62 protein-coding genes and 4 pseudogenes are annotated in these 103,521 nt (G+C 70.0%); 24 read left to right on the plus strand and 42 right to left on the minus strand.

The genetic code is table 11. The features are described 5' to 3' along the window. Positions 1 to 188: 188 nt before the first annotated feature. Positions 189 to 872 (minus strand): cytochrome P450, encoded by a 684-nt coding sequence (locus tag J7E93_RS21665; RefSeq protein ID WP_215071589.1) that lies wholly within the window; start codon positions 870 to 872, stop codon positions 189 to 191. A gap of 35 nt (positions 873 to 907) precedes the next feature. On the opposite strand from J7E93_RS21665, the gene J7E93_RS38090 reads away from it, so the two are divergent. Further along, complete coding sequence (locus J7E93_RS38090; RefSeq protein ID WP_215071590.1) at positions 908 to 2,077, plus strand: cytochrome P450; 1,170 nt, start codon at positions 908 to 910, stop codon at positions 2,075 to 2,077. A 236-nt stretch (positions 2,078 to 2,313) separates the two neighbouring features. Further along, positions 2,314 to 3,291: an acetylxylan esterase gene (locus J7E93_RS21675; protein ID WP_215071591.1), complete on the plus strand. Its 978-nt coding sequence runs from the start codon at positions 2,314 to 2,316 to the stop codon at positions 3,289 to 3,291. A 39-nt stretch (positions 3,292 to 3,330) separates the two neighbouring features. Here J7E93_RS21675 and J7E93_RS21680 read toward each other — a convergent pair whose 3' ends face one another. From J7E93_RS21680 to J7E93_RS21690, 3 genes are all read right to left on the minus strand, one after another. Beyond that, a complete protein-coding gene (locus J7E93_RS21680) occupies positions 3,331 to 4,314 on the minus strand; it encodes an IS481 family transposase (RefSeq protein WP_215071592.1) in 984 nt (327 codons plus the stop codon). Between the two features lie 108 nt (positions 4,315 to 4,422). Further along, positions 4,423 to 5,931: a right-handed parallel beta-helix repeat-containing protein gene (locus J7E93_RS21685; RefSeq protein WP_215071593.1), complete on the minus strand. Its 1,509-nt coding sequence runs from the start codon at positions 5,929 to 5,931 to the stop codon at positions 4,423 to 4,425. A 167-nt stretch (positions 5,932 to 6,098) separates the two neighbouring features. Next, positions 6,099 to 6,563 carry a MarR family winged helix-turn-helix transcriptional regulator gene (locus J7E93_RS21690; RefSeq protein WP_215071594.1) on the minus strand — a complete coding sequence of 155 codons (465 nt, stop codon included), beginning with the start codon at positions 6,561 to 6,563 and terminating at the stop codon, positions 6,099 to 6,101. Between the two features lie 114 nt (positions 6,564 to 6,677). On the opposite strand from J7E93_RS21690, the pseudogene J7E93_RS21695 reads away from it, so the two are divergent. From J7E93_RS21695 to J7E93_RS21725, 7 genes and pseudogenes are all read left to right on the plus strand, one after another. Continuing rightward, positions 6,678 to 7,868: pseudogene (locus J7E93_RS21695) on the plus strand (MFS transporter); the annotation flags it as partial. A 73-nt stretch (positions 7,869 to 7,941) separates the two neighbouring features. Beyond that, positions 7,942 to 8,415 carry a heme-binding protein gene (locus J7E93_RS21700; protein WP_251066884.1) on the plus strand — a complete coding sequence of 158 codons (474 nt, stop codon included), beginning with the start codon at positions 7,942 to 7,944 and terminating at the stop codon, positions 8,413 to 8,415. 127 nt (positions 8,416 to 8,542) lie between these two features. Further along, positions 8,543 to 9,430: a FadR/GntR family transcriptional regulator gene (locus J7E93_RS21705; RefSeq protein ID WP_215071595.1), complete on the plus strand. Its 888-nt coding sequence runs from the start codon at positions 8,543 to 8,545 to the stop codon at positions 9,428 to 9,430. Positions 9,431 to 9,559: 129 nt separating this feature from the next. After that, entirely contained in the window at positions 9,560 to 10,327 is a 768-nt protein-coding gene (locus J7E93_RS21710) for a (Fe-S)-binding protein (protein ID WP_215071596.1), read from the plus strand. Further along, positions 10,324 to 11,955 (plus strand): lactate utilization protein B, encoded by a 1,632-nt coding sequence (locus J7E93_RS21715; protein WP_215071597.1) that lies wholly within the window; start codon positions 10,324 to 10,326, stop codon positions 11,953 to 11,955. The genes J7E93_RS21710 and J7E93_RS21715 overlap by 4 nt, the downstream gene beginning before the upstream one ends. Then, positions 11,952 to 12,581: an LUD domain-containing protein gene (locus J7E93_RS21720; protein ID WP_215071598.1), complete on the plus strand. Its 630-nt coding sequence runs from the start codon at positions 11,952 to 11,954 to the stop codon at positions 12,579 to 12,581. The genes J7E93_RS21715 and J7E93_RS21720 overlap by 4 nt, the downstream gene beginning before the upstream one ends. 143 nt (positions 12,582 to 12,724) lie before the next feature. Next, entirely contained in the window at positions 12,725 to 14,476 is a 1,752-nt protein-coding gene (locus J7E93_RS21725) for a beta-galactosidase family protein (protein ID WP_215071599.1), read from the plus strand. Between the two features lie 181 nt (positions 14,477 to 14,657). Here the strand turns inward: J7E93_RS21725 and J7E93_RS21730 are convergent, their stop codons facing one another. Then, positions 14,658 to 17,144, minus strand: coding sequence for an RICIN domain-containing protein (locus J7E93_RS21730; RefSeq protein ID WP_308368738.1), 2,487 nt, complete (start codon positions 17,142 to 17,144; stop codon positions 14,658 to 14,660). Positions 17,145 to 17,223: 79 nt separating this feature from the next. Next, positions 17,224 to 18,672 carry an RICIN domain-containing protein gene (locus J7E93_RS21735; protein ID WP_215071600.1) on the minus strand — a complete coding sequence of 483 codons (1,449 nt, stop codon included), beginning with the start codon at positions 18,670 to 18,672 and terminating at the stop codon, positions 17,224 to 17,226. Between the two features lie 482 nt (positions 18,673 to 19,154). Here J7E93_RS21735 and J7E93_RS21740 point away from each other — a divergent pair, with 482 nt between their 5' ends. Then, positions 19,155 to 20,150, plus strand: a complete 996-nt coding sequence (locus tag J7E93_RS21740; RefSeq protein WP_215071601.1) for a LacI family DNA-binding transcriptional regulator — start codon at positions 19,155 to 19,157, stop codon at positions 20,148 to 20,150. A 125-nt stretch (positions 20,151 to 20,275) separates the two neighbouring features. Here J7E93_RS21740 and J7E93_RS21745 read toward each other — a convergent pair whose 3' ends face one another. Next, entirely contained in the window at positions 20,276 to 21,274 is a 999-nt protein-coding gene (locus J7E93_RS21745; RefSeq protein ID WP_215071647.1) for a LacI family DNA-binding transcriptional regulator, read from the minus strand. 271 nt (positions 21,275 to 21,545) lie between these two features. On the opposite strand from J7E93_RS21745, the gene J7E93_RS21750 reads away from it, so the two are divergent. The 3 genes from J7E93_RS21750 to J7E93_RS21760 all read left to right on the plus strand — a co-directional run bounded on the left by J7E93_RS21750 (position 21,546) and on the right by J7E93_RS21760 (position 24,855). Further along, positions 21,546 to 22,472 (plus strand): carbohydrate ABC transporter permease, encoded by a 927-nt coding sequence (locus J7E93_RS21750; RefSeq protein WP_215071602.1) that lies wholly within the window; start codon positions 21,546 to 21,548, stop codon positions 22,470 to 22,472. A 3-nt stretch (positions 22,473 to 22,475) separates the two neighbouring features. Further along, on the plus strand, positions 22,476 to 23,450 hold the full coding sequence (locus J7E93_RS21755) for a carbohydrate ABC transporter permease (RefSeq protein ID WP_215071603.1): 975 nt from the start codon (positions 22,476 to 22,478) through the stop codon (positions 23,448 to 23,450). A 70-nt stretch (positions 23,451 to 23,520) separates the two neighbouring features. Beyond that, a complete protein-coding gene (locus J7E93_RS21760; RefSeq protein WP_215071604.1) occupies positions 23,521 to 24,855 on the plus strand; it encodes an ABC transporter substrate-binding protein in 1,335 nt (444 codons plus the stop codon). Between the two features lie 210 nt (positions 24,856 to 25,065). Here J7E93_RS21760 and J7E93_RS38095 read toward each other — a convergent pair. Then, positions 25,066 to 25,341: pseudogene (locus J7E93_RS38095) on the minus strand (creatininase family protein); the annotation flags it as partial. Positions 25,342 to 25,434: 93 nt separating this feature from the next. On the opposite strand from J7E93_RS38095, the gene J7E93_RS21770 reads away from it, so the two are divergent. From J7E93_RS21770 to J7E93_RS21780, 3 genes are all read left to right on the plus strand, one after another. Further along, positions 25,435 to 26,172 (plus strand): hypothetical protein, encoded by a 738-nt coding sequence (locus J7E93_RS21770; protein WP_215071605.1) that lies wholly within the window; start codon positions 25,435 to 25,437, stop codon positions 26,170 to 26,172. A 115-nt stretch (positions 26,173 to 26,287) separates the two neighbouring features. Further along, positions 26,288 to 26,800: a toxin-antitoxin system, toxin component gene (locus J7E93_RS21775; protein WP_215071606.1), complete on the plus strand. Its 513-nt coding sequence runs from the start codon at positions 26,288 to 26,290 to the stop codon at positions 26,798 to 26,800. A 13-nt stretch (positions 26,801 to 26,813) separates the two neighbouring features. Then, on the plus strand, positions 26,814 to 28,046 hold the full coding sequence (locus tag J7E93_RS21780; RefSeq protein ID WP_215071607.1) for a DUF6545 domain-containing protein: 1,233 nt from the start codon (positions 26,814 to 26,816) through the stop codon (positions 28,044 to 28,046). A 73-nt stretch (positions 28,047 to 28,119) separates the two neighbouring features. On the opposite strand, the gene J7E93_RS21785 is transcribed toward J7E93_RS21780, so the two are convergent. Next, complete coding sequence (locus J7E93_RS21785; protein ID WP_215071608.1) at positions 28,120 to 31,488, minus strand: ALF repeat-containing protein; 3,369 nt, start codon at positions 31,486 to 31,488, stop codon at positions 28,120 to 28,122. 605 nt (positions 31,489 to 32,093) lie between these two features. Here J7E93_RS21785 and J7E93_RS21790 point away from each other — a divergent pair. The 5 genes from J7E93_RS21790 (at position 32,094) to J7E93_RS37270 (ending at position 38,462) form a co-directional block, all read left to right on the plus strand. Continuing rightward, positions 32,094 to 32,618, plus strand: coding sequence for a hypothetical protein (locus J7E93_RS21790; RefSeq protein ID WP_215071609.1), 525 nt, complete (start codon positions 32,094 to 32,096; stop codon positions 32,616 to 32,618). Positions 32,619 to 32,672: 54 nt separating this feature from the next. Then, positions 32,673 to 34,319 (plus strand): trypsin-like serine protease, encoded by a 1,647-nt coding sequence (locus J7E93_RS21795; RefSeq protein WP_215071610.1) that lies wholly within the window; start codon positions 32,673 to 32,675, stop codon positions 34,317 to 34,319. A 485-nt stretch (positions 34,320 to 34,804) separates the two neighbouring features. After that, positions 34,805 to 36,616 (plus strand): M6 family metalloprotease domain-containing protein, encoded by a 1,812-nt coding sequence (locus J7E93_RS21800; RefSeq protein WP_308368739.1) that lies wholly within the window; start codon positions 34,805 to 34,807, stop codon positions 36,614 to 36,616. Continuing rightward, positions 36,613 to 37,446: a hypothetical protein gene (locus J7E93_RS21805; RefSeq protein ID WP_215071612.1), complete on the plus strand. Its 834-nt coding sequence runs from the start codon at positions 36,613 to 36,615 to the stop codon at positions 37,444 to 37,446. Before J7E93_RS21800 ends, J7E93_RS21805 begins: the two co-directional genes overlap by 4 nt. Continuing rightward, on the plus strand, positions 37,443 to 38,462 hold the full coding sequence (locus J7E93_RS37270) for an alpha-L-glutamate ligase (protein ID WP_308368740.1): 1,020 nt from the start codon (positions 37,443 to 37,445) through the stop codon (positions 38,460 to 38,462). Before J7E93_RS21805 ends, J7E93_RS37270 begins: the two co-directional genes overlap by 4 nt. A 965-nt stretch (positions 38,463 to 39,427) precedes the next feature. On the opposite strand, the pseudogene J7E93_RS37275 reads toward J7E93_RS37270, so the two are convergent. The 26 genes and pseudogenes from J7E93_RS37275 to lysA all read right to left on the minus strand — a co-directional run. Next, positions 39,428 to 40,681: pseudogene (locus J7E93_RS37275) on the minus strand (DUF6519 domain-containing protein); the annotation flags it as partial. Then, complete coding sequence (locus J7E93_RS38100; RefSeq protein ID WP_215071614.1) at positions 40,678 to 42,873, minus strand: hypothetical protein; 2,196 nt, start codon at positions 42,871 to 42,873, stop codon at positions 40,678 to 40,680. The gene J7E93_RS38100 and the pseudogene J7E93_RS37275, both read right to left, overlap by 4 nt. Then, positions 42,870 to 45,413, minus strand: coding sequence for a putative baseplate assembly protein (locus J7E93_RS38105; protein WP_215071615.1), 2,544 nt, complete (start codon positions 45,411 to 45,413; stop codon positions 42,870 to 42,872). Before J7E93_RS38105 ends, J7E93_RS38100 begins: the two co-directional genes overlap by 4 nt. Continuing rightward, the gene (locus J7E93_RS21825) at positions 45,410 to 47,845 is read right to left on the minus strand and encodes a putative baseplate assembly protein (protein WP_215071616.1); all 2,436 of its coding nucleotides are present in this window, start codon (positions 47,843 to 47,845) and stop codon (positions 45,410 to 45,412) included. Before J7E93_RS21825 ends, J7E93_RS38105 begins: the two co-directional genes overlap by 4 nt. Beyond that, complete coding sequence (locus tag J7E93_RS21830; protein WP_308368741.1) at positions 47,833 to 48,192, minus strand: GPW/gp25 family protein; 360 nt, start codon at positions 48,190 to 48,192, stop codon at positions 47,833 to 47,835. The genes J7E93_RS21825 and J7E93_RS21830 overlap by 13 nt, the downstream gene beginning before the upstream one ends. Then, positions 48,189 to 48,533, minus strand: a complete 345-nt coding sequence (locus tag J7E93_RS21835) for a PAAR-like protein (RefSeq protein WP_215071617.1) — start codon at positions 48,531 to 48,533, stop codon at positions 48,189 to 48,191. The genes J7E93_RS21830 and J7E93_RS21835 overlap by 4 nt, the downstream gene beginning before the upstream one ends. Next, on the minus strand, positions 48,533 to 49,042 hold the full coding sequence (locus tag J7E93_RS21840) for a phage baseplate assembly protein V (protein ID WP_215071618.1): 510 nt from the start codon (positions 49,040 to 49,042) through the stop codon (positions 48,533 to 48,535). The genes J7E93_RS21835 and J7E93_RS21840 overlap by 1 nt, the downstream gene beginning before the upstream one ends. Further along, positions 49,039 to 50,205 (minus strand): hypothetical protein, encoded by a 1,167-nt coding sequence (locus J7E93_RS21845; protein WP_308368742.1) that lies wholly within the window; start codon positions 50,203 to 50,205, stop codon positions 49,039 to 49,041. Before J7E93_RS21845 ends, J7E93_RS21840 begins: the two co-directional genes overlap by 4 nt. Next, positions 50,198 to 50,563: a hypothetical protein gene (locus J7E93_RS21850; RefSeq protein ID WP_215071619.1), complete on the minus strand. Its 366-nt coding sequence runs from the start codon at positions 50,561 to 50,563 to the stop codon at positions 50,198 to 50,200. The genes J7E93_RS21845 and J7E93_RS21850 overlap by 8 nt, the downstream gene beginning before the upstream one ends. After that, the gene (locus J7E93_RS21855) at positions 50,560 to 51,216 is read right to left on the minus strand and encodes a hypothetical protein (RefSeq protein WP_215071620.1); all 657 of its coding nucleotides are present in this window, start codon (positions 51,214 to 51,216) and stop codon (positions 50,560 to 50,562) included. Before J7E93_RS21855 ends, J7E93_RS21850 begins: the two co-directional genes overlap by 4 nt. Further along, the gene (locus J7E93_RS21860) at positions 51,213 to 52,601 is read right to left on the minus strand and encodes a DUF4157 domain-containing protein (RefSeq protein ID WP_215071621.1); all 1,389 of its coding nucleotides are present in this window, start codon (positions 52,599 to 52,601) and stop codon (positions 51,213 to 51,215) included. Before J7E93_RS21860 ends, J7E93_RS21855 begins: the two co-directional genes overlap by 4 nt. Further along, positions 52,586 to 59,872, minus strand: a complete 7,287-nt coding sequence (locus tag J7E93_RS21865; protein WP_215071622.1) for a DUF4157 domain-containing protein — start codon at positions 59,870 to 59,872, stop codon at positions 52,586 to 52,588. The genes J7E93_RS21860 and J7E93_RS21865 overlap by 16 nt, the downstream gene beginning before the upstream one ends. Continuing rightward, on the minus strand, positions 59,869 to 60,135 hold the full coding sequence (locus J7E93_RS21870) for a hypothetical protein (protein ID WP_215071623.1): 267 nt from the start codon (positions 60,133 to 60,135) through the stop codon (positions 59,869 to 59,871). Before J7E93_RS21870 ends, J7E93_RS21865 begins: the two co-directional genes overlap by 4 nt. Next, positions 60,132 to 62,075, minus strand: a complete 1,944-nt coding sequence (locus J7E93_RS38110) for an ATP-binding protein (RefSeq protein ID WP_215071624.1) — start codon at positions 62,073 to 62,075, stop codon at positions 60,132 to 60,134. Before J7E93_RS38110 ends, J7E93_RS21870 begins: the two co-directional genes overlap by 4 nt. Next, complete coding sequence (locus J7E93_RS38115) at positions 62,072 to 63,415, minus strand: DUF4255 domain-containing protein (protein WP_215071625.1); 1,344 nt, start codon at positions 63,413 to 63,415, stop codon at positions 62,072 to 62,074. The genes J7E93_RS38110 and J7E93_RS38115 overlap by 4 nt, the downstream gene beginning before the upstream one ends. Then, positions 63,412 to 63,633 (minus strand): hypothetical protein, encoded by a 222-nt coding sequence (locus J7E93_RS38120; RefSeq protein ID WP_215071626.1) that lies wholly within the window; start codon positions 63,631 to 63,633, stop codon positions 63,412 to 63,414. The genes J7E93_RS38115 and J7E93_RS38120 overlap by 4 nt, the downstream gene beginning before the upstream one ends. Before the next feature lie 752 nt (positions 63,634 to 64,385). Further along, positions 64,386 to 65,198 carry a hypothetical protein gene (locus tag J7E93_RS21890; protein WP_215071627.1) on the minus strand — a complete coding sequence of 271 codons (813 nt, stop codon included), beginning with the start codon at positions 65,196 to 65,198 and terminating at the stop codon, positions 64,386 to 64,388. 7 nt (positions 65,199 to 65,205) lie between these two features. After that, positions 65,206 to 65,727 carry a phage tail protein gene (locus tag J7E93_RS21895; RefSeq protein ID WP_215071628.1) on the minus strand — a complete coding sequence of 174 codons (522 nt, stop codon included), beginning with the start codon at positions 65,725 to 65,727 and terminating at the stop codon, positions 65,206 to 65,208. Positions 65,728 to 65,737: 10 nt separating this feature from the next. Further along, the gene (locus J7E93_RS21900; RefSeq protein ID WP_215071629.1) at positions 65,738 to 67,720 is read right to left on the minus strand and encodes a phage tail sheath C-terminal domain-containing protein; all 1,983 of its coding nucleotides are present in this window, start codon (positions 67,718 to 67,720) and stop codon (positions 65,738 to 65,740) included. 265 nt (positions 67,721 to 67,985) lie between these two features. Beyond that, the gene (locus tag J7E93_RS21905; RefSeq protein WP_251066885.1) at positions 67,986 to 69,464 is read right to left on the minus strand and encodes a SpoIIE family protein phosphatase; all 1,479 of its coding nucleotides are present in this window, start codon (positions 69,462 to 69,464) and stop codon (positions 67,986 to 67,988) included. A gap of 98 nt (positions 69,465 to 69,562) precedes the next feature. Continuing rightward, on the minus strand, positions 69,563 to 70,675 hold the full coding sequence (locus J7E93_RS21910; RefSeq protein WP_215071630.1) for a hypothetical protein: 1,113 nt from the start codon (positions 70,673 to 70,675) through the stop codon (positions 69,563 to 69,565). A 10-nt stretch (positions 70,676 to 70,685) separates the two neighbouring features. After that, positions 70,686 to 72,176 (minus strand): cytochrome P450, encoded by a 1,491-nt coding sequence (locus J7E93_RS21915; RefSeq protein WP_308368743.1) that lies wholly within the window; start codon positions 72,174 to 72,176, stop codon positions 70,686 to 70,688. A gap of 25 nt (positions 72,177 to 72,201) precedes the next feature. Then, positions 72,202 to 73,242: a polyprenyl synthetase family protein gene (locus J7E93_RS21920; RefSeq protein ID WP_215071632.1), complete on the minus strand. Its 1,041-nt coding sequence runs from the start codon at positions 73,240 to 73,242 to the stop codon at positions 72,202 to 72,204. Positions 73,243 to 73,771: 529 nt separating this feature from the next. Then, positions 73,772 to 75,469 carry an SWIM zinc finger domain-containing protein gene (locus tag J7E93_RS21925; RefSeq protein ID WP_374105412.1) on the minus strand — a complete coding sequence of 566 codons (1,698 nt, stop codon included), beginning with the start codon at positions 75,467 to 75,469 and terminating at the stop codon, positions 73,772 to 73,774. A gap of 181 nt (positions 75,470 to 75,650) precedes the next feature. Continuing rightward, positions 75,651 to 77,093, minus strand: coding sequence for an APC family permease (locus J7E93_RS21930; protein WP_215071634.1), 1,443 nt, complete (start codon positions 77,091 to 77,093; stop codon positions 75,651 to 75,653). A 68-nt stretch (positions 77,094 to 77,161) separates the two neighbouring features. Beyond that, positions 77,162 to 78,445, minus strand: coding sequence for a diaminopimelate decarboxylase (lysA, locus tag J7E93_RS21935; protein WP_215071635.1), 1,284 nt, complete (start codon positions 78,443 to 78,445; stop codon positions 77,162 to 77,164). Between the two features lie 108 nt (positions 78,446 to 78,553). Between lysA and J7E93_RS21940 the strand changes: the two genes are divergently transcribed. Continuing rightward, positions 78,554 to 79,804, plus strand: a complete 1,251-nt coding sequence (locus J7E93_RS21940) for a CdaR family transcriptional regulator (RefSeq protein ID WP_215071636.1) — start codon at positions 78,554 to 78,556, stop codon at positions 79,802 to 79,804. Positions 79,805 to 80,097: 293 nt separating this feature from the next. On the opposite strand, the gene J7E93_RS21945 is transcribed toward J7E93_RS21940, so the two are convergent. From J7E93_RS21945 to J7E93_RS21965, 5 genes are all read right to left on the minus strand, one after another. Next, complete coding sequence (locus J7E93_RS21945; protein ID WP_215071637.1) at positions 80,098 to 81,309, minus strand: sugar ABC transporter permease; 1,212 nt, start codon at positions 81,307 to 81,309, stop codon at positions 80,098 to 80,100. 107 nt (positions 81,310 to 81,416) lie between these two features. Next, on the minus strand, positions 81,417 to 82,208 hold the full coding sequence (locus J7E93_RS21950) for an ATP-binding cassette domain-containing protein (RefSeq protein WP_215071638.1): 792 nt from the start codon (positions 82,206 to 82,208) through the stop codon (positions 81,417 to 81,419). 5 nt (positions 82,209 to 82,213) lie between these two features. Further along, on the minus strand, positions 82,214 to 83,353 hold the full coding sequence (locus J7E93_RS21955) for a substrate-binding domain-containing protein (RefSeq protein ID WP_251066886.1): 1,140 nt from the start codon (positions 83,351 to 83,353) through the stop codon (positions 82,214 to 82,216). Then, on the minus strand, positions 83,350 to 85,605 hold the full coding sequence (locus J7E93_RS21960) for a SpoIIE family protein phosphatase (RefSeq protein ID WP_215071640.1): 2,256 nt from the start codon (positions 85,603 to 85,605) through the stop codon (positions 83,350 to 83,352). Before J7E93_RS21960 ends, J7E93_RS21955 begins: the two co-directional genes overlap by 4 nt. Before the next feature lie 667 nt (positions 85,606 to 86,272). Further along, a complete protein-coding gene (locus J7E93_RS21965; protein ID WP_215071641.1) occupies positions 86,273 to 89,371 on the minus strand; it encodes a discoidin domain-containing protein in 3,099 nt (1,032 codons plus the stop codon). A 15-nt stretch (positions 89,372 to 89,386) separates the two neighbouring features. Here J7E93_RS21965 and J7E93_RS21970 point away from each other — a divergent pair, with 15 nt between their 5' ends. Then, positions 89,387 to 90,448 carry an RHS repeat-associated core domain-containing protein gene (locus tag J7E93_RS21970; RefSeq protein WP_215071642.1) on the plus strand — a complete coding sequence of 354 codons (1,062 nt, stop codon included), beginning with the start codon at positions 89,387 to 89,389 and terminating at the stop codon, positions 90,446 to 90,448. Positions 90,449 to 91,458: 1,010 nt separating this feature from the next. Here J7E93_RS21970 and J7E93_RS37290 read toward each other — a convergent pair. Together J7E93_RS37290 and J7E93_RS37295 are read right to left on the minus strand one after the other, a co-directional pair. Further along, positions 91,459 to 92,445, minus strand: coding sequence for a LamG-like jellyroll fold domain-containing protein (locus J7E93_RS37290; RefSeq protein WP_308368744.1), 987 nt, complete (start codon positions 92,443 to 92,445; stop codon positions 91,459 to 91,461). Beyond that, positions 92,372 to 95,935, minus strand: a pseudogene (locus J7E93_RS37295) (ricin-type beta-trefoil lectin domain protein); the annotation flags it as partial. The gene J7E93_RS37290 and the pseudogene J7E93_RS37295, both read right to left, overlap by 74 nt. Positions 95,936 to 96,302: 367 nt before the next feature. On the opposite strand from J7E93_RS37295, the gene J7E93_RS21980 reads away from it, so the two are divergent. Continuing rightward, on the plus strand, positions 96,303 to 103,521 hold a 7,219-nt coding region (locus tag J7E93_RS21980), incomplete at its 3' end, for a ricin-type beta-trefoil lectin domain protein (RefSeq protein WP_215071644.1).

Below are 103,521 nucleotides of genomic sequence, written 5' to 3' on the forward strand. Positions count from 1 at the left end.
CACGGCCTTTCACCGCCTCGCCGCACTTCCCCGCCCGGCCAACTGACAGCTACCCATCCTGCCCGCCCACACCCCAAAGGACCCCGGAGAACCCGACCACCGCGCCGGGCACTCACCGTGCCCACGGACCGACACTGCCTCGAACAGCCACACTCAACCGCCCGGCAACCCCAACCGAAACGGCGAGGCTAGGCGGACCCGCCGGCCACGGCGCCGCGCGACGCGTCCCGGCGGCCGCAAATGTGGTCATGCTGCGGCGCGAAGGCGACGGGCAGGGTGGCCATCCCGCGCAGGATGCCCTCCCGCCGGGTCAGGACCTCCTCCGGAGCGGCCAACCGCAGGTCGGGGAATCGGCGGAGCAGGGTGCCGATGGCGATCCTGGCTTCGGCCCGGGCCAGCGGCGCGCCCAGGCAGAAGTGCACACCGTGGCCGAAAGCGAGCTGTTGCGGGATCTCCCGGCGGGCGATGTCGAGGATGTCGGGTCGGTCGTAGCGCGCCGGGTCCCTGTTGGCCGCCGCGAGGCCGATGGTGATCATCTCGCCGGCCGGGACGGTCACGCCGGCGATCTCGAAGTCCTCGACGGTGAAGCGGGCGACACCACGGCTGACCGGGCCCTCGTAGCGCAGCAGCTCCTCGATCGCGCCCGGCAGGAGCGTGGGATCGTCCCGGAGCGCGGTGAACTGGTCGGGGTGACGCAGGAGGGCGTGCACTCCGTTGGCGATGAGGCTCGCCGTCGTCTCGTGCCCGGCGAGCGTGAGCAGAATGGCCATGGCGGTCAGTTCGCGGTCGCTGATCCGCTCCTCGGCCTGCGCCGCGCACAGCGCGCTGAGCAGGTCGTCACACGGCTCCGCCTTGCGATCCGCATCCGGCATCCGCAGCTCCCCGTTTCGTGGATCAAGCGGCTGTTGTGGACCCGATCCTGGACCTGGCCCGCCCGTCGGTCCTGCGGAACCCGTATCCCGCCTACGCGCGGTTGCGCGAGAACACCCCCGTCTTCTGGCACGAACCGCTCGGATCCTGGGTCTTGACGCGGCACGCCGACTGTCTCGCCGTCCTCACCGACAGCGCACGCTTCGCCTCCGACTGGCGCAGGGCGGGAGAGGAGATACCGGCCCCGCTGCTGAGCGTGCAGACGCTCGACCCGCCCGAACACACCGCGATCCGGCACCTGTTGCTCGACGGATTCCGGGCACAGGACCGGCAGACCCTGTACGACGCGATGGAGCGACAGGCCCGCGAACTCCTCACCGAGCTGGCCCGGCGGCCCTCCTTCGACGTCGTGGGAGAGCTGGCCGAACCGCTCGCCCTCCGGTTCATCACCGCCTTCCTCGGCGTACCCGCCCCCGAACTGTCCTGGTTCGTCCCGATGTCCCGTACCGTCGTCGACGGCATGGACGCCGGACTGTGGCCCGAGAAGCACCAACCCGCCGTCGCGGCACGGGCGGAACTCGCCGTACGCGGGCGGCTGGCTCGCCGACCCGCCCCAGGAAGGCCTCATCGCCTACGTCGCGGAGCACGCGAAGGCGAGCGGCGTGGACCGTCGGTCCTGCGCAACAGCCTGCGCGCCGTTCTCCACGCGGGCTACGAATCCGCCTCCCGTCTCCTCGGCAACGCCGCTTCGGCCCTGCTGACCTCTCCGGAGGCGCTCGCCGCGTTCCGCGAGACTCCGGCGACCGCCGTGGACGAACTGATCCGGTACGACGCCCCCGTCCAGGCGGACGCCCGCGTCTGTGTGTCCGACACCGAACTGGCCGGCGTCACCGTCCGGGCGGGCGATCCGGTCACCCTTCTCCTGGGCGCGGCCAACCACGACCCGCTCCGCTTCACCCACCCCTCCGAGCTGCGACTGGACCGCGCCCCCAACCCCCACCCGGGGTTCGGACGCGGTGCCCACGCCTGTCTGGGCGCGTCCATGGCGATCCGGCTGACCGGATCGGTCCTCACGACCCTGGCCACGGACCACCCCGACGCCCGGCCGGTCGCGGAACCAGAACACCGGCGCAACCTGACCTTCCGCGGCCTCGACCGCTTCGAGATCACGGTGCGCCCACGAACGGGGAAGGAGGAACTGACATGAAGTACTGGCACTGAACCCGGAGACGGACCGGACACCGAACGTGAACCCGAAGACCGAGCCCGAACCTGAACCGAGCGCGGTGCCCGCGTGCCGGGCACCGCGCTCGACCTCGGGGAGCGAGGGCCGGGACGAGGGCGGATTCCGCGAGTACGGTGAGGGCGGCCGACCCGGTCGACCCGGCCGACCCGGCCCGGGCATGACGGCGGACGCGACTTCTCACGATCAAGGCGGTAGCCATGGCCCGGTTCGACCTGCCCCTCGACCGACTCCGCACGTACCGCAGCGCATCCGAGGAACCGGAGGACTTCGACGCCTTCTGGTCCAAGACGCTGAGCGAGGCCCGCACCCACCGACTCGACGCGCGGTACGAGCCGGTGGCCAGCGGGCTGGCGACGGTGGAGGTGTACGACGTGACCTTCGCCGGCTTCGGCGGGCACCCGGTCAAGGGCTGGTTCGTCCTCCCGGCCGGGACGGACCGACCGCTGCCGGTGGTCGTGGAGTTCCTGGGGTACGGAGGCGGGCGCGGGCTTCCCCACACCCACCTGCTCTGGGCCTCGGCCGGCTTCGCACACTTCGTGATGGACACCCGCGGGCAGGGCAGCGGCTGGGCGACCGGTGACACCCCCGACCCCGTGGGCAGCGCGCCGGCGTTCCCCGGTTTCATGACGCGCGGCATCGAGGACCCCTTCACGTACTACTACCGCCGGCTGTTCACCGACGCCGTGCGTGCCGTGGAGGCCGCCCGCGCGCACCCTCTCGTGGACGCGGCACGCACCGCGGTGACCGGGGTGAGTCAGGGCGGCGGCATCACGCTGGCCGTCGCGGGGCTGGTCCGCGACCTGGTGGCCGTGGCACCGGACGTGCCGTTCCTGTGCGACTTCCCGCGCGCGACGACGCTCACGGACCGCGACCCGTACCGCGAGATCGGCAACTACCTCAAGATGCACCGCGGCCGCGTGGACCAGGTCCACCGGACCCTGGCCTACTTCGACGGCGTCCACTTCGCGGCCCGCGCCACGGCGCCGGCGCTCTTCTCCACGGGCCTGGAGGATCTGACCTGCCCGCCCTCTACGGTGTTCGCGGCTTTCAACGCGTACGCCCACGAGGAGAAGGCCATCGAGGTCTACGACTTCAACGACCACGAGGGCGGCGACACCTTCCAGCAAGCCGCCCAGCTCCGCTGGCTTCCCGCACGGCTGCGCGCCGGCCGCTAGGTCGTGCCCGTAAAGTCTCGCCTGGCGCGCGGACACTCTCTAGGTGTATTGACCCGCAGCGTTGTTGACACGGCTGATCGGTGGTTGGCCGTTGAGTGCGGTGTGGCAGCGGTGGTGGTTGTAGGTGTGGAGAAAGTCTGCCAGGGCTTCGGTCCGCTCGGTGTTCGAGGTGTAGGGCCGTAGGTAGGCCCATTCGTCGAGCAGGGTGCGGTTGAAGCGTTCGACCTTGCCGTTCGTCTGCGGCCGGTAGGGGCGGATCTTCTTGTGGACGATGCCGGCCGCGGTGAGGTTCTGGGTGAAGAGCTTCGACTTGTAGCAGGCGCCGTTGTCGGTCAGCACCCGCTCGACGGTGACGCCGTGAGCCTGGAAGAACGCGTTCGCCCGCTGCCAGAAGCCGATCGCGGTGTGCTGGCGCTCGTCGGAGAGGACTTCGCTGTAGGCCAGGCGGGAGTGGTCGTCGACGGCGGAGTGGATGTAGCTGTAACCGATCACCGGCTTGCAGCTGCGGCGCTGGCCGGTGGTCGCCTGGCGGTTCACCTCGCCGGCTTCTCTGCCGACCACGCGCCAGCCCCCGCCGTTGGGGATGTTGCCGAGTTTCTTGATGTCGACGTGGACCAGTTCGCCGGGCCTGGCGCGCTCAAAGCGGCGGATCGGCTCGCCGGTCGGCCGGTCGAGCCAGGCCAGGCGGTTCAGTCCGTGCCGGACCAGGATGCGGTGCACGGTGGATGCGGGAAGGCCCAGGATCGGGCCGATCCGGGCCGGCCCGAGCTTACGGGCCTGTCGCAGGTCACACACCCGCGCCTCGATGGCGGCCGGGGTCCGGTGCGGCGTCGTGAGCGGGCGGCTGGAACGGTCGGCGAGACCCGCCTCGCCCTCGGCCCGCCAGCGGCGGATCCATTTGTGGGCTGTTGCCCGCGAGATCCCCATCTCGGCCGCGACATGAGCGACCGGACGGCCCGATACGACACGTTCGACCAGCAGGCGTCTCCCGAAGACAGTCAGCCGGGCATTACGGTGGGACACGAAGGCCTCCGTGCGGTGAAGATTTCGACACCTCCACCACACACGGGGGCCTTCGCCATGATCAAGACCCATCCGTGTCAACAACGTCCGTGATCAATACATCTAGGACTACAACCCTGAGCCGTTGTACGCGCCGCGGTGGGGCTTGGAGGTCGCGGAGACCGGGTTCGCCCAGTAGTCGCGGCCGCCGTTGCCGCTGATCACGGAGCCGTTGCTGAGGGCGGGGGAGGTGGAGCGCAGCTTGTAGCCGTCGACGGAGTGGATCGTGTCGCCGCCGGCGCCGGGGTCCACGAAGAGCGGGTCGCCGACAATGCCGTTGGCGGTCGGCCGCGGCACGCCCTGGAAGACGTTCCACAGCCATTGGACGCCGGGGCCGGTGGGGAGCCGGGAGTCGGTGGTGCCCACCCAGATGTTGTTCTCGACGACGCTCTCGTCGGGGAGCGTGATGCTGAGCTTCTTGTCCGTGCAGTAGAAGACGTTGTTGTACATGTGCAGTGCGGAGCGGCCGGCGCTGACGCTGCTCATGCGGCAGTCGTTCTCGGAGATGTTGTAGCGGATGATCTGCTTGGCGCCGCCGATGGTGCCGCACCCGTCGCAGTCGAGAAAGAAGCCGCCGATGTTGTCGCGGCTGAAGTTGTACTGGATCGTGCAGGCGCCGGTGTTGCCCCAGTCGCAGTCGAAGGCCTGGCTGTCGGCGACGGACATCCGCGTGATGCCGTACACGGCGTTCTTCTGGATGGTCGGGTTGTGGTCGCCGAGCACCCATATGCCCGCGAAGTTGCCGCCGGAGAAGGGGTACACGCCGTTGCCGACGCCGGAGGCGTTGTTGTACTGGATCATGGGTGCGTCGGCGTAGCTGGCGATGATGCCGTCGCCGCCGACGTCCTTGATGACGTTGTGCTCGATCAGCACGCCGGAGCCCTTGACCGCCATGGCGCCGACCCGGACTTTGAGGCCGCCGCCGCCCGTGTTGCTGATCTGGTTGTGGTGAACGTGGACGTCGTTGAGGGTCGAGTTCGTACCGCTCGCACCTGTGACGATGCCGGCGGACTGGACGAAGTCCTCGGTGGTCGGGCTGTTCTTGTTCGTCTGACCGGCCACGCGGTCGACGACGAGATAGCCGATGTCGAAACCGCGATGCGCCGCTCCGTCGGTGGCGGAGATCCGCAGACCGGTCCGACGGGCGAGCGAGGTGGCGGGGTTGGTCAGCTTGAGGTTGCTGATCCGCCAGTGGTCCTGATTGGTGAAGGAGACGGTGTCGGCGGCGCCGTTGCCGTCGATCACGGGCAGCGCGCCGGCGCCGTAGGCGGTGAGGGTGATGGGGGCGGCAGCGGTGCCGCTGCCCCGCGGTGCGAGAGAGCCGGTGCACGTGGTGCCGGACGCGAAGGCGAGAGTGTCGCCGGGGGCGTACGTCTTTCCGTTGGCCTGGCCGATGCTGTTGAACGGCGAGATCTGGCTGCCGTCTCCGGCGCCCGTGCTCGAGCAGTCCACATAGGTGGTGCTTCCGGCGGCCGAGGCTGGGGCGTCGGTGAGTGCGACGGCGCCGGTGAGAGCGAGGGCGGTGGCGAGGAGCCCGCGGACCGACAACTGCCGTGGCGAACATGGTCTGTTGGTCATGACGCGACACCCTTCTGGCGGTCTGGTGCCGCCAGAAGCTATGTGCGACCGGTGATCGAGTCAATGCATCGGTGTCGATTGATCGAATTTCGATCACATGGTGGCCGATTGGTCGACTGCGCGTAGGCCGCGCGGGGCCGCAGGCTCGTGGTCCCAGGCTCGTGGTCTCAGGCCGCGGCCACCACCTCGACGAACGGGCGGAGCCGGGGGTCCAGCGCGGCGGCGGCGAGTGCCTCGCGGAGGGCCGCCCCGTGCGTGGGTCGGGCCGCGTCCAGGAGCTCGCGGCCCGCGTCCGTGACGTCCGTGTAGATGCCGCGCCGGTCGGTGAGGCAGAGGTAGCGCGAGAGCAGACCCCGGTCCTCCAGCCGGCTGACCAGGCGCGTGGTCGCGCTCTGGCTCAGGGCGACGGCCTCGGCGACCTGCTTCATCTGTAGATGGCCGCCCTCCCCGTCGTGCTGCCTGCTGAGTACGTCGAGGAGTGAGTACTCCCGCGCGCTCAGACCGTGCCCGCCGTGCAGGGCGCGCTCGACGCGGCCCTCGATTGTGCCGTGCAGGAGCGAGAGTGCGCGCCAGCCCTGGGCCGGAGCCGGGGTGGCGGTCTCAGGGCTCCTCTTCGGTGCGGCAGGCTTCATGCACACAAGGGTACAGCCCCTGCGCCACTATCCATCGTTTGCAATTTAACGGCGCATGCAAGTATTGTCGACGCTCGTAAGGGTTCTACGCAATCATCTGGAAGGTGCTTCGCCATGCCCCTCGCGCTCGTGGCCCTGGCCATCGGAGCCTTCGGGATCGGCACCACCGAATTCGTGATCATGGGCGTGCTTCCCCAGGTCGCGGGTGACTTCGGTGTCTCGATCCCCACCGCCGGCTGGCTGGTGACCGGCTACGCCCTGGGCGTGGTGTTCGGCGCCCCGCTGCTGACCGTGCTCGGCACCAAGGTGTCCCGGAAGAAGATGCTCCTCTTCCTGATGGGCCTGTTCGTGGTCGGCAACCTGCTCTCGGCGTTCGCGCCCTCGTTCGGCCTGATGCTGACCGGCCGCATCGTCGCGTCCCTCGCCCACGGCGCGTTCTTCGGCATCGGCTCGGTCGTCGCCGCCGACCTCGTCGCCCCGGAGAAGAAGGCGTCCGCCATCTCCCTGATGTTCATGGGCCTCACGGTCGCCAACATCGTCGGCGTGCCGCTGGGTACCCACATCGGACAGTCCGCGGGCTGGCGTGTCACCTTCGTTATCGTCGCCGCCCTCGGCGTCGTCGGCCTGCTCGGCGTGGCCAAGCTGGTGCCGGAGACGGGCAGGCCCGAGGCGGAGAGCGTCCGTACCGAGTTCGCCGCGTTCAGGAACGTACAGGTCTGGCTCGCCATGGCGATGACCGTCCTCGGGTACGGCGGTGTCTTCGCGGCCATCACCTACATCACGCCGATGATGACCGACGTCACCGGCTACACCGAGGGCGCCGTCACCTGGCTGCTCGTCCTCTTCGGCATCGGCATGTTCCTCGGCAACCTCCTCGGCGGCAGGTTCGCCGACCGCGCCCTGATGCCCCTGCTGTTCACCAGCCTCGGCGCGCTCGCGCTCGCCCTGCTGGCCTTCACGGCCACCGCCCACGACAAGGCCCTCGCCGCCGTCACCCTCACCCTGATCGGCGCGCTCGGCTTCGCCACCGTCCCGCCGCTGCAGAAGTGGGTCCTCGACCAGGCCTCGGCCGCTCCGACGCTGGCCTCGGCCGCCAACATCGGCGCCTTCAACCTCGGCAACGCCCTGGCTGCCTGGCTCGGCGGCATCGTCATCTCCGCAGGGCTCGGCTACACCGCCCCCAACTGGGTCGGCGCCCTGCTCTCCGGCACCGCGCTGCTCCTCGCGATCCTCGCGGCCACGCTGGACCGGCGCTCCAGGCCCGTACGCGCGTCGTGGCCGCCGACGGCGCCACGGCCACGGCGGGCGTCCCGGCCGCGCGCCGCTGACACGTACCCCTCACACCCACACCAAGCAGAAATCGAAGGAAGAAGAAGAAATGAGCACCACCGCCACCACCGCGACCGCCGCTGCCACCGACAGCACCGGGATCGCCACCGCCACCGCTGTGGCGCCGCTGACCACCCAGGACGCCGAGATCCTGCTCACCGCGACCCGGCGCGCCGCCGAAGCCGCCGGAGTCACGGTCAGCGTCACCGTCCTGGACGCCGGAGGCCACCTGCTCGCCTTCCGCCGCGACGACCGCGCGGTCCTCATCTCCGGCGAGACCAGCACCCGCAAGGCCTACACCGCGCTCCAGCTCGACGCCCCCACCGCCGACCTCGTCGACCTGGTCAAGCCCGACGGCCCCTTCCACTCGCTGACCACCGCGCTCGACCGCCCGCTCCTCTTCATCGCCGGCGGGCTCCCCGTCCACCGCGACGGCAAGCTCATCGGCGCCATCGGCGTCGGCGGCGGCGCTCCCGACCAGGACCATGCCTTCGCCACCACGGCCGTCGAGACGCTCGCCTGAGCGGGCCCCACACCCGCCCTGGAGTCGCTGTCCGGCAGGGCCCGTACCTTTACCGGGAGGGCTGTGGTCGGACCATGGTGAGGGTGGGGCGAGGGGCCGAGCCCGTCCCGCGAGGAGAGGAGTTGCCGTGGAGGCCGAAGGGCGACCGGCGAGGCAGTCGCGGACGCATGAGCTCGTACTGGAGAGCATCGAGCGACAGGTGCTCGCCGGTGAACTCAAGGCAGGGGACCGGCTGCCCCCGGAGCGGGAGCTGGCGCCGGCGCTGGGCGTCAGCCGGTCCGCCCTGCGGGAGGCGCTGCGGGTGATGGAGACCATCGGGGTGCTCGTCGCGAATGTGGGGCGCGGCCCGGACGCGGGCGCGCGGATCGTACGGAACCCCGACGACGCCCTCGGCCGGGTCCTGCGCCTCCATCTCGCGCTCGGCAGTTACGGCGTCGAGGACGTGCTGGAGGCCCGCGTCGTGCTGGAGCGCTCCAGCGTCGAGGCGGCGGCTCGCCGTGCGTCCCACGCGGGGCGTGACCGTGACCTCGACCGTCGCCTGGGCCAGGACCTCGACCGGGACCTCGGCCGTCGCCTGGGCCAGGACCTCGACCGTGACCTCGACCGTGGCCTGGGCCAGGACCTCGACCGGGACCTCGGCGAGGACCTGGACGAGAGCCTCGACGAGGCGGAGGCGGTACTGGCCCGGATGAGAGACGTCGGCGCCGACGTGGCCCTCTTCAACGAGCTGGACACCGCCTTCCATGTGCTGCTCGCCCGCAGCTCGGGCAACGGACTGGTCTCCACGCTCACCTCCGCCGTCCGCGAGTCCGTGCGCGCCCTGATCCTCCAGGCCGAGGAGGCCGCCGAGGACTGGCCCGCGATCGCCGAGCAGCTCAACCGCGAACACGCCGAGCTGTTGCGGCTGGTCCGGGCCGGAGAAGGGTCCGCGGCGGCCGACCTCGTGGAGCGCCACATCCGCGGATTCCACGGCACTCTGGTCGGCCCGCCAGGGGACGACGAGTCCCGGGACTGACCCGGCGCGTCGCCCCCTCCGCAGGGGCGGAACGCCCTGAGGTCCGACCATATGGTGGTCAACTCTTGGCGCCGCGGGCGACCCAAAGTATGGTCGGACCATACTTTCACCGCCACCGGGGAGGCCCTCATGCGCATCGGACTCTTCGCCACCTGTCTGGGCGACACCCTCTTTCCCGACGCGGTGCGGGCGACGGCCCTGCTGCTCACCCGGCTGGGCCACGAGCTGGTGTTCCCGCCGGACCAGACCTGCTGCGGCCAGATGCACGTCAACACCGGCTACCAGCGCGAACCGGTGACCCTGGTCCGCGCCTACGCCGAGCAGTTCGGCGACCCGACGATCGACGCCGTCGTCATGCCTTCCGGCTCGTGCGCCGGTTGTGTGCGCCACCAGCACGCGACCGTCGCCGACCGGTACGGCGGCCCCGCCCTGCGCGCCGGCGTGGCAGCGGTGAAGGACAAGACGTACGAGCTGTCCGAGTTCCTGGTCGACGTCGCCGGCACCGTGGACGTCGGGGCGTACTTCCCGCACCGCGTCACGTACCACCCCACCTGCCACTCGCTGCGCATGCTCCGGGTAGGCGACAAACCGCTGCGCCTGCTGCGGGCCGTCGAGGGCATCGACCTGGTCGAACTGCCCGAGGCGGACGCCTGCTGCGGTTTCGGCGGAACCTTCGCCGTCAAGAACGCCGCGACGTCCTCGGCCATGCTCGCCGACAAGCTCGACCACGTGGCGTCGACCGGCGCCGCCGTCTGCACCGCCGGCGACTCCTCGTGCCTGATGCACATCGGCGGCGGGCTGTCCCGCATCCGCTCCGGGACGCGGACGCTCCACCTCGCCCAGATCCTCGCCGCCACCCGCACCTCGCCGCACGTCCTGACGGAGGCCGCACGATGAGCAGCACGTTCCTCGGCATGCCCGCCGCCCCGCCCCGCTCCCCGTATGGCGAGGGCAACCTGCGAGGCGAGCGGGCGTTCCCGGAGGCGGCCGCGGCCGAGCTGGGCAACGGCCAGCTCCGCTCCAACCTCCACAAGGCGACGCACACCATTCGCGCCAAGCGCCTGGCCGTCACCGCGGAGGTGCCCGACTGGGAGGAACTGCGCTCGGCCGGCGCGGCGATCAAGGCCGACGTCATGAACCGGCTGCCCGAACTGCTGGAGCAGCTGGAGGCGAAGGTCACCGAGGCGGGCGGCACGGTGCACTGGGCCCGCGACGCGGCGGAGGCGAACGCGATCGTCACGCGGCTCGTCGCCGCCACCGGCAGCAGCGAGGTCATCAAGGTCAAGTCGATGGCCACCCAGGAGATCGGCCTCAACGAGCACCTGGAGAGCCACGGCGTCACCGCCCACGAGACCGACCTCGCCGAACTGATCGTGCAGCTCGCCCACGACCGCCCCTCGCACATCCTGGTGCCCGCGATCCACCGCAACCGTGAGGAGATCCGCCGGATCTTCCTCCAGGAGATCCCGGGCGTCGACCCCGACCTGAGCTCCGTGCCCGCGGAACTGGCCGCCGTCGCTCGTGCCTATCTGCGCGAGAAGTTCATGACCGTCCCGGTCGCCGTCTCCGGGGCCAACTTCGGCATCGCCGAGACCGGCACGCTCTCCGTCGTCGAGTCCGAGGGCAACGGCCGGATGTGTCTGACGCTGCCGCGCACACTGATCACCGTCATGGGCATCGAGAAGGTCCTGCCGCGCTACGCCGACCTCGAGGTCTTCTTCCAACTGCTGCCGCGCTCCTCCACCGGTGAGCGGATGAACCCCTACACCTCCCTGTGGACCGGCGTGACACCGGGCGACGGCCCGCAGGAGTTCCACCTCGTGCTGCTCGACAACGGACGCACAGCGGCGCTCGCCGACGCGGTCGGCCGAGAGGCCCTCCACTGCATCCGCTGCTCGGCCTGCCTCAACGTGTGCCCGGTGTACGAGCGGGTCGGCGGCCACGCGTACGGCTCGACGTACCCCGGCCCGATCGGCGCCGTGCTCACTCCCCAGCTCGCCGGCACGCACGCCGCGAAGAACGACCCCAACTCCTCGCTGCCCTACGCCTCGACCCTCTGCGGCGCCTGCTACGACGCCTGCCCCGTGAAGATCGACATCCCGTCGTTGCTGGTGGAACTGCGCCATCAGACCACCGAGCGGACCGGCCGGAGCGCCGAACAGCTCGCCATGAAGGCCGCGGCCGCCGTCATGGGCCGGCCGAAGCTGTACACGGCCGCGCAGAAGGCCGCCCGGCTCGGCCGGATCGCCGCCGGGCGGGACGGGGTGATCTCCCATCTGCCTCCGCCCCTGCGGGGCTGGAGCGAAAGCCGCGACACTCCCGCCCCGCCGCGTCGCACCTTCCGCGACTGGTACGCCTCGGAGGAAGGACGGCGCGCCCTCGCCGACGCCGCCCCGAGCCAAGGGCCCGACGACACCGCCGGCACCAACGGCACCGCCGACGCCAACGGCACCGATGACGCCAACGACACTGCCGACACCGCCGGCACCGCCGGCACCAGTGACATCCAGGAGGAGGCGCGATGACCGCACGTGAGACCGTCCTCGGCCGTGTACGGGACGCGCTGGTCCTCGCGCCGCGCCCGGCCGTCACCGTGGAACGCGCCTACCGGCGCGACCGCACGCTCCCCGACGACGAGCGCCTGGAGCTCTTCACGGACCGGCTCCTCGACTACAAGGCGCAGGTGCGAATCTGTACGGCGGGAGAGATTGCCGCGGCCCTCGCGGACGTCCTCGACGCCCTGGGGGCCCGTCGGATCGGGGTGCCCGCCGGCCTGGACCGCTCCTGGCTCGCCGCGTGGGGCGGCGCGGTGGAGGAGGACCACAGCGACGCGCCGGCCTCCGCGCTGGAGGCCCTCGACGCGGTGGTGACCGCCTCGGCGGCGAGCTGTGCGGAGACCGGCACGATCGTCCTCGACGGCTCCGCCGACCAGGGACGCCGTGCGCTGACCCTCGTCCCGGACGTCCATGTGTGCGTCGTTGACCTCTCCTCGGTCGTCACCGGCGTCCCGGAGCTGCTGGCCCGGCTCGTCCCCGAACGCCCGACGACCCTGATCAGCGGACCGTCCGCCACCTCGGACATCGAACTGGAGCGTGTGGAGGGCGTACACGGACCGCGCACTCTGGTGGTGATCGTCCGCACCGACGCCTGACACGCCTGACGCGTCCCTCCCGTGAGGCGTGGTGAAAAGGCTTGCCACGTCCGTCATGTTTACGTAAACATAGGTCTCCTGGCTGGGTCACCCGCCGATGCGCCGCCCCCTGCGCATTCCCTTCGGTACAGGAGCAGCACCACATGCCCGTTCTTCAGATCGACGACGGCGGATTCCGGCTCGACGGTGAACCCTTCCGGCTCCTGTCCGGCGGCCTGCACTACTTCCGGGTCCACCCCGAGCAGTGGGCGGACCGCCTGCGCAAGGCCCGTCTCATGGGTCTCAACACCGTCGAGACCTACGTCCCGTGGAACCTCCACCAACCCCGGTCGGACGACTTCCGTATGGACGGCGGGCTCGACCTGCCCCGGTTCCTCGAACTCGCCGCCGCTGAAGGGCTCCATGTCCTGCTCCGTCCCGGCCCCTACATATGCGCCGAATGGGAGGGTGGCGGCCTGCCGTCCTGGCTGCTGGCCGACCCCGACATCCGGCTCCGTAGCCGAGACCCCCGCTTCCTGGCCGCGGTGGACGCGTACTTCACCCGGCTCCTGACCCCGCTCCAGCCGTACCTGGCAACACGCGGCGGTCCGGTTCTCGCCGTGCAGGTGGAGAACGAGTACGGGGCCTACGGTGACGACACCGCCTACCTGGAGCACCTCGCCGATTCGCTGCGCCGCTGTGGTGTCGACGTCCCCCTGTTCACCTGCGACCAGCCCGCGGACCTGGAGCGCGGGGCGCTGCCGGGTGTTCTCGCGACGGCGAATTTCGGCAGCCGTTCCGCGCAGAACCTCGCCGCGCTGCGTGCCCACCAGCCGGCCGGCCCGCTGTTGTCCACGGAGTTCTGGATCGGCTGGTTCGACCGCTGGGGCGGCCACCACGTGGTCCGGGACCCGGACCGGGCCGCGGGGGAGCTGGACGAACTCCTGGCCACCGGCGCGTCGGTCAACCTCTACATGTTCCACGGCGGCACGAACTTCGGCTTCACCAACGGGGCCAACGACAAGCACACCTACCGGCCGACCGTCACCTCCTACGACTACGACGCGCCCCTCGACGAAGCGGGCGACCCCACCGAGAAGTTCCACGCCTTCCGCGAGGTCATCGCCAAGTACGCGCCGGTCCCCGACGAGCCGGCCCCCGCGCCTGCGGCCAAACTCGACCTGGGCGGCGTGGAGTTGGCCGAGAGCGCTGGCCTTCTGCGGAGCGCTCCGGCCCTCGGTGACAGCGTCGGGTCGCCGCATCCGCTGACGATGGAGCAGCTCGGTCAGGACTTCGGCTTCGTCCTGTACGAGACCTCCCTGCCGGCCGCCGGACCCGCTCTCCTCGAACTGGAGCTGGTCCGCGACCGCGCTCAGGTGTTCGTCGACGGCCTGCCCGTCGGCGTTCTGGAGCGGGAGAACCACGAACACGCCCTCGCCTTCACCGTGCCGCGCCCGGGCTCGGTCCTCAGCGTGCTGGTCGAGAACCAGGGGCGGGTCAATTACGGAACCGGGATCCACGACCGCAAGGGGCTGCCCGGCACGGTCCTGCTGGACGGCACGGAGCTCGTCGGCTGGACCAGCCGGCCGCTGCCGCTGTCCTGCCTCGACACGCTGGACTTCGCCCCCACCACCGCCACCCCGGTCGGTCCCGCCTTCCACCGCGGCACCTTCGAACTGGGCGAGACGGCGGACACCTTCCTCCACCTCGACGGCTGGACCAAGGGCAATGCGTGGATCAACGGCTTCGCGCTCGGCCGCTACTGGTCCCGCGGCCCGCAGCGGTCCCTCTACGTACCCGCACCGGTGCTGCGCCAGGGCACCAATGAGCTCGTCGTGCTCGAACTGCACGCCTCCCGCCACGCCCGTACCGTCGCGTTCCGGAACACGCCCGACCTCGGCCCCACCGAGGAGTGACGCTCGACCGGGCCAGGGCCAGGGCCAGGGCCAGGGCCGGGACCGGGGGAGGGGCGGAGGCGCGGAAACGGCCCAGAGGCACGGAAACGGTCCGGCACCGACTCAGGTCGGTGCCGGGCCTCCGTCCTCAGGACGGCGGCGGGGCCCTGCGCTCTCGGGCCGGTGCCGTGTCGTTCGGGCGTCAGCCCAGGCGCAGTTGCTGGTGGGTGGCGCCGTCACAGGTCTGCTGGATCACGGCCGCCCCGTCCGCGGCGGACGCGCCGCTCACGGCCAGACACTTCGCGCTGTGGCGGGCCATCAGGGTGACGTGGCCGTCGGCCGCGTTCAGCACCGACCACTCCTGGTTGGTGCCGCCGTTGCAGCCGTACTGGAAGATCTGCGCCCCGTCGGCCGACGAGGCGCCGCTGACGTCCAGGCACTTACCGCTGTGCCGGGCGACGACGTTCACATAGCCGCCGCCGGTGGAGCGCAGGGACCACTTCTGGTTGGTGCCGCCGTTGCAGCCGTACTGGAGCACGGCCGCCCCGTCGGAGGTGGCGGCGCCGCTGACGTCCAGGCACTTCCCGCTGTGGCGCGGGATCAGCGTCTTCCATGTGTCCGGCGCGGTACCGCGGAAGGTCCAGGACTGGTTGCTGCCCGTCGTGGGCTGGTAGACGCCGACGGGGGCTCCGTCGCTCGTGGAGGCGCCGGTGACGTCGAGGAGCTTGCCGGTGGCGTGGTTGATCAGCGTGCTGTGGCCGTTGCCGGTGGTCGAACGCATCCACTGCTGCTCGGCGGAGGATCCGGGTGCCGCGAGGGTGAGGGTTCCTCCGGAGGCGGAGAGTGCCTTGCCGGTCTTGACGTTGGTGACGCGGTAGACGGCGGTGTTGCCCCAGTCGGCGGAGGAGAGCTTGGTGAAGGTCCACTGCTGGGCGGTGTCGGCAGGGTCGGAGGTGCGCTGCACGGCCACGGTCCTGCCGTCGGCGGTCGCGGTCGCGAGCGCCATGCCGCTGTTGTCGTTGACCAGTTGGCGTGAGCCGCCGACGGGGGCCGTGGTGGCGGCCGTGTTCACCCCGGTGACGCCCGGCAGGACGAAGGTCGTGACGGAGCCGGCGCCGACGGTCACCTTCAGGGTCTTGCCTGCGGCGGTCACGTCGCTCCCGCGCTGGAAGTTCTTGGTGGCGTCGGTGGTGTAGCGCTCGACGGGGGCGGCGGTGACATTCTGGAACCCGTCCAGGTTCAGGGTGAGCTGCCGGTCCGTACCGGTGGAGTTGGTGTGGACGACGACGGCGCCCTGTCCCCCCGGGCGCAGGGCGGCCAGCGTGTGGGGGTCGTCGGTGTTGATGACACGGGCGCCCGGCCGGACGAAGCGGCTGTACTGGGCCATCGCCCAGTACTTCTTGTTCTTGCGGATCGGCTCGGTGGCCGCATCGGCCGGGGTGAAGTCGGTCTGGATGAGGCCCCAGTTGGAGTTCTCGCGCTCCGGGGTCATGTTCTCGTAGTCCTCGACGGCCTGCCACAGCACCCAGGCGCGGGGCTCCAGCTCCCTGATGTCGTCGTTGATGCGACGGGTCAGGTCGAGGGCGGGGCTCACGTCGGTGAAGGACTGCGGCACGCTGCCGCCGAGGTCCACCTCCGACATCCACAGCGGCGTGGCCTCGCCCTTGGCGATGTCCCGCACGCCGGTGCGGCCGTTCGTGCCGTACGTGTGGGTGTTGATCCGTCCGACGGCGTCGCGGACGGTGGGGGCGTACGACTCCCAATTGGTGCGGAAGATGCCCGGGTTGGTCTCGTCCATCGCGGCGATCGGGGTGGTCATGCCCTTGGCGTCGAGGTGGGAGCGGAGGGTGGAGATCATGCGGGCCTGCGAGGCCGGATCCCAGTGTGAGCCCTCCTGCCGACCGCCGGCGCGCCAGTAGTCGGTGTTGGGTTCGTTGACGGGGGAGAGGGAGTCGAACCGTACGCCGGTGGAGTCCTGGGCGCGACGGAGGGCTCCGGAGAGGTAGGCGGCGAACCGGTCGTACTGGTCGGAGCGGAGGTTGTCCTGCCCCGCGTTCGTGGCGCCGGAGACGAGCCCGCTGTTGGTCATGAAGTACGGGGCGGAGTTGGAGAAGGCTTCGAAGGTCTGTGCCCCGCGTGCCTTGGCCGCGGTGAGCCACCAGCGTTGGTTGGCGTCGGCGTTCGGGTTCCAGTGGGTGGGGTTCGCCGGGTCCCACCAGTCGGGGGACTCCGGCCCCGGACGGTTCCAGTAGCCGGGGACCGCCGCCCCGGCACGCATGTACGGTGCCGTCTCGGGGCTGTCGCCGCCGCCGATGTTGTACCGCGCGATGGTGAAGCCGAGCCCGTTCGCGCCGTAGAGGTCGTCCGCCAGCTTGTTGCGCTGGGCGTCGGGCCAGCCGCCGGTGACGTTCGCGAACCAGGCCAGGGCGGTGCCCCAGCCCTGGAACGGCGGCTGTTGATAGCTGGGGTCGAGGCGGACCGTCAGCGGTGTTGCGGCGGCCACGGCGGTGTCGGCGGTCTCGCCCGTCTCGGCTGCCGATGCTCCGGGTGTTGTGAGGCCGGTGGCGGCGAGGGCGACCGCGAGGCCCGTGGTCGCGAGGGCCGCGACCGGGCGGCCGAAGCCGGAGCGGCGGCGAGGCCGGGCGCGGGGCACCGATCGCTCGCGCGTCGGAAAGCGGGTGGGAAACACGTACGGCTCCTTGAGAGGTGGGGGGATCGGGGGGACGGGGGGACGGGGGGCGATGTGGGGGTGGGGGCGATGCGGGGTGTCAGGCGGCCGAGCGGCGCCACTTCTGGTTGTCGCCGCTGTTGCAGGTCCACTGCTCGAGTGCGGCCCCGTCGGCGGTCGACCGGTTCACCACGTCCAGGCACTTGCCGCTGTGGCGGGCGACGAGCTGGACGTGGCCGGCCACGTCCGTCGACCGGACCTGCCACTGCTGGGAGGAACGGCCGTCGCAGGCGTTCTGGACGGCGAGCGCGCCGTCCAGGGTCGAGGCGCCGTTCACGTCCAGGCACTTGCCGCTGTGCCGGGCCATGATCTGGACGTGGCCGGTACCGAGCTTCTTGAGCCAGAAGTGCTGGTTGACGCCTTGTCCGCAGCCCCACTGGACCAGCTGCGCGGCATCGGCCAGAGCGAAGGCCGCCACGTCGGCGCACTTGCCGCTGTTGCGGGCCGTCAGCGTCTCCCAGGGCACGTCCATGCCGGCAACGGTGCCGGTGGCGGTGTCGACCGTGATCCGGGGGGAGTACTCCATGGTCATGGTGGTGCTGGTGGGGAACTTCAGCGGCAGCCAGACGTACAGGGAGTCGTTGACCGTTCCGCCCATGGAGTTGCCCCAGCGGTCGCCCATGTAGAGGTAGCTGGTGCCGTCGGCGCCCTGGACCGGCAGGACGTAGGCGGTCTGGCTGCGGTAGGTGGTGGAGTCGCCGATGTTCTTCAGGCCGCTCCAGGTCCCCGTGATGCTGCCGGCCGTGGCGTACATCTGCTGGTTCGGGGCCCACCCGGTGGCGCCGGAGGTGAGCAGGAAGTAGACGCCGTCGCGCTTGAACAGGGCCGGTGCCTCACGGGACGAGCCCGCCCAGAGCATCTGGACCTGGGCGTCGACGGCGGTGTAGTCGGCGGTCAGCCGGTAGATGTGCAGGTCCCTGTTCTCGTTGGCGGCCGAGACCATGTAGCCCGTGCCGTCGGTGTCGACGAAGGTGGTGATGTCACGGGACATGTGCCCTTCCGGGCGGAAACTGCCGCGCCAGGTGTAGGCGCCGTCCACCGTGGCGGAGACGGCGACCGCGGCCCGTGCCTCGGAGTAGTCGGTGGCGCTTCCCTCCTTGTGCATCCACATGACGAACTGGCCGGTCGCGCTGTTGTACATGACCTTCGGCCGCTCGATGTTGGCGGTCGCCAGCTCCGGGTCGGCGGCCTGGGTCAGCACATGGTTGCGGAACTCCCACTTCTTGAGATCGGTGGAGCGGTACGCGGAGACGTACCGGAAGCTGTTGTCGGCGTTCCGGTTCTCGCCGAACCAGTAGTAGTACGGGCCCACCTTGACGACCCCGCCGCCGTGGGCGTGCACGGGGTTGCCGTTCGGGTCGGTGAACTGGGTGGCGTTGGTGAGGGTGACCGAGGCCGCCTGGGCGGTTCCGGCACCGCCCAGGAAGCTCAGGAGGAGGGCGGAAAGGACGGCGAAGAGCATCGCCGCGCGGGGGAGCGTGCGTTGCATGGTCCACCTCTTGCGTCTGTCGGACAGGACAAGGCGCTGCGGGGTCCTCGATGTTTGCGTAAACACCCCGCCGAGGAGTGAGTCTGGGAGGGTGTCCTGACCCTGTCAAGGCTCTGGACGAGAACGCCCCCGGTTTGACCGTCCGCCGTGTTTACGTCAACATGCGCGGAGGTGCGATGCGCCCACATGCGTACTTCCAGGGGCTGCGGACGGTTCGTGTCGAAAGGTCTTGCCCGGCCCGCGACACCCAGCGTGGCCTGCCCCGTAGCCCTCCGGCGAGCGAGGTTCCCCCACACAGGCGTTGCGGAAATGCCCAAGTGGCCCCGCTGAGAAGGCATTTCGGCGCCTGGCGGCCGCAGGCGCCGGCACCGCTCCCTTCGACGGACGGCCATACTTTCCGGACACTCCCCAGGGACGGACGAATGACGCAGGAGAAGAGGCCCAGGTCACCGCGTGCGCGTGCACCGAGACAGTGGCCCTCCATGGCGGAGGTCGCGGCGCTGGCCGGCGTGTCCTCGCAGACCGTCTCGCGCGTGGCCAACAACCGACAGAACGTCGACGCGGCCACCCGCGAGAAGGTCCTGGCCGCGATGAAGACCCTCGGCTACCGCCCCAACACCGCGGCTCGGGCCCTGGTCACCGGCAGATTCGGCGCGCTCGGCATCATCAGCTTCGACATGAGCGCCCACGGCAACGCGAGGACGCTCGGCGCCATCGCCGACGCCGCTCGCGAGGCCGACTTCTCCGTGAACTTCATGGGCGTGCGGGCTCAGACCGAGGCCGCCGTGCAACGGGCGTTCCAGCATCTGATGCTCCAGTCCGTCGACGGCATCGTGCTGGTCGAGTCGCAGATGCTGGACACTCCGTCCCTGCACCTGCCGCCCGCCATGCCGGTCGTCGTCGCAGACGGCGATGCCGGACACCGCTACCCGAACGTCGACTTCGACCAGGCCCTCGGCGCTCACAGCGCGGTCACACATCTCCTGGGCCTCGGCCACCGCACCGTCTGGCACGTGGCCGGCCCGCGTGACTCCTTCGCCGCGCGCAGGCGCGCCGAGTCCTGGGACGCCACGCTCCGCGCCGCGGGCGCCCTGACACCGCCCGCGCTGTACGGGGACTGGACCGCGGCCTCCGGATACCGGGCCGGCCGGGAGCTGGCCGAACGCTCCGAGGTCACGGCCGTCTTCGCCGCCAACGATCAGATGGCACTGGGACTCATGCGCGCGCTCCACGAGGCCGGGCGCGATGTGCCGGGGGACGTCAGTGTGATCGGCTTCGACGACACCGCGGAGGCGGCCTTCTTCCAGCCACCCCTGACCACCGTGCGGCAGGACTTCGACCTGGTGGGCCGGCACTGCGTCACCCTGCTGCTCGACCAGATCGACGGCCGGTCGGACGGCCCGCGCAGGAGGGCCGTCGAACCCGCCCTCGTGGTACGCGCGAGCACAGCGCCGCCCTCCCCGGCGCGCGGCACCTGACAGCGACCGACGCCCCCCGGGGCGTCACCGGCCTTCGTCGCGGCAATGGCACCGCCTGGCCGGGGCAGCGGCACCGGCGGCGAACGATGTTCGTGCGCGGCCTCCCGCCTACCCCACCTCCCCTCCTACCCCGCCTCCCCGTTCGCGCGCGGTGCCGTGCTGGCGCGTACGGCGAGGCGGGTCGGGACGAGCGTCGTGCCGCCCTCGACGGTCTCGCCGCGCAGCTCGCGCAGAACGGCGTCGACGCACAGTTCACCGACCCGGGCGAAGTCCTGGTGGACGGTGGTCAGGGGCGGGATGAACGAGCCGGCTTCGGGGATGTCGTCGAAACCGACGACGCTGACGTCCTCGGGCACACGCTTTCCGCGCTCGTGCAGCGCCCGCAGCACACCGAGGGCCATCTGGTCGTTCGCCACGAACACCGCTGTGCAGCCGGGCTCTTCCGCAAGACGGAGCCCCGCCTCGTAACCGGATTCCGGCGCCCAGTCGCCGCGCAGCACCGGCGGCACCTCGCACCCCTCCTCGACCAGGGTCGCCTCCCACGCCGCCTCGCGGCGGCCCGCCGCGAACGACTCCTCGGGCCCGGCGACGTGCCAGACCGTTCGATGGCCGAGCTCCAGCAGGTGCCGTACGGCCGTACGCGCGCCCTGCTGCTGGTCGGTGTCCACCACGTGGAAGCGGTCCCCGGCGTCGGAGTCCACGACGACCACCTTCACATGGGGTGGCAGCGTCAGTGACGCCGTGTCGAGCAGATGCACCTCCATGATCAGGACGACGGCGTCGACCGCGAGCTCGTCGAGCCGGGTGAAGGCGCCTCGGACGTTGTCCTGGGTCGGCGCGTCGAGAGGGATCAGGGTCACCGCGTACCCGGCGGCCGACGCGCACTTCGCGATGGCCTCCAGGGTCCGCACATTGCCGGTGCTGGAGAGGCTCATGGTGATGACGCCGATGGTGCGGAACTCCCCTCGTTTGAGGGCGCGGGCGGCGCTGTTGGGCCGGTAGCCGAGCTGACGCATGGCGTCCAGCACCTTCTGCCGCGTCTTCTCGATCACCGCCGGGTCCCCGTTGGACACCCGCGAGACCGTCTGCGAGGAGACGCCCGCGACGCGCGCCACATCCGCCATCGAGACCCTTGAGCGCCGCCCGTTCCCGGCCCGCCGGCCGTCGTCGACGCTCGCGACCTCACGGTCGGCCATCCCGTTCTCCGTCACCGAAATCCCCTCCATCGACCACCGCTTCGTGCTTGACGCCCCCCAGCGGGAGTGTCACCATCACGCTACCGATGATTACGTAAACATTTCTCGTCGGGCAGCCCCCCATCCGGCCCTTTCGGGTCACGAGGGCCCCTCCCCGCCTCGTAACAGACCGGTCGGTCACCGACACAAGGAACCAACGATGACGCTCCTGCCGACGTCGGCGAAGGCAGTATCTCCACCCCGCCCCCGAGCGCGCTTCCGTCGCCGCAAGCAGGCCCTCGTCGGCTGGGGCTTCGCCGGTCCGTTCGTCGCGGTCTTCGGGCTCGTCTTCCTGGCGCCGATCGGCTACGCGCTGTACCTCAGCCTCTTCCGGGACCGGCTCATCGGCGGGACCTCCTTCGTCGGCCTCGACAACTACGGGGAGGCGCTCACCGACCCGAAGTTCTGGGAGGGCCTGGCCCGGGTCGGACTGTTCCTCGCCGTCCAGGTGCCGATCATGCTGGGCATCGCGCTGCTCGTCGCGCTCGCCATCGACAGCGGGCGGCTCTACGGCAAGACCTTCTTCCGCGTCTCGATCTTCCTCCCGTACGCCGTCCCCGCCGTCGTCGCCAGTCTGATCTGGGGCTTCATCTACGGCACGCGCTTCGGCCTGGTGGGCAACATCAACGACACCTTCGGGGTCACCCTGCCCGACCCGCTCTCGCCCTCGCTGGTCCTCGCCTCCATCGGCAACATCGTGACCTGGGAGTTCGTCGGCTACAACATGCTGATCTTCTACTCCGCGCTGAAGGTCGTGCCCCGATCGCTCTACGAGGCGGCGGCGATCGACGGCGCCGGCGAGTGGCGGGTGGTGACCTCGGTCAAGCTTCCGGCCATCCGCGGCGCACTGGTCATCGCGACGATCTTCTCGATCATCGGCAGCTTCCAGCTCTTCAACGAGCCCAGCATCCTGCAGAAGCTCGCCCCGAACGCGATCACCAGCGACTTCACCCCCAACCTCTACACCTACTCGCTGTCCTTCTCGGGACAGCAGCACAACTACGCGGCGACCGTGGCGATCGTGATGGGCGTCGTGACCGCGGTCATCGCGTACACGGTCCAGCTGCGCGGCATGCGGAAGGGCTGAGCCATGACCACGAACCTCGCCGACATCGGGGCGAACGCCGGGGACCGTTCCGAACCGGCTCCCGCCACCACGCCCCGCGCCTCCCGCGCCGCCGGCCGGCCGGTCTCCCGCCGTCGTCGCCCCCACACCCCGCTCAACCCGCGCCCCAGTGTCCCGCTGACCCTCGTCACCGGCCTCGTCCTCCTCTACACCCTGCTCCCGCTGGCCTGGCTGGTCATCAACGCCACCAAGGACCAGAACGGCCTCCTCAACTCCTTCGGCCTGTGGTTCGGCGAGGACTTCGACCTCTGGGGCAACATCTCCCGCACGCTCACCTACGACGACGGCGTGTTCGTCCGCTGGCTGCTCAACACCCTGCTGTACGTCGCCGTCGGCGCGGGCGGTGCCACGGTCCTCGCCGTCCTCGGCGGTTACGCACTGGCCAAGTACGACTTCCCCGGCCGCCGGGCCGTGTTCGCGGTGGTCATCGGAGCCGTGGCCGTCCCGGGCACCGCTCTGGCCGTCCCCACGTTCCTGATGTTCAGCAACATGGGCCTGACCAACACCCCGTGGGCCGTGATCATCCCGTCCCTGATCTCGCCCTTCGGGCTCTATCTGATGTGGGTCTTCGCCGCCGAGGCCGTACCGACCGAGCTCCTCGAAGCGGCGCGCATCGACGGATCGGGGGAGCTGCGCACCTTCTTCCGCGTGGCGCTGCCGCTGCTGATGCCCGGGACCGTCACCGTGCTGCTCTTCTCCATGGTCGCGACCTGGAACAACTACTTCCTGCCGCTGATCATGATCAAGGACCCCGACTGGTACCCCCTCACCCTCGGCCTCAACGCCTGGAACGCGCAGGCACAGACCGCGGGCGGCGAGGCCGTCTTCGACCTGATCATCACCGGCTCCCTGCTGACGATCGTCCCGATCGTCGTCATCTTCCTCCTGCTCCAGCGGTACTGGCAGTCCGGCCTGGCCGCGGGCAGCGTCAAGGAGTGACCCCACGCCCGTCCCGATCCGTGTTCCCCCTCCGATGTCCCACCCGCACACCGAACCAGGAGCACCACCCATGAGAACGAACAGCACCCGCCGGCTTCTCGGTGCCGTCGCCACGGCCTGTGTGATGGCCCTCGGCGCGACCGCCTGCGGCTCCTCGGACCCGGCCGCCGACAGCGCCGGTCCCAAGGACGTCAAGTCCGCGCTGGAGAAGGGCGGCAAGGTGACGGTGTGGGCCTGGGAACCCACCTTGAAGAAGGCCGCGGCGGACTTCGAGAAGAAGTACCCCAAGGTCGACATCGAACTGGTCAACGCCGGGACGGGCGACAAGCAGTACACCGCCCTGCAGAACGCCATAGCGGCCGGCTCGGGCGCTCCCGACGTGGCGCAGGTCGAGTACTACGCCCTCGGCCAGTTCGCCATCGCCAAGTCCGTGGAGGACCTTTCCGGTTACGGCGCGGCCGCGTACGACAAGACGTTCACCAGCGGTCCGTGGAACGCGGTGAAGTACGACGAGTCCGTCTACGCCCTGCCGATGGACTCGGGGCCCATGGCCATGTTCTACAACAAGAAGGTCTTCGACAAGCACGGCATCAAGGTGCCGACCACCTGGGACGCCTACGTGGACGCCGCCCGCGCCCTCCACAAGGCCGACCCCAAGATCTTCATCACGAACGACACGGGTGACGCCGGCGCCACCACCAGCCTCATCTGGCAGGCGGGCGGCCGCCCCTACAAGACGTCCGGCACCGACGTCTCGATCGATTTCACGGACGCCGGCACCAAGACGTACACCGCCACCTGGCAGAAGCTGCTCGACGAGAAGCTGGTCGCGCCGATCAGCTCCTGGAGCGACGCCTGGTACAAGGGCCTGGCCGACGGCTCCATCGCCACGCTGGCCATCGGCGCCTGGATGCCGGCCAACTTCACCTCCGGTGTCGCCTCCGCCTCCGGTGACTGGCGCGTCGCCCCGCTGCCGCAGTGGAGCACGAGCGCCAACGCCAGCGCGGAGAACGGCGGCAGCTCCCTCGCCGTACCGAAGGCCGCCAAGAACAAGGAACTGGCCTACGCCTTCATCGAGTACGCGACCACGGGCGCCGGTGCCTCTGGCCGCGTCGCCGAGGGCGCTTTCCCCGCCACCAGGGCGGACCTGGAGTCGAAGAAGTTCCTCGAGGCCCCCTTCCCCTACTTCGGCGGCCAGAAGGCCAACCAGATCTTCGCCGAGTCGGCCGCCGACGTCGGCACCGGCTGGTCGTACCTGCCGTACCAGGTGTACGCGAACTCCGTCTTCAACGACACCGTGGGCAAGGCGTACGTCTCCTCGACGCCGCTGTCCAAGGGGCTGGAGGACTGGCAGCGGACCAGCGTCAAGTACGGCACCGACCAGGGCTTCTCCGTCAACAAGTAGGCGGCCCGCGGCCGGCACACGAGGACGGGGCTGTGCGGGACCTCCGGGCCCGATGCCGTCGAGGTCTCGTCCTCCATCGGTCCCATTCGGGACACCGCCGCGCCGGCTGCCGGAGCGGCGTCGGCTGTTCTCACGGGGTCCGGCTCTCCGACCAGCTCGGCCACGACCCGCTGGATCAGAAGCCGGCCTCGTCGGCGTTTGCGCGCCCGCGGGATCACCGAGCACGCCGTCGGAGGTCACGGCCGACAGCCCGCCCTCCCGGAGCCTGGGGAGGAGAGCGTGGAGGGGAGAGGCGTTTCCGGCCTGTGCCGCGTGCAGCCGTACGAGGTGAGGCGCGAGCGCCGGCATGACGGAGGTCTCGGTCCGGCCCGCATGCGCGTCGCCGCCCCGACGAGGGCCCCATCCAGTACGCCGCTGTCGCCCCCCCGAGGCCCGGACCGCCCGGAAGGCGCCGGCCCCCGGCGGCTCCGCCGCCGCCCACCGCACCTGGCGTGATCGGGGGAGCGGGGGATCGGTGATGACGGATCAACGGTGGTTGCTAGCCTTGCAGGGCCTCGTCCGAAAACCGCGGGAGTTCTTGTGAGTGATGGGCCTGCTCAGGACCTGATGGGCACGGTGCGTCGGATCGACTCGCTGTTGGACCGCATGGGATTGAACCGCGGGGACGTGCTGCGGGTGGAGGGCGAGGGTGGGCTGTCGTACGCCTCCGGGGTGGCCGTGAACGAGGTACGGGAACTGCTGCGTGGCGAGCGGTCCGCCGAGTCCGGCCCGGATGTGGACATGGTCGAGGCGCGCCACCGGCGCGTGGTCGAGCGGATCCTGTTCCTGCGCGCGACGCGGTTGCGCGCGGCCGCGGACGGCAGCAGGCGGGCCTACTCCCTGGCGGAGATCGCGGCCGGCGCGGGAACCAGTGCGCAGTGGCTCGACAAGATGATCAAGACAGGCAGGGCACCGAACCTCGACCACGCCGCCGGGATCGCGGCATTCTTCGGAGAGAAGATCGAGTTCCTGGTCGCCGAACCGGCCGAGGCGCTGGACCGGGTCCTGCAGCAGATCCACAAGGACCTGCTGGAGCGGACCGTGGAGCGCCAGGACCAGGACCTGCGGCGCCTGCGAACCGCGGGGCCCGCGAGCGAGGTGGATCCCGCCCTCGGCGTTGTCGCGTACGCTGCCCGGGCTCTGGCCGACGTACCGGACGACACCGCCCAGCCCCTGATCGCCCTGATCGAGTCCGTCGCTCGACGTTCCCGGGAGGAGCGTGCCCGGGAGGCCCGCGCGGCGCTCGAGAACGGCGTGGTGCACAATGACGTCGATTGACCGCAGCGGCGTGGAAACCATGTCTCACCAGCGGTAACGCGCAAGGAGCGATGCATGGGGGGCTGTGCATCCGGGACGAGGGACGGGTGGCACGGGCGTGGGGGTCTCGCGAGAGATGAGACGGTATCGCGACGCGCTGTTCATGGGTCTGCCGCAGCCGGTTCCCGAGCGACCGGTGGAGCTGCTGAAGGCGTTCTGCGTGTGTGCGGCACGGAGCAGCGGGCGCGAAGTGCGCCTGATGCTCGAAGAGTTCCCGCCGGACACGGTGACGGGCCTGTGGCTGGACATGGGCGACCACGACCTGATCGTCGTCGAGGCGAACACCTCTCCTCTGCACCAGGTCGTGATCCTGGGGCATGAGCTGTGGCACCTCAAGGAGGGGCACGTCGGCCATGGCAGCGCGGCCGGTGCGAGGGCCGCGGCCCGCATGCTGGGGGACCGCTGGAGCCTCTCCGACGCAGTCACCCACGTCGCCGCCCGTACGGAGCCGGACCTCGAAGAGGAGCGGCGTGCGGAAGAGTTCGGCCGGATGCTGGCCGACCGGGTGAGGCCGTACTTGGAGCGCAGACGTGGCACGACACCCTCCGGCGGAGTGCCCGGCCGCATCTGGGCGTCGCTCAGAGGATGACGGGCGAGAAGGCGTGAATCTCTACATCCCGGCCGCCGCGCTCGGCATCGTGCTGGTCGTCAAACTCCCCTCGTTGGTGAGGCGCTGGCACAGCCCCGTGGTCCGCAGCGTCAACGCCGTGATCTTCCTGCAGGCCGCGGCGTTCTTCTTCTCGGCGCCCCCGACCATCACGGTCGTCAACGAGATGACCGGCGTCAGCAACTTCTCCGCGGTACTGGTCTACTGCATTCTCTCCGCCTACGCGTGTGCCTCCCGGGTCCTCATGGAGAACTGGCGCGAGGACGTGGAGGTCCTGCCCCACACCCGCCGCCGGGTCAGGCGTTGGATATGGGGCCACGGTGTCGTGACCGTCCTGCTCATCGGCTGTTTCGTATGGGGCGAGGCGCCGGTCGAACGTCAGCGTGACTTCGAGACGTATTACGCCAACACCCCCTTCATGCGCGAGATGGTGCTGCTCTGCCTGTTCGCCGTCACCGCCGCTGCCGCCGCGGCGGCAGCCGCGTGCTGGAAATGGGCGCGAGACATCCGCAGGGAGCTCCCCGAGCGGAGGACGCCGGCCGGAGGCTTGCTGCGCATCGGGCTCACCGTCCTGGCCGTCGGCTTCCTGACCAACGTCACCTACGGTACGGCCAAGCTGGCCGCGGTCGTGGCCGCCTGGAGCGGCCGGGACTGGGAACCGCTCAACCGGGCGGCGATGTCCTTCGCCTGTCTCGGCACCCTCCTCGTCGCCGTCGGCTTCCTCATCCCCATCGTCGGACCCTGGATGACCCCACAGGTCTTCGGACCTCTGCGGACGCTGCGCTCCCTGGGTCCCCTGCGGCGAACGATCGGCGGCGTCGGCGGTCCCCGTGGCCGGATGCGGCTCTCCACTCCCTGGTACGCCGGCCCCGGCCGGCGCCTCACGGACCGGATGACCGACATCCACGACCGGATGCTGGAGCTGGGGGCGTACTGCTCGGAGGACGTACGGGCGGACGCCTACGCCCGGGCCCTGGAGGGCGGCAGGACGGAGGCCGAGAGTGTCGCCTTCGGCCTGGCCGCCATGTTCAGGGCTGCGGCGGACGCCCGCGCCCTGAAGATGCCCGCCGACAAGGAACAGGGCGTGGTGGCGGTTCGGGCGCTGCGGGCCGCCGAAGCCGAGTACCCCGACCTTCTGGTCGGCATCTCCCGGGCTCTTCCGGCCCTGGCCGTCATGCCGTACGGGGGTCCTGCCGGAGCGGCGGCTTCCCCGAGTCGGGACCGGTAATCCTCCGGGCAGTCGCCCGAGGTCCGGCGGCATCGCTGCCACCGGACCTCAGGGTGTTCCGACTCGGCACCGATCAGTGCGCGGTCAGCCGGTTGACGATCGCGCTGAAGCCGTCATATGCGGCGCTCGTGAGCTCCTTGGCGACGTGGGGGACGTCCTTCGCCAGCGTGGCGATCACCCTCCCCTTCCCGAAGGTGATGAGGCTGAGCCCTGCGACGCCGAGGGAGCTGTAGAACTCCTCGCTGCCGAATCCGTAGCCCATCCCGGTGTAGAACGCGGTCGCGAAGTCGAAGACGACGGCGGTCACACTCAGGACGAGTGCCACCGTCTCAAGAGCCATGGTGACGGGAAGACCGACTCCGGTGAAGCCGACGGCCACACCGCCGAGACCGGCCACGATGCTGCCCACGCCGGCGTAGAAGGCCACTTCATGGCTGCGGTGGGCAGCAGCCTTCCACTCCGACTTGGGTACACCCCACCTGACCTCGTCGTGCTCGGAGGCGTCGGCCAGGTTCGTCCTGGCGGCCTCGGCCGCCGCCATCGCTTCCGCGGCCAGCTGGGCCTCTGCCCTGTCCTGCGCCTCCCGCTTCTGCACCGCCTCCAGACGAGCCTCACCGGCCGCGGCGGCCGCCTCTGCCGAGTTCTTGCCCGCCAGGATCGCGGAGGCACGGGCCTGAGTCGCCCACGCCTTCGCGTTGGCCGCGAAGGTGATCGCGGTGCGAGCGGACTTGATGGCCTGGTTGGCGGAGAAGTTCGCCGAGCGGGCGGCGACGCGGGCGGCGACCGCTGCCTGCTTCGCCTGGTCGGCCGAGGCCTGCGCCTGGCGGGCGGACGCTTCGGCCTGGTCCGCGTATGCGTTCGCCCGCTCAGCGGAGGTGGCGGCTCGAGTGGCCGCCTGCTGCGCCTTCCCTGCCCACAACACCGCTTCCTCGCCGGCCTTGCGAGCCGTGGCCGCTGCCTCCTGGGCGCGGGCGGCATCCTCCTGCGCCTTGTCGGCGATCCTCGCGGCGGCGGCGATGGCACCCTGCATCGCCGCGACGTGGGTGGCGAAGTCGTGGTCCAGCTGCGCGGTCTCGTACTGGGCGGAGGCGATGAACTTCCGGCGCATCCAAGCGGGACCCTCGAGAGCCGCCTGGGCATGGGCCTTGGTGTACGGACCCGCGGTCTGGAGGAGGGCCGCGGTGGCCACCGCGTCGTCCTCCCGCTGGGCCTTCTCGAACGTGACGGCGAGGAACTGGTGCAGCGCCTCGGGCGTTCCCGCGTCCAGCGCGGCGTTGGCCGCCTCGGTCACCGCGCGGCCGGGCTGCTGGGCCAGCAGGCGCGCGACGATGACGCGGTTGTCCGCCCCCGCCGCCTGGATGGCACCGGTGCGCAGGAACGTCGCGGCAGCGTCGGGATCGCTGCTGTTCAGCGCCGAGGTCGCGGCGAAGGCGACCTTCGAGGGGGAGATCCGGGCGAGGTGGACGGTGGTCTCCCGGTCGTCCTGCCGTTGTGCGATCTGCCGGTCGCTGTCGACCCAGGCGTGGACGTCCGCGTCCGTACCGGCCAGGGCGAACTGGGCGGCCTCCCGGGACCAGACGCCGTGGGAGTCCATGACGGCGAGGGCCGCCTTGCGGCCCAAGTCGGCGGCCGCTGCCAGGTTTCCGGCCCGCAGCGCCGATTCCGCCTGCGCGATGAGGTTCTTCGTCGCTTGGGAAGTCTGCTCGGCCTGGGCTCGCTTCGCCTCGGTCTCCGCCTTCCAGCGGACCTCGGCCTGGGCGAAGAGGCGCATTTCCTCGATGGCCCGCTGCACCTCGTGGTCCAGCCGCTGCTGTTCGGCCTCGCGCGCGTCCTTCTCCACCTTGATCGCCTCGACGACCGCTGCCGTGGCCTTGTCGGCGGCCAAGGTGGCCTCGTTGGCGAACTCGGTGGACTTGTTCGCGTAGTCCACCGCCTGACCGGCGTACGTGACGGCCCAGTCGCAGGCCTCCGCGGCCTTGATCGCATGGGCGGCCGCACTGTAGGCGGCGTTCCGGGCGTTACGCGCGGCGGTCGCGGCCGCGCTCGCGAGAGCCTGCGCCGTCCCGGCGGCGTTGGTGGCGATCCGGGCGTTCGTGGTGGCGATCTGTGCCTGACGCGTGGCTTCCGCGGCCTCCGACTGGGCCACACCGGCCGACCGCTCCGCGGACCTCTGGGCTGCCTCCGCCGTGGCGGCGGCCTGGCGTGCCGCGCCCGCGGCGTTGGCACCGATGTCGGCGCACTGCTGCGCGGCGTTGGCGGCCTGCTCGGCCTGATCCGCCGTGGCCCGGGCCTTGGCGGCGACGTTCCGGGCGAAGACGGCGGCATCCTTGGCCTTGCCGGACAGAGCGGCGTCCTTGGAGGCGGCGATGGCCGCCCTGTACGCCGTTGACGCGGCGGTGCCCGCGGCGGCTGCCGCCTGGCTCGCGGCCATGGCGGCGTTCGCGGCCCGACGGGAAGCCTGAATGGCGGCATGGGCGGCGTTGGTGGCCATCCGCGCCGCGTCGGACGCTCCCCTCGCGGCCTCGGCCGCCTTGCGGGCCGCCTGGGCGGCCTTCACGACGTCGTTCTCCGCCAGGCGGGCCTCGGCCTCCGCCGTCTCCGCGGCTTGCTTGGCCTTGGCCGCGGCTTCCACGGCCCGGGCGGAGGCCTCTTCGGCCTGCTTCGTCTTGGATTCGGCTGTCCTGCCCTCGCGTTGGGCGACGGCGAGGAGCTCCTCGATCTTGGACCGCTCCTGGTCGCGGGCGCGGGCGATGTGCTGGCCGGTGTCGAGGAACCACTCGACATCGGCTTCCGTACCCGACAGCGCCCTGTTGGCGTACTTCTGCACCTCCGGGCCCGCCAGCATCAAGAGCTTGGAGGCCTCGACGCGCGAGTCCTCCAACCTGGCCGTGAACTGGTCCGTGGTGAGGAACTTCTCGAGCGCGGCAGGGGAGCCGTCGGTGAGGGCGGCGTTGCCCGCCTTGGTCACGGCCTTCCCACTGGTGGACATCACCGTGACGGTGGCCACTCGCAGGTCCTCCACGTGGGCGGTCTTGAAGCCGCCCGCGAGGAACGCGGCGATGGCGGAGTCCCCACCGTTGAGCGCGGCGGTCGCCTCACGACGGGTCCCCTTGCCGGCCACCGCGAGGCTGCTCAGGAGCGCGGCGCGGTTGTCCACCGCGGTCTCCGACGCGAGTTTGACGGCCAGGAAGTTCTGCACGTCGGCGTCCGACCCGGTCAGGGCGGCAGCGGCGGCGGCACGAACTGCCTTTCCGCCCAGCACCCATGCCTTGACGACCTTGGCGCGGTCGGTGTCCGGCAGCAGGAACGGGTCGTCCTGCGGAGGCGCTGTCTCGGCCCAGGCTGCCGTGGGATTGAGGACGAGGCTGGAGGTGGTGACGACGGCAGCAGTGGCCGCGATGGCGCCGAGAATGCGCCGCCTACTCCAATAAATGGTGTCCAAAACGGTCCTTCGCTATCGGCGCATGGCACGCTGCAAAAGAGTGCGGCGGGTCCAGGGCGGCAAGGTGTGAGTCGCGTTTCAATCGTCGGACCTTGGAACGCATTGCGAGGTCCGAGAGGCGCGCAGCCTGACCCTACCCGGGACACGCGGCGTTGGCTAGACAGTAGTTGATGGTCAATCAACGGTCGTTTATTCAACCTCATTCAGTGGGGCTCGACCGGCTGTCGACCGGTCACTCAAATCGGGCGCAAACGGCCCCGAGTGACACGTACTCCCAGGTCAGCTCCTACACTCCATGTGAGCCACGTCACCTACCCAGGGCCTCGCCGAAGCCCATCCGCTGCGCTTGATCCCACTCGTACGGCGCTTGGTGCACGGGCGTCCTCGCGTCTCCGACAATGCGGCGGAATTGATTGACAGGCTGTCACGTGCGTTTTGTTGGACTTGATTTCCGCTCCAGGTGTGCGGTTAAGATCCCGGAGGAAGTTGGGGGCTTCCAAGGAGAGACCACCCGTCTTTGACGCATCTCTTGTTGGTTGGACATGAGCCTTCGCATCCGTATGGCATCTTCCGGGCAGTGACCGGAACTGAGGACTGGGGTAGGGATGAAGGCACGTAAGACACTCGTCCGCACGGTGGCCGCGGCCACGGCGGCCGGCGCCCTCGCATGGATGGCGATCACGGGCGCCGGCGGTGCCACCGCAGGCGGGACGAACGCGGACACCACCGCGATGAAGGCCATCGCAGATGAAGGCCCGGGCTACGCCATCGAGGACTTCGGCTACCCGAACGCCGACAAGATCCTTGCCGAGCAGAACATCACCCTCAAGCGAGGCGATGGCCACATCCTCCTCGCCGACTGCGCGAGCGCGACCGACCTCCTGGAGGTCTGGTCCCGCGCCAAGGAGAAGATCTGCTTCAAGGTCACCGGCACCACCGGCTACCTGACGCTGGAGATCCCCTCGGTCTTCGCCGTCAAGGGCAACGACTACTCCGCCCAGGTCGACATGAAGGTCGGCGCGGAGGAGAAGACGTGGGACGTGAACAAGAACTCCTGGACCGCGGTGGGCGAGAGCGCCGACGAGCAGGGCCGCGAGTTCATGCTCATGGAGATCCGCACCTCCAAGTAACGCCTCCACGGCACCCGTTCGCTTCCCAGGCACCTGTTCACCGAAGGAAAAACCATGCTCGCACCCCGTCTGCGCCCGGCGCGGACAACCGATCTGCTCGTCGCCGCCACCACGGTCGCCGCAGGCCTGATCTCGGCCGCCCCCGCCCTGGCGGTATCCGGTCCCGAGGCTCCGGCCGACCAGTACAAATCCGTCGTCAAGCTCAACATCGGCGACGAGGCCAACTCCCGTGCGTGCACGGCGACCCTGGTCGACGCGAACTGGATCATCACGGCCGCCAGCTGCTTCGCCGCCACCCCCGGTACCTCGGTCCCGGCCGGCAAGCCGGAGCTGAAGTCCATCGCCACGCTGTCCGACGGCAAGGCCGTCGAGGTCGTCGACCTCGTGCCCCGTACCGACCGCGACCTGGTCCTGGCCCGCCTGGCCACCGGCGCCACCGGTCTCCCGTGGACCAGGTTCGCCCCCGCGGTTCCCGCGGCCGGCACCGACCTCACCGCCGCCGGGTTCGGACGCACGAAGACCGAGTGGGTCCCCGACAAGCTCCACACGGGCACCTTCACCACCAACGCGTCCGACACCGGCACCGTCACCATCACCGGTAAGGGCACCGACGCCATCTGCAAGGGCGACACCGGCGGTCCGCTCCTCAACGCGGCCGGCCAGCTCGTCGGCGTCAACAGCCGCTCCTGGCAGGGTGGTTGCCTCGGCACTGCGGCCACCGAGACCCGCACCGGGGCCATCGCCGCACGGGCCGACAACCTGAGCGCGTGGTCCGCGGAGGTCCGCTCGCTGACCGCCGGCTGGAAGACCGAGGCCGTCGTCCAGGCGGGCACCTCCCTCTACCAGGGCATCCGCATGGATGACGGCGCCTGGACCGGCTTCACCGACGTCCAGACCAAGGCCGGCAACATCGGCGGCATCCGCACGGCCACCGTCGCCGGGATCAACGGCGACACCCACGTGGTGGCGCTCGGCACCAACGGCCGGATCTACCACACCATCCGCAAGGCGGACGGCACGTGGGGCACCTTCGGGGACGTCTTCGGCGAGGCCGGCGCGCTCACCAACGTCACCCAGGTCTCCGCCGTGTCCACCGGCACCGAGATCCAGGTGGTCGCGGTCTCCAACGGCAAGGTCTTCCACACCGTGCGCCGCGCGAACGGCACCTGGGCCCCCTTCGGTGACGTCGCCTCCGTGAGCAGCCCCATCAGCGGCGTGACCTCGATCGCCACCGCCAACACCGGCGGCGAGCTCCAGGTCATCGCCGTCACCGGCGGCAAGGCCTACCACACCCTGCGCGCCACCGCCGGCCACTGGACCGTCTGGGGCGACGTCGCCCAGGCCGCCGGCGCCACCGGCCCGATCACGTCCGTGGCCATGGCCGGCATGAGCAGCAACGCCCACGTCATCCTCGCCACCGACAACGGCACCCGCCAGTACCACACCGTCCGCCTCGGCAGCGGCTCCTGGAGCCCGGTCAAGGACCTGACCGCGCACCTCGGCAACATCACCGTCAAGTCGGTGGGCGCGGCCGGTGTCGACCGCGACGTCGACATCGCCTTCACCACCAGCGACAACCGCGTCGTGTTCACCAGCCGCAACACCGCTGGCGCCATCTTCACCAACCCGGTCACCGTGCCCACGATCCAGGGCATCGCGGCCACCCCGCTCGGCTCCATCGCCCTCGCCGGCACACTCTGATCCCGACCCGGCTCTTCACGCCCGCCCACCCGCCCCCGTCCACCGCGGGGGGTGGTGGGCGGGCACAGCCATGGCTGACCCCGCCCCCTACGGGGGTGGTGGGCGGGCACAGCCATGACCGGACTGTCCGGCTGTGAACAGCCCGCCGTGTGACGGAGTGCCCGGGCGGGCCACAGCCGGACAGTCGGGGCACGCGCCGTTGGATCATCCCGCGTGTGATCACGAGCATCGCGTCGTCGGGCAGCAGCGACCTGTTCCGGCCTGACACTCGCCGAGGACGACGCCGTGGGCGGCGCGACATCGCGAGGGACGTGCCTGTCGGAGGCGGGAGAACGCGGACCGGGGGGCGACTCGTTCGGCGCAGCACATTTTGCGGGCGGCGCTTGCCCTTGGGGACATTGGAAGGCGAGGACAGCCGCAGTCGATGTCCAAGAGCCGGGTCTTCCGGCGTGCGGACCTGTGGCAGGCCGATGAGGGAGGGCGACGTGCCCGAGCGCCTTGAGGAGTGGACTGCCACCGCAGCGTGGGCCGACTTCTGTGCCGTTGCCCCCAGTCCTGAACTCCGTCGGCGGATCCAGGACGAGATGGCATCGCTCCAGTTGCCGCACGCAGGGCTTGCCGAGCTCGCCAGGTTGGGGCGATCGCCTCGCTGGCCGGGATTCGACGACGGTCTGATCTATCCGCCGGGGGAGTTCGCCCCGGGCACTCCGTCCGCCACGATCCGCTCCGCCGCCGCCGAACGAGCCCCCCTGCAAGGCAAGCTGAAGATCGCCGTCATCATGGTGGACTTCTCCGACCGGGCGATGGGTGTCGGTGTCGAGCATGTCCGGGACCTGTTCTTCTCGGAGGGCAAGCTTCCCAACGGAAGCGTCCGTGAGTACTTCCGCGAGGTGAGCGGGGGCAAGGTCGAGCTGGAGGGCACGGTGGTTCCGACCGTCCGCCTCCCCAAGGAGCTGACCTGGTACGCCCATCACAACTTCGGCGTCGGCCGCGGTGGCCAAGGCCCCGCGCGGGCTCCCCAGATGGCCGACGACGCCGTGGTGAAGGCCAACCCGGTCCTGGATTTCAAACCCTTCGACAACGACGGCAACGGGTACATCGAGGCCATCGTCGTCGTGCACGCGGGGCCGGGAGCCGAAAGCACCGGAAACCCGCAGGACATCTGGTCGCACAAAGGAGTACTGCCGGCGGCCAGGCCCGTCGACCGCGTCAAGGCCTACGGCTATATGGCGGTCGGCGAGGACGCCACGATCGGCGTCTGCGCCCATGAGCTCGGGCATCTGCTGTTCGGTCTGCCCGATCTCTACGACCCGGACGACAGTTCCATGGGCATCGGCAACTGGTGCCTCATGGGCACCGGCTCCTGGACGGGCGACGGCGGGGAAGTGCCCGTGCATCCGTCCGCCTGGTGCAAGCTCAACCAGGGCTGGGTGACCCCTTCCGTGGTCAGCTCGTCGGGTGAGGTGTCCTTCACCGACGTGAAGACCTCCCGCGTGGTGCACCGGCTGTGGACCAACGGGGCCAGCGGCCAGGAGTACTTCCTGATCGAGAACCGCCAACGGGTCGCATACGACGCGGGCCTGCCGGGTCATGGGCTGCTCATCTGGCACATCGACGAGAGCCGGCCGGACAACTCGGACGAGAACCACCTCAAGGTGCGGCTCGTACAGGCGGACAACAAGCGTGATCTCGAACTGAGGCAGAACACAGGCGACCAGGGGGACCCCTATCCCGGCTCCACCGAGAACGTCGCCTTCTCCGCCACCAGCAAGCCCACCTCCCACTCCCACGCGGGTGGGTCCACGCTCGTCGCTGTCACGGGGATCTCGGGATCCGGGCCGACGATGAAGGCCAAGGTCAGCGTCAGCGGTGGGAAGGACCAGACCAAGGACAGCAAGGACAGCAAGGACAGGAAGGACAACACCAAGGACGGCCACAAGGACGGGGGGGAGGGCGGCGGCGGGGGTGGTGGGGGTGGCGGCGGCAAGACCAAGGACCATCCGTTCGCCCCAGGCAGAAAGGGAGGCACGGAACTCGAAGTGGCCCCCTACTGCGCGGGTGAGCCAGGCGCTCTCAGCACCCTGATCCTCGAACTGCAGGCCCGGGTGACCGCACTTGAGCAGACGGTCGCCGGGACCGTCGACGAGGACGAGGGCGAGCCCTTCATCGGTGCTGCTCTCCGTCCCGATCTCACCGCGGGGCCGCAGTACGACCGCGACGACGACAGCCTGCGGCGTTCTGCCGAGGCGGGCGACCCACTGGCCAAGCGGGCGTTCGACAGCAGGCCGGGACAATGATCCGCCCCGTCGTCGTCCTCGCGGACCAGCACGACACCGGAGCCACGGCCGTGGTCTCGGCCCTGACCGGACATGGCGGACCCGACCGGGTGACCGTCGTACGCCCCCATGAACTCGCCCGTGCCCGGTGGCAGCACCGCGTGGACGCGAAGGGCGCGACGACCACGCGGATCGTCCTACCCGACGGAGGGGTGCTCGACGACCGGAACATCGGTGCCGTACTGCACCGGATGCCCTATGTGCCGCCCATGGGATTCCTGGCCGCCCAGGTCAAGGACCGCCATTACGCGACGGCGGAACTGCACGCACTCGTCGCCAGCTGGCTGCACGGCATCGCCTCCCGCGTCGTCGGTCCTGTCATGACCTGCCCCGCCCCCGCCGCACAGATGTCCGAGTCGATCGTGCACTTCCACGCCTGGCAGTGCGGACTGCCCGTTGTCCGTCGCTCCAGCGCCACGCGGGCCGGACTCCTCGATCCGACCGTCACCGGCGAGAGGCTCGTCGCCCTGATCGACTGGCCCGGCGGGAGCTCCGCCCGGGTCCCCCTCATGAAGCTGCCCGAAGAGCCGAGGTCGGAAGCGCGGCGGCTGCTGATCGCGGGCGACCGGGTCATCGGCGCGGGGGCCGAGGAATACGGGGACGCCTGCCGCCGACTCGCCGCGCGCCTCGGGACGACGCTGGCGGAGGCGCACATGGTAACGGTGGGAGACCGGCCGGCTCTCGCCCGGGTCGACCTCTACCCACGCCTGGACATGCCGAGCCACGCCGACGCCGCGGCCGATCTGCTGCTGACCGTCGAAGCGCGGTCCCGGGCGGTGAGCATTCGGTGATCGTCTTCTACGGCTGGCAGAACGAAACCCCCCTGGCACAGGCGATCCAGGCCGCGCGGCAGGCGGGCGCCGACCACCACGTCGTGGACCAGGCCCAATTGCATCGGTACGACCTGATGACACGGTTGCCCGAGAGCGACGGTTGGCTGGCCGCCGACGGTGTACGGATCGCTCTGGACGAGATCACGGCCGTCTACGCGCGCCCCCTCCACCCGCCGGCGCACGCCAAGGACCCCGCGGAACGCGCCCGCGTCGCCGCCCTCCACCAGGAGTTCGTCGACTGGCTCGACCGCGCACAGGCGCTCGTGCTCAATCGCCCACAGGCCATGGCGTCCAATGCCTCCAAGCCCTACCAGTCACAGTTCATCGCCGCCGCCGGATTCCTCGTACCGGAGACCCTGGTGACCAACGACCCGGACGACGTGCGGGAGTTCCAGGCATGCCACGGCCGCGTCGTCTACAAGTCGCTGAGCGGTGTGCGCTCCATCGTCCGCGAACTCGGCCCGGCCGACATGGACCGGCTGGATCGGGTGCGCCGGCTGCCCACCCAGTTCCAGGAGTACGTCCCCGGCACCGATGTGCGGGTCCACGTCGTGGGAGAGCGTACGTTCGCCGCGGAGGTCGACTGCGCGGCGACCGACTACCGGTACGCGGCCCAGGACGGACTGGAAGCCGTCCTGAGGCCGCGTGAACTGCCCGCCGACGTGGCCGCCCGCTGCGTCCGGCTGGCCGGGGACCTCGGCCTTCCCTTCGCCGGGCTCGACCTCAGAGTGCGGCCGGACGGGGGGTGGGTCTGCTTCGAGGCGAACCCGATGCCCGCGTACAGCTACTTCCAGGACGCTGCGGGCCTGCCCATCTCCACGGCACTCGTCGATCTGCTGGCCGGGGCGGCGCGTCACCCGTGCTTGACCGTGAACCAGAGCTCGAACGTGCCGCCGTTGCGGTCGTCCCCGCTGGGCATCCGCAGATTCGAACGACGAGTCTCGGGATCGAGGAACACGTCTCCGTCGAGGTAGCGGTCGCGATGACTGGACATGATCGTGTTGCCCTTGACGACCAGACGGCACCACAACACGGGATCCAGCTGCAGATTCACGAGTCGCGTCTGTACTCGCCGGACCAACGTGGCGGCGGAGTCCGTGGGTGTCCACACGAGCGTGTACACATCCTCATCGCTGCCGCCTGCCTCGATCTTGTACGTGACGTCCCCGTCCAGGGTGATCGCCTGGTAACCGGCGATTCCGCGGGTCTCCCATTGCTGCATGTCGCTGCTGGTGAGGGGATAGGGCAGGTCGAGGACGACGAAACAGTTGAGCCGGGTCACGGTCGCCGGATCCAGTGCCTCGGACACCGTGACCACGATGCCCGCCTCGAGGTTGCTCGCCATGATGCCGAAGGCCGGCATCGGGAGCGTGGGATCCGGTTCGATGGGCTGCCGGCCGGGTCCGACATCCGTGATCTGGACGCCCTCCTGCTTGGGCAAGCCGCCGGAGGGCCTGACGCACAGTTTGTCGATCGCGTCCTGCACCGTCGTCACGTCCAGCAGATCCGGGCAGGTGTTGTTTCCGTCGTACGCCGTGCGGTGTGCGGTCAGGAGCGAGGCGGTGAAGTCCACGGGCAGCCCCGTGGGATTGCCGGCGCGATCCAGTAGTTCGGCTCGGGCGATCTGGACGTCCGTCCCGGAGTCCACGCTCCAGTCGACGCTCGCGAGGCCTTGGTCGTTGGTCGTGACGACGGGCGGTGTCCCGACGGAAAGTGTGCCGCCGCCGCGGGTCACCGTGAATCGGACCTTGGCTCCCTTGACCGGGATCCCGCCGTTGGAGACGCCCACCACGAGAGGTGCGGGGACGATCACGAGCGCCGCACCGGCTTGAACCGTCTGGCCGTCGCCGCTGACCGCGCGCAGTGTCATCAACTGGGTGAGGTCGGGGAAAAGTTCACGGCAGTCGTGGACGTCGCTCCAGACGGCGCCGTCGTAGCTCACCGTGGCGAGCTTCGCGAAGCGGTGCCGGATTCCCTTGGGGGGCTGTTGCCGCGGCTTGCCGTCGGCGGTTCGCGGCCAGATCACGTCGCCGAGCCGGGTGCGCGCGGGGACGAGCCAGTAGTCGCCCGTACGGTAGGTGACGCCCTGCGCGAATCGGATCCGGATGCCCGACTCCAGCAGACTCCACTCGTCGGCCCCGGTGGCGACCGGCACCGTGCCCTGCGAGTCCCAGCGGCGGACGCGGGGCCCGGCCGGATAGGACTCGTGCTTCAGGTCGTCCGGAAGGGTCGCGGGGAGGCCGTCGATCTTGAGGCGGTTCCCGCGCACATCGGCCAGCCTCACCAGCTTGCCCGGCCGGCCCAGCAGTTCGCGTGTGTCATCCGTCAGTTCGACGGTCATGCCCGTGGTGAAGCCGACGACACCGTCCCTCCCGGGGTCGGCCACGGTGATGAACCCCTCGGAGTCGGGGCCCGACACCCACGATGCCGCCGTGGCGGCGTTGTCCCGGGCCCACACGGCCGTCGCCGTAGCCGCGGGACCGCCCTGATGGATCTCGACGCGGTAGTGCTGGTTCTCCGGCCCGCGGAAGCCGCCGGTGGCCGGCACGTAACACGGTCCGCTGCCCTCGTCGGGGTCGTCCGTCCGCACTTCGAGGAGACCGGTGGACGCGGCGGTGAGGGCCTTCCAGCCCGCCGTCTCCAGGTCGCAGCCCGCCCCGGTACCGCCGACGTCGCCGAGGCGCAGCAGCCCCACCTGCCAGACCGTCTTGAGACGTGTGGTGGTGTCGGCTCCGCCGAGGGCGACCTCCCGGATGTGGTTCTCCTCCAGGGCGGTGCGGTGCAGGTCCCAGGCGTGCACGAAGGCCAGGTAGCGGCCGGCCGTGGCCGGACCGTCCTTCAGCGACCCGTCGTCGTTGTGCACGACGCCTTTGGCCGGCAGGTCCGGCTGCTTCCAGACGGACGTCCCCGAGGGGAGCCCCTCGTTCTCGAGGAGGTAACCGTCGACGTAGTAGTGCCCGTTCGAAAGCAGCAGGTCCTTCCCGTCGCTGCTGATCGTCAGGCCGAAGGCGGCCGCCGACGCCGGGCCGCCGGCCGGGCCGAGCAGGTCGGCACCGGTCGATGAACGCAGATGGTCGACAATGTCCTGCTGCTCGTTCCAGTCCGCGTCCAGATCCACGCGCCCCTGCTGCCGGAGGACTTGACGGAAGTGGCGCGTGGGGTCGAAGGACGAACGGCTGATGTCGGCTTTCACTGCTGACTCCTCGGGATGACGGGTAGCGGCGCCGCTACGAGACCGAACGGCAGGTATTCGTCGAGCGCGTTGACCAGGTTCGCCAGCCGCTGAGACCGTTGCGCGGATCCGAAGGCCCCGATCTCCAGTCCGTGTTCGGCACCTGACACCAGCTCCGGCGGACTGTCGAAGGCGAGGACGGCGTAACCGAAGTGGCCGAAGTCCGTGGACACGAAACGCGGTGCGAGTCGGGTCCGCACCTCGGGAGCGAGACTGAGGGGTACGTCCTCGACGGCGGCTTCCGGCTGGCAGCGGTAGCGGCGCGGGGTCTTGGAGCCCGGCGGAACGTAGCAGAAGCGTACACATCCCGATTGGTGGCGCTCGACCTGGACCGGAGCGGTGAACAGGGTGCCGTCGGCCGACAGTTCGCGGACGACCGTCTCGCCGAGAACCGTGCTGCCCGCGAGGGCGGCATCGGCTGCCACCGCGTCGATGGCGCGGGCGCCGCCGTGCGCCTGGACCACGGAGCCCTCGATCCGCAATCGGCGCACCGTGGCGGGCAGGGTGACGGGCCCCACGAGGGAGCGGTGGATCTCCACGGCGAGTTCGGCATCGCCGCCCGTGATGCGGATCCCGCCCCGTGCGGGCACGATGCCGCAGTTGTGCACGGCGATCCGGCCGAGCCGCGCGGTGCCGTTGTCCAGGAGTTTCAGCCCGCCGTCGATCAGGAGCCCGTCGAATGCCAGCTCGCCGGGCTCGCGATCAGCGGCGGCCGTCCCGGACACCTCGATGTCGCCCACCAGGCAGGGCCGGACACCGGACGGTTCGACGTCGCCCGTCCGCTGGACCGCGGCAGGATCGACGCCGTCCGGTGCCCGCCTGGTCCGTGCCGCGATGACCACGAGCTTGTTGCCCTCGCCCAGCCGGATGGCATGGTCCCCCGTGAGCGCCTCCACGTAGCGATGGCTGTCCGTCACCGCGATGACCCCGAAGACCCCCCTCCGATCGTCCTGCCAGGTGTTCCAGGCGTCCACCGCGTCCCGGAGCCGTGTGTGGTCGACGGGGTGATCCGGGTCGCGGGCGGTGCCGACCGAGCGCTGCCAGTCCACCGGACGGTCGAGGACGGCGTCGAGGCTGTCGAAACGGCCGTAGGCGCCCGCGCCGACGTCGCCGCCCGACCCGTAGGCGTGGTCGATCCGTACCCGATGGGGCGGCGCCGGCAGAGGGAAGGAGATCCGGCCGAGCACCGGATCGACGAGGACGTGGTCCGCTTCCGGCCGTCGCCAGGTGGTGAGATCACAGACCCGCAGCCGTGTCGCGGGTACCTCGACGAGCGGGTCGGCCTCCTCCTTGGCCACGTGGATCCGGAACACCGGAGACTTGCCGAAGAAGCGCTCGACCGGAGTCCGCCCCTGGGCGAAGGGGGCCCGGCGTTCCTCCAACTCGTGGAAGAGCGGCCTCCTGCGTGCGAGACCGGGTACGTGCTCCTCCTGGGCGAACTGCTCGATGCCGCCCTCGGGCGCCGGCCGGACGAACATCGGACGGTCGGCACCGAGCGGATCCACCCGGTATCGACCGTCGTCGGGGTCGCCGACCGGGTACGGCGTGACCCCTTGCAGCCACGACGAGCCGATCGGCCACACGAACAGGCCGAGATGGGGAATGTTGAACCAGCCCCCATCGCTGCCGGGCGGGCGCACATCCACGGTGTGGGGCAACGTGTCGAAGGGCCCGTCCAGCAGTTCCAGAGCGTCACCGTGGCGCAGATCGGCCGACGCGGGCCGGTGCGGCCTCGGGTGGTTGACGTTCTGGGTGGCGGACAGAAGCTCGAAGAACTCGACGGCCTTCGCCGGCCAACCGGTGGCGTCCCGGGCCAGCTGTTCCAGCATGGCGGTGGTGCCCTTGCGGCAGCGCAGCCGAAGGGTGTTGGCCACCCAGGCCCGAGCGGTCGTGGAGGTGACCCCGGCCACCTGGTGGACGCTGCGGACGCCGAGAAGGTCGCCGATGTAGGGGATGACCCACTCGGCGCAGGTCTCGATGAACCAGTTCTCGCCCAGTTCCTCGATGTCGGCGTCGACCACCCGGATCTGCTCGGCCACGACGTCGATCAGCGCACGTGCGGTTCCTCCGTTCTCGGCGTCGCGGCGACGCAGCGCGGCGGGAAGGAGCGCGTAGAGACGGTCCCCCGTGAGCGGGGCGGTGTTCGTGGTCACAGACTCGGCTCCGGGGCGTCGGTGAGCGTGATGTGAGGCGCGGACAGGGTCAGCACCTCGTCGGGTCGGGCGCGCAGGACGTCCGCTTCGGCCGCCTGGCCGGCGAAGCGCAGCTTCCCCGGTTCCACGCCCAGGACGCCGTCGACACTCTGGGTCACCGCGAGGACCTCGCCGGCCGCGACAGGTTGTCCGAACTCCCGTGCTGCGAAGGAGAAGGCGCGGACGAGAGCGTCGGTCACGGCCGCGTACACCTGCGAGACGACCCGTGTGCCCGCCGTACGCAGACCCAGTTCCACCATGAACGGCCGGGGGGTGAAAGTGTCGACGCTGACGTCGTGACGGGCGTGCCGGGCGGCGTCGATGCCGGCCGTCAGGTGGGCGTGCAGCGTGGAGGAGGGGGCGACGGGCTGTTCGTCGCTCGTGGCGACGACGAGCCGGACCTGGAGCCGCTCACCGGTCCATCGGGCGCTTGCGCGCGCCTTGCCGACACCGGAGAAGGAGCGCGCGAAGTCCTCGTAGTCCCGCAGCGACACGATGCGGTCCAGGGCCAGCGCCGTGCCGGGCACGTTGCGTCGGGCCTGGGACAGTTGCTCGGGGTCGGCGCCGCCGGTCGCCGCGACGGGGTTGATGACGTCCTGCAGACCGAGCGGCCGGGACAACGGAAGGCTGATCCGGCGCGCGTCGACGTTCCCCGCCCGGCCGGTCCCGATCCGGTACTCGGCGACGACGTTGTCCTTTCCGGTGGGCAGCCGTGCTCCGGTCCGGCCGTCGCCGAAGCACACGGTCACGGTGCCGTCGTCATCGCGTCGGGTGAGGAACACCCGGGCATCGGGCGGCTGGCCGTGGAGCGTGGGGACCTCCGTCCAGCGCACGCCGTCGACCCTGACGGTGAGGGTGCTCAGGCCCCCGGTGGGCGTGGGGGCGGACACGTAGGTGAGCGGTTTGCCCAGGAGGGTGAAGCGGGGGAAGGGCACGGACCCGTCGCCACTGCCGAGGGTTTCCGTCCGGCTCTCGCCGTCCGTGGCCGGTGCGACGTTGGCGTTCACCCGGACGGAGTCCGGCAGATAGGAGTGGGTCAGTTCTTCCGTGAGGAAGAGCGTCGTGGAGGCGCCCGTCCCGATGGAGGAGATCCGGCTGACCTCCGCGATCTCGTCGCCCGTGCGGGCGGCCGTGCCGCGGATCGCGACCAGCCTGCCTTCCGGCGGCAGGACGGGCGGTGCGGAGGCGAGCTCGATCTCCTTGCCCGACACCGCCTGGGTCACGCGCTGGTAGGCCGGCTCGAGTGGTTCAGGACAGGCGTAGACGGTGGTGGAGCGGATGTCGAACGTGGTGATGTTGTCGCCGATGAGGTCGAGAACGGTGACCTGGGCCTGCATGAGGAAGTCATCGACGCTCTCCTCGGTCACCTTGAACACCGTGTACTTCTCCGTTTGCTGGGGTGAGGCGAGCACCACCCAACTGCCGCCCGCGATCCCGGGATGGACCCGGTCGAGCCGGACCACTCCGTCCGCCGGCAGCTGCGCCTCTGCCCAGGAGAGCTGGCGGTCCGCGTAGAGCCCTGGATGAAACTTCGGCGTCCCCGGTCTCCCGTCCGCATTGGCCGGAGTCACCCACTCGCCCACGCGGAGCGAGGAGGGCAGGGCCTTCCACGGCACGGCGTTGTACCCGAAGACGAGAGCCCGCACGCGCATCACGTACATGTCGGCCGGACGGCCCAGATGCGCGGAGTCGACCGGCCGGATCGACTCGACCGTGGCGACGGTGTGCTCCGCCAGGGATCCGGACCGCTCGACGGTACGGAGGTCCGTGATTCGGCACGCCTCCCAGTCGAGGACCGGATCGGCACTGGCCGGCAGTGGTGTCGGGAGCAGGACGATCACGTCTCCGACGGCCACGCCCGTGGACGTGCCGGCCAGCCGGAGCGTCGTGTCGCCGAGCTTCGGCACCGAGCGCACGATCGACACGGCCCGCATCGCGTTCCATTCGGGGCGCCCCTCGACCTCCTCCGTCGTCTCGAAGGTACGGGGCAGGGTGTCCTGGACCGGGACGCTCTGCGCCTTGGTCCCCACGGCCAGCCGTACCGCCTCCGGAGTGGTGGCCGCGAGGGCACTGGCCGGGAGATCCACGAGGGGGGAAGGGGCGGGGACCGTGGGCTCGGCCAGGGTGAACGCGAGAGCGGTGGAGGCGGCCACCCCCGGGCGCAGCTCGTATCCGATCATCCGGGCGAGCTCGAGCACCGACAGCCGCTCGGTCGCCGTCCGCAGGAAGCCCTCGTTGGCGATGCGCTCCTGGTAGAAGGTGAGGACGTCGAGCATCGACCCGCACGCGTCGAGCAACGCGACCACCGGGTCGCCGTCGTCCCGGGTGGCGAGGTGGCGCAGCACGGGGTCCGTGCCCAGCGCGCGGAGCATCGCGGCCTTGAACTGGCCGTGCACGCCCACCCGGTACGTCAGGCCGTCGAGCCCCGGCGGGTTGGACGGAGTGGCCGGCCGGGACGGGAAGGCGGGGCCGCAGCCGCAGCCGCAGTCGGTACCGGTCACAGGCCCCCCTCGGTGACGATGCGCAGCTGGCCCCGCTCGGGGCGGCTCGGGTCGTTGTCGAGCCGGATGACCTCGAGGTCTCCGACGGCCAGCAGGCCGCGGTCGCGTTCTCCCGCCGACACGCGGCCGAACCGCTGGAAGCGGGTGACGGTCACGAAGGCCACGCCCGCGACCGACATGGCGGCACGGTGGATCTCGCTGACGTAGAGCGGCTGCCCGAAAGTGAAGCGGTCCGGTGCGAAGAAGCCGCCGGTTCCGTCGGCGAGCCTGCGGGGTCCGAACACGTCGAGCAGTTCCCGCTCGACCTCCCGGGCGAAGTAGCCGGGCTTCACGCAGACGCTCAACTCCAGGTCCAGCGCGACGGGTTGCGGACCTGTCACCTCCAAGTCGTAGCCCGCGATCCGGAATCGCCGGAGATGCGCCGACAGTTCGGCGAGGAAGGCGGGATCGCCGGTGACGGGTGCGTCGTCGCGACGGTCGAGGGTGAGGAAGACGGTGTACCAGCTGCCGGTCCAGCGGAACCTCGCCTTGGCGTTCTGCACCTCGGGGTGGCGTCTGGCGACCTCTTCCCAGTCGGCCTCCGTCACGGCCCGCTGCTGGACGCGGAAGGACTGGGGGGCGAACTCCTTGATCTCCGCCATGGACTCGGGGCGGGTGCCACCCCGGGCGGGCAGCGGGTTGGTCACGTCCTCGATCCCCTCGCGATCCCAGACGAGTCGGCGAAGGGTGCCGTGGCCGACGTTCCCCTCGGGGCCGTTGCCGATCCGGAAACTCGCGGTCAGGGTCGTGCCCTTCAGGGGGCGCATCCCGTGCACGTCGTCCCCGAACCGCAGCCGGGCGGTCTCGTCGCGCTCCGTCTCCACCACCAGGTCCCGGTCGAACCGGTCGCTGCCCAGCAGATCGAGCTGGGCACGCCAGGGGTGGCCGAGCTCGTCGGTGAGCCATACCTGGGGGAGCGCCGTATCGGGCGAGCGACGGAACACGTCCGAGGCGGGCCGCGTTCGGGCCTTGTCGTGCACGTACGGCTCCGCGTTGCTGAGCGGGGCGTCCGGGAGGACGGGGCGGTAGCGCCCCCGGTCGGGTACCGGGGGCAGCTTGCGCCCTGTGACGCCGCGCCCGTGGTCGGCGAGCACGACGTTGCCGCGGGCGACGGCGAGTGCCTGCTCGCCGGCGCCCGGCGAGGAGGCGTCCTTCACCCACAGCGGGAACGGCAGGGCGTCCGCGTGGTGCCAGCGGACGTCGTACACAGGGCGCCCGCCTACCGACCCTTGCACCTGCTCGAGCGGATCGAACCGGCGCCGGGCCTCGATCAGACGGACGGCGTGGCGGTGCGCCGGGTCCGCGTCCGCCTCCAGACCGGTCTCCCGGCCGGCCGTCTCCTCGAAGATCAGCACGTCACCGGCGGCCAGGACGAACCCCGCGTCCACCAGAGTCGCGCTGGTGCATCCGGCAGGCAGACAGTAGGAGTCGGCGCTCCAGGTGTGAATGGCGATACGGGAGCGCGCGGCTACGAGAGTCAGCGGATGCATCGTCTCGAACGTGATCACGTCCCCGAGGGCCTCCGCCTGCGCGCGGCTCAGGGTCTTCGCATCCTCGCGGCGGCCGAGCAGCACGGGCGTGCCCGCCTTCACCTCCTGGCCGTTGCTCGTCGTGTCCGGTTTCACGTCGATCGCGATCCAGGCGCGGGCGTTGGTGCCGTCGTGGACGTGGTGGTCGAGCAGGCGGGCGTGCCTGCGTGCCGAGATCCTGCTGCGTGCCGTACCGAGATAGGCCTCGGTGGCCACCGCGTCCTGGAAGTAGCTGAGCTGGTCACCGATGTGCGCGAACAGCTCCACCAGGTTCACCAGCCCGTCGGCCGGGCTGCGATCGGTCCAGGTGGGCAGCAGCGTGCCCAGCCGGTCGAGCATCAGCCGGCGGAAGCCCTCGTAATCCTTCGCGAGGTAGTCGAGCACCGGGGGAGCGGGCGAGGGCGGGGGCTCGTCGGGCCGCGGCCGGCAGTCGAACGCGCTGAGGCAGCCGACCTTGAAGGAGAACCGGACCATGGCCAGGACCGGATCGAACCCGTCCGGCGGCTCGGCCGGGGTGGCCCGGCTCACCAACCGCAGCGTGTAGGAGGAGAAGTCCCCGGCCCTGTCGACCGAGACGGTCAGCACGCTTCCGGAGGCCTCGACACCGGTCACACCGATGGCGGTGACCCGTTCGCCCCCTTCGACGACCACATGGCTACGGTCCAGTGCCGGCGTCGCGGGGATCCCGCCGGTCTGGCCCGGCAGCGGATGCAGAAAGTGAACCGCCAGCCTGCGCTGATCGTCGGGGTCGACCTCGAGGTAGTCGATGCCGTTGTGGGTGGTGCTCTCCCGCACCTTCTGCCGACGCTTCTCGTCGGCGCACGTGAACACCGGTGCGACCGCGGCACCCGTCACAGCGACCATCCGAACTCCTCGGCTACACGCCGGTCGGATCCGCGCGGCGAGTAGACCACGAGGACGCGCAGGGACTCCTCGTCGCTGTCGACCTCCACCGAACCGATCTCGATCAGGTCGCCCAGCCAGCGTTGCAGGGCGCTCTGCACGGTGAGCTGTGTCGTGGCGGCGAGGGTCGGGTCGGCCGGGGCGAGGATCAGCTGGAGCAGACCGCTGCCGAAGTCGGGCCGGTTCACTCGCTCGCCCGGCTGGGTCATGAGCACCTCACCGATGAGCGCCCGGATGTACTCGTCGTCGGGCAGCGCGGCGCTCCGCCCGGAGATGTCGATCAACGGCGGGACGGCGAAATGGGTCACTGGGCCATCACCTTGGTCTGGGTCGTGGTGACGATCGGCGGCCCCTGCGGAATCTGCTCGACGCTCTGGCAGAGGCCCGTGCTCGTGTTGAGGAGGGCCGGCCGCCCGGTCACCAGGACCCGGGTGGCCGGTGTGGCCCACACGACACGGACGCAGGGCTGGGGCTTGGTGCCGACTCCGAAGGGGATCTGGAACGGGCAGCCGGTCACCGGCGTGTTGTCGGTGACCGTGGCGACCGGGAAACCGGACACGAACACCCTGCTCTGACCGGTCGAGATCTGTGCGGGTGCGCCGTGCGAACAGGAGACCTTGGCGGTGAGATGAGAGACGGCTCCGGGCATCAGGTGACCACCAGAGCGGTCTGGTTGACGGCGACACTCGCACCGGCGAGCACGATGCTCGCCCCACGTGCGTTGTTGATCGTGATGCCCGCGTCGCTGACGGAGATGAAGGCCCCGGACGTCGACTTGATGAGGATCCCTCCCGTAGGGCCCGGAACGTCGGAGATCACAAGTCCGTTCTGCCGGGTCGTCTGCAGCACGATGGACGGAACGACCGGGGACACCGCGAGCGCCAGGGCCGGCACCTCCGCCGCGCTGCCGTACCAACAGCCCGACCAGATCGGATGGTTCGGGTCCCCCTGCTCGTACTCCACCCACACCCCGGCGCCGGGAGGCGGGAGCATCCAGGCGCCGTGCTGCACTCCGGCGGTCGGAAAGCTCGGCATGGCCCACGTCGAGGGGCCGGGCCCGGACACGTCGGGCACCTGGACCATCAACCGGCCCGTCTGCAGGGGATCGATGTTGCTGATCACCGTGCCGCGATGCTTGCCGTAATAGCGTTTGCTCATGGATGGACCGCTTCCGAGATGGCCACGTGTGCGTTGCGGCTCAGACTGAACCTCTGTTTGAACTCGCCCGGTTTGAGCGTGCTGGTGACGCTCTTGACGTAGTACTCGCCGTCGTACGCCGGACCCGCGCCCCGCACCCCGACCAGGCGACGGGCCTGGAGAGGGCGTCCGTAGCGCATCACGTCGAGCGACCCCGAGGCGGAGATCACCTGTGCGGACTGGGCCGCCCTCGCCATCGCGCGAGCCGTCGTCTTCACGATGTCGAACTTGGCCGTGGCATCGTCCCGGTCGGTCGTGCCCTCGGTCGCCTTGCGGCCGGCGTTGATCGGTTTGACGGACAGCGGGACCGGGATCTTCCGGCCGAGCGGGGGATTGAGCGGGGTGATGTCCGGTACCGGAATCGGGATGGTGAGGTGCGCCTTCGGCAGGTGCCCGAGGACGAGCGGCACGGAGCGCGCGATGCCGTCGAAGGAGAACGACAGGGACTCCACGTTGGTCGCGGCGTCCATGTTGACGCTGAGGGCGGCCTGTGCGCGGCCCGTGCGTACCTCCGGACCCCAGTAGGCGAGGTTCTGGCCGGGGCGCGGTCCCGGCTCGACGTAGAAGACGTAGCCTGCCTCGTCCGCGAGCCTGCTGATCTGCTCGTAGTCCGTGCCCTGCTGGTTCGGCACCTGCTCCAGGGGGTTGGGGGCCAGCAGCAGCACGCTGGGCACGATCTGCGGGACCAGTCCGTACATCGCGTACTTGCCGACGAGGAAGCCGACACACAGTTCGGGCGGCATGGCCGGGAGTTTCAGCCAGCTCATGTCGACCAGGTCCATCATCTGCGTCACGTCGACACCAGTGAGGGTCAGGGTGGACTGCGCGGCGTCATTGCTCGGCGCGACGTCATGGCGCGTGATCACTCCGTCCATGAGGACGGTGGAGACCCCGTCGACATGGGCCACCAGGATCACCCGGGCCGGCGGATCGAGCGAACGGCCGGGCAGCAGCCTCCGGTTGAGCAGACCGTCCCGGGCCAGCGCGAACTTCAGCTGGAAGCCGCTGCGCTGTCCGGCCGAGACCGTGATCTGAGCTTCCAGCAGAGCCTCGGCCAGCTCGGCGGGTACCGGCTCGGCACGCAGCGCGCCGGTCATCAGGGTGAACGTGACGCCCTTAAGCACCGGCGCCTCCGGGGCCCTCCGCGGCGGCGCTCACCCGCAGGACCCGGCCGGGCTCGGCGGCCAGCCCGGCGGGCCGGGCGTCGAGGGTGGCATCGGCCAGCCGCCAGAAGAGCGTGGGGTCGCCGAACACCTCGGCCGCGAGGGTGTCGATCCGGTCGCCGTCCCGGACCCGGACCCGGCCCAGTGTCGCGGATGCGTCGGGCTGGGGCACGAATCGTCGGCGCAGGTGCACGGTCACTGTGCCGTCCGGGTTCCGCCGCTCGGCGGTCGGCGTGTCCCGGTAGCGGCTGTTCGGTGCCTGGTGCACCGGGGGCGCGCCGGTGACGGAGGCGAGGAACTGGCTGATGTCGACACTCATGACACTCCTCCGATGCCGAGCGCGGCGATGCCGGCCGGAGCCTGCCGAGAGGCCAGCTGTTCGAGCCGTTGATGATGCGTCATGGCCAGGCTGCCCGCGAGCGTGCCCACGCCGACGTCGTTGACCGTGGAGACCCGCAGCCCCAGATGGACCTTGGCCCGGACGGGATTGAGCTGCGTGTCGAAGCTCTCCTCGGTGATGGAGAACTCGGTGATCCGGACGGGCGTGATGTGGTGCTTGGACCAGACGAACAGCGTCAGCGGGGTCGGTGGAGGGATCACTTCCAGCGCGCCCGCGGCGGCCAGGGCCGCGGCGGAGCGGACCGCGTCCACCGTCGGATAGACGATCGTCTCCAGCAGGGCGAGCTGGGACCGCAGTCCCACCTCCACGACCGTACGGTTGGCCTCAGGGAACTCCAGCTGGTCTGCGGCGTCGAACTCGGCGTCCAGCGTGATGGTCTGCGCCGGCGGCCCGGTCAGCCGCAGGGCCTCCGCCTTCGCCCCCGCGTCACCCCCGGCACCGCGGACCTGGAAGGAACGGGCGACCGTGTCGGGGTTGTACTGCAGGGTGATGACCCGGCGCACGGCACCGCTCGTCGGATCGAGCAGGACGATGCCACCGCGCACGGTACGGGGCGAGCCAACCGGACTCATCGCTTCTCCTTGAGCATGCGCAGCACGTTGAGCAGGTCGATGCCGCCGGTCGTCGTGTGGATGCCCTGGCGGCGCAATTCGTCGTTCACCCGGTCCGGGCCGGTGAGCCCCTCGCGGCTGAGCTCGCGGTCGACCAGGACCTGGGTGCCGAGGTTGGCCGCGTTCCGCGCGTGCTGCTCGGGCACACCCATGGCGCGGAACCGCTCGTACCAGTAGCGCGTGTGGGTTTCGATGGCCGCGGCGGTACGGGGATCGATGGCGCCCGCCCCGTGGGCGACGAACGACTGCCGCATGGCCGGCCAGTTCACCAGCGGCTCCTCGGTGCGAGGAGGCGGCTTGTGGAAGGGGGAGTCCGCGAGCCCCGGATCGCGCAGCGTCGGCAGTGGATGACGGGGATCCCGGTAGTACGGGACGGGCTCCCGCAGCCTGACGTCGGGGACGTCCGGCAGCTTCCCCGGCGGGAGCGGCGGCTGCACCGGGTCGAGCCGCAGTCCTCCGCCGTGCTGCTGAGGGCCGGGCGCCTGCGACGAGGACGGGGGCTGCGGTTGCGGGAGCGCGGTGGCCCGGATGCCGACGCGTCGGTTCGCCGTGGCGTCCTCGCCGAACTCCGTCGTCGCCCCGTGCGCGTGGATCCTCACCACGGACCCGGCCGGCAGCATCGCCCCCAGCACCACCGCCACGGTCGCCGCCCGGTGGGCGGAGAGGTTGACGTTGTACTCGGCGTCGCCCTCCCGGCTGGCGTAGCCGTCCACGTCCACCTGCAACGGCTGGTGGCCTTGGAGGACGGCCCGCAGGGACGTGAGGTCCATGCTGGAAGGGCCCGTGGAGTCGTGGTCGAACAGCACCCGCGCGTCCTCCGTGGCCGGCCGGGTCCGTACGACGTCGAACGGCGTGGAAGGCGGCGCGAGCGGCGTCGCGCGACCCGGTGAGCGCTCCTGCCGCTGCAGGGCGGTCACCCCGGCCCTGCGCTGCTGGAGCACATGGACGAGCTCATGGGCCAGGACGGCCCGGTCGGCGTCAGGGGCGAGCATCACGTGTTCGCCCACCGTGAACCCGAGACTGTCCTCCCGCTCGGTCGCGCGTGCCGCGGCCGCGTCGTCATGCACGCGGACCGAGCGCAGATCCGCACCGAAGCGCCGCTCGAAGAAGCGGCGGTCGGCGTCCTCGATCGGCCGGCCGACGCCCGGCGGACCGCCCCCGCGGTGATCCCGGTGGGGCACCTCGCCGGCCGTACGCGGCGTGGCCCGAGCGGACGGGTCCAGGGCCGTCCGCGCCGCCCGGTCCGCCTCGCGCTCGGCGGCCCGGCGCGGGGACGGTGAACCGGAGTCGCCGGCCTCCGGATGCGAACGGGGGGAACGGGAGAAGCCGGTCACGGAGTCCTCCACACGATGTCCTTGGCGACGGCGCGCTCGATATGGGCGGTGACCCGATGGGGCGTGAAGCCGGGCAGCAGGTACACCTCGAAGTCACGGAAGCCGTAGATGTCGATCCTGCCCGTGGAGACGGCGGAGCCGCCGGGCAGCCGGATCATCGTCGATTCGATCTTCGCCCGGGTGTCGGCGGGTTCGCCGGGCGCCACCTGGGCCACGCTCGCCGCGACCTGCTTCACCTCACCGGGGATGTGCCCCGTGAGGTGCAGTCCACTCAGGGCGTCCCGGGCGAGCGTCACCGTGCCCGAGACGAACCCGCCGCTGGCCGCCGCCAGATCGATCGGGAGCGGCTTCGCGCTCCGCATCGACAGTTCGACGTCGATGTCGCGAAGGCTGAACGGCATGCCCGGCGGTTCGTCCTTCTTCTCCGGTGCGTCGAGCTTCTGCCTTGCTTCGCCCTCGATGTTCAGCAGTCTCCAGATCCGCACCCGCTCCGACTTCTCGGCCTCGCGGAGCTCGTCACGGTCCAGGTCCCAGCTCGCGACGACGAAGCGTTCCGATCCCTTGTCGCCCCGGATACCGACGCCGAACTCCAGGTGGGGCGGTGTGGAGTGCAGCGTGAAGTTCATGGCGTGACGCCACCCGCCGAGGAACTGCCGCTCGATCTCGCGGTACCGCAGCCGTCCGTCCACGACACGCAGGTCGACGTGGAGGTCGCCCAAGGCAGGCAGACGCATGGCGATCCTGCCCTGGAGCGAATCGAAGACCTCCTGATACGGGCCGAGCGTGGCGAGGGTGGCCGTCCACGGGTGCTGTGCGGCCGGCTTCTTCTGCGGCGGGCCGTGGAACCGCGCCTCGAACCGGGCGTCCTGGATCTCGAGTTCGTCGAGGGTGACCCCGACCGGTCCCCTGGCCCGGTCCGTGTCGATGCGGGACTTCCCGGGCAACGTGGCCCGGTCCACGGTCACCTGGAACTCCGACCCACCGCTCTCCTGGTTCTCGTACTGCAGTCCGGTCACACCGAGGTCGGTGAGCGTGATCCTGCCCGTGGCCGATTCGTAGTGCACGGACTCGGCGCCGACCCCGGCCGCTCGGGGACGCCCCTGGCCGGGGATCCCCCTGGTGCGCAGCCGGTGGCGGGGGGTGCTCCGGAAGACGGCTTCGATGCCGGTCAGGCTGGGGTGGAGGACGTCGAGGAGGAGGCCGCCCCCACTGAGGAAGCGCACGTCGATCCGTTCGGCGAAGGCTCGCGCCTGTGCCTCCTGGACGATGCCCTTGACCCGCGCCCGGATGTCCGGGACGAGCAGCGCCGGCCGCGATGCGGTGGACTGACCGGGGTCGGTCTCGCCCCCGATCCGCAACCGCAGTTCGGGGATGCTCCAGCCGCCCCCCGGAGCGGTCGGCGGGGCCAGGACGACCCCCTCGGGAGGCAGCACCAGGCGCGTGTCCCGCAGCACCATGGACTCGCCCGGCGGCAGCCACACCTCGACGGGACCCTGCTCCTCCGGCTTCTCCCCGGCGGACAGCTGCGGCAGGGTGAGCTTGAGACCGTCCGCCTCGATCGTGTCCACCCCGACCTCACGCAGCACGATCCGGCGAATCGGCGAGGCGTCGCGCCCACGGGCCGCCCGTTCGGCCGGGGAGCGCAGCTCCACCTTGAGCCTGGCCGCGATCCGGTGCAGTCGGACACCGCGGCCACCGGGCATGCTGTCGAGCAGCACGTTCGCGGACCGGTAGTGGATCTCGTCGAGGCCGAGGTCGGCGATCCGCAGGCCCGGCTCGTCGCCCGGCCCGAACTCGACCCCCTCCGGCCCGATGTCGACGACGCCCGTGTCCAGACCGTCGATGGTGAACCGGCTCTCCGCCACGTGGGCCGACTCCTCGGCACCGGTGGGACCCGGGTCGGACCACACTCCCTCGGCGTCCACGGAGGCACGTGCCCTGAGCCTGACATGGCCGTTCGACAGGAACGAGGCGTTCAGCCCGGTGACGCGGACGGTCGCCTCGGCCAGGAGGTTCCGCGCGAGCTGGCCGCGGAACTCCGCCTGTACCGACCCGACGTCCAAAGTGCCCGTCGTCACGCCACGGTCCGCTGTCCAGGCGAAGCCGGAAAGCGAGATGTCGCGGATCTCCAGCGGGTGATGACCTGGAGGGAGCTTGGAGTGCCTGGGGGTGCGGCCCAGTTCGAGATGGAGCGAACCCTGGTGGTACGCCAGCTGATCGGCGGTGATGGACGTGACCTTCAGGGTGTCGACGGCCACGCGCATCGGCCCGCCCGTGGGGGCGGTGACGCTGCCGGTCGCGGTCAGCCCGGACAGCACGGCCGGTCCGTCCGACACCAGCGAGGCGCCGTCGGCCGTGGCCCAGTGCAGCCGGCCGAGCTCGACGGTGGGGATCAGGAGCGTGCGGATCGTCCACACGTCCCCCGAGCGGTGCACGGAGGCGCCTCCGACGAGGAGCTTTCGGAGGACGACCCCGCGGCTCGGCCCGCTGTCCGCCTCGCCCGTGAACTGGAGGCCCCCAAGATCGACGTCGCTCAGGCTCTTGACGCCCGTGCCGTCGGTGGCGGCCCGCACCCGGAGAGCACCGTTGATCACCGGCGGACCCTGGACTCGGGCACTGGCGATGCCCAGCCGGCCGCCGAAGGCGCCCGCCGTCAGCTGGATGTCCAGGTTCTCGATCGCGCCGACGCTCAGCTCGTCGGGCAGCGGGCTTCCGGCGGTCGCCGGGGCACCGATCGCGAAGTCCATGCCGCGTACGTCGATGTCGAGCAGCGCGCCGCCTTTCACCTCCGCCCGGAACGGAGTGCTCGCCCCGTTGTTCTCGAAGACGAGCCCGGGCGCGGCGGCCCTGGCGCAGTGCAGCTGGACCACATGAGCGTGCCAGCCGCCCTTCGGGTCCCCCGCACGGCGCAGGAGTCCCGCGTCCAGGAAGACGCCGTCGAGCCGGGCGGTGTCGTCGGAGTGGACCCATGCGTCGGAGGTGCGGAAGTCAAGGCCCCTGAGGGTCGCGGACGCGAGATCGATCCGGACCGGCTTGATCCCCGTGATCGCGCCACCCGGCTTTTCGCGCAGCACGGTGACGCTGCTCCTCAGGCCGGAGAGGCCGATTTCGGCGGCCTTCGCGTCCGGGCGGCCGAGTGCCGCGCCCTGTACGGAGATCTTGTCCGCCTCGATGTCGTACGAGTCCCGTTTCCTCGACGCCACCTTGACACCCGCGACCGTGAGCTCCTTCACGGAGACTGCTCCGGCTCGGACGCCGCGCGCGGTCACGGAGTCGGCCGTTCCCGAGCCGGTCAGGCCGGCGAGGAACGAGGGTCCGGTGGATTCGAAGCCCCCGCCGACGCCCCGCCCCTCGACCGTCTCGGCCCGGTACCCGAACACGAGGCGCAGGGATTCCCGTTCCTCGACGAGGGTCTGCGTTTCCTGCGGCGTGAGCGGTGGAGTGCTGACGCCTCGGGCCCTGCTGTCCAGCTCCTCGTACGACCGGACCCTCCCGAGCAGCCCTTCCAAAGGTCCGCGCTGCTGGGGAGGCAGCCCCTTGAGCTGCTGCTCCAGCTCTGACGAACCGGGGATCTCCCCGAGGACGGCGACGTCGGTGGCCGTGGCCGTGGCGGCCCGGATCCCGCCGGTGAGCGCGGGACCCGCCGCCTCGGTGCCGGCACGGGAGGAGCGGGCGCGGAAGGCCTTGACGCGGTCGGCGTCGGTGACGAACACCGAGGTCGACTCGATGTCCGGCGTGAAGGCCGGTCCCGACACCTCGCCACCCACTCCGCCCAGCGTCAACGAGGCGGCGCGGACGTCGCCGGAGAGACCCTTCAGCTCGGCCTTGGCGACATCGAGGACGAGTCCACCCGCCAGCTCCTGTTCGAGCCGGGCGGCCTCCTTCCGCTCCGTCTCCCCGACGCTGGAGGCCGACTTCAGGAACTGCTGACGCAACTGCTGCAGGCGCTTGTCCTTCTCCTCGCACCGGGCCAGCTCCGCGCGGGCCCTGTCGAGCTGTTCGCGCAGCGCCGTGCGTGCCGGAGCGGCGTCGTCGTCCGGCTTCTCACGGTCCAGCCGCTGCCTCAGCACCTCGACCCGCGCCTTGCACAGGGCGACCTGGTTCAGGCCGCCGCCGATCAGGAGATGGTCGAAGCTCGCCCGCTCGGCGGTGATGCCGGCGCCGTAGGCGAGCCCCTCGAGCGTGAGGTTTCCGACGGTCATCTGCATGCCCTGGAGGGAGAAGGCACGGGGGAGGGACCGTACGAACGGCAGACGGACGACACGCAGGATCGGCTCGATGAAGCGTGTCACCGCCGGGCCGAGGGCCAGGGAGAGCCACGGTGGGCTCACGGGCGGCTGGGCCGTCGGCTCTTCCGTGCCCGTCCGGCCCACTCTGGCGTCGAGCGAGGTGGCCAGCAGCCTTGCCACGCCCAGCATCAGATCCTCGCCCGTGACGAGCGCGTCGGTCGCCTCGGCCCTGCCCAGCTTGGCTTGCACCCCGGTCGGCCGGCCTGCCTCCTCCACGGGGTAGTTCGCGCGCGCCTCGAAGTCGCTCAGAACCATCCGGCCGCATTTCAGCACCTTGCCGGGGGTGACCAGGTCGACCGGACCGAGGTCGAGCGCACCCTTGGCAGCGACATGCAGCTGACCGGTCTCCGGCTCGTACTCGGCGGTCACCAGTGCGCCGCGGAACTCCACGTTCTCGAATCCGATGGACTTGCGGGAGAAGACGACGCCGTGTGGCACCGGGACCATCAGCTTGATCACGAACCACATCAACCCGCCCGAGAGCCGGATGGCGTCCTGGAGACCCTCCGGTGCTCTCCCCTTGAGCGTCTGCGGCGCGTACTCGGTCCGGTGCGGCTGCGCGTACAGCTCGAAGGCCTCCACCAGGGCGGGGAGCCGCTCACCCTTGGAAGAGAAGGCCTGGGTCTCCCTGGACCGGTCGAACACGAACCGTCGCAGGCCCAGTTCGACGGCCATCCGGACCAGCGTGCGCAGCTCCGCCGCACGGTCCTCGGTCCAGAGGCGGTTGTCGCGCAACCGCTCCCGCAGCCGTTCCCCTTCCTTGCCCTCCCTGTCGACGAACAGGCTGACGCCCGCCGACTGCCGCATCTCCTCGGTCAGCGCGTCCGTCATGGCCGCCCAGCGTTCGGTCGCGGCCAGCTCTTCGCGGTCATCCGCGGGCAGGCAGCGCGCCAGCTGGAACGCGAGGAAGGCTTCGCGTGAGGAGACGGACCAGCGGGAGAACAGACCTCCGACGAAGGGCAGCTGCGACCAGAAGTTACGGGAGATCAGATCGTGGATGTGGCGGATCAGGTGGACCGGGTCGCGCAGGGCGACGACGGAACGCAGCACCTGGACGGCGTCGAGGTCGCGGAGGAAGGCCAGGGGCAGCGCGGACAGGACGGGGGAGAGCTTGCCGAGCTGGTCGAGACGGACCACGACGGCGCGACGCACCTTGAGGGCGCGCTCCGGCCCGAGCTCGTTGCCCGCGGTGCCGATCCGGCGGACGGCATCCGGGGCGGAGGACTGGCGGGCGCCGCGCGTCACGTCCTCCAGAACGCGCTGCCACACCGTGCGGGCGGGCTTGTCGGAGAGTTCGTCGGCGACAGAGCCCGCGACGTCGGCGAGCCGTCCTTCGGCGGTCTCCACCACGATCCCCTCGTACTGCTCGCGGCGTTCGGAGGGGATGTTGTCCTCGAGGCGCCGGAACCACTTGCCGCCGTCGAGGCGCCGCCAGCGGTCCTGGTCCGCCGGGGGGAGCCGTCGGACGATCTGGTACGCCAGCCAGGCGTCCCGCTTTCCGATGCCGCTGAGGGAGCCGAACAGCCCGTAGGTGAGGAGGGACTGGAGGCGGACGAGGTTCGCCGCGACCGGGCGGTGTCTGACGACCTCCAGCAGGACATGGCCGTACGCGTTCGACTCGTCCCGCTCGTCCTCCGGCAGGGCGTCGATCAGCCGCTCCACCGTGCCGCCGTCCTCCAGGGCACGCACGACGTCTCGCAACGGCCCGGACAGGGGTCGCTCCGCGGGGGTGCGGTGCGCTTCCTCCCGCGGGCCCGGCACCCCGGGCCGCAGGAGCTCCAGCGCGGCGCGGGCCCCGTCCGCGCCGCCGTCGCGCACCAGCTTGGTGACCCGGGCGACGACGTCGGTCCGTCGTCTCGCGTCTCCGAGCTCCCCGCGGTCCAGCACCCGGGGGAGATCCGGATCGGGCCGGGCCGCCGCCGCGCGCCCGGCGGTGGGTGCGGCCGGCTGCATGAGAGCCAGGATCGGCTCGCGCTGCTTGCCCTTGAGCAGCCCGGCGAACGTGCTGTCGGTGAGCGCTCGAAGGACCTCCACGGCCGCCGCGCGTTCCTCTTCCGGCGGCCCGGACAGGTCCATGCCGGCGAACAGCCGCTCGTCCAGATCGTTGAGGACGGGCTGCGGGAGCGCCCGGTAGCAGGACAGCACCGACCGGCGGTGACGGCGCCGCTGCCCGTCGGTGAGCTCGTTCGCCAGCCGCGCGACGCAGGGCGTGCCGACCGCCCTGGCGATGGCGGACGCGATGTCCAGCGGGTACTGGTCCAGGATCACCAGCGCGTAGGAGACGTCGGCCTCGCCGACGGGCCGGCCGAGCCGGTCCCTCAGGATCTCGATGTCCTTGGCGTAGGTCCGGGAGACCTGCGCCACCCGGTCCCCGGCCTCCGCCGCGGCCCCGGGAGGCGGCAGCGCCTCGGCCAGGGCGTCGGTGTCGGCCGCGGCGATTCCCTCGGCGAGCGGTACGACGGCGGCGCCGAGCTCGCGTCCCTCGGCGAAATCGGCGGCAGCAGCGGCGGCTTCCGCTTCGGCCTCCGCCTTGGTGCGGCGGCGAGTGGTGCCGGGGGCCACGGAACGCTGTGCCAGGTGGGTGGCCTCGTGCGCGAGCAGCGCCCGGCCGGAAGCCGTGCCCGGGTCGTAGCCGTCGGGGCGCAGCCAGATCACCCCGTCGGCGAGGAGCCCGCGAGCGCCTCGTGGGGCGGTCCTGCGGGCGGCTTCGCCGTCGACGACGACCTTCGCGGTGTCCAGACGGAAGCCCAGCTGAACGGCCAGCCGCCCCAGCAGTCGGGCGGTGAGCGCGGCGCGGGCCGCGTCACCGTCGACGATTCCCGGGTGTGCCCGGGGCCGGGGCCCGAGCGCCCGCGGGCCTCGGGCGGCCGGCGAATCGGTGGAACGACCCCGCGCCGACGAGAGCCGGTCGCCGCGCGCGGCGAGCTGTTCCTTCTCGGGGCCGGCCGCCGAGCGACGGCTCGCTCCCGGCACCCCCTTCTCCGCGGCGCTCATCCGCCGAGCCCCTCGTACACCGTGCGGGCCAGTCCGTCCGCGACCTCCTCCACGGCCGCCGACCTCGGGAGCACGGTGAAGAGAGGCCGGTCCGGTGCCCCGACGGTGCCTGCCACCCAGCCCGGCGGGACGCCCCGGTCGAGCAGCAGCCGGGAGAACGCCGTCTCGAAGGCCTCGGCGAGGCCGTGGGGTCGTTCGATGTCCACCCCGTGCACGACGATTTCGTCGATGCGCAGCTCGACGGCGTGCGGCTGGGTACTCATGACCAGCCTCCTGCCTCGACCTCGGTGAGCGGCCGGTCGAGCTTGGCGTACTCGCTGCGCGCCGCCCGCAGGATGTGGGCCATGGTCACCGGCTCGTCCGCGTCGGCGGCCAGGAACGAGGCGTGGAACGCGATGTTGCGGATACTGCCGCCGGACACGTTCAGCCGGGCCAGCCTCTCCGGATCCAGGCCGCTCGTGGGTACCTGTGCCGGAAACGCGGAGCGCCAGATGTCCGCCCGCTGTGCGGCGTCCGGGAAGGGGAAGTTCACCACGAAGCGCAGCCTCCGCAGGAACGCCTGGTCGAGGGAGGACCGCATGTTGGTGGTGAGGATGGCTACACCCCGGTAACTCTCCATGCGTTGCAACAGATAGCTGACCTCGATGTTCGCGTACCGGTCGTGGCTGTCGCGGACCTCCGTCCGCTTGCCGAACAGCGCGTCCGCCTCGTCGAAGAGCAGCACGGAGCCGCCCTTCTCGGCCGCGTCGAAGACGGCCCGCAGGTTCTTCTCCGTCTCTCCGATGTACTTGCTGACGACGGCCGACAGGTCGATGCGGTAGAGGTCCAGACGGAGTTCGGCTGCGATCACCTCCGCGGCCAGCGTCTTACCGGTGCCGGACGGTCCGGCGAACATCGCGCTGAGGCCGAGCCCACGGGGGTGGTCTTCGGCGGAGGTCCAGGCGTGCTGCACCTTGGCGGCCCCGCGGGCCTGTGCGGAGATGTCCCGCAGGACGGTGTACTGCTCGGCCGGGAGCCGCAGCTGGTGCCAGCGTGCCCGCGGTTCGATGAGCTGTGCCAGGTCTCCGAGCCGGTCCCTCGAACGGGTGCGGCAGACGTTCCACAGAGAGTCCCCGGAGGGACCGGCGTCCACCGTGCCGTGGTGGACGATATCGGCGAAGCCCATGTCGAACTGGGTCACCGCTTCGTCGATCTGACGAGTCAGCCGGTCGTCGGCCTCCTCGGGATCCGCGAGGACACTCCGCCACAGGGCGCGTTGCTCCGATCGAGGAGGTCGTCCCACCGGCAGGTGCGCACCCGCTCCCGGCAGGGGCACCGGGCCGGGGGCGGTGACCACGATCGGGGCGTCGGCGCGGTCGAGCAGCGCCGCGACGGCGCGACGCTCCTGGGTGCCTCCGTCCTGGCACGCCAGGACCATCACCGTGCGGTCGAGCAACGACTCCCGCTCCCACAGTCGGGCGAAGCTGTCGAGGTCGGCGGGGTCGGCCGGAAGGTCCGCGGCTGTCACGCGGTACACCGGCACGCCATGCGCGGCCGCCACGACCACGGCGTCGAGATCCCGCGGCTCGGGCCCGTGCAGAACGACCGGGGGAATCGGCCCCGTCCGATGGGTCCCCCAGATGCCGCGCACCCGGCCGGCCGCGGCGGCGAGACTCGGCGGCAGGGGTACGTCGGAGGCGAGGACCTGGACGGCGTACGGGCGCAGCCGCCGGTCGAGCCGGGAGAGCCCCAGCAGACTGTGCAGCACCCGCTCGTCGATCTGCAGGGGCGCCGCCGTGATGCGACCGTCCCCGACGTCGACGAGCCGTCTGGCCCGGAGGGGCCCCTCCGGTGTGATGGCGCTCCAGTGAGGCTCGTCGAGGGCGGCGAGCGCGAGCCCGAAGGTCGGGCGGTCGTGCACGCCGCCGTTCACCATCGAACAGATCTCACCGATACGAGCGTCGAGTTCGTCGGCGGCCGTCAGCAGGAGCATGTTCCGCTCGAACGCGCCGAGTCCGAAGCACTGCGCCACGACATCCAGGGCGGACGGTCCGGGCAGCGCCGCGGCCGCCTCGTCGCAGGCCTGTCGGGCGGCGTCCGTGGCCGCGGGGTCGTCCCCGCCCGGCAGCCCCGCGTAGCGGCGCAGCCGAAGCTCCAGTGCGGTGACCTCTGCCGCAAGCCAGCGCTGATTGGCCGAAGCCCAGGATTCGTTCTCGGTCGTCACAGATCCACCCCTGGGCTCTTGTAGAGACCGGTGCGGCTGTCGCGGCCCAGGGCGCTCTCGGCGCCGTCCACGGAAAGCCTGACGACGTACCGGCCTTTGGGAACCTTCTTGAAGCCGAAGGTGATCGTGGCGGTGTCGGTGCCGCCCGTCGTGACGCCGTTGTCCTTCGGTGCCGCGATCGCGATGCCAAAGGCCCGACGGCCGGCGGGCGCGCCGATCTCGTTGAGCAGCAGGGTGACGTGCTGCGTCGCCGTGACCCTTGGTGTGACGGTCACGGTGACCGTGCCGGACACCAGCGGGACACCGTTCACCGTCTCCGTACCGCTGACCTGTGCGGTGGCGGTGACGACCGGAGCGAGGAGGAAGGAGACGCCGTTCGACGGGTAGACCGTGACCTCGGCGGTCTCCTCGCCGGCGGGCATGGGCGAACCCTCCGGACGCGGGACGCTCACAGGGACCTCCATCCGCACCTGCGCCGGGACGACTCCGGCCCTGAGCGCGGGAGCGGCGGTGGCGAGGGGGACGGTGATCGCGGACTCCGTGACCTCCGCGGCCGTCGGGCGGTACCCGAATCCACCGAGCAGGACCAGGCCGTTGCCACCGAGGCCGCGGCCGCGGAGCACGATGGTGCTGTCGGGGGTGATGACGCCACCGGCGCCACTGTTCATCACGGCATCGAGCACCGGGGGGAGTTGGGGCCGGACGGTGGACGATGCGGCGAGCCCCGCGACCGGCAGCGCGGGACGGCGCGGCCGCTTGCTGTCGATCACCACGACATGGGCCGTGTACGTGGCACTGGGCCGGTAGTGGGCCTGCAGAGCGGACCACAGCTTGGACACTTCCTCCGACGACATCGTGGTGGGAGTGAGCCGTACGAGCTCCAGCTGGTCCGCGAGGCCGGCTTCCTTCAACTCCTTGGGGAGGGACTGGTCGGTGAGATCCGGGTCGAGTGCCTTCCTGATGACGTCCCTGGTCAGGACCGCCTCGTCGTGCAGAGCCTGCAGCGCGTGGCCGAGGATGATCTCGCCGACATAGGCCTCTGCGCCGTACACGGTCAGGAGATAGTGCAGGTCGAGCCCGAGGGGAGGAGCGTTGAGCGGTCCTCCCGTCGGCGCGGCGGCGGGCATTGCGACGTTGTTCCAGCCGTGGTTCGGAGTGACCTGGTAGAGGAAGAGGTTGAGCTGGGCCGGCTCCTGGGCGCCGACCGTGATCCGGTCGGGCGGCAGGGCGCTCACCGCGATCTCCGATGAGCGGACGGTGAGATCGGCCTCGGCGATGCGGGCGCGGAGGCGGCTGCACAACACGGCCGTGACGGCGGCGAGCGCGTACGCGGTGCTCACGCGCTGCCCCCGAGCCCTGACAGGTAGCTTTCCAGATCGGGTGCGACCTGCTTGGGCCTGGCGTCGCGTGGGGGCGCGGGGGGTGGGGCGGAGGGACGGTGAGCGGCACGAACCTCGATGCGGCCGACGACGACGGTGACGGTGGGGGCGGGCGGTCCGGGTTGGGGATCGGGCTGCGTCAGCGCCGGGTCGGCGATCCGTGCGGTGACCGTCGGCACGGGCGATGGACGCTCCTCGGTCGCGCGCCGAGGCGTCGAATCCGGCGTGGAGGCCTGCGCCACGGGGGGTTCTGTCGTCCCTACGGGAGTGTCGGCCTCGGCTCGCAGGCCGAAGCGCCGGCGCACCGCCGTCGGCGGCCCTTCGGACGCCGGCGGGGTACCGGGTTGCCGGCTCCCGGCCGTCGTCACCGATGCCTGCGGCGCAGCGACGGCTCGGCTCTCGGGCGCACGGCCGGGGTGCGGCTCGTGCGGTGGGTTCGAAGGCGTCGTCGGCTTCGCCTGGAGGGGCGGGGTGGCCTCGGAGCGACCGGTGGCATCCTCGGCGACGGGCGGGGCCGGTGGACGCGGTCCGGTCCGGTCCCGACTCCCTGCGCCAGGGGCGGACGGTGCGCGGTCCGGTGCCGCGGGCGCCGATGCGGATGCGAGGGGGATCAGCTCCGTGAGCGCGGGATCGAGCGCGGGATCCGGGCCGCTCCGTCGCGCGGCCGGCCGAGGGGCCGCGGAAGGCTCGGTGGCGTCGGCCCACTCCGCGCGGGACGAGGGATCCGCCGCGGACCGTTCGCGCGCAGCGGTACGGGGGCGCGTGCGCGGGGCGAGCGGCGGGGTTCGGCCGGGGACGCCCGTCCAGGGCTCGGCCGGTGCGGAGAAGACCTGGCCCGGTCCCGTCGGCGACTCGTACCGTGAGCGCGCTCGGGGCCGCACCGTCGGCGTCGTACCGGCCGCCATGCGGGCCAGGGCGCGGAGGAACCCGCTCATCCGATCAACTCCAGGTAGCAGGCACGCCGTACGGGATCGAGACGGAGACAGTCCTGCTCGCTCCATCCGTACGCCGACGCCAGCCGGTGTACGTCGAAGAGCAGCAGCCGGGCGTGACCTTCGATCTCCTCCCAGAAGACGGTCACGGGATCCAAGCCCACGTCGAAGCCATGGCCGCAAGCGGGGCAGACGGTGGTGACGCGAAGGTCGCCGTAGGGGTCATGGCGGTGGAGTTCGGTGTCCAGCGCGTCGACAACCTCTTCCGGCAGGGCGTCGAGGGAGAGCCCGGCGCCCGGGGAAGGATCGACGGCCAGGTCGTCCGGGCCGGGACCGGCCGGGAGGCGGCGCGCCCCGATCACGCACGAGCTCAGCAAGGTCTGTGCCGCCGACTCCGGGTCCGCACTCTCCGAAGCACGCTCGAAGTCCGACACGCTGGGCGCTCGGAAGCGCACTTCCAGGCCGCCGACGCGGACCGTGCCGATCGACTCGGTCGAGTGGGCAGGGGGCTCGGTGTCGCCCCGATCGGATGCCGGGCCGTCGAGCAGCCCCTGGAACTCGATTTCAAGGTCCAAACGCTCGCCGCAATCCGGGCACGCCGTCTCGCCGTCGAGCCGGCTGCCGAAGACCGCCTGTCTCGCGCGGAGCACCAGCTGGTTGCAGCGGCCCAGGGACAGACGCCCGAGTTCATGAAGGGAGAGCGAAGGGTCGACCTTGCTGAGCAGCAGTCGTCGCCTGGAGGCGGGGAACGTCCGGGCCGTGCTCCAGACATCGAGGATCCAGATGTCGTCCACGAGCGGCGTAGGGGCCATCTGCTGCCTACGGTTCGACGAAAGAGGGCTCGGCGGGCTCGACCACCTCGTAGTCCCGCTCCCAGCCCTCGTTCTCCAGCTTGAGGTGCTGGATGGCCACGGCATTGGCGTTGGCGTCCAGATCGGGGAGTGCCTGGAACTCCGAGACCCAGGCACGGAACACCTTGTAGGCGAGCGCGAGCTGGCCGGCCTCGTTGTAGACCTCGATCACGAGGTCCTTGCGGAAGTCCTTCAGCGCGGACTCCGCTCCGAGCGCGGAGCCGAAGTTCCACACCTTGTTGGCCCACTCCTCGAAGGCGGTGTCGTGTGTGACACCACGCTCCAGGGTGATCGCCTCGAACTCGGTGCGCCCCGGGGACTTGCGGCTGGAGCTCGGGTCCCCGCCGTCCCGGTGCTTGACCACTTCCGTGGTCCGCTTCAGGGCGCTGACCTTGCTCACCCCCGCGACGTACCTGCCGTCCCAGCGGACCCGGAACTTGAAGTTCTTGTACGGGTCGAACCGATTGGTGTTGACGGTGAACGACGGCATGTGATCCCTCTCAACCCTGCGTCTGACCGGTCAGCTGCTGAAGACGGATGAAGACGAACTCGGCCGGCTTGAGCGGGGCGAATCCGAGGAGCACGTTGACGACGCCGCGGTCGATGTCGTACTGGGTGGTGGTCTGCGCGTCGCACTTGACGAGGTAGGCGTCGCGAGGCGTCGTGCCCTGGAAGGCCCCTTGCCGGAAGAGGCCGTGCATGAACGAGGTGAGGTTGAGCCGGAGCTGGGACCACAGCGCTTCGTCGTTGGGCTCGAAGACGGCCCACTGCGTACCGCGGAAGGCGCTCTCCTCGATGACCTTGGCCAGCCTGCGCACCGGGAGGTACTTCCACTCGCTGGCCATGACGTCCGCGCCGTCGAGGGTGCGGGCGCCCCAGCTGACGGTTCCGTACACCGGCAGCGTGCGCAGGCAGTTCAGACCCAGCGGATTGAGGACGCCGTTCTCGGCGTCGGTGAGCGGGCAGTCAAGGCCACCGACGCCCAGGAGCCTCGCCTCGGTGCCACCGGGCGCCTTCCACGCGCCGCGTGCGGCGTCGGTGCGTGCCCACAGACCGGCGAGGGTGCCGCTGGGCGCGACCGTGCGCAACCGGAACCCGTTGAGCGGATCGGGCACCCGCAGCCGGGGGAAGTAGGCGGTGGCGTCAGGGCCTTTGGCGGTCAGTCCAGAGCTGATCCAGTCCAGGGCCTTGTCGACGGTCCGCACGGCGGGGGGCGGGTCCACGATGAGCATCGCGCGGTGCTTGGCGCACAGCTGCATCGCCTCGGTGAACACGGCGTTCGGATTCGAGATCGTCGAGTCGAGCGCGTTGGGGTTGCCCGCCGAGGGACGTGTCGCATCGGGAATGCACAGGATGGTGAAGAGATCGACCCTGCCGAGCGCATGCATACCCGTGAAGGCGTGCGCGCTTCCGATCAGCGCGGCGTCGCCCGGGAGATGTGTCCCGTCCTCGCCTTCGACCGCCGATTGCTGGGCCTGGACGGCACGGCCCACACCGAGCCGGTACCTGCCGACATTGGCCTTGGCGGAATCGAGGTTCAGGGTGGGAAGGAGGCTGTCGGGGTCCCCCTCGGCGAAGGTGATGACCGCGTCCACCGCGTCGGGCAGCGCGACGGGGTCGAAGTCGCTGATGACCCGGATCCCCTTGCCGCTGGACGACGGCACGCAGCGAACCCTGGCGCCGGCGACCCGGGCCGCGAGGGCGGCGTTGATCTTGCGTTCCAGAAGAGCGCAGAGCCCGGCTACGGACGTCGGCAGCGGTTCGTTCGCCGCGATGACCGTCACCGGCACCTGGGTGATCCTCCCGTTGGGCAGGTCGCTGGTGGCCTTGAGGGAGTAGTCCTTGTCATTCTTCAGGGCGGCGAAATTGATGTCGCCGCCCGGTGTTCCTCCGGCGGCCGGACGTGTGACGGCGCTCGGCGCGATCTTCACGCTCACCGTGCGCGAGCCGTTGTCGGGGTCGCTGGTGACCGTCTCGACGTAACTGCTGCTCGTGCTGTCCATGCTTACGCCGGCGAACCGCTCGGTCGTGCCCGTGGCCAGATCGCTGATCGTGAGGTTGAACGTCTTGGTGTCCTGGGCCGGGACACCGTCGTGGTCGACGTCGACCACCAGGTTGTTCCCCCAGGAGCCCTTGCTGAGCGCGGTGATGACGAGCGCGGGCCTGCCTGTGTTGTCCGTTGCGCTGCGGAGCGTGATGCCGGCGGCGTCGCCGTCGGTCTTCGGCACACGCACGACATAGGCGTCGGTGCCGCCATTGAGGAAGAACTGGCGGACCGCGTAGCTCAGTTCGCTCTCCCTGTCGAGCCCGCCGAAGAGGCGCTCGAAGTCGGCGAAGGTGAAAATGCGGGTGGCGACGTTCTCAGGTCCGCGGGCCGTGTATCCGACGAAAGCGGCGATCGATGAGGGAACAGCGACGATGGTCCGCGTCGCGGACTCGAGCTCTTCGATGTAGACGCCCGGATAGGTGGGTGCGACAGCCATGGGTGCGAGTCCCTATCTCTCGGTGGCCCGAGTTCAGAATCAACCGCAGCCATCACTCTCTGTCAAGAGAACTCACCGTGGGTGACTCCATCGGCTCTGGAAATCGCAGCGTCCATGATCACGGATGGTGACGGGGGGGGTGCGCTGGGTGGGAGGCGAGGCGGGCCGCATGGGCGCTGTCCCCCGCAGGCGAGCGGTTGGAATGCGGCCTTGGATCCGCAGGGAGCCGGCAGCGGGTCGGCAGTCGGCTGTGCTTGTTCCCGTCTCAAGCCGGATGGCTACGTCCAGTCGTGCGGGGAGGTAGCGATGTCCTCGGATTTTCCGGGCAGCCGTGACGCATTTTCGACCCCTGGTGGCTCGGCTTCTCGGGACGATGGACCAGGCGTCCTCCCCTCCCCATCGGGTACGCGTCGACCAGTGCGTCGACGGCAGCGGTTCGGTCGAGCGGGACGTCGACGGCCGCGGCCCGGGAGGTGTCGAAGCGGACCTCGACCGAAGTCCAACGCCGCCTCGGTCGGCCGCCCGTCAACTCGGCGGTCATTTGCACCCATTGGCCCGTCTCTCCTCGGAGCAGGCGGAGGGAGACCGGGGGACGGCCGTATCGGATCGCGTTGGTGACGAGCTCGCTGACGACCAGTTCTGCGACGAACGCCGCCTCCTCCAGTCCCCACTCCTCCAGCTTTCCTCGTACGAGCGCACGCGCTCCGGCGACCTCGGCCGGGTCGGAGGCGACAGGCCAGAACGCCATGCTGTCCTCGGGGCAGGCGCGGACGCGCACCAACAGCAGCGCGGCATCGTCGTCGGCGGCTCCCTGCACACGCAGAGAGACGATCTCGCCGCACGCCTGCTGCAGGGACCCGGTCCAGGCGTCCAGTGCGCCGCACAGGTCCGCCACTCCCTCGTCCACGTCCCGGGTGCGCGCCTCGACCATTCGGTCGGTGAACAGGGCGAGCACAGTACCCTCGGCGAATTCGAACTCCTCGCTCTCGAAGGGCAGCCCACCGACGCCCAGGGGGGCCTGTAGGCAGATCGAGCGCTTTGTCCGTCGGGCCCCCGCCCCACGGCCGGTGGCGACCGGCGGGAGATGGCCCGCGCTGGCCACGGCGCATGTGTGGGAGGTGGGGTCGTACACGGCGTAAAGACAGGTCGCCCCCAGTGCCCTGTCCGTCGCCTCATCGCCCGGTGTCCGGTGTATTCCCACTCGTGCCTGACTCACCAAGTCGTTGAGCCGGGTCAGAAGTTCGTCCGGCGGCAGGTCGAGGGCGGCCAGCGCCCTCACGCTCGTGCGTAGTCGTCCCATGGTGGCCGCGGCGTCCACTCCGCGCCCCACCACGTCGCCGACCACCAGCCCGACCCGGGCGCCCGACAGCGGAATCATGTCGTACCAGTCGCCTCCGACTCCGAGAGGGCCGGTGGTGGGGTGGCTGGTCCGGTAGACGAGGGCGAATCCGCTGCGGTCGCGGTGCCGCAGCAGGGTGATCTGCCAGGGGGGACGGTCGGAGGCGAACGGATGGAACTGCAGAGCGCGGGCGCGGAGGCGGATGTCGTCACCGGCTTCCAGGACATGGTCGACCACCTGCGTGCCGAGGTGGGGCAGGCGGGTTTCCCAGCGGGTCCTCCGTCCGCGTGTCGTCACCACCGATGACAGAGTCGGCAGCGTCGTGCAGCGGCGGGCGATGTGAGCGCGGAGCCGGTTGAGCGACGGTGGATCCTCGTCACCGTAGAGGACGGCTCCGATCACCATGGACGGTTGGCTGAGCAGGACGTACGTCCATTCCGCGTGGTGCCCGCATGTGTGGAAGCATCCTTACCTCTCTGGCGCCTCCCGGGGCTGCGGTGTTCTCAGTCCAGTTGGTTCCACAACCAGGCGATGTCCGGATACGGGGGCGGAGTGAGGTCGTCCGGGTCCCACAGCTGAGGGCTGCCGGTCAGCGACAGCTCGGGTGGTGGACACAGGGCCAGTGCTGGTTCTTGGCGGCTGTTGCGGTCGGGTGCGGTGAGGTAACGGATGTTGCCGGACATCCAGGTCACAGTGGCGGGCAGCCACTGCGGCAACTCGGTGGCGTAGCGGACCACCGAGGAGCGAGCGTCGCGCAGGAGCCGCTCTTGCAGGCGCAGCATGACTGCGACGGTGCGTTCGTACAGCTCCCAGACCTTGATCAACGCCTCGGCGAGACCGATGCCGTGCTCGACCGCCATGGCGGAGAGGAGGTTGACGTGGCCTTGTCCGTCCGCCTGCTCCTTCATCAGACTGCCCAATTCGTTGACCATGGTGCAGGGATAGAAGACTGCCTGCGTGAAGGCGCGCACCAGCGGGTCGTCCACGTCACGCGGCGGCAGGGCGTATCCGCCGCCCGGGGGAACGAGTGCGGCCAGCGCGCCGGTGCCGGCCTTCTGCCAGCGCATCCGCAGCCACTCGCCCACCGTCGGGGGTGTCGGTCGCCGGTGCAGGGCCAGCTTCCAGAGCTGTCCGCCCAGCCACTGCATGTGCTCCGCGCGCACGGTGTGCATCGCGTCGGGGTCGAGGCAACCGTCCATCATGGTCCGGACCTCGCGCAGGGATGTGACGAAGGTGTTGTCGAGCAGCGGCGCGGCCGCGGGTTCGGTCATCACTCGGTTCGCTTCCGCGGTCAGCGCGATGGCCGCGGCCGGGTCGTCGACGAGACTGTCGAGGTGGTCGTCCCACACGAAGGCCCAATAGGTATAGCAGGACAGGGAGACGGCGGCCTCGGGCGTGAAGAAGGGCATGCCGGTCGCGATCAGTTCTCCGAGCCTCGCTCGGGTGATCAGTGAGTCCGGAGCACACAGCCCCTGCTGGACCGCCCACTGTGCGGCATGGCGGTCGAGCTCTTTTCCGTCCGCGTTCGGTGGCGCCGGAGTGATGGGGCAGAACAACTTCACCTCCTTCAGCGAAAGGCTTTCCAGCGTCTGGGCGAGTGTGAGGTCTTGAGCCATTCCTGCCTCGTCAGTGCAAGGCGCTGCCCGTAGGGGCTGCGTCTCCGGCGGATGTGCGAACGTTGCCGGGCGGTGGGGATCCCGGGCCGCGGCGGGCCCTGACCCGCAGATGCGCGTCGCGCGGGCGCAGATCGACCCCCGCTCTGATGCGGGGCTCCCGCGCGGTGACCGGCTCGAGACGCCAGCGGGAGCTGATGGCGGCGAGAGCGAGAGTGGTCTGTATCAATCCGACCTGATCACCGATGCACTTGCGGGCACCACCACCGAATGCGAGGTACGTCCCGCGGTCGGGCTTCAAGTCATGCCACCGGTCGGGGACGAAGTGGTCCGGATGAGCGTAGATACCAGGGTGACGGTGAATGAGATACGAGCTCCAGGCGACCGTCGTGCCCGGCACCAGGTGGTGGCCGCCGAGTTCGGTGGGCCGAGCGACCTCCCGCGTCATCAACCAGCCGGGCGGGTACAGGCGGAGCGTCTCAGCGACCACATGCGCGGTGTCCTTGAGAGCTCGAAGTCGCTCGACGGTCGGCGTCCTTCCGGCCGCTAAGGCGTCACCTTCGCTCTGGAGGCGCACCGCGACCTTGGGTCGGCCGGCGAGCAGAAGGAGCGCCCAGGTGAGCGTGTCAGCCGTACTCTCGACGCCGGCGCCGAAGAAGGTGATGATCTGGTCGGTCACCTCTTCGTCGGTCAGAACGCGGGCCGGTCCGGACGCGTCGTCGACCGCGGTGATCAGGCGGGACAGCAGGTCACCGCGGTCGGCGTCGGCAGCGCGACGGGTGACCACGAGGGCTATGAGGCTGCGCCGCAGTCGCTGACTCGCCCGCCGATAACGTCGGTTGAACGGGGTCGGCAGTCGGTCCAGGGACCGAGGCGTCAGCGCCTTGCGGACCACTCCTGTGGCAAGGGTCTCCAAATCTTCCTCGAGCGTGCGCTCGGTCTCCGCGGGAAGGGCGTCCGCGGTGAACAGCGTCTCCACCACCGAGCGCCTGGCGAAGGCCGTCATCTCGGCGTGCAGGTCGATGACCTGCCCATCGTGCCAGGAGGCGGCCATCTCCTCCGCGACGGTGGCGATGCGCGGAACGTACCCGGCGACCCTGTCCGGGTGGAAGGACGGCTGGCAGAGCCGCCGCAGTCGCCGGTGGAGACGGTGTGGGCAGACCGCGAGTCCGTCGCCCACGAGGTCGCGTGCCCGTTCGTACAGAGGACCGCCCTTGTCGAAGATACGGTCGTTGATGAGCACGTGCCAGGCGAGGTTCGGTGTGCTCACCATGACGACGCTGCGCCGCCCGACATGGAGTCGGGCCAAAGGTCCGAGGGCGGGCAAGGAACTGACGAAACCCACGGGGTCGCGCAGCAGCGGAATGGAGTGCCCGAGGATGGGGAGTGCCCCAGGAGCCGAGGGAATGGATGTGATGGACAAGGCGTCACTCCCTCGGTGTGCGAGAACGGTCCAAAGATTCGTCGCTTGTGCAGGTGCATCAGCAGGCGCTGTACCGGCCACGCAGGGCCGGCCGGGCGGCGTGCCGTCAGCACTGCCGTTCAGTGATCAGTTGGGCCAGGGCTGTCAGCTCGGCCGCTACGACCGGGACGGGGTGAGCGGCCGATAGCCGCTCCACGGCCGTGCGGACATGGCGCCTGGCCTCGCTCGTCGCCCAGGCCCGTCCGCCGGCCTTCTCCACCAGGTGGGCGGCCCGCTCCGACTCCTCCGCGGTCAACCGGTCGTGTCGGCCATAGAGGCGGACGAGTTCTCGCCCGGCCGCGTTGTCCGCGGCACAGGCGTACGCGACGGGCAAGGATTTCTTACGGAAGACCAGGTCGGAGCCAACCGGCTTACCCGTATGCCGCGGGTCGCCCCAGATGCCCAGCAGGTCGTCAACCAGTTGGAACGCCGCCCCCAAGTGCGCGCCGAAGGCCCGGAGATGCTCCACCCGCGCCTCAGCGGCCCCTCCGGCCAGGGCCCCGAGTCCACAAGCCGCTGCCATCAACGCACCGGTTTTGCCGGCCGTCATCACCGCGCACTCCTTCACCGACACCACGGACCGTTTCTCGAACAGAGTGTCGACGTACTCCCCGCCGATCAGTGCTTGCACGGCCGCCGTCAGCTGACTCACCCCTTGTGTCCCCAGCGGAGCGGGGGCCGCGAGCAGGACCTGGCACGCCAGGAAGAACAGCGCGTCTCCGGCCAGAATCCCGGCCGGCACCCCGAGAGCAGCCCAGACGGCAGGTCGCCCGCGGCGCATCCGGTCCCCGTCGATGATGTCGTCATGGAGGAGCGAGGCGTTGTGTACCAGTTCCACCGCGACCGCTGCCGGCGCACCCGCTGCCTGCTCACCGCCGACCGCCTCACAGGCCAGGAGCGCCAGAGCCGGCCGCACGGCTTTGCCCGAGTTCCCGGTCGCCGGGTCGCCTGCCTCGTCCCACCAGCCGAAGTGCACGCCCACCGGGTGCCGGATCTCCTGTGGCAGCGTCTCCACCGCCTCCCGCACCCCTGCGAACGTCACCGCACCCGCGTCACGCAGCAACTGCCACGCGCAGCGCGCCGAGCGTACCGACGAGATCACTGTCATCCGTGCCGCCTCCCCACCCGAGTGAACGACAGGCCACCCCCGACCCCAGGCCCTTCCGAGCCGCCCGCCCCTATGGCCGCCGGCAGCGGAGCCTCACGGCAGTCGAATCCATCTCATACGCCAGCACCAACCGACACAAGCCATAACCCAGGGCGCATTCGGAGCGCATGGAGCATTCCTCAACCCACCCCCCGACGTCCGCACCCTCACCGCGACACCACACGCCTGCGCAGGAACGCTTCTGCGAACTGGGCGTCACTTGGAAGTGCCGTAGGCGTGGGCGCCGTGGCGGTAGCGGCTCGGTCTGGCGGCCGAGGTCGTACGTGGTGTCGGGGTACAGCCCGGCCCAGCTTTGCAGGAGGCGTACCGGCGAGGTGCGCTCAGAGTGCGGGATCTGGTGGCCTGGTGTGAGCAGGCCCGACGACCGTCACGGCACCGGCGAGGGGCCGGCCGGGCCGGATTGCGATCACCTGGGACGTGACGGCGGGGACAATCGGGTTCGTGGCCCAGGCGGCGGGCAGGTGACCAGTCAGAGCTCGTGCTGGTCGAGCATCGTCATCAGCTTCCGCTTGCGCTTCTGGTCGGCGCGCAGGGTGGCCAGGTATGTGGCGAACTCGTCCTCCGTGCCCAGCGCGCGGTGGCAGGCGCGGGCGCTGAGCAGTAGCTCGGTCATGCGCTCGTACGTGGCGTCGCCGGTCTGCTTGCGCAGCGGCTCGATCCAGCGCAGGTAGACGGTCAGGGCGTCGGCAGGGCGATGTTCCCGGATCCGGTCGGCCAGCGCCAGCCACTGCTGCTGGTCGGCGTAGCCCTCGGCAGCGGCCTGCCAGGCGGCATCAAGGTCGCCTTCGTCCATGAGCGCGTCGACCAGCACGGAACCGCCGTACCAGCGGCCCTTCTTGGGCTGGGCTGCAGCGCGCAGCACCTCCAGCGCGCTCGTGCGCTCGGCGCCGTCCCAGGCGTCGGCCGCGTGGGCCGCTGTACGAAGGTTCTGGTACGCGGCGAGCGAGGGGCGGGCCCGGAGCAGGTCGCGGCGGATCGTGACCACGTCCGCCAGGCGACCGGTCCGCGCGTACCGTGCGCAGACGAAGGCGACCAACTCGCCGTCCGGGCCCCACTCCGCCTCGGTCTCCCGCAGGCCGCGTTCGGCCCACTTCAGGGCGTCCGCCGGGCGGCCCGCCGCCTGCAGCTCCTTGGCGATCACGAGGTGGGTGTGGCCGTTCGGGGCGAGATCCGCCGCGTGAATTGTGATCACCTCGTCCACGCTGCCGCCGTCCGCCTTGAGCAGCCGTTCCATCAGGTACTTCTCGGCCCATCCCTTGGGTTCGGCCCTCCAGGCGGCGACCACCAGTTCCCGGGCCCGGGCCAGGCCCGGCTCGCCCAGCACCTCCTGGTAGTCGAACAGGTCGATGCCGGTGACGTCGTTCGCCTCATCCAGCAGATGGTTCACCAGCCAGTCGGCGGTTTCCACCGGATCGGGCCGGGAGGCCCGGCAAGCCTCCAGGTGCGCCTCGGCGAGCCCCGTCGCGACCTCCCCGAGCAGGCCGTCCGAGTCGTCGATCTCCCCGTACGTCCGGCCCAGCGCCGCGAGCGCCTCCCGAGCCACCTCCACAGCGACCGCCGCCCGGCCGCTCGCCGCCAGCGCGCGCAGAGCGGTTACCGCCTCCGCTGCCTGTTGCCCGTAGGCATGGGCGTCGGCGTACTCGACGTAGCCGTACCGGGCGAACGGGCTCGTGTCGAGCAGGTTCAGGACGCGCTCCCGGACGATGCCGGTGTCCTCCCCGGCGGTGGCGGCGCGCAGCTCCAGGCGGCGGCGGAGATCGTGGTCCTCCGCGAGCTGTTGCCGTACAAGGGTGAGCAGTTCCTCCCGGCTGCGGGATTCCAGCCAGGTGTCCAACACCTCGGTACGGCGGCGGGCGGCGGCTCGTTGCCGGGGCAGCGACTCGGCTTGCCCCAGTACAGCCAGGCCGACCGCCACGCAGTGTTTGCAGAAGTTGCCATCCAGTCCGTAAGGGCAGTTGCACCAGCCGGTGAGGCCTGGCCCGTCCCCAGCCTCGCCGGCGGTCAGCTCGACCTGGTATCTGTCCGTGCCGTCGACGGTGGCGTTGATGGCCACGTCCCCGATCTCCAGTCGGGACACCGCGTCCAGATAGCCGAGGCCCCGCTCGTAGGAGCGGTCCCCGGCCCGCTCCCGAAGATCGCCTTTGGTGAATCCCCATCGGTGTGTCACAACGGCCATTCAACCGCGTGACGGCCCGCTCGGTGGAGGGCTTGGGGGAGAACGCCGTACTTCAACCGGCGACTGTTTCGGACAGAGGGCTCGACAGCCCGACGGTCCTCGGCCCGCCGCCCGGTGTCGACGGCGTTGCCGCGATCGTCACCCTCACGAACTGCTGACCGGCTTCGGCCGGTCAGACCCGGGACCGGTCCCGGGTGGTGTCAGGGGCCGTCTGCAGTCGGGAGTTCTTGCGGCTGTAGATCAGGTAGACGGCCAAGGCCAGCATGAGCCAGCCTCCGAACAGGAGGTAGGTGTCGAGGGGAAGTTCGTAGATCAGATAGCCGCAGGCGAGGACGGACAGGATCGGGACCACCGGGTAGCCCGGGACACGGAAGCCTCTGTCGAGACCAGGAGCGGTGCGGCGCAGGATGAGCACGCCGACCGATACCACGGTGAAGGCGGCGAGGGTGCCCATGCTGGTGAGGTCGGCCAGCAGGTCCAGGGGGAAGACCGCCGCGAGGAGGGCGACGAAGCCGCCGGTCAGGAGGGTGGTGAACACCGGTGTGCCGCTGCGCGGGCTGACGCGGCGGAACGCGGAGGGCAGCATGCCGTCGCGGCCCATGGTGTACAGGATGCGGCTCTGTCCGTAGAGGACGACCAGAGTGACGCTGACGATGGAGAGCACCGCGCCGGCGGACAGCAGCAGGGCCGGCCATCGGGCCCCGGTGATGTCGCCGAGGATGGCGGAGAGGCCCGCTTCCTGTCCTTCGAAGGCCGTCCAGGGCTGGGCTCCGACCCCGACCACGGCGACCAGGATGTACAGAGTGGTGACCACGAGCAGGGCGCCGATGATGGCCACGGGCAGGGTGCGCCCGGGGTTGCGGACCTCCTCGCCGGCGGTGGAGACGGCGTCGAGGCCGATGAAGGCGAAGAAGACCGTGGCCGCGGCGGTGCTGACGCCGGCGATGCCCAGCGGGGCGAACGGCTGGAGATTGCCGGCGTCGAAGCCGGTCGCGCCGACCACGATGAAAAGCGCCAGGATCCCCAGCTTGACCAGGACCATCACAGTGTTGACCAGGGCCGATTCCTTGGCGCCCCGTACCAGCAGCAGGCAGCACAGACCCACCAGGACGACGCCGGGCAGGTTGATGACGCCGCCCGCGCCCGGGGGCGAGGAGATGGCCTCGGGCATGCGGAAGTCGAAGAGGCGCAGGGTGAGGTCGTTGAGGTACTGCCCCCAACTGACCGCTATCGCGGCGCCGGAGACCGCGTACTCCAGGAGGAGGCACCAGCCCACCGCCCAGGCGGCGAACTCGCCCAGGGTGGCATACGCGTAGGAGTACGAGGAACCGGACACCGGGACGGCCGAGGCGAGTTCCGCGTAGCAGAGGGCGGTGAGGGCTGCGGCGGCCGCCGCGACCGCGAACGACACGATCACTGCGGGGCCGGCTTCGGGCACGGCGCTGCCGAGTGCGAAGAAGATGCCGGTGCCGATGGTGGCGCCGATGCCGATCATCGTGAGCTGGAAGGGGCCGACGGTACGGCGCAGGCCGCCGGCCCGGTCCGCGTCCGTCGTGAAGGTGTGCAGTGGCTTGCGTCTCAGCATCTGCCGGCGCAGTGTCGGGCGAGAGGGCATCAGGGACTCCTGCGGGGGAGGGGGAGGGGGAGGGGCGGGCTGCCAGGCCGGACGGGCGGAGGCGAGGTTCAGGGGAGGTCGCGGCGCAGCAGGTCGCCGTACGTTTCGCGGCGCACAACGGCGCGTGCATCGCCGCCCTGGCAGAAGACGACGGGCGGCCGGAGCGCGCCGTTGTAGTTGTTGCTGAGGGAGTAGGTGTAAGCGCCGGTGACGGGCACCGCGATGAGGTCACCGGGGCGGGGGTCGCGCAGTGGTGCTTCCGCGCTCAGGGTGTCGCCGGACTCGCAGTGTCTGCCGACCAGGTGGCAGGGGTCGCCGCCGCCGACGCGGGTGGCGACGGTGGCTTCGAAGCGCTGCCCGTACAGGGCGACTTCGAGGTTGTCGGCCATGCCGCCGTCGACGGCGACGAAGGTGGGCTCGCCGCGCTTGACGCTGGCCACCCGGTAGAGCGTCACGCCGGACTCGGCCACCATGGACCGGCCCGGCTCGATGATGACGTGGGCTTCCTCGGGCAGTACCCGGCGGGCCGCGTCGACCAGCGTGTCCAGGTACTCCTCCACGCTGGGCGGGCGGTCGTCGTACGTGTAGCGGGCGCCCAGGCCGCCCCCGAGGTCGTAGACGGCGAACGCGCCGAGGGCCGCAACCGCCTCGACGGCTCGGGCGAACGGCTCCGTGTCGAGGATCTGGGATCCGATGTGGACGTGCACTCCGTCCAGCCTCAGCCGGCTGCTGCCGCGCAGCCGGGCGATGGCCTCGCGCGCCTGGGACAGCGTCAGCCCGAACTTCGAGCCCTCCTGGCCGGTGGAGACCGCCGCGTGTGTGTCAGGCCGGATGCCGGGTGTGACGCGCACCAGGACGGGCTGCTCGTCGGCGACGATCCGCTCCAGCCGGTCGATGTCGTCGAAGTTGTCGATGACGATCAGCCCGGCTCCGGCGTCCACGGCCATCCGCAGTTCGGCGTCCGTCTTGGCGTTGCCGTGCACCACGATCCGGGCGGGGGCGACGCCGCCGGCCAGGGCGAGGGCAAGCTCGCCGCCCCCCGCGACGTCGATGCTCAGCCCCTCCTCGGCCAGCAACCGGTAGACGGCCGTGCAGGGAAACGCCTTGGACGCGAACGCCACCCGCGAGTTCGCCCACCGGGCGGCGAGCCCGTCCGCGTACCGGCGGGCCTGGGACCGCAGTGCCGCCTCGTCGACGATCAGTGCCGGGGTGCCGAAGCGCTCGGCGAGGTCGGTCACCCGACAGCCGCCGATCACCAGGGCGCCGTCATCGGCGAGTGCCGTGCCCGGCGGGAAGAGTTCGAGCAGCGACTCCTGCGAGGGTGAGGCGGTCGGCGGGGCCTGGACGGGCATGGTTTTCCTCCGGGGTGGGTGCAGCCGGCTCGTTCCGGGGGGCCGGTCGCACCATGGTCGAGCCGCTTCACCTGCTCTCGCTTTGTCGAGATCACCTAGAATCCAGACATGCCTTTGCCGAATACGCCAATCCGTGAAGGTGCGGGGGACGGCTCCGGCGAGGAGCTCTTCGCTCTCGCCGACGCCATCGCCGCGGTCATCGGCGGCTCCGTGGCCATCGAGGATCTGGACGCACGGGTGCTCGCCTACTCCACGCGGCCCGGCCAGCGGATCGACGAGCTGCGCCGCCAGGGCATCCTGGGCCGGCGCGTACCCGATCAGTCAGGTCCGCAGGCGGAGCGGCAGCAGCGCCAGTACCGGCAGGTGCTGGCCGCGACCGGCGTCGTACGGCTGCCCGGCCTGGCCGAGGACGAGCTGCCCCGTGCCGCCGTCGCCATCCGCGCCGGGGACCTTCCGCTCGGCACGATCTGGGCGATCGTGGACGGCGGCAGACTCGACGCGGCCGGCGAGCAGGCGCTGCTGGAGGGCGCCCTGACGGCCGCCCTGCACATGCTGCGGCGTCGCGGCGCCGTCGCTCTGGAGCTCCATGCCCGCGAGGAGGCACTGCGCGCCGGCCTGGACGGCACGGCCCCCGCGCCGGAGATCGCGTACCGGCTCGGCCTGCCCGCGCGCTCGCCCCTGACCCTCCTCGGCTTCGCCCCCGCCGGCACCTCCCCGCCGGCGGCGGCTCTGCTGGCCCGGACGGGCTCCGATCTCGGCAGGCACTGGGCCGCCGTACGCCCTTCGGCGTCCGTCGCGACCGGGCCGCGCGCCGTGTACGCCCTGCTGCCCGGCGAGGATCCGGCGTCGGCGCGACGACTGGCCGAGCAGGCCCTCGCAGCGGTCGCGCGTCCTCGCGCGGAACCGCTACGTGCCGCCGTCAGCCGGACCGGCGCAGGCCTTGCCGATCTAGCGGCGCTGCGCGCGGAGGTCGACGACGTGCTCCAGGTGATTACCGCGGACGAGACGGCGCGCCCTGTTGCCATGCTGACCGACGTGCACGCCCACGTGCTCCTGGCTCACCTGGCGGACGAGCTCGAACGCCGGCCGAGGCTGCGCCACCCGGGCGTCGAGGCGATGCTCGAACACGACCGCGTCCAGCACACCCACTACGCCGCCTCGGTGACCGCCTGGCTCGACGCGGTCGGCAATGTCGGTGAGGCGGCCCGGCGCCTGACCATCCACCAGAACACCCTCAAGTACCGTCTGCGCCGCGCGCGTGAGCTGTTCGGCCTTGACCTGGACGACCCGGACGACCGACTCTCGTGCTGGCTGCAGCTCCGAATCGGTGTCGGGCGCGGCTCCGCTGCCCCGTGCTGATCGGCTTCTTCCACTCGCAGAGCCAAGGCGGATACCCGGCACCCGGCCAAGTGCCCTGAGCAGACGGCGCGGTGAACTGAGGGGCCCTGCGTCCGGTGTGGCCGGCAGCCCGGTGAAGCCGGATTCGACCAGCACGCCGAGGGCGCAAGGAGCGGCGGCCCTCGTCCTGGCCATTCCCTTCGACACGACCGGCGTGACCGGGGAGCAGGGACGCCTCGTGCGGGCACGCCTCGTCGGGGCGGATGCGGGCGCCTCCTGACGGCGCCGCCTGTCGAGTGCCGGGTGCGCGCGGGTCAGAGCCGACCGTGCGCCTGCTGGGTGCGGCGGGTGAGGGAGTCGGTGATGAGGGCGGCCACCAGCACCGCGGCCACGATCACGTACTGCACCTCGCTCTGAACGTTCAGCAGCACCATGCCCGACGCGATCGACTGGATGAACAGGACTCCCAGCACGGCGGACCAGGCCCTGCCTCGTCCGCCGAAGAGGCTGGTCCCGCCGATGACGGCCGCGGCGATCGTACTGATCACCAGGGGCCCCGATCCGGTCAACTGACCCACCGAGGTGATCTGCGAGGCCAGGAACACGCCGCCTACCGCAGCCATTGTCCCGGACATGGTGAAGACCGAAACGCGCATCAGCGTGACGTTGATCCCGGCGCGGCGGGCCGCCTCGGTGTTGCCTCCCAGTGCGTAGATCTTGCGGCCGTACGGCGTGCGGCGCAGGAGGTAGTCCAGGCCGACGACGACGGCCAGGAAGACCAGGAGGGCGAGCGGCAGCCCTCGGAACCGGTTGAGGACATACGCGGCGCCGAATCCGATGGCGGCGATCACCGCTGTACGGACCGCGATCTCGACCGGTGACCGCGAGCGGCTGCCTGCCGCCCGCAGTCGGCGGCCGTGTTGGAGGGAGACGAGCAGGAACAGGGCGGCTCCGAGTGCCGCCAGGGCGTATGCGGCGGCTTCGTTCTGGAAGTAGTGGTTGGTCAGGTCCGCGATCAGTCCGTCGGACGGGAGGCTGATGGTGCCTCGAGCGCCGAGGAGGGCGAAGGTGAGGCTGCTCCAGCCCAGCAGGCCGGCCAGGGTGACAGCGAAAGAGGGCACCCCGAACACGGCGACGACGAAGCCCTGGAGGGCGCCCATCGCCGCGCCGCACAGCACCGCGAGGACGGCAGCCGCCCACTCAGGCACCCCGTGGTACACGCTGAGAACCGCGAACACCGCCGCGGACAAGCCGCTGACCGCTCCCACCGACACATCGATCTCGCCCAGAAGCAGCACGAACACGACGCCGAGCGCGATCATGCCGATCCCGGCGATGTCCACGCTGAGATTGGTCAGGTTGCGAGGGCTGAGAAAGGCGTCGTCGAGGCTCTGGAAGATGATCCATACGAGCAGCAGCGCGAGAGCCGCCGCTCCGGGACCCAGCTCACCCCGGTGGATGTGATGGCGCACCGGTCTGATGGCCTGGTTCACCGCCGCCTTCCCACGGCTCACCGCCGCGCTCATGGCCGCCCTCGTCCGGTGGGTCTCCTGTGTGGGGCCTCGGCCTCCGTCCGGTCCGGCCGTCGAGCGGCGGGGGCCGGAAGTGGCCGTCGTGGACCGTCCGGAACTGCTCACGCCAGGCCCTCCTCCACATCGTCCACGCCGCGTTGTGTGACGGCGTTGTCCGTCGCGCCTGTCATGGAAGCGATGATCTGCTCCTCGGATGTGTCGTGCACGGAGAAGAATCCGTTGTTCCGGCCGTGCCTCAGGACCGCGACCTGGTCCGCGACGGCTTTGACGTCGCCCAGGTTGCGGCTGATCAGAAGCAGGGCGAGACCTTGTTCGCGCAGCTCCTCCACCATGTCCAGGAACCGGTGGGACTGGGCGACCCCCAGTGCGGCGGTGGGTTCGTCGAGCATCAGCAGTACGGGGTCACTCAGCAGCGCGCGGGCGACCGCGACCATCTGGCGCTGGCTTCCGGACAGGGAGGCGACCGGAGCCCGCAGGTCCGGGAGGTCGATGGACAGCCGTTGCAGCAGGGCGCGGGTTCGGCGGCCCATCTCGACCTCGTCCACGGCGAAGACCGTGCCGAGTTCCCGGCCGAGGAAGATGTTCCCCACCACGTCGAGGTTTCCGCACAGCCCGAGGTCCTGGTAGACCGCTGCGATGCCCAGGCGGCGCGAGTCGTGGGGACGGGCGATCCGTGCGGCGTGGCCCTGCCATCTGACCGTGCCCGAGTCGGCCGGTTCCACCCCGGCGATCACTTTCACCAGGGCGGACTTGCCGGCGCCGCTCTCACCGACCAGCGCGACGACCTCGCCGGAGCGGATCTCCAGAGACACGTCGGTCAGTGCGTGCACCGCACCGAATCGCTTGGAGACCCCGCTCAACTCCAGCACCGGCGCGTCGGAGACCCTTTCCATGGTGCTCACTTCCCCGCCGGAAGGAGCCCGGCTCGCACACAGGCCGTCCGATAGGACGGGGTGCAGATCTGGGCGACCGTATAGGTGCCGTCCTTGACGACGGTGTCCTTCACCGTGGCCGCGGTGACCGGCTCGGCACCGACGAAGACAGCCGGGATGTGCGACGCGGTCCCGTTGCTCACCGTGTCCTCGGCTCTGCCACCCAACCTCTCACCACGACTGAGCGCCACCGCCATGTCGGCAGCCACCTCCGCCTCCTGCTTCACCCGTTTGTGGACGGTCATGACCTGCCGCCCGTCGAGGACACGCTGCACGGCGGACAACTCGGCGTCCTGGCCCACCACCGGTGGCAATGGGGTGATGCCCTCGGCTTCGAGCGCGGCGATCGCACCGGCTGCGAGGGCGTCGTCGGCGGCGTAGACACCATCGATGCGGTGGGCGCCCAGTTTGGCCATGGCACCGGTCATGAGTGCGTGCGCGTCTGCCGCGTCCCAGCGAGCGGAGCGGTATGTGGTGATGGAGTGCACCCGTGGCTCGAGGACGGACAGCGCGGCCTTCTGCCGCTCGCCCGGCTGGTCGCTCAGCGAAGGCCCTTCCAGCCATAGGATGCGGGCGCCGGCCGCCTCGGGCCCCAGGGCCGCGAGCATCGCCTCGCCCTGCAATCTGCCGACCGTCGCCTCGGAGCCCGCCACGAAGGCCGATACCGGCCCTGCGGCGAGCCGGTCGTAGGCCACGACTGGTATGCCTGCCCGCCGCGCCTCGACGACCGCCGGGCGGACGGCCGCCGTGTCGACAGCGTCCAGGACGAGCACCTCCACGCCCCGGCTGATCATGGCGTTGATCTGCTGACGTTGGAGCGCCGGATCGTCATGGGCGTTGGCATACGTCACCGTACAGGCGGGACACAGTTGGTCGATCCGTTGCTCGGTGAAGGGGCGATCAAAGGTCTCGTACCGTGTCGCCTGATTCTCCGGTAGGAGCAGGCCGATCGTTGCACCCTCGCCGGCTCGATCAGGCGACCCGTCGCCGCTCTCTGCCGTGCCGCAAGAGGCTGTGCCGAAGGCCAGGAAGAGAGCCGTCAGGGCTATGCCCACGCGGCGCCGACGAAGGGGCGGGGCCGTCTTGCGAGCGCTCGACCGGGTCATCTGGGTCGCCGTCCGTCCGCTGCGGGCCCGGCAACCGGGGGGCGGGAGGCCAGCGTGACCTCGCCCCACACCTGCTTGCCGCCGCTGAGAGGCACGGATCCCCAGGTCTCCGCCATCGCCTCCACCAGCAGCATCCCACGCCCGCCGGTGGCCTCCCAGTCCAGCGACGCGGCTCTGACGGGGGTACGTGGCGACGAGTCGCTGACCGCCACCCGTAGCCGGTCGCCAGTGAGGGTGAGGTCGAAGCGCACCGGACCTTGCGTGTGCACCAGTGCGTTGGTGACAAGTTCGGAGACGATCAACATCACGTCGTCTGCCTCCGTACCCACACCCCACGTCCTGAGAGTTCTCTTGACGTATCTACGGGCATGCATCACGGCATCGGGCAGCCGCCACACCGTGGCGCCGGCCCGAACCGGTTTGTCGTGCATGCCGTCGTAGCGGAAGAGCAGGAGCGCCGCGTCGTCGTAGCGTCGGGGAGCACCCTCCAGCAGCGCATCAGCGGCATCGGCCGGGTGTGAGGGGTCGAGCCGGGACAGCGCTTCGCGCAGCCGCCGGGCAGCGTCGCCCGGACGCGGGTCGGGCGACTCCAGCAGCCCGTCGGTGAGGAGCGCGAGAACCGAACCCGGGGGAAGACCGATCGTCGCCATCACGTATTGAGCGTCCGCGAGCACTCCAAGCGGCGGCCCACCCTCGACCGCGACCTCCTCCGTGTTGCCGTCCGGGTGGCGCAGCAGCGGTCGCGGGTGGCCGGCCCTTACCAGCCAGCAACTGCCGTCCTCCATGTTCAGATCCGCGTACAGGCAGGTGGCGAAGAGGTCGGTGCTCATTCCCAGCAGGAGCCGGTTGGCGTGCGAGGCGACCACGTCCGGAGGATGGCCCTCAATTGCATACGCCCTGATCGCCGTACGGATCTGGCCCATGATCGTGGCCGCAACGGGGCTGTGCCCCTGGACATCGCCCACGACGAGAGCCACATGGCTGTCCGGCAGGGGAACAACGTCGTACCAGTCGCCGCCCACCTCCAGACCCGCTGTGGCGGACCGGAATCGCGCAACGGCGACCCCGCCGGACAGCGCGGGCAACGTTCGGGGGAACAATCCGCGCTGGAGCGAGGTCGCCAGTTCGAGACTGGCCTTCACGGCCCGCGCCCGCATCAGGGCCTGTCCCGCATGGCTCGCCACTGTGTCGAGCAGCAAGTGCACGTCGGAGTCGACGGCGTTCGGTGTGTCCCAGCCGATCAGGTACAGGGCAGGCACGGAGCTCTCATCACGCAGCGGCAGCAATGCGAGTGCGCCGGGGCCCACTGCGGCGAGCTCCGGCTCCAGGTCTGCCGTTCCACCGTCCGCTCTCGCGCCTCGCCACAGCGTGGGTCGGTTTGTCTCCAGTGCCGTCTGCACACTGGGAACGGCGGCTGCCGAAATTTCGGTTGGTCCCTCGCGGCCGGGCCACCAGCCTTCGGGCCAAGCGGTCGCGTCCGGAGGGTCCAACATGCTCACGACCACCTGATCCGCGGTGACCTCCGCCAAGGCCGTGCGGTCCGCCTTGAGGGCCGCCCGCAGGACAGCGCTCAGAGGACGCAACACCGAAAGGTGCCCGTCAGAGCGCGGTTCTGCTGCTTTCGCGACCGCGCCGAGGACTCGTTTCTCCTCGCCGCCGAACCGGTACCGCAGTGTGAGTCGGCAAGATTCGGTTGCCGGCCGACGCGCCCGGAACTCGCGCTCACCGGCAGCCGGCCCCTCAGCATCCGCGATGGCCGTCAGCGCGGGCACGTCCTCAGGCATGACGAGCTCCAGCAGGGTCTGGACCCGGCCGTCGAACTCCTCGGCCCGGATGCCGGCCAGAGCAAGCAGGCCCCTGTCGGCCTCGATCCACTCCGATCCCAGCGCCATGGCGAACGCGCCGATCCCGTCGAGCGGGTCTCCGTCGCCCTCCAAGCGGGCAGCCACGCCATCCGCACTGAGTTCGATCAGAAGGCGCTGTTCGGCGCTGAAACCGTCGGGCATGTCGCCGACCACGACCAGGCAGCCGGACCGCCCAGTGGTCGACGCGAGCGGCAGCACGCCCATGGACACGCCGGCGGTGGAGCCGCGGTGTCCGTACTGGGCCAGGTCTGTGGCGTCGAGCCACAGCGGCCGGCCTGTGCGGAAGGCGTGTGTCAAAGCGGAACGGTCGGTCAATTCGTACCGAGGTGCCAACTGCAGTCTGTCGGCGGGACGGGCGGCCGTCTGGACCAGGGCCAGGGCGTCCACGGCGCCCTCCAGCAAGTAGACCGCCGCGACAGCGGCACCGCCGAGCCCAGGGCCCGGCATTTCAGGCAGACCGACGACGGGCAATAGCCCGGATCCAGGGCGCGCAGCCTTCCCTGCCCCGGGCGGACCCGCTCTTCCCGTGCCGGTCATGTCGTCACCGGTTCCTCCGCAGCGTCTGCCAGCAACCCACTTTCAACGCTGGGAACAGCGTAATCAGCCGATAAAACGGGCGCACGTGCGAGCGCTGTGAAGGCTGCCCATCCGGTCGGCGGCGCAGTTGCTGCCCTGGCCGGCTCCGACACCGAGGACCCGGCGAGATACGGGGCGTGTGCGGTGGGCTCCGGGTCGGGCTCCGGCAGGCAGGCGGGCGAAGGCGTCGTAGGCGCCGATCGGAGCAATGTCTACGCGGCTCGGTCCAGTGCGGGATCGGAGCGCTTCCGTGGCGGCTCTCGGCTGTGATCGCGCCACGGTGCAGGACGCCGCATCAACCACAGGCCCCTTGTTGCCGGCGACGACAGGCATCATTGAGGCGGTACCGGTGTCCGCGCAGATCCAAGTGGTCCCGGGAAGCGACTCGTCGGGCGCGGGGTATGAAGTGCCGGACACGGCGGGGCCGCCGGTCACACCGGCGGCCCCGCGCTGTTTCACTCGGTCGTGCGCTCGTCGGCTAGGTCGCCGACGGGTCGTACGCTTCCACCTCGGCGAACTGCATCCGGTAGTGGCCGGAGGAGTCCTGGGAGAGGTTCGTGCCGGTCACCCGTACGTACCGGGCGTTCTGGATAGGGAAGGGGAACTGCTGGACGGCGTTGCCAGGCTTGGGGTAGCCGGTGCGCTGGGCCACCTTCGTCCAGGTCGTACCGTCCTGTGAGACCTCGATGGCGAAGTCGACGGGGAAGCCGACACCGGTGTTGGCGGCGCCGTCGTTGCGCGGATACAGGTTGATCCAGCCCACCGGCAGGGACGTACCGAGGTCGACCTTGACCCACTCCTGGTGGTTGGCCGTGAGCGTGTTGTCGCTGCTCCAGCCCTGCAGGCCGGGCAGTGCGGAGGGGTTGCCGTCGGTGAGCGCGGCGGCTGTCCAGCCGGGGCCGGAGTAGCTGCTGCTGACGGCCACCGCCGCGCCCTTCGCGACGTTGCGGCTCTCCCGGGGCAGCGACTTGCCGCTGTAGGCCCCCAGCCCGCTGAACTGCATGCGGTACTCGCCGCGGCTGTCCGTGCTCAGCTTCGTCCCGGTGATCCGGACGAACTTGCCTGGCCGCGGCTCGAAGAGGAAGTGCTGCGGCGAGGCGTCGGGCTTGGGGTAGCCGGTGCGCTGGGCCACCTTCGTCCAGGTCGTACCGTCCTGTGAGACCTCGATGGCGAAGTCGACGGGGAAGCCGTTGCCGGCGTTGACCCCGTCCGTGCGCGGCCGCAGCGTGATCCAGTTGAGGCTCTGGAGGGTGCCGAGGTCGGCCGTCACGTACTCGGTGTGGCTGGCGCCGACGTTGTTGGAGCTGCTCCAGCCGGTGGCGGTGCTGTTGTCGACCAGGCCGCCCGGGCTCCAGGTCGCGTCCACGTAGCTGCTGCTGGCCGTGACCGCGGCGCCCAGGGCCAGGTTGGGCGCCGCCGAGTTGAAGGCCTTCTGGCCGTACACCTCGACCTCGGCCAGCTGGAGCCGGTAGTCGCCGGAAACCGCCAGCTTGGTCGCGTTGACCTTGACGTAGCGCGCGTTGCGACTGTTGAACGGGAAGGGCTGGACGGCGTTCCCGGGCCTGGGGTAGCCGGTGCGCTGGGCGACCTTGGTCCAGGTGGTGTTGTCCTCGGACACCTCGATGGTGAAGTCGACCGGGAAGGAGTAGCCCGTGTACTGCGGTGTGCCGGTGCGCGGGTAGAGGCTGACCCAGTTCACCGACTGGCGGGTGCCCAGGTCGACGGTGACGGACTCGGTGTGGTTGATGGCGGTGTTGTCGTTGCTGCTGAAGCCGTTCGAAGCAGAGGTGGAGTCGCGCTTGCCGTCCACGATGTTGGCGCGGCTCCAGCCCTCGGCCTCGTAGGTGCTGGTCGACGTGACGGGGGCGCCCTTGGCGAGGTTGACGGCGGAGGAGAGGAGGTAGCGGCCGCCGCTCGCCTCCAGCGCGGCCAGCTGCATCTGGTAGCGGCCGAGGTTGTCCTGGGACAGCTTGGTGCCGGTCACCTTGATGTAGCGGGCACTTTGCGCCTGGAACCAGAAGGACTGGCCGGCGTCACCGGGCCGGGGGTAACCGGTCTGGCTGACGACCGGGGTCCCCCAGGTGGTGCCATCGCCCGACAGCTGGACGGTGAAGTCGACGGGGAAGCCCATGCCGGTGTTGGCACCGTCGTTGCGCGGGCGCAGGTTGACCCAGTTGAGCGACTGGCTCGCGCCGAGGTCCACTGTGACGGACTCGGTGTGGTTGGCCAAGAACGTGTCGCTGCTCCACCACGTGGAGGCGTTCGCGTCGACGAGGGCGCCGGCGGGCCCGCTCGGGGCACTGCTGCTCGCGGTCACGGCCGTGCCCACGGCGAGGTCCGGGACCCGCGGATCGTAAGCCTGGTCGCTGAACGCCTCCAGCTCGGCGAACTGCATGTGGTAGCCGCCGAGGTTGTCCTTGGACAGCTTCGTGCCGGTGACCTTGATGTAGCGGATCTGCCTGGTGTCGAAGGGGAATTCCTGCGCGGCGGCGTCCGGGCGCGGGTAGCCGGTCCGCTGTACCACCTTGGTCCAGGTGACGTTGTCCGGGGAGACCTCGACGGTGAAGTCGACGGGGAAGCCGGCGCCGGTGTTGGCACCGTCACCGCGCGGACGAAGCTTGATCCAGTTGACCGAGCGCGGTGCCCGCAGGTCGACGGTGACGGACTCTGTGTGGCTGGCACCCGTGTTGTCGGCGCTGCTCCAGCCGCCCGTGTTACTGCCGTCCACCAGGCCGTTCAGGGGCCATCCGTCGCCTTCGTAGCTGCTGCTGGCCGTGACGGTCATGCCCTTGGCGAAGTTGTAGGCGCCCGTCGCGAGCTTCTGGGTTCCGTAGACCTCCAGCTCGGCGAACTGCAGGTGGTAGTCGCCGTGCGGGTCGGTGGACAGCTTCGTGCCGGTGACCTTGACGTACCGTGCGTTGGTGGTGTCGAAGGAGAACGACTGCGCGGAGTTGCCCGGCTTGGGGTAGCCGGTGCGCTCGATCACGCTGTCCCAGGTGGTGCCGTCCTCGGAGACCTCGATGGTGAAGTCGACGGGGAAGCCCATACCGGTGTTGGCGCCGTCGTTGCGCGGGTACAGGTCGACCGAGTTCAGGGCCTGTCGGACGCCGAGGTCCACCGTCACCGATTCGGTGCGGTCGCTGTTGGGGCTGGCGGTGGTGGTGCTCCAGCCGTTCGAGCCGGGCTGGGATTCGCGCCGGCCGTCGACCAGGGCGGTCCTGCTCCAGCCGTCGGCCTCGTAGCTGGCGGTGGCGGTCACTGGGACGCCCTTGGCGAGGTTGGGCCCGGTGTGGGTGGAGCCTGCGGTCAGCGGGGTGTCGAACGTGTAGCCGCCCTCGGTCGAACCCTTGCCGGGCCAGACGGTCAGCGAGTTGCCCTGTGCGCGGCCCCAGAGGTCGGGGCGGCCGTCGCCGGTCAGATCGGTGCTGGAGGACAGCTCGGGGTACGCGTCGGCGCCGGCCCCGGAGAGGATCTTCACGGGCTGGGCGGACTCGCCCCAGGAGCCGAGGTCGAAGCGCCCGTCCGGGGTCTTCTTGCCGACGTACTGGTAGATGTCACCCGTGTCGTCCCGGCGCACCCCAAGCGGCGGACGATGCCCTTCGGGGCCGCCAGGGGCGCCCAGCCCGCCGGGTGGACCGGGGACCGGGCCTTCATCGGGGGCACGCGCGACGTGTCCACCGGGCTGACCCACCTGGGGGCACGTGAGTACGACCCGGCGATCGGCCGTTTCATCTCCGCCGACCCGGTGATGGACCTCAGCGACACCCAGCAGATCAACGGGTACGCGTACGCCCACAACAACCCGCTCGCCTCCAGTGATCCGACGGGCCTGTACGACCCCGACCTGCGGGACTACTGCCAGAAGAACCGGTCGGAGTGCGAAGGGGACCGCCTCAAGCAGGACGACACCGAGGAGGACGAGTGGGAGGACGTTGTGGACCTCTTCGACAACCACCCGGAAGGCTCCCAATGGAAGTCGTTCGAGGTCGGCCGGGGAGAGGACCGCGGCATCATCATGGTCCGCTTCTACATCCACACGGAGAAGGCCGCCCTGGGCATGCTCGTCGGCGACAACCGCGGATCGACCGATGATCCGAACGCGCCGTTCCGGATGACACTCTTGTGGGACACCGCCACGGGCCAGTGCCTGTTCACCGTCGCCGCGTCGGAGACGCCGTCGAGACCGGTGGCCAAGAAGGTGGCCGCGGACCCGGGGAGCAATGCGCCCTTCAAGTGGGAGACGACGGAAGTCCCCGGCAGAATGCCGCCGGCCCGCCCGATCGAAGTCGACGGATTCACCGATGACACGGTCATCAGGGGGCGTAACGTTGTCAACCTGCACAATGATGGGGCAAGTGTGTCCCCGGAGAAGCTCGACGTGGGCATCCACGCCGTCAACAGCCTCTGGAGGCTGTTCGCGGTGGACAACGAACTCACGGTCGAGGCGACAAAGACGGACGTGAAGATCACACGGAAGGGCGACCCCTATCCGGACATGGAAGTGTTCCAGTACCGCAAGGGCATGGCACCACGGCTGATCGCCCAGGACAGCATGGCCAGCCCGACCGGGCTGGACTCCATCCCCAAAGACCCGCGCCTCAAACTGAAGATCAACCGCTCGTGGGTGAACGGCGCATGCGTGAGCGGCTGCTGATCCCCGCCCGGTGAACCAGCGGCGGCTCGGTACCCCTCCAGTGGAGGGCTACCGGGCCGCTGTCGTACGGGGTGAAGTGGTACACGTCGGCAACTGGTCAGCGTGAGCTCTGCAACACCTGGGGACGCCTGACCGAAGATGCGAATCGTTGTACGCTCCGAAGACCGCCCTTGACCTGCAAGAAGCAGGCAGGGAGCAGACAAATCGGGAGTTTGTCCATGCTGCGTACCATGTTCAAGTCCTACATCTAGCATCCGGGTATCTGTGCAGGTGAGGGCCATGGTGATCGGGCTGAGGTCAGCAAATGGTCAGCATCGGATCTGATGGAGTCCTGCCGTGTCGGCCTTCGGTTGCGGCAATGGGTCCTGGTCCAGTGATGCTCAGGCGCCCATTGCGGGATTCGGCGCGTCGTAAAGGCTGCAGCGGGAGCAGGTCGGAGTTTGAGGACAACCGCCAAGCGGCGCCAGCGCGCCGGACATCCGTCGCGCGGCCATCGCCCTCTTGGGAGGGCGAAGGCGCGATTTCTTTGCGCACTTGGCAGGCCGCGGTTCGGCTACGACTCTCCTGGTGAGGACATCACCAAAGATCCCCGTGCGGCTGGACGAGTGCGAAGTCCGCCGCCGCAGCGCTTCGCAGAATCAGCCCTCAGAGTTGGCGGCGCGCTGCTCTGCTTTACGGGCCTGCATTCGTGCTGCACGGCCGGGGTTGGAGTTGTACCAGAGCGCGTACGTGGCTGCCGCGAGGCTGGGATCGTGAAGAAGATCGTCCGGCTACCCGCCTTCACCTTGTGATGCAGGGCTAGCGCGAAGCTGCCGAGGACCGGGACTGCGTAGGACCTCAGTGCTAGCGCGAATTTCGAGGACATAGGGCGGCACTCTACGGATCGTGCTGAACTGAAGGAAGTCCGGACGTTGCCGAGGTTCTTCTGCGTTCGCAAGGGGCGGACGGATGATCCAGCGGGGTGGTGCGCGCTTCGCGCACCACCCCGCTGTTGGCCGGTGAGGGACTGATCAGTCGAGCTGGGTGATTCCCGGCAGCTCACCCGTGGCCGCAGCGTTCGCCGCGGGCAGCGCGGTTGGGTAGATCCGCACGTCGCTCACCGCACCGTTGGCGTATTCGCCGTACACGCCGTTATATACCTTGCGGCCGATCTGTACCCCACTGTCTGCGTTCCAGGGAATGCCCGTGTACGCATGCGCCCCGGCCAGGCGGCCGTTCACGTAGATCAGCAGCTGGTTCGCTGCGGCGTCGTAGACGCCGACCAGGTGGGTCCAGCGGCCGGTGGCCACCTGTGATCCGAAGCCGTAGGCGGCCGTAAAGGAAGAAGTCGCGGTGCCGTCGGTGTGGCGGCCGAAGGCCCACGCCTTTGCGCCGGAGGAGTAGTAGAGCTGAAATCCGCTCACGTTCCCCACGGAGCCCGACTGAGAAACGAACGTTGAGTTGCTGGTCAGCGATCCGAGCTTGACCCAAGCCGAGACGGTGAAGCTTCCGGCGGTGTTCACCGCGGGTCCCGTGGTGGCCGCGTACCCGGTGGTCCCAGAGAGCTGGAGCACCTTCCCACGGGTGGCGTCGGTAGTCCACGTGTACGCGCCGGAGAGCGTGGCGCTGAGGCTGCCGGGGTCGTCGGCCGTCAAGGTGCCTGTGCCCTCGTTCAGGCGCCAGCCGTGGGTGGCGGTGTTCCCCACTGCGCCCAGCGACGCGGGGGCGGTGAACGCGGCGACGGGGCCCTGGGGGGCTGCCCCCGGGTACTCCAGGAGCTGGCCGGAGTTGTCGACCGCGTACAGCTCGGGGTGACGGTCCGGGCCGCCGGCGGCGCTGTTGAGATCGCCTGGAGACATCACCGCCGGGTACTTCGCCAGGGGGAGGACGGACCAGCGGCGTGGCTGGGGTGCCCTGCCACCCCGTGGTGGCGCCGGTGGTCCAGTTCTGGGGCGCCGTTCCATTACAGGTGTAGATCTGTAGCTGGGTACCGGCGCTGCTGCTGCCGTTGGGGTCATCCAGACACTTCCCGGAGGTTGGGTTGACCAGGCTGCCGGAAGCGCCGACGGTCCACTGCTGGGAGCCGCCGCCGTGGCAGGTCCAGAACTGAATCATGGTGCCGTTCGCCGAGCCACCGCCGTAGACGTCGAGGCAGCCGCCCAGGGCGCGGATCGTGCCGTCGGACATCAGGCTCCAGGTCTGGGCGCGGGTCTGGTTGCAGCCCCACACCTGGACCTTTGTGCCATTGGCCGTGCCGCCGTTGTACACATCGAGGCAGAGCTTCCCGCCGCCGGCCGCAGCCACGCCGGCGGTGAAGGCGGTACGCACCGGGGCGTGCAGCAGCGCGGGCACCAGCGTTTCGGGGTCCACAGTGATCGGGAAGGTGAGCACCGAACCGCTGATGTCGTCGCGGGCCCAGAGGACTGGGGATCCGCCGGTGACGCTTCCCTTACCGTCGGCACCCGTGGTGAGGCTGCCGCCGACCGTGCCCGGGCCGAGCAGCGTGTAGCCGGACCAGTCACCGTCGCCGAGCAGCAGCGGATGCTTGAAGTGGCCGCCGCCGTTGGTCTGGTAGATCCACAGCTTCTTGTCTTCGACGGTGATGACCGCCGGATAGTTGCCGCTGTTGCCGTACACGTTTCCGGGGGTGACGAGCTGCTCGATGTTCCAGGCGCTGGCGTTGTATCCGGCATTGCGGCAGCGTGAGGGGTCTGCGACCCAGTCCTCCGCCTCGCAAGGGTCCTTGGGTACGACGTTGAAGCGCTTGCCGATGAAGCCGCCGTACGTCGAGTAGGGCACCCTCGGCCAAGTGTCGTCGGCGGCCGGGTCGAGGTCGTTCTTGACGATGTAGAGCTGGTGACTCTGCTTGTTGAAGGCGAACAGGTCGTCCACATCCGCGCCATGCAGGTTGCCGCGGTGTGCGATGAGGTAGTTGTTCCAGCCTGAGCCGTCGGGGGACTGCGCGGGAGTTGAGACAGTCACCGGGCCGCCCGCCGGCGTGGTGGGCTCGGTCAGCGGGCCGGTCTGTGCCGGCGCCACGGGCTGCGCGCCGTCGGTGTTGCCGGGCAACAGGACCAGGTCGCCGGTCCGGGTGGTTGCGAGGAGATCGGGGACCCCATCGCCGCCGATGTCACCCGGGGTGATCTTTGTGTCCGGGTTCCATGGGGCTGTGTATGTGTAACTGACCGGGGCCTGCGAGAGGTTGCCTGCCTTGTCGACGGCGGCCACGTAGAGGGTGTGCACCCCCCAGGCCGTCACGGGGACTGTCAGCGTCGCTGTCGAGGCTCCGGTGCCGTCCGTGCCGCCGACCGGCACCGAGGTTCCCACCTGGGCGGTCGGCTGACTGTCAAGCCGCCACACGAAGTGGTCTACACCGCTGCTCAGGCAGGGGCCCGGGGTACAAGTGGCGGCCGGTGTCCGGTCGGCCGCGGAGATGCTGAACTGAGTGGTGCGGCCGGGGCCCGCGTAAACGACAGGGCTTCCTGCCCCGCCACCGACCTGCGGGAAGGAGGGGTTGGCAGCGATCTCCGGGGTTTCCGGCGTGCTGAAGTCCGTGCGGAACCAGCAGTGGGGGGAGCCGACCGAGGTCAGATGAGCGGTCGAATTGGTCTTGGCGTAGACAGCCCAGCCGTACTCGTGGCCGTCCTTGAGGGTGACGCCTACGGGTACATCGGCGTCCGTTCCCGAGGCGACGTACGGGCTGTCGGGCGTCGCGAGAGTGGTGGGGTTGCCGTTGGTGAGGACGGTGCGGTCCCAGAAGTCGTAGACGGCGCTGGCGAGTTCACCAGTGACATTTGTCGTGACCGTGGCGTGCAGCTGGAGGTTGCTGCCCGCGGCAGAGTAGGACGTAGCGCCGACCCAGCCGAGTCCACTCGTGACACATGGCCCGGAGGCTCCCGTGGCAGAGGGGGTGGTGTACAGGTTCGTGGGCTTGTTCGGCGGAATGTCGAAGGTCGTGATCAGGGTGATCACGGTGGAGAAGCGCAGGTAGTTGTCGTTGCTGCTGGAGATGGTCTCGTCACCGAAGAGGCCGACCGTCCACCAGTCCGTGCCCGAGTCGGCGATCTTCTGCGCCTGGCCGGTCACAGTGAAGCTGGCGGTGTGATTGCTGCAGCTGCTGTTGGAATTGGCAGCGCTGGGGATGGTTGTCCGGACTGCCGCGTACGTGCTATCCAGCGTGGCGGGCTTGCTGTTCCAGTCTGTGGCCGAGTTGATCGAGCCTGTTGTGTGCAGGGTGATGGGCTGGTCCTTGGAACAGTCCCAGCTCGCGGCGTACGTCGAAGGCACCGAGATGATGGCCTTGGAGACCACCATCTCGGGTGCGAGACCATTGGTGTTGATGGCGTAGTACGAGCGTTCCAGGCCCACACCGCAGGCCCCGCCCCAGCGCTGATAGCCCACGCCTTCGCCGTTGGTCTGCGGCTTGTCGTACTGGGGGCTGTCAGCGCATTGCGAGCTGGAGTACACCTCGGTGTAGTGGCCAGACTTGCTCGAAACCGGGTTCGTGTATGGGTCGATGTAGATCGGGTACACGGTGTTCGGGTCGCCGAGTATGGCCGGGTCCGGTCGCAGCGTGACGGCGGACGAGGAAGTTGTCATGGGCACCGGGTCGACGAGTGCGCCAGCGCCCGGGCCGTCGACCGAGGAGACTGGCTGGGGGGCGGTAGCGGGATCTGCGTTGGTCAGGAGAGCCCGATCGGCGGAAGAAGAGGTATGCGGCGCCGCCGCCTTGGCATTGTTCGAGGAGACGGCCGACTCGTTCGGCGTGGCGGAGTCCCACATGATCGGGCGGGGCGATATGTAGTCCAGGGTCCCGTCCGCGGTCTTCGCCTCCATGCCGCCAGACTCGGTAGAGGCCAGCTCAAGGCCCTCTGCCGAGACCGCGAGCCGCAGCTCCTTGACGCGAGGGTCGGACGCCGCGGCCGCGTCATGGACGATCAGTACGTCGCTGAATCCGCCCTGATCGGTGACGGACACCGACAGATCGACGCCGGGAAGGACTGAGCGGTAGAGCGCCGTGTCGTCGGATACCGTCGGGGCCGGCAGGGGGAAGGGCATGGTCAGCGACAGCTTGTTGCCGTCCTCATGACTCAGGCGGGCCACCGGCCCGGTACCGCCTCCGGAAAGCACCACTCCGTGGGGGCTGGCTGTCGGTGACCAGCTGCCGTCCTGGTTCTGGTGGAGCGTTGCATTGACCGGCACCCAGCCGCCGTCCTTGTGGACCCGGACGGGCATGAGGCTCGTAGTGCTCGTGAACGAGCCATCCGCGTTGGCCACTATTTCGGAGGTCGCCGTGGTGAGCGCGTCAATCGGGACTGCTTCACCGCTTTCGAGAGCCTCCTGCTGTGCGATGAGCATGCTGCTGTCGGCCGCGGGCTCTTGGACCGGGGCTGCCCAGGCTGGTGCAGCGGGAGCGGAGAGTGCGACAACGGTCAGGCCGCACAGCAGCCTTTGGGGCAGCTTGAGACGTCTCGTCTTGTTTGGATATCGGGCAGATTGGTAAAGCATGAGTCAATTCCCTTCCAAGGGTGAGCATGTGGAAGAATGGATTCCCCCATTTGCGTCTGTGGTGGCGTCACGGCACTGCGTCGCAGGGGGTGTGGGTATGCCCGATCGGCTGGGCTTTTGTCCCTCATAAAGTGGGGCACATCGCATAGTTGTGTGTGACTCGTTTCAGTCGAATGGCAGGGCGAGTCACGGTATTGATTAAGTCCCAAGAACATCAATAGCCTCCCGGCGATCATGCGTTTCGCGTGTTCGATAACTGCAGCGTTCCGATCGGGGCGCTGGTGGGTGGGGGCATTGGATGGCTGGTCGGCGTCGCTGGTTTGCGAGTACGAGATTTCGGCTGTGGGGCGGTACGTCGCTTCTGGGTGTGGCGTTTTTGGCCACCCTGGCACTGATCCTGCCGTTGGCGTTCGTTCAGGGCGTCGATCTCAGGCTGCCGGGCCTTGGTAGCGACGACGACTGGGAGGACCGCAGTGGCCAGGCCGGGCATCACAGCTTCAAGGGTGAGGTCTGGAACCCCAAGCAGGTGCCCGCTGCCTCCGGCGTGGGCGGCCACGCGCTGTCGAAGGGCCCGGTGTTGGGCCACCCAGACGGCTACCGGCCGTTGAAGGCGTACCAGGCTCAGCAACCGTCCTGGCCGAAGGCCGGCTCCGCCACGGTCCAGTTTGGCAACGGCGTGAGCGCGAGTGAGGGCGGAAGCAAGTCCACGAACCGACTCGTCAAGGCGGGGGCCCTCCCCGTTTGGGTGGCACCCGTCGGCACCGGCAAGGCCGCGGGGGACCCCAAGGCCGCCACATCGCCGACCAGGGTCCGCGTCCAAGTGGCCTCGCACGAGCGAGCACTCGAAGTCGGGGCCAACGGCATGCTGCTCGCCGTGGCCCCCACCGAGCCGATGGCTGCCACTGGCGAGGTCCAGGTCGTCATCGACTACGGCAAGATTGCCAAGGCATCCGGCGGCGGCTACGGCTCCCGCCTCCAACTCGTCCAGATGCCCGCCTGCGCCCTGACGACCCCGCAACTGAGCCAGTGCCGCACCCGGACCACGATCCCCTTCACCAACAGGGCCACGGCAGACCAGCTCACCGCCACCATCAGGCTCGGTGCGGCCCCCGCTGGAGAAGTTGGCAAGAATGCCATGACTGTGATGTCTGCCCAGGAGCCCGAGGGCACAGTCCTTGCGGTGACCTCGGGTAGCGGTGGCTCACAGGGGGACTACGCGGCCACATCCCTGAATCCCTCCGGGAGTTGGCAGGCCAGTGGCACCGGGTCCTTCACCTACTCCTACCCGATCTCCGTCCCCGCCGGTCTGGGCGGCAACGCGCCCTCCGTTGCTCTGTCGTACGACTCGCAGGTCGTGGACGGAAAGACCTCGGCCCGAAACTCCCAGTCCTCCTGGATCGGCGATGGCTGGAACTACGACCCGGGCTTCGTCGAGCGGACCTACCGCAGCTGCGGCACCTTCCGTGATGCCAACGGCGACAAGATTCTCAAGGGCTCCGGCGACAACTGCTGGAGTGGTGCAAACGCGCAGATCTCCTTCGGCCCGCACTCCGGCGTCCTCGTGCCCGACACGAAGGATCCAAGCATTCCCGGCCTGTTGCGCCAGTGGACGCTGCGGGGCGACGACGGCACGATCGTCCAGGAGCTGTCCGGCGCCGCCAACGGCCTTGAGGAGGGTATCTACTTCCGTGTACTGACCACCGACGGCTCAGCCGCCTACTTCGGCTCGAATCATGCGCCGGTCGGGGTTGGCGCCGCAGGTGTTGCACAGTCCGGCACCCCCACCGACGCGAGCACCGACTCCGCCTGGGGCGTGCCCGCCTTTCATCCGCAGTCGGGCGATCCCTGCTACGACGCGGCGAAGGGCAAGGCTTCCCGCTGCGCCAAGCCCGAGGGCTGGCGCTGGAACCTCGACTTCGTCGTCTCACCGAACGGCCTCGTTCAGAGATACGACTACTCCACCGAATCCAACTACTACAGCCTCGGCGGTGGCCAAGCGCCCGACGGTGACTTCGGCACGCTCACGTCGTACGTCCGCGGTGGGGCACTCGCCTCGATCTCGTACGGCTACACGCTCGCCGACGCGCTGGCCGAGCGCACACCCTCGGCACAGGTCGTCTTCAACTCCAAGCAGCGCTGTCAACCGACCGCCACGTTCACGGACTGCTCGGCCGGCAACCTCAAGGACGAAACCTCGCCGCACTGGCCGGACACACCGTGGGATCTGCACTGCGACTCCACGGACACCACCACGATTCCGGACGGTGCAACGTCGGTCCCCAAGGACGTCTGCGTCATCGCGGGCCCAACCTTCTGGGCGACCACGCGCCTGGATAGCATCACCACCCTCGTCCACGTTAAGGACGTCACGACGGACAAGCTGTTGCCGGTCGACTCCTACCAGCTTGCACATGTCTTCTCGGACGCGGGCGGCACCGTTGACCCGGTCACCGGCACCTCCGTCGACCCGGAGCACTCGGGCTTCCTCCAGGCCGTCATGTGGCTCCAGACGGTCCAGCACACTGGCAAGGACACGTACGAGAACGGCAACAGCGACATCACCTTGAACAAGGTGGCGTTCACAGGCACGGAGATCGACAACCGCGTCAATGACGTGATGCCCTCTGCACCCCCGCTGTACCACCCCCGTATCTCCACGATCCAGACGGAGACCGGACAGTCGATCGCGGTCGACTACAACCTCGACCCGTGCGCCGGCAAGACACTGTCTTTCGCCACGGCCGACTCGAACACCAACTCCTGCTACCCCGTGTACTGGAACGTGCCAGGGGCCTCGAAGCCTATTGAGGACTGGTTCAACAAGATCACCGTCCGCACGGTCACCACGTCCGATCTGACGATCGCCACCGCCTACAAGCCTGATGGAACGGCGGCCCCGGCCGGCTCCTCGTCACGGGTCTCCAGCTACACCTACGCGGGCGCGGCCTGGCACCGCGACGACTCGCCGTTCACCGACGACGAACACCGCACCTGGGGCCAGTTCCGCGGCTTCCGCAAGGTCACCGTCCAAACGGGCCGTGCCCCTGAGCCCGTCACCCAGGCCGTCTCCACCTACCTCCAGGGCATGGACGGCGACTACAAGGCCGATGGCACACGCCGCGTGGTCACCGTGGAGGCCAAGGTCGGTGGGGCGGTGGTCCAGACCCTCACCGATTCCGACCAACTGGCCGGCACCGAGGTACAGAAGGACGTGTACACCGCAGCGGGCGGCACCATCACCGCCACCAGCATCAACGCGCCCTTCAGCTTCACGAGCACCGTGACCAGCCCCCAGACGCCGTGGAGCAGTTGGGACCAGACCGACCATCAGGGAGAGACCAGGCCGGCGCTCTCCACGCTGCCTCCGTTGACCGCGTACCGGATGCAGAGCACACAGAGCCACGGCTACGCGCGCCTCGCCGACGGAAGCTGGCGACACACCCGCACCGACACGACGTACGACCCCCAGGGCCGTGTCTCGGCGGTCGACGCACACGGCGACGTGAGCGACGCGAGCCAGGAGAAGTGCACCACCACGGCCTATGCAAGCGCGCCGGCAACCAACCCGCAGATGGCCTCGTACCCATCCCGTGTCACCACAGTCCACGGGCCCTGCGGCACCGCGGTGAGTTCCGCAACCCTGCTGTCCGACCAGAAGATCTACTACACGGGCGACGGCACCCTCGCGGGCCTCGGAGCCTTCGGACAAGTCTCGGCCACTGCAGCGGCCACCGGCGCGCAGATCGCAACCGGCTTCACCGGCACCACCGAAAACTGGCAGACCACCGCTGCCATTAAGTACGACGGCATAGGCCGCGTCACCGACTCGCTGGACGCGACTGGCCAGAACACCCACACCGACTACCTGCCGTCCTGGAGCTCTGCCGGCAACAACACCACGCCCACGACCGTCAAGACCACAAACAGCCACAACTGGGTGGTCACCTCGACGCACTCGCCGCTTCGCGGGCTCGAGACTCAAACCGTCGACGCAAACGGCCGCAAGACCGAAATCACCTACGACGCGCTGGGCCGGCGCACCGCAGTGTGGCTGCCCGGCCGCGACAAGGGCGCCGGTCAGAGCGCGGACCGCACCTTCTCTTACTCCATCAACCCAGGCGCCGTCGCAGCCCCAGGGGACACGGTCACCCAGCCTGGCGCACCCACGTCGGTCACCACGAGGACGCTCCGCGAGGACGGCACATACTCCGCCACCGTCGCCATCTATGACGGCATGCTCCAGCCGCGCCAGACGCAGAGCACCCCTCAGGGCGACAGCGACACCGGGCGGATCATCGCCGACACTTTCTACGACTCACACGGCTGGCCCGTCACTTCCTACGCCCCCTACCTCGAGCCGAGCGCGCAGCCGTCCAGCACGCTCTTCGCCGCGAACGAGAACCAGATCCCGTCCGAGACCACCACGGCCTACGACGGCCAGGGACGGACCATCACCTCGACGCTCTGGCATCAGGCGGTCGAGCAATGGCACACGTCCACCAGCTACCCCGGCGCCGATCAGACGCATACCACTCCACCGGCGGGCGGGCGAAGCACCGCCACCTACACGAACGCGCTCGGCCAGACCGTGCGCACCGTCGCCAAGAACACCGACGCCATCGTCACCCTTGTCGGCGGAGAAGTGATTCCATCGGGCACCTCGCTGGCCTCCAACAGCGTGCGCCTGACCATGCAGGCAGACGGCAACCTGGTCCTGAGCGCACTCGCGACCGGCAAGGCCATCTGGTCGAGCGGCACGGGCGGCAATGCCGGGGCCTACGCCAAGTTCGGCACCGACGGCAACCTCGTCGTGTACACCACGTCCGGGGCCGTGAAGTGGACGACGGGCCTGACCACCACGACGGGCTCCACCTTCCAGATCCGGAACGACTCGACCATGGCGGTGGTCGCCACGAACGGCTCCACGGTCCTTTGGAAGCAGGGCACCGCGGGCGTGGTTCCGGCGGCGAACTCGACGACCAACTACACCTACACGCCGGGCGGCCAGATCGCCACGGTCAAGGACAACGCGGGCAACAGCTGGTCCTACAGCTACAACTTCCTCGGGCAGAAGGTCTCCCAGTCGGACCCCAACACCGGCACTGGCACGTTCGACAAGTACGACCTCGCTGGCAACCTGCTTCAAACCACCGACCCGCGCGGCCAGGTGCTGTCGTTTACCTACGACTGGAACAACCGCCGCACCGGCGAATACACCGGCCCGTGGTCGGCGACCCCGGACCCGGCCGAGCAACAGGCCGCCTGGGTGTACGACACCTTGGCCAAGGGCTACCCGACCTCCTCGACCCGCTACGTCGGCGGTGCTTCCGGCAAGGCGTACACCAAGGGCGTCATCGGTTACAACACGGCCTACCAGCCTCTCGGTAACACCCTGACCATCCCTGCCACGGAAGGCTTCGCGGCAGCGGGCCAGACCGCTGCGCCCACAAGCGGCACGGTCACCTACACGACCACCGCGGACTACACCCCCACGGTCGGCCTGCTGTCTACCACTCACTACCAGGCCGACGGCAACCTGCCGAGGGAGGACGTCGACTATGGCTACACCCAGCAGGGCAACCTGGACACCTTCGGCGGATACATCAACGCGGCCAACACCCCTGCCTACCTGTCCGCGACCGTCCACGACGCCTTCGGCCGTGTCCAACAGGCCAACTACGGTCCCAGCGGCAAGCAGCTGGCCATCTTCGCCCAATACGACACCACGACCGGCCGGATCACCCAGACCTCCAGCATGGTGCAGACGTCCGCCACTGCGCTCGACGTCGTGAGCTACCGGTACAACCAAGTCGGCGAAATCACCGCGATCGACGACCTGCAGAACAACACCACACACGACACACAGTGCTTCACCTACGACTCCTTCCAGCGGCTCACGCAGGCATGGGCAGACACCGCGGGAATCACCTCTCCGTCCGCAGCGCCCGTGGGTGCGATCGGCGGCTGCAATAGTGGTCGGGTCCAGACGACGAGCAGCGGACAGATCAAAACGACCACGGTCGGCGGCCCCGCCCCTTACTGGCAGACGTACACCTTCGACCACCTCGGTGACCGCACCGGCATGGTCAACCATGACCCGGGCGGTAACGCGCTCGCGGACACCACACAGTCCATCACCTACCCGGGCGTGGACGGCACCATCGCGGCGAACCTGCCCAACCAGGCTGGCACCACAGTCAACGGCAACCCCACCAACGGCACCGCGACCTGGAGCAACACCTACACCGACCCGGCGTACGGCAACAAGAACGCCGGCAACACCATGACCCGCAAGGTCGCCACGACGGGCCCGCTGGCGACAGGGTTCGCCCTGTCTGGCGGCGGCAAGCTCTGCGTGGAGAACGCCGGCGGTGCCATCACGCCCGGCACCAAGGTGCAGATCAACACCTGCTCCAGCACCAGCACTGCACAAAAATGGACCATCGGCGGGGACGGCACTGTCAAGGTGCTCGGGATGTGCCTGGACACCGCTTCCAACGCCACCACCGCGGGCTCCCTCGTGGTGATCGACACGTGCAGTGCCGACACCACCCAGAAATGGAAGGCGACCACCACCGGGACCCTCGTCAACGCAGCCAACAGCGCGTTGTGCCTCACCGACCCAGCGGCGAGCGCCACCAAGGGCTCCCAGCTGACCGTCGCCACGTGCGGCAGCGCCGGGCAGGTGTGGAACACAACGACGACCGGCTCGGTTCCGGCAGGTCAGACTCAGACGCTTACGTACGACGCCGAGGGGCATACAGCCTCGGTCACCACTCCGTCTGGCACCACCAGCACGCTCAGCAAGTACCTGTACGACGCCGACGGCAACCTACTCATCCAGACCAGCGCGGTCGGAGGAGCGGACAAGACCCGGATTCTGTATCTGTTCGGCGGTGCCGAACAGATCACGCTCAACGTCACGGCGAAGAGCTGGACCGGTCTGCGCCACTACAAGGGCCCAGACGGCACCATGATCACACGCACCAGCACGGGCGCCGTCAGCTACCAGGTTCCGAACGCGCAGGGCACGTCGACGACGTCCGTTGACGCGGGCAGCCTCCTTGCCACGCGCCGGTACTACGACCCGTACGGCAATGCGCGCGGCCCGAAACCCACATCCTGGGTGTCCGCGGACGAGAACCGCGGGTTCCTGGGCCAGCCGCTCGACACCGTCACTGGCATCAACCTGCTCGGCGCACGCAACTACGACGCTTCGACGGGCCGCTTCCTCAGCCCCGATCCGATCTTCCAGGCCGGCGACCCCAACCAGATGGGTGGTTACACCTACGCGGCAGACAACCCGGCCAGCGCCAGTGACCCCAGCGGTCTGGACGCCTGGTACAACGACCCGGCCATGAACAAGTGCGTGGTCGACTGCCAGCAGTCGACCACGACCACCACAATCACAACGACCTCGTCCGGCGGAGGAGGTGGCGAAGACGACGACTGTGACGGCTTCTTGGGCTGCACCGGCTACTACATCGAGAAAGCCGCGCCAGTAGTCGTCGTGATCCTGGTCGTTGTCGTCATTGTCAGCGCCGTGGTGGTCTGCACCGACGGAAGCCTAGGTGTATTGCCCTGTG

The sequence above is a fragment of the Streptomyces sp. ISL-36 genome (assembly GCF_018614205.1).
Lineage (GTDB): Bacteria > Actinomycetota > Actinomycetes > Streptomycetales > Streptomycetaceae > Streptomyces.

Bases quoted from the DNA above. Each gene is read 5' to 3' on its own strand.
- J7E93_RS21665 (WP_215071589.1), bottom strand. From the start codon at position 872: ATGCCGGATGCGGATCGCAAGGCGGAGCCGTGTGACGACCTGCTCAGC.
- J7E93_RS21675 (WP_215071591.1), top strand. From the start codon at position 2,314: ATGGCCCGGTTCGACCTGCCCCTCGACCGACTCCGCACGTACCGCAGC.
- J7E93_RS21685 (WP_215071593.1), bottom strand. From the start codon at position 5,931: ATGACCAACAGACCATGTTCGCCACGGCAGTTGTCGGTCCGCGGGCTC.
- J7E93_RS21690 (WP_215071594.1), bottom strand. From the start codon at position 6,563: ATGAAGCCTGCCGCACCGAAGAGGAGCCCTGAGACCGCCACCCCGGCT.
- J7E93_RS21700 (WP_251066884.1), top strand. From the start codon at position 7,942: ATGAGCACCACCGCCACCACCGCGACCGCCGCTGCCACCGACAGCACC.
- J7E93_RS21710 (WP_215071596.1), top strand. From the start codon at position 9,560: ATGCGCATCGGACTCTTCGCCACCTGTCTGGGCGACACCCTCTTTCCC.
- J7E93_RS21715 (WP_215071597.1), top strand. From the start codon at position 10,324: ATGAGCAGCACGTTCCTCGGCATGCCCGCCGCCCCGCCCCGCTCCCCG.
- J7E93_RS21720 (WP_215071598.1), top strand. From the start codon at position 11,952: ATGACCGCACGTGAGACCGTCCTCGGCCGTGTACGGGACGCGCTGGTC.
- J7E93_RS21725 (WP_215071599.1), top strand. From the start codon at position 12,725: ATGCCCGTTCTTCAGATCGACGACGGCGGATTCCGGCTCGACGGTGAA.
- J7E93_RS21735 (WP_215071600.1), bottom strand. From the start codon at position 18,672: ATGCAACGCACGCTCCCCCGCGCGGCGATGCTCTTCGCCGTCCTTTCC.
- J7E93_RS21740 (WP_215071601.1), top strand. From the start codon at position 19,155: ATGGCGGAGGTCGCGGCGCTGGCCGGCGTGTCCTCGCAGACCGTCTCG.
- J7E93_RS21745 (WP_215071647.1), bottom strand. From the start codon at position 21,274: ATGGCGGATGTGGCGCGCGTCGCGGGCGTCTCCTCGCAGACGGTCTCG.
- J7E93_RS21750 (WP_215071602.1), top strand. From the start codon at position 21,546: ATGACGCTCCTGCCGACGTCGGCGAAGGCAGTATCTCCACCCCGCCCC.
- J7E93_RS21755 (WP_215071603.1), top strand. From the start codon at position 22,476: ATGACCACGAACCTCGCCGACATCGGGGCGAACGCCGGGGACCGTTCC.
- J7E93_RS21760 (WP_215071604.1), top strand. From the start codon at position 23,521: ATGAGAACGAACAGCACCCGCCGGCTTCTCGGTGCCGTCGCCACGGCC.
- J7E93_RS21775 (WP_215071606.1), top strand. From the start codon at position 26,288: ATGAGACGGTATCGCGACGCGCTGTTCATGGGTCTGCCGCAGCCGGTT.
- J7E93_RS21790 (WP_215071609.1), top strand. From the start codon at position 32,094: ATGAAGGCACGTAAGACACTCGTCCGCACGGTGGCCGCGGCCACGGCG.
- J7E93_RS21795 (WP_215071610.1), top strand. From the start codon at position 32,673: ATGCTCGCACCCCGTCTGCGCCCGGCGCGGACAACCGATCTGCTCGTC.
- J7E93_RS21805 (WP_215071612.1), top strand. From the start codon at position 36,613: ATGATCCGCCCCGTCGTCGTCCTCGCGGACCAGCACGACACCGGAGCC.
- J7E93_RS21825 (WP_215071616.1), bottom strand. From the start codon at position 47,845: ATGGTCGCTGTGACGGGTGCCGCGGTCGCACCGGTGTTCACGTGCGCC.
- J7E93_RS21835 (WP_215071617.1), bottom strand. From the start codon at position 48,533: ATGCCCGGAGCCGTCTCTCATCTCACCGCCAAGGTCTCCTGTTCGCAC.
- J7E93_RS21840 (WP_215071618.1), bottom strand. From the start codon at position 49,042: ATGAGCAAACGCTATTACGGCAAGCATCGCGGCACGGTGATCAGCAAC.
- J7E93_RS21850 (WP_215071619.1), bottom strand. From the start codon at position 50,563: ATGAGTGTCGACATCAGCCAGTTCCTCGCCTCCGTCACCGGCGCGCCC.
- J7E93_RS21855 (WP_215071620.1), bottom strand. From the start codon at position 51,216: ATGAGTCCGGTTGGCTCGCCCCGTACCGTGCGCGGTGGCATCGTCCTG.
- J7E93_RS21865 (WP_215071622.1), bottom strand. From the start codon at position 59,872: ATGAGCGCCGCGGAGAAGGGGGTGCCGGGAGCGAGCCGTCGCTCGGCG.
- J7E93_RS21870 (WP_215071623.1), bottom strand. From the start codon at position 60,135: ATGAGTACCCAGCCGCACGCCGTCGAGCTGCGCATCGACGAAATCGTC.
- J7E93_RS21890 (WP_215071627.1), bottom strand. From the start codon at position 65,198: ATGGCCCCTACGCCGCTCGTGGACGACATCTGGATCCTCGATGTCTGG.
- J7E93_RS21895 (WP_215071628.1), bottom strand. From the start codon at position 65,727: ATGCCGTCGTTCACCGTCAACACCAATCGGTTCGACCCGTACAAGAAC.
- J7E93_RS21900 (WP_215071629.1), bottom strand. From the start codon at position 67,720: ATGGCTGTCGCACCCACCTATCCGGGCGTCTACATCGAAGAGCTCGAG.
- J7E93_RS21905 (WP_251066885.1), bottom strand. From the start codon at position 69,464: ATGGTGATCGGAGCCGTCCTCTACGGTGACGAGGATCCACCGTCGCTC.
- J7E93_RS21910 (WP_215071630.1), bottom strand. From the start codon at position 70,675: ATGGCTCAAGACCTCACACTCGCCCAGACGCTGGAAAGCCTTTCGCTG.
- J7E93_RS21920 (WP_215071632.1), bottom strand. From the start codon at position 73,242: ATGACAGTGATCTCGTCGGTACGCTCGGCGCGCTGCGCGTGGCAGTTG.
- J7E93_RS21930 (WP_215071634.1), bottom strand. From the start codon at position 77,093: ATGCCCTCTCGCCCGACACTGCGCCGGCAGATGCTGAGACGCAAGCCA.
- lysA (WP_215071635.1), bottom strand. From the start codon at position 78,445: ATGCCCGTCCAGGCCCCGCCGACCGCCTCACCCTCGCAGGAGTCGCTG.
- J7E93_RS21940 (WP_215071636.1), top strand. From the start codon at position 78,554: ATGCCTTTGCCGAATACGCCAATCCGTGAAGGTGCGGGGGACGGCTCC.
- J7E93_RS21945 (WP_215071637.1), bottom strand. From the start codon at position 81,309: ATGAGCGCGGCGGTGAGCCGTGGGAAGGCGGCGGTGAACCAGGCCATC.
- J7E93_RS21950 (WP_215071638.1), bottom strand. From the start codon at position 82,208: ATGGAAAGGGTCTCCGACGCGCCGGTGCTGGAGTTGAGCGGGGTCTCC.
- J7E93_RS21955 (WP_251066886.1), bottom strand. From the start codon at position 83,353: ATGACCCGGTCGAGCGCTCGCAAGACGGCCCCGCCCCTTCGTCGGCGC.
- J7E93_RS21970 (WP_215071642.1), top strand. From the start codon at position 89,387: ATGCCCTTCGGGGCCGCCAGGGGCGCCCAGCCCGCCGGGTGGACCGGG.
- J7E93_RS37290 (WP_308368744.1), bottom strand. From the start codon at position 92,445: ATGACCCCAACGGCAGCAGCAGCGCCGGTACCCAGCTACAGATCTACA.